Annotated in this window: 89 protein-coding genes and 2 tRNA genes; 39 read left to right on the forward strand and 52 right to left on the reverse strand. The window is 41.5% G+C overall.

Going from position 1 to position 89,903, the window contains the following annotated elements; all coding sequences use genetic code 11:
- Window positions 1-576: 576 nt before the first annotated feature.
- The 8 genes from IRQ78_RS17930 (at window position 577) to IRQ78_RS17965 (ending at window position 6,650) form a co-directional block, all read left to right on the forward strand.
- Window positions 577-1,509 (forward strand): CHAD domain-containing protein, encoded by a 933-nt coding sequence (locus tag IRQ78_RS17930; protein WP_194442834.1) that lies wholly within the window; start codon window positions 577-579, stop codon window positions 1,507-1,509.
- Between the two features lie 30 nt (window positions 1,510-1,539).
- Entirely contained in the window at window positions 1,540-2,439 is a 900-nt protein-coding gene (locus tag IRQ78_RS17935; protein ID WP_062566277.1) for a DUF350 domain-containing protein, read from the forward strand.
- Window positions 2,440-2,512: 73 nt separating this feature from the next.
- The gene (locus tag IRQ78_RS17940; protein WP_228482684.1) at window positions 2,513-4,165 is read left to right on the forward strand and encodes a polyamine aminopropyltransferase; all 1,653 of its coding nucleotides are present in this window, start codon (window positions 2,513-2,515) and stop codon (window positions 4,163-4,165) included.
- A 79-nt stretch (window positions 4,166-4,244) separates the two neighbouring features.
- On the forward strand, window positions 4,245-4,658 hold the full coding sequence (locus IRQ78_RS17945; protein WP_054563728.1) for a YjfI family protein: 414 nt from the start codon (window positions 4,245-4,247) through the stop codon (window positions 4,656-4,658).
- A 24-nt stretch (window positions 4,659-4,682) separates the two neighbouring features.
- Window positions 4,683-5,375, forward strand: coding sequence for a PspA/IM30 family protein (locus IRQ78_RS17950; protein ID WP_054563727.1), 693 nt, complete (start codon window positions 4,683-4,685; stop codon window positions 5,373-5,375).
- Between the two features lie 71 nt (window positions 5,376-5,446).
- On the forward strand, window positions 5,447-6,085 hold the full coding sequence (locus tag IRQ78_RS17955) for a hypothetical protein (RefSeq protein ID WP_194442836.1): 639 nt from the start codon (window positions 5,447-5,449) through the stop codon (window positions 6,083-6,085).
- Window positions 6,082-6,399 carry a hypothetical protein gene (locus tag IRQ78_RS17960; RefSeq protein WP_054554605.1) on the forward strand — a complete coding sequence of 106 codons (318 nt, stop codon included), beginning with the start codon at window positions 6,082-6,084 and terminating at the stop codon, window positions 6,397-6,399. The genes IRQ78_RS17955 and IRQ78_RS17960 overlap by 4 nt, the downstream gene beginning before the upstream one ends.
- A gap of 65 nt (window positions 6,400-6,464) precedes the next feature.
- A complete protein-coding gene (locus tag IRQ78_RS17965; RefSeq protein ID WP_054554683.1) occupies window positions 6,465-6,650 on the forward strand; it encodes a hypothetical protein in 186 nt (61 codons plus the stop codon).
- On the opposite strand, the gene IRQ78_RS17970 is transcribed toward IRQ78_RS17965, so the two are convergent.
- The 5 genes from IRQ78_RS17970 to IRQ78_RS17990 all read right to left on the reverse strand — a co-directional run bounded on the left by IRQ78_RS17970 (window position 6,643) and on the right by IRQ78_RS17990 (window position 9,743).
- Complete coding sequence (locus IRQ78_RS17970) at window positions 6,643-7,044, reverse strand: hypothetical protein (protein ID WP_058585357.1); 402 nt, start codon at window positions 7,042-7,044, stop codon at window positions 6,643-6,645. The two genes, IRQ78_RS17965 and IRQ78_RS17970, sit on opposite strands and share 8 nt — an antisense overlap.
- Window positions 7,045-7,057: 13 nt before the next feature.
- Window positions 7,058-7,543, reverse strand: coding sequence for a hypothetical protein (locus tag IRQ78_RS17975; RefSeq protein WP_054554607.1), 486 nt, complete (start codon window positions 7,541-7,543; stop codon window positions 7,058-7,060).
- Window positions 7,544-7,691: 148 nt separating this feature from the next.
- Complete coding sequence (locus IRQ78_RS17980; RefSeq protein WP_138598928.1) at window positions 7,692-9,068, reverse strand: class II fumarate hydratase; 1,377 nt, start codon at window positions 9,066-9,068, stop codon at window positions 7,692-7,694.
- A gap of 8 nt (window positions 9,069-9,076) precedes the next feature.
- Window positions 9,077-9,403, reverse strand: a complete 327-nt coding sequence (locus tag IRQ78_RS17985; RefSeq protein WP_058585360.1) for a hypothetical protein — start codon at window positions 9,401-9,403, stop codon at window positions 9,077-9,079.
- Between the two features lie 145 nt (window positions 9,404-9,548).
- Complete coding sequence (locus IRQ78_RS17990) at window positions 9,549-9,743, reverse strand: hypothetical protein (RefSeq protein WP_054554610.1); 195 nt, start codon at window positions 9,741-9,743, stop codon at window positions 9,549-9,551.
- Window positions 9,744-9,926: 183 nt separating this feature from the next.
- Here IRQ78_RS17990 and IRQ78_RS17995 point away from each other — a divergent pair, with 183 nt between their 5' ends.
- Window positions 9,927-10,517 carry a DUF938 domain-containing protein gene (locus tag IRQ78_RS17995; protein ID WP_194442837.1) on the forward strand — a complete coding sequence of 197 codons (591 nt, stop codon included), beginning with the start codon at window positions 9,927-9,929 and terminating at the stop codon, window positions 10,515-10,517.
- On the opposite strand, the gene IRQ78_RS18000 is transcribed toward IRQ78_RS17995, so the two are convergent.
- From IRQ78_RS18000 to IRQ78_RS18010, 3 genes are all read right to left on the reverse strand, one after another.
- Window positions 10,494-11,633 carry a GNAT family N-acetyltransferase gene (locus IRQ78_RS18000; RefSeq protein ID WP_194442838.1) on the reverse strand — a complete coding sequence of 380 codons (1,140 nt, stop codon included), beginning with the start codon at window positions 11,631-11,633 and terminating at the stop codon, window positions 10,494-10,496. The two genes, IRQ78_RS17995 and IRQ78_RS18000, sit on opposite strands and share 24 nt — an antisense overlap.
- Window positions 11,630-12,997, reverse strand: coding sequence for an alpha/beta hydrolase (locus IRQ78_RS18005; protein WP_194442839.1), 1,368 nt, complete (start codon window positions 12,995-12,997; stop codon window positions 11,630-11,632). Before IRQ78_RS18005 ends, IRQ78_RS18000 begins: the two co-directional genes overlap by 4 nt.
- 68 nt (window positions 12,998-13,065) lie before the next feature.
- Window positions 13,066-13,527: an Lrp/AsnC family transcriptional regulator gene (locus IRQ78_RS18010; RefSeq protein ID WP_054554614.1), complete on the reverse strand. Its 462-nt coding sequence runs from the start codon at window positions 13,525-13,527 to the stop codon at window positions 13,066-13,068.
- Between the two features lie 113 nt (window positions 13,528-13,640).
- Between IRQ78_RS18010 and IRQ78_RS18015 the strand changes: the two genes are divergently transcribed.
- Both IRQ78_RS18015 and IRQ78_RS18020 read left to right on the forward strand, forming a co-directional pair.
- On the forward strand, window positions 13,641-14,810 hold the full coding sequence (locus IRQ78_RS18015) for a PrnB family protein (RefSeq protein ID WP_194442840.1): 1,170 nt from the start codon (window positions 13,641-13,643) through the stop codon (window positions 14,808-14,810).
- Window positions 14,810-15,925, forward strand: a complete 1,116-nt coding sequence (locus IRQ78_RS18020; protein ID WP_194442841.1) for an aminotransferase class V-fold PLP-dependent enzyme — start codon at window positions 14,810-14,812, stop codon at window positions 15,923-15,925. Before IRQ78_RS18015 ends, IRQ78_RS18020 begins: the two co-directional genes overlap by 1 nt.
- Window positions 15,926-15,937: 12 nt before the next feature.
- Here IRQ78_RS18020 and IRQ78_RS18025 read toward each other — a convergent pair whose 3' ends face one another.
- The 5 genes from IRQ78_RS18025 to IRQ78_RS18045 form a co-directional block, all read right to left on the reverse strand.
- A complete protein-coding gene (locus tag IRQ78_RS18025) occupies window positions 15,938-16,705 on the reverse strand; it encodes an MBL fold metallo-hydrolase (protein WP_054554617.1) in 768 nt (255 codons plus the stop codon).
- A gap of 69 nt (window positions 16,706-16,774) precedes the next feature.
- The gene (locus IRQ78_RS18030; RefSeq protein ID WP_194442842.1) at window positions 16,775-17,275 is read right to left on the reverse strand and encodes a DUF4124 domain-containing protein; all 501 of its coding nucleotides are present in this window, start codon (window positions 17,273-17,275) and stop codon (window positions 16,775-16,777) included.
- Between the two features lie 108 nt (window positions 17,276-17,383).
- Window positions 17,384-17,476: transfer RNA gene (locus IRQ78_RS18035), tRNA-Ser, on the reverse strand.
- A 53-nt stretch (window positions 17,477-17,529) separates the two neighbouring features.
- Window positions 17,530-17,620, reverse strand: a tRNA-Ser gene (locus tag IRQ78_RS18040).
- A 227-nt stretch (window positions 17,621-17,847) separates the two neighbouring features.
- Entirely contained in the window at window positions 17,848-17,988 is a 141-nt protein-coding gene (locus IRQ78_RS18045; protein WP_194442843.1) for a hypothetical protein, read from the reverse strand.
- 324 nt (window positions 17,989-18,312) lie between these two features.
- Here IRQ78_RS18045 and IRQ78_RS18050 point away from each other — a divergent pair, with 324 nt between their 5' ends.
- The gene (locus IRQ78_RS18050; RefSeq protein ID WP_194442844.1) at window positions 18,313-19,161 is read left to right on the forward strand and encodes a diacylglycerol/lipid kinase family protein; all 849 of its coding nucleotides are present in this window, start codon (window positions 18,313-18,315) and stop codon (window positions 19,159-19,161) included.
- 54 nt (window positions 19,162-19,215) lie between these two features.
- Here IRQ78_RS18050 and IRQ78_RS18055 read toward each other — a convergent pair whose 3' ends face one another.
- Window positions 19,216-20,145: a DMT family transporter gene (locus IRQ78_RS18055; RefSeq protein WP_194442845.1), complete on the reverse strand. Its 930-nt coding sequence runs from the start codon at window positions 20,143-20,145 to the stop codon at window positions 19,216-19,218.
- Between the two features lie 101 nt (window positions 20,146-20,246).
- Between IRQ78_RS18055 and IRQ78_RS18060 the strand changes: the two genes are divergently transcribed.
- On the forward strand, window positions 20,247-21,689 hold the full coding sequence (locus IRQ78_RS18060; RefSeq protein ID WP_194442846.1) for an aminotransferase-like domain-containing protein: 1,443 nt from the start codon (window positions 20,247-20,249) through the stop codon (window positions 21,687-21,689).
- Between the two features lie 66 nt (window positions 21,690-21,755).
- Here the strand turns inward: IRQ78_RS18060 and IRQ78_RS18065 are convergent, their stop codons facing one another.
- Entirely contained in the window at window positions 21,756-22,556 is an 801-nt protein-coding gene (locus IRQ78_RS18065) for a YggN family protein (protein WP_194442847.1), read from the reverse strand.
- A 391-nt stretch (window positions 22,557-22,947) separates the two neighbouring features.
- Between IRQ78_RS18065 and IRQ78_RS18070 the strand changes: the two genes are divergently transcribed.
- Window positions 22,948-23,136: a PA3496 family putative envelope integrity protein gene (locus tag IRQ78_RS18070; RefSeq protein WP_082389337.1), complete on the forward strand. Its 189-nt coding sequence runs from the start codon at window positions 22,948-22,950 to the stop codon at window positions 23,134-23,136.
- Window positions 23,137-23,188: 52 nt separating this feature from the next.
- Here the strand turns inward: IRQ78_RS18070 and IRQ78_RS18075 are convergent, their stop codons facing one another.
- The 3 genes from IRQ78_RS18075 to IRQ78_RS18085 form a co-directional block, all read right to left on the reverse strand.
- Complete coding sequence (locus IRQ78_RS18075) at window positions 23,189-23,671, reverse strand: glutathione peroxidase (RefSeq protein ID WP_138618802.1); 483 nt, start codon at window positions 23,669-23,671, stop codon at window positions 23,189-23,191.
- 107 nt (window positions 23,672-23,778) lie between these two features.
- Window positions 23,779-24,078 carry an AzlD domain-containing protein gene (locus IRQ78_RS18080; RefSeq protein WP_058585371.1) on the reverse strand — a complete coding sequence of 100 codons (300 nt, stop codon included), beginning with the start codon at window positions 24,076-24,078 and terminating at the stop codon, window positions 23,779-23,781.
- Complete coding sequence (locus IRQ78_RS18085) at window positions 24,075-24,782, reverse strand: AzlC family ABC transporter permease (protein WP_138618800.1); 708 nt, start codon at window positions 24,780-24,782, stop codon at window positions 24,075-24,077. Before IRQ78_RS18085 ends, IRQ78_RS18080 begins: the two co-directional genes overlap by 4 nt.
- 137 nt (window positions 24,783-24,919) lie before the next feature.
- Here IRQ78_RS18085 and IRQ78_RS18090 point away from each other — a divergent pair, with 137 nt between their 5' ends.
- On the forward strand, window positions 24,920-25,570 hold the full coding sequence (locus IRQ78_RS18090; protein ID WP_194442848.1) for a cytochrome b/b6 domain-containing protein: 651 nt from the start codon (window positions 24,920-24,922) through the stop codon (window positions 25,568-25,570).
- A gap of 221 nt (window positions 25,571-25,791) precedes the next feature.
- Here IRQ78_RS18090 and IRQ78_RS18095 read toward each other — a convergent pair whose 3' ends face one another.
- Both IRQ78_RS18095 and IRQ78_RS18100 read right to left on the reverse strand, forming a co-directional pair.
- Window positions 25,792-26,244 (reverse strand): c-type cytochrome, encoded by a 453-nt coding sequence (locus tag IRQ78_RS18095; RefSeq protein WP_058585373.1) that lies wholly within the window; start codon window positions 26,242-26,244, stop codon window positions 25,792-25,794.
- A 103-nt stretch (window positions 26,245-26,347) separates the two neighbouring features.
- Window positions 26,348-26,818, reverse strand: coding sequence for a DUF2721 domain-containing protein (locus tag IRQ78_RS18100; RefSeq protein WP_054554628.1), 471 nt, complete (start codon window positions 26,816-26,818; stop codon window positions 26,348-26,350).
- A 235-nt stretch (window positions 26,819-27,053) separates the two neighbouring features.
- Here IRQ78_RS18100 and IRQ78_RS18105 point away from each other — a divergent pair, with 235 nt between their 5' ends.
- Together IRQ78_RS18105 and IRQ78_RS18110 are read left to right on the forward strand one after the other, a co-directional pair.
- Window positions 27,054-30,458 carry a S8 family serine peptidase gene (locus tag IRQ78_RS18105; RefSeq protein ID WP_194442849.1) on the forward strand — a complete coding sequence of 1,135 codons (3,405 nt, stop codon included), beginning with the start codon at window positions 27,054-27,056 and terminating at the stop codon, window positions 30,456-30,458.
- A 130-nt stretch (window positions 30,459-30,588) separates the two neighbouring features.
- Window positions 30,589-32,772 carry a S9 family peptidase gene (locus IRQ78_RS18110; RefSeq protein WP_194442850.1) on the forward strand — a complete coding sequence of 728 codons (2,184 nt, stop codon included), beginning with the start codon at window positions 30,589-30,591 and terminating at the stop codon, window positions 32,770-32,772.
- Window positions 32,773-32,793: 21 nt separating this feature from the next.
- On the opposite strand, the gene IRQ78_RS18115 is transcribed toward IRQ78_RS18110, so the two are convergent.
- From IRQ78_RS18115 to IRQ78_RS18130, 4 genes are read right to left on the reverse strand one after another with little or no spacing between them, the layout of a single operon-like run.
- Window positions 32,794-34,269: a sensor histidine kinase gene (locus IRQ78_RS18115; RefSeq protein ID WP_194442851.1), complete on the reverse strand. Its 1,476-nt coding sequence runs from the start codon at window positions 34,267-34,269 to the stop codon at window positions 32,794-32,796.
- Window positions 34,269-34,994: a response regulator transcription factor gene (locus IRQ78_RS18120; protein WP_194442852.1), complete on the reverse strand. Its 726-nt coding sequence runs from the start codon at window positions 34,992-34,994 to the stop codon at window positions 34,269-34,271. Before IRQ78_RS18120 ends, IRQ78_RS18115 begins: the two co-directional genes overlap by 1 nt.
- 58 nt (window positions 34,995-35,052) lie before the next feature.
- Window positions 35,053-35,757 carry a spondin domain-containing protein gene (locus IRQ78_RS18125; RefSeq protein ID WP_194442853.1) on the reverse strand — a complete coding sequence of 235 codons (705 nt, stop codon included), beginning with the start codon at window positions 35,755-35,757 and terminating at the stop codon, window positions 35,053-35,055.
- 9 nt (window positions 35,758-35,766) lie between these two features.
- Entirely contained in the window at window positions 35,767-36,468 is a 702-nt protein-coding gene (locus tag IRQ78_RS18130) for a spondin domain-containing protein (RefSeq protein WP_194442854.1), read from the reverse strand.
- A 205-nt stretch (window positions 36,469-36,673) separates the two neighbouring features.
- Between IRQ78_RS18130 and IRQ78_RS18135 the strand changes: the two genes are divergently transcribed.
- Both IRQ78_RS18135 and IRQ78_RS18140 read left to right on the forward strand, forming a co-directional pair.
- Window positions 36,674-37,045 (forward strand): DUF4870 domain-containing protein, encoded by a 372-nt coding sequence (locus IRQ78_RS18135; RefSeq protein ID WP_054554635.1) that lies wholly within the window; start codon window positions 36,674-36,676, stop codon window positions 37,043-37,045.
- A gap of 57 nt (window positions 37,046-37,102) precedes the next feature.
- The gene (locus IRQ78_RS18140) at window positions 37,103-37,540 is read left to right on the forward strand and encodes a YqaA family protein (protein ID WP_166341417.1); all 438 of its coding nucleotides are present in this window, start codon (window positions 37,103-37,105) and stop codon (window positions 37,538-37,540) included.
- Here the strand turns inward: IRQ78_RS18140 and folX are convergent.
- The 6 genes from folX to IRQ78_RS18170 form a co-directional block, all read right to left on the reverse strand.
- Window positions 37,537-37,896: a dihydroneopterin triphosphate 2'-epimerase gene (folX, locus tag IRQ78_RS18145; RefSeq protein ID WP_054554637.1), complete on the reverse strand. Its 360-nt coding sequence runs from the start codon at window positions 37,894-37,896 to the stop codon at window positions 37,537-37,539. The genes IRQ78_RS18140 and folX overlap by 4 nt on opposite strands.
- A 2-nt stretch (window positions 37,897-37,898) precedes the next feature.
- A complete protein-coding gene (gene folE / locus IRQ78_RS18150; protein ID WP_058585381.1) occupies window positions 37,899-38,453 on the reverse strand; it encodes a GTP cyclohydrolase I FolE in 555 nt (184 codons plus the stop codon).
- 18 nt (window positions 38,454-38,471) lie between these two features.
- Complete coding sequence (folM, locus tag IRQ78_RS18155; protein WP_194442855.1) at window positions 38,472-39,191, reverse strand: dihydromonapterin reductase; 720 nt, start codon at window positions 39,189-39,191, stop codon at window positions 38,472-38,474.
- Between the two features lie 248 nt (window positions 39,192-39,439).
- Window positions 39,440-40,276, reverse strand: coding sequence for an ammonia-dependent NAD(+) synthetase (gene nadE, locus IRQ78_RS18160; RefSeq protein WP_194442856.1), 837 nt, complete (start codon window positions 40,274-40,276; stop codon window positions 39,440-39,442).
- A gap of 67 nt (window positions 40,277-40,343) precedes the next feature.
- Window positions 40,344-40,970, reverse strand: coding sequence for a YceH family protein (locus tag IRQ78_RS18165; RefSeq protein WP_194442857.1), 627 nt, complete (start codon window positions 40,968-40,970; stop codon window positions 40,344-40,346).
- Between the two features lie 14 nt (window positions 40,971-40,984).
- Window positions 40,985-44,350 (reverse strand): ATP-binding protein, encoded by a 3,366-nt coding sequence (locus IRQ78_RS18170; RefSeq protein WP_194442858.1) that lies wholly within the window; start codon window positions 44,348-44,350, stop codon window positions 40,985-40,987.
- Between the two features lie 178 nt (window positions 44,351-44,528).
- On the opposite strand from IRQ78_RS18170, the gene IRQ78_RS18175 reads away from it, so the two are divergent.
- Window positions 44,529-46,811 carry a penicillin acylase family protein gene (locus IRQ78_RS18175; RefSeq protein ID WP_194442859.1) on the forward strand — a complete coding sequence of 761 codons (2,283 nt, stop codon included), beginning with the start codon at window positions 44,529-44,531 and terminating at the stop codon, window positions 46,809-46,811.
- Here the strand turns inward: IRQ78_RS18175 and IRQ78_RS18180 are convergent.
- Window positions 46,808-47,899, reverse strand: coding sequence for a GGDEF domain-containing protein (locus tag IRQ78_RS18180; protein WP_194442860.1), 1,092 nt, complete (start codon window positions 47,897-47,899; stop codon window positions 46,808-46,810). The two genes, IRQ78_RS18175 and IRQ78_RS18180, sit on opposite strands and share 4 nt — an antisense overlap.
- A 243-nt stretch (window positions 47,900-48,142) precedes the next feature.
- Here IRQ78_RS18180 and IRQ78_RS18185 point away from each other — a divergent pair, with 243 nt between their 5' ends.
- Together IRQ78_RS18185 and IRQ78_RS18190 are read left to right on the forward strand one after the other, a co-directional pair.
- Window positions 48,143-49,675 carry a carbon-nitrogen hydrolase family protein gene (locus IRQ78_RS18185; protein WP_194442861.1) on the forward strand — a complete coding sequence of 511 codons (1,533 nt, stop codon included), beginning with the start codon at window positions 48,143-48,145 and terminating at the stop codon, window positions 49,673-49,675.
- Complete coding sequence (locus tag IRQ78_RS18190; protein ID WP_054554646.1) at window positions 49,675-49,992, forward strand: DMT family transporter; 318 nt, start codon at window positions 49,675-49,677, stop codon at window positions 49,990-49,992. Before IRQ78_RS18185 ends, IRQ78_RS18190 begins: the two co-directional genes overlap by 1 nt.
- A 40-nt stretch (window positions 49,993-50,032) precedes the next feature.
- On the opposite strand, the gene IRQ78_RS18195 is transcribed toward IRQ78_RS18190, so the two are convergent.
- Window positions 50,033-50,911: a DMT family transporter gene (locus IRQ78_RS18195; RefSeq protein ID WP_138598955.1), complete on the reverse strand. Its 879-nt coding sequence runs from the start codon at window positions 50,909-50,911 to the stop codon at window positions 50,033-50,035.
- A 495-nt stretch (window positions 50,912-51,406) separates the two neighbouring features.
- Between IRQ78_RS18195 and IRQ78_RS18200 the strand changes: the two genes are divergently transcribed.
- Window positions 51,407-51,790 (forward strand): MAPEG family protein, encoded by a 384-nt coding sequence (locus IRQ78_RS18200; protein WP_194442862.1) that lies wholly within the window; start codon window positions 51,407-51,409, stop codon window positions 51,788-51,790.
- 78 nt (window positions 51,791-51,868) lie between these two features.
- Here IRQ78_RS18200 and IRQ78_RS18205 read toward each other — a convergent pair whose 3' ends face one another.
- The 3 genes from IRQ78_RS18205 to IRQ78_RS18215 form a co-directional block, all read right to left on the reverse strand.
- Window positions 51,869-53,074, reverse strand: a complete 1,206-nt coding sequence (locus tag IRQ78_RS18205; protein WP_194442863.1) for a M56 family metallopeptidase — start codon at window positions 53,072-53,074, stop codon at window positions 51,869-51,871.
- A 9-nt stretch (window positions 53,075-53,083) separates the two neighbouring features.
- A complete protein-coding gene (locus IRQ78_RS18210; protein ID WP_054554650.1) occupies window positions 53,084-53,458 on the reverse strand; it encodes a BlaI/MecI/CopY family transcriptional regulator in 375 nt (124 codons plus the stop codon).
- Window positions 53,459-53,526: 68 nt separating this feature from the next.
- Complete coding sequence (locus tag IRQ78_RS18215; protein WP_187490998.1) at window positions 53,527-54,213, reverse strand: pseudouridine synthase; 687 nt, start codon at window positions 54,211-54,213, stop codon at window positions 53,527-53,529.
- Between the two features lie 80 nt (window positions 54,214-54,293).
- On the opposite strand from IRQ78_RS18215, the gene IRQ78_RS18220 reads away from it, so the two are divergent.
- On the forward strand, window positions 54,294-54,599 hold the full coding sequence (locus tag IRQ78_RS18220; RefSeq protein WP_054554651.1) for a DUF6482 family protein: 306 nt from the start codon (window positions 54,294-54,296) through the stop codon (window positions 54,597-54,599).
- 27 nt (window positions 54,600-54,626) lie between these two features.
- Complete coding sequence (locus IRQ78_RS18225) at window positions 54,627-55,034, forward strand: GNAT family N-acetyltransferase (protein WP_194442864.1); 408 nt, start codon at window positions 54,627-54,629, stop codon at window positions 55,032-55,034.
- A 14-nt stretch (window positions 55,035-55,048) separates the two neighbouring features.
- Here IRQ78_RS18225 and IRQ78_RS18230 read toward each other — a convergent pair whose 3' ends face one another.
- The 8 genes from IRQ78_RS18230 to lptM all read right to left on the reverse strand — a co-directional run bounded on the left by IRQ78_RS18230 (window position 55,049) and on the right by lptM (window position 61,207).
- The gene (locus tag IRQ78_RS18230; protein ID WP_194442865.1) at window positions 55,049-55,408 is read right to left on the reverse strand and encodes a HopJ type III effector protein; all 360 of its coding nucleotides are present in this window, start codon (window positions 55,406-55,408) and stop codon (window positions 55,049-55,051) included.
- A gap of 9 nt (window positions 55,409-55,417) precedes the next feature.
- Window positions 55,418-56,530, reverse strand: coding sequence for a retropepsin-like aspartic protease (locus IRQ78_RS18235; RefSeq protein ID WP_194442866.1), 1,113 nt, complete (start codon window positions 56,528-56,530; stop codon window positions 55,418-55,420).
- A 67-nt stretch (window positions 56,531-56,597) separates the two neighbouring features.
- Window positions 56,598-57,308 (reverse strand): HAD-IA family hydrolase, encoded by a 711-nt coding sequence (locus tag IRQ78_RS18240; RefSeq protein ID WP_194442867.1) that lies wholly within the window; start codon window positions 57,306-57,308, stop codon window positions 56,598-56,600.
- A gap of 12 nt (window positions 57,309-57,320) precedes the next feature.
- Window positions 57,321-58,274 carry a tyrosine recombinase XerC gene (locus IRQ78_RS18245; RefSeq protein ID WP_194442868.1) on the reverse strand — a complete coding sequence of 318 codons (954 nt, stop codon included), beginning with the start codon at window positions 58,272-58,274 and terminating at the stop codon, window positions 57,321-57,323.
- Window positions 58,271-58,882 carry a DUF484 family protein gene (locus IRQ78_RS18250; protein WP_054554657.1) on the reverse strand — a complete coding sequence of 204 codons (612 nt, stop codon included), beginning with the start codon at window positions 58,880-58,882 and terminating at the stop codon, window positions 58,271-58,273. Before IRQ78_RS18250 ends, IRQ78_RS18245 begins: the two co-directional genes overlap by 4 nt.
- Window positions 58,879-59,709 (reverse strand): diaminopimelate epimerase, encoded by an 831-nt coding sequence (dapF, locus tag IRQ78_RS18255; RefSeq protein ID WP_054554658.1) that lies wholly within the window; start codon window positions 59,707-59,709, stop codon window positions 58,879-58,881. Before dapF ends, IRQ78_RS18250 begins: the two co-directional genes overlap by 4 nt.
- 64 nt (window positions 59,710-59,773) lie before the next feature.
- Entirely contained in the window at window positions 59,774-61,027 is a 1,254-nt protein-coding gene (gene lysA, locus IRQ78_RS18260; RefSeq protein WP_194442869.1) for a diaminopimelate decarboxylase, read from the reverse strand.
- Complete coding sequence (lptM, locus tag IRQ78_RS18265) at window positions 61,028-61,207, reverse strand: LPS translocon maturation chaperone LptM (protein ID WP_054554660.1); 180 nt, start codon at window positions 61,205-61,207, stop codon at window positions 61,028-61,030. It lies immediately after the preceding gene.
- Between the two features lie 148 nt (window positions 61,208-61,355).
- On the opposite strand from lptM, the gene cyaY reads away from it, so the two are divergent.
- The 8 genes from cyaY (at window position 61,356) to add (ending at window position 70,977) form a co-directional block, all read left to right on the forward strand.
- On the forward strand, window positions 61,356-61,679 hold the full coding sequence (gene cyaY, locus IRQ78_RS18270) for an iron donor protein CyaY (protein ID WP_054554661.1): 324 nt from the start codon (window positions 61,356-61,358) through the stop codon (window positions 61,677-61,679).
- Window positions 61,676-62,332, forward strand: coding sequence for an alpha/beta hydrolase (locus IRQ78_RS18275; RefSeq protein ID WP_194442870.1), 657 nt, complete (start codon window positions 61,676-61,678; stop codon window positions 62,330-62,332). The genes cyaY and IRQ78_RS18275 overlap by 4 nt, the downstream gene beginning before the upstream one ends.
- A gap of 22 nt (window positions 62,333-62,354) precedes the next feature.
- Window positions 62,355-63,242, forward strand: coding sequence for a DUF2914 domain-containing protein (locus tag IRQ78_RS18280; RefSeq protein ID WP_194442871.1), 888 nt, complete (start codon window positions 62,355-62,357; stop codon window positions 63,240-63,242).
- Window positions 63,243-63,278: 36 nt separating this feature from the next.
- Window positions 63,279-64,217: a hydroxymethylbilane synthase gene (hemC, locus tag IRQ78_RS18285; RefSeq protein WP_054554664.1), complete on the forward strand. Its 939-nt coding sequence runs from the start codon at window positions 63,279-63,281 to the stop codon at window positions 64,215-64,217.
- 1 nt (window position 64,218) lies between these two features.
- Window positions 64,219-66,039, forward strand: a complete 1,821-nt coding sequence (locus IRQ78_RS18290) for a uroporphyrinogen-III synthase (protein WP_194442872.1) — start codon at window positions 64,219-64,221, stop codon at window positions 66,037-66,039.
- Window positions 66,036-67,145, forward strand: coding sequence for a heme biosynthesis HemY N-terminal domain-containing protein (locus tag IRQ78_RS18295; protein ID WP_194442873.1), 1,110 nt, complete (start codon window positions 66,036-66,038; stop codon window positions 67,143-67,145). Before IRQ78_RS18290 ends, IRQ78_RS18295 begins: the two co-directional genes overlap by 4 nt.
- A 30-nt stretch (window positions 67,146-67,175) precedes the next feature.
- Window positions 67,176-69,872 (forward strand): CHASE domain-containing protein, encoded by a 2,697-nt coding sequence (locus IRQ78_RS18300; protein ID WP_194442874.1) that lies wholly within the window; start codon window positions 67,176-67,178, stop codon window positions 69,870-69,872.
- Window positions 69,873-69,975: 103 nt separating this feature from the next.
- Window positions 69,976-70,977 carry an adenosine deaminase gene (add, locus tag IRQ78_RS18305; protein ID WP_054554668.1) on the forward strand — a complete coding sequence of 334 codons (1,002 nt, stop codon included), beginning with the start codon at window positions 69,976-69,978 and terminating at the stop codon, window positions 70,975-70,977.
- 9 nt (window positions 70,978-70,986) lie between these two features.
- On the opposite strand, the gene IRQ78_RS18310 is transcribed toward add, so the two are convergent.
- The 4 genes from IRQ78_RS18310 to IRQ78_RS18325 form a co-directional block, all read right to left on the reverse strand.
- The gene (locus tag IRQ78_RS18310) at window positions 70,987-71,403 is read right to left on the reverse strand and encodes a CBS domain-containing protein (RefSeq protein ID WP_054554669.1); all 417 of its coding nucleotides are present in this window, start codon (window positions 71,401-71,403) and stop codon (window positions 70,987-70,989) included.
- A 145-nt stretch (window positions 71,404-71,548) separates the two neighbouring features.
- Window positions 71,549-72,262, reverse strand: coding sequence for an NAD(P)H-flavin reductase (gene fre / locus IRQ78_RS18315; protein WP_138598968.1), 714 nt, complete (start codon window positions 72,260-72,262; stop codon window positions 71,549-71,551).
- 87 nt (window positions 72,263-72,349) lie between these two features.
- On the reverse strand, window positions 72,350-73,816 hold the full coding sequence (gene ubiD / locus IRQ78_RS18320; RefSeq protein WP_194442875.1) for a 4-hydroxy-3-polyprenylbenzoate decarboxylase: 1,467 nt from the start codon (window positions 73,814-73,816) through the stop codon (window positions 72,350-72,352).
- Window positions 73,817-73,901: 85 nt separating this feature from the next.
- A complete protein-coding gene (locus IRQ78_RS18325) occupies window positions 73,902-74,189 on the reverse strand; it encodes an MliC family protein (protein ID WP_054554672.1) in 288 nt (95 codons plus the stop codon).
- Between the two features lie 113 nt (window positions 74,190-74,302).
- Between IRQ78_RS18325 and IRQ78_RS18330 the strand changes: the two genes are divergently transcribed.
- Complete coding sequence (locus tag IRQ78_RS18330) at window positions 74,303-75,208, forward strand: DUF808 domain-containing protein (protein WP_194442876.1); 906 nt, start codon at window positions 74,303-74,305, stop codon at window positions 75,206-75,208.
- A 77-nt stretch (window positions 75,209-75,285) separates the two neighbouring features.
- On the forward strand, window positions 75,286-77,238 hold the full coding sequence (locus IRQ78_RS18335) for an alpha/beta hydrolase family protein (RefSeq protein WP_194442877.1): 1,953 nt from the start codon (window positions 75,286-75,288) through the stop codon (window positions 77,236-77,238).
- Window positions 77,239-77,549: 311 nt separating this feature from the next.
- Here IRQ78_RS18335 and IRQ78_RS18340 read toward each other — a convergent pair whose 3' ends face one another.
- Complete coding sequence (locus tag IRQ78_RS18340; protein WP_054554674.1) at window positions 77,550-78,506, reverse strand: tetratricopeptide repeat protein; 957 nt, start codon at window positions 78,504-78,506, stop codon at window positions 77,550-77,552.
- A gap of 187 nt (window positions 78,507-78,693) precedes the next feature.
- Between IRQ78_RS18340 and dbpA the strand changes: the two genes are divergently transcribed.
- Window positions 78,694-80,082 (forward strand): ATP-dependent RNA helicase DbpA, encoded by a 1,389-nt coding sequence (gene dbpA, locus IRQ78_RS18345; protein WP_054554675.1) that lies wholly within the window; start codon window positions 78,694-78,696, stop codon window positions 80,080-80,082.
- 9 nt (window positions 80,083-80,091) lie between these two features.
- On the opposite strand, the gene IRQ78_RS18350 is transcribed toward dbpA, so the two are convergent.
- Complete coding sequence (locus IRQ78_RS18350; protein ID WP_054554676.1) at window positions 80,092-80,673, reverse strand: DNA-J related domain-containing protein; 582 nt, start codon at window positions 80,671-80,673, stop codon at window positions 80,092-80,094.
- 219 nt (window positions 80,674-80,892) lie between these two features.
- On the opposite strand from IRQ78_RS18350, the gene IRQ78_RS18355 reads away from it, so the two are divergent.
- On the forward strand, window positions 80,893-83,652 hold the full coding sequence (locus IRQ78_RS18355; protein WP_228482683.1) for a tetratricopeptide repeat protein: 2,760 nt from the start codon (window positions 80,893-80,895) through the stop codon (window positions 83,650-83,652).
- On the opposite strand, the gene IRQ78_RS20695 is transcribed toward IRQ78_RS18355, so the two are convergent.
- From IRQ78_RS20695 to trxA, 3 genes are all read right to left on the reverse strand, one after another.
- Complete coding sequence (locus IRQ78_RS20695) at window positions 83,625-84,875, reverse strand: methyl-accepting chemotaxis protein (RefSeq protein WP_138598975.1); 1,251 nt, start codon at window positions 84,873-84,875, stop codon at window positions 83,625-83,627. The two genes, IRQ78_RS18355 and IRQ78_RS20695, sit on opposite strands and share 28 nt — an antisense overlap.
- Window positions 84,876-85,037: 162 nt before the next feature.
- Window positions 85,038-86,297 carry a transcription termination factor Rho gene (gene rho / locus IRQ78_RS18365; RefSeq protein ID WP_054554678.1) on the reverse strand — a complete coding sequence of 420 codons (1,260 nt, stop codon included), beginning with the start codon at window positions 86,295-86,297 and terminating at the stop codon, window positions 85,038-85,040.
- A gap of 181 nt (window positions 86,298-86,478) precedes the next feature.
- Entirely contained in the window at window positions 86,479-86,805 is a 327-nt protein-coding gene (trxA, locus tag IRQ78_RS18370) for a thioredoxin TrxA (protein WP_054554679.1), read from the reverse strand.
- A 90-nt stretch (window positions 86,806-86,895) separates the two neighbouring features.
- Here trxA and rhlB point away from each other — a divergent pair, with 90 nt between their 5' ends.
- A complete protein-coding gene (gene rhlB, locus IRQ78_RS18375) occupies window positions 86,896-88,170 on the forward strand; it encodes an ATP-dependent RNA helicase RhlB (RefSeq protein WP_054554680.1) in 1,275 nt (424 codons plus the stop codon).
- 48 nt (window positions 88,171-88,218) lie between these two features.
- Window positions 88,219-89,712 carry a guanosine-5'-triphosphate,3'-diphosphate diphosphatase gene (gppA, locus tag IRQ78_RS18380; protein ID WP_194442878.1) on the forward strand — a complete coding sequence of 498 codons (1,494 nt, stop codon included), beginning with the start codon at window positions 88,219-88,221 and terminating at the stop codon, window positions 89,710-89,712.
- The last annotated feature ends 191 nt before the right edge of the window (window positions 89,713-89,903 follow it).

Below are 89,903 nucleotides of genomic sequence, written 5' to 3' on the forward strand. Positions count from 1 at the left end.
TCCAATAGAGTGTTTTCGGGCTATGACGAAATTGTCGATGAAGTTTCAAAGGCATGGAATCACTTTATTTCAATCCCGGATCGAGTGAAGAAAATGTGCAATCGGGAATGGATTAAATTGATTTAATCTTTATGCGGAATGGTATTAGCGATCTCTAAAATGGCTTACTTCACCTTGCGCTAATTCGTCTTTTATTAATGAACTTTACCTCTTCATTGTGCATGACGAATTACCACGCTGTTGGGTTTCGCTGCGCTCTACCCAACCTACGCCAGACCTTCAAGCTTTATCTTGCTAATAGACAACTCTGAAGTGCCTTGGCAGGGCTTTATTGCTTAGGGAGACTCTTACCCAAAAAACCACACCGCGCGGCTGTTCGCTGACATCTGAAAGCTGATAGCTCTTTTTATGTTGGGTTTCGCTTCGCTCTACCCAACCTACGCCAGGCCTTTAAACTTTCCCCTTGCAACTAGCAATTCACGACCCAATTTACCCTTTGTTGCAATTTTAATCTTGGTTTAGTACCTGAGCTATGTAAAACTATTTGCGTTTTTAAACCACAATCAGGTGACATGAATGTCTCAAATAAAAGCTTGGAAACTTATTAGCCTGTTTTGTTTGGTAAGCTTGCTTATGGGCTGTGAGTCGAAAGAAGAGCAGCTGAAACAAACAATACAACAATCCATAGAAAAAGCTGAAGTTGAATTAAATCAACTTGGTACAGCGCTTGATAATGGCTCTTTGCGTAATGCGACGATACTTAAACAATACGGCAAGGTGCTTGCTGAGCAGCAACCGCAACTTTCTGAGATCGCCCGTGTAATTAGTCTTGATGCCACTCGTGAAGGGGCTATTTATTCAGGTCTTACACAACGCTTAGCAGATGTGAAGTCTACTTATCTAATACCCCCTTATGAAGATACGCTTCATCAACTTGACCTCATTCGTGATGCTGCCAAACCGTCTTTATTTCAAGATGCGCTTACCGATCCTATCAATATGCTTGCCGATATGTCGCAAGGCTCACTAGCGCGGGTTGGTGCAATTAGTGAAGCTGCTGAAGGTGAAAGTGTTGGTAACCAGTTAGTTGGTAACCCTAACTATGGGCAATGGCAAACAAATAGCAGCGGTACCAGTTTTTGGGTTTGGTACGGTATGTATCGCATGTTGGGCGATGTATTCGACCGAGTTGAATATGGTCGCTGGAGCCGTCATAGAAAGTATAGCTATTACAATGACTATGGCCGTTATCGTTATTCGAGCCCAAAACAGATTAAAGCACAACAAACGGTAGAGACGCGGACTCGACAGTCTTATCAACGCCAAGGTAAACAATTCACTAGTCCGTATGCCACTAAGCGCAGTGGTGCATCTGGATTAAGCCGTAGCAGCTATACGCCGCCACGCACACGCAGTAGCTATGCTTCTAGCAGTAGTTACAGTAAAAGCTCTGGGTCATTACGCAACAGCTCGAGCAGAACATCACGTGGCATTAGCCGCGGTAAGTAGTGAAAAGAATAACCACCGGAGTTACAACACATGTATGAATTTAATGGAATAACAACTTGGTCGTTGCAAGCTTTAGCAATCGACTTTGCAATCATTATCGCTTTATTTGTCAGCCTAAAATTTATCAAAGGCTGGGTATCTAACTTACACGCTAATGATGAAATAACTGAGCGTGATAATTTTGCTTTTGGTATTAGCTTTGCGGCAGGGCTTGTGGCACTGGCTATTGTTCTAAGTGGCGTGAGCAGCGGCTCATTTGCACCAACCTTGCAACAAGAAGCATTACAAATGCTTGGTTATGGTGTGATGGCGATTGTACTTATTAAGCTAGGTCATTTCTTCCAAGACAAGGTAGCGCTTCGTAAAGTGAGTCTGCACGACGAAATCGTAAAAGGTAATGCGACTGCTGCATTGATTGATTTTGGTCATGTAGTAAGTGTGGCTATTGTTATTCGCTCAGCTTTATTTTGGGTGGCAACCGAAGGCTGGCATGGTATTCCAATTGTGATCGCAGCTTTTGCGATTGGCAGCATTGCGATGCTACTAATCAGTCAATATCGCGTGCAGTTATTCAAGCGTACTAATCGCAGTGGTGATTGCTTACAACAAGCGGTTATTGACGGTAACTTAGCCGTGGGTATTCGTTACGCTGGCTTTTTAGTGGGCAGTGCATTGGCATTAACTGCTGCATCAGGTATTGCTCCTTATGCGGCTGACAACATTGTAGCTAGTTTAGGTTACTGGGCATTAAGTGCAGCTGTGAGTTTAGTGGCTTTCATTTTACTACACTTAGTGACTATCAAAATCATCCTATCTGGTTGTGATATTTCAGACGAAGTGAACCGCCAGAAGAACGTAGGTGTAGCTGCTATCTCTGCAGCAATCTCATTTGCGATTGGGTCGACTATGGCAACCTTGTTAGGTGCCTAATTAAGTGTCTACTACAACAAACGCCCCAAGTAGAGCTCATCTACTTGGGCATGATTTCCTATTAATAACTGTTATGGCCGTACTCGCTGGGTGCGGCCTTATTTATGAATACCTGCTATCTCATTATGCTGGTCGTGTCTTAGGCTCGGTCGAGAGTGCCATTTATGCCATGATCGGCACCATGATTGTCGCTATGGGTATCGGTGCATTTTTAGCACGTTGGTTTAAAGATGCATTTACTGCTTTCGCGTGGCTAGAGAGTATTATTGCTTTGGTCGGCATGGGCTGTATTTTAGCGATAGCGAGTGTTATCGCTGTCAGTTATTCATTGCCGCATATCTTCTCCGAAATTTTTAACTTGCCTGCAGATACCGTACTTAATGGCTATGTATTTGAAAAGCTACAAGAGTGGTCACGTTTTTTACCCTATGTGTTTGGTCTGTTACTCGGGCTATTGATCGGTATGGAGATCCCGTTGATTGCGCGTATTCGTCAGCAAGTTTATGGGCGCTTTTTAGAAAATAATGCGGGAACTATTTACGGAGCGGATTATATCGGTGCCGGTGTCGGTGCTGCGATTTGGGTGAGCATTATGCTTGCGATGCCAATTATGCAAGCAGCGGCTTGGACGGCGTTGTTTAATATTATTGCCGGTCTCGTGTTTTTATGGCGCTATCATCAACATGTTCGCTTCGCTAAGTTACTGTTAGTTTGCCATGTGCTGTTGTTGGTGTTTTTTGCGTTTGTGCTCGTGCTTGGCACCAGCTGGATGAAAAACCTAAGTAATGTTTTATACAAAGATAAAGTTATCTACTCGCAAGCAACTAAGTATCAGCATTTGGTGTTAACTGAGCGTTTGAGTCGCAATCAGCCCAATGCAATTACCGATCTTTACCTCAATGGCCGTTTACAATTCTCAAGTGTGGATGAGCAAATTTATCATTCTATGCTTGTCTATCCTGCTATGTTGGCCTCAAATCGCCATGACCGCGTGTTGATCATCGGGGGCGGTGATGGACTTGCATTGCGTGATGTTTTGAAGTGGCCAGTAGAGCATGTCACCTTGGTTGACTTAGATGGTCAGTTGTTAAACTTATTTGGTAATGATGTTGGCGACTATGATGCGCCAGAGAAAATCAGAACACGTTTAACAGCGCTAAATAAACACTCTATGAGCGACCCTCGTGCTGATATTCGCATTGCAGATGCCTTTTTAGAGGTCGAAGCAATGCTTGCTAAAGGCGAGCGCTTTGACACTATTTTAATTGACCTACCAGACCCTAATCACCCAGATCTTAATAAGATGTACAGTGACTATTTTTACAATCATGTGCGTCAGTTATTGGCGCCTGACGGGGCTGTGGCCGTGCAATCAACATCGCCTTATCATGCGAAGAAAGCATTTTTGAGTATTGCTAAAACAATGAAAGCTTCGGGTTTTGGTTATGTTGAGCAATACCAACAAAATATTCCTTCGTTTGGTCAATGGGGTTGGACAATCGCGACTACCGCTGGCAAATCAGCAAGTCAGCGAATTCGTGAAACTAACGAATTACCGGTGCCATCGCGTTGGGTAAGCAAAGAATATTTATTGGCTTCTTTTGTGTTTCCGAATCATTTTTTTGAACAAGTAAACACGATTGAAGTCAATAGATTAGGTTCTGGAACCTTATATGATTATTACCGCCAAGCGTGGCAAGTTGAAACCGAATTGTACAAAAATTGATATTTTATAGTTGACATAATATGTCGGCTATGCAAATCTTAACTCAGACATAATATGTCAAAACGTAAAAAGGTGAGACATGGAATTAAATGAACTATCAATCAAACTGGCTTCTTTTGAAACAGAGGGTGTGAGCTTTGAGTCTTTCTTGATTGCCAACGAAGGTGAGCAAGATGTGTTACAAGTTATCGTCGATGGGAATGATGAGTTACCTATCTTTGTTACTCAAACAGAAGAGCAATTACTGTGTATTAGCTACCTGTTTGCTGAAAACGAAGTACAAGCAGATATGCGTAATGAGTTAAACGAAACGTTACTACGTTTAAATGTACCAATCCCATTAAGCGCATTTGCAAAAATTGATGATAAATACGCTATTTTTGGCGCGTTATCGGTTAATTCATCGTTTGATGATATTACCCATGAGTTGGTAACACTGGCAGACAATGCGATTGATGCACTTGAAGCCGTGACCATTTATTTAAACGATTAATTAGCAATTTCTGGAGTTAAGATTATGAGTATTTTAAAGAAACTATTTACAGCTGTACGTGGTGGCGCTCGTGAAGCAGGACAAGCAATTGTTGATGCAAACGGTATCCGTATCTTTGAACAAGAAATTGCTGATGCACAAAATGCCCTACAACGCGCTAAAAAAAGCCTGACCGAAGTAATGGCAAAAGAGATGCAAACGAAGCGTAAAATTAGCGCACTAGATGCATCAATTGCAGAACATGAAGCGTATGCAGGTCAAGCACTTGAAAAAGGCAATGAAGCACTAGCATTAGAAATCGCAGAAAAAATCGGTGATTTTGAAGCTGAGAAAGCAGAGCACGAAGAAGTGTTAGCTGGTTTTAGTAACCACATTGTGCAACTAAAGCAGCAAGTTAAAGATGCTGAAAAGTCGATTAAAGAAAATCAACGTCAATTAACAATGGTTAAAACGACTGAGAGTGTGCAGCAAGCAACAATGGCTGTAAACAGCACGCTAAATACGAACAGCTCATCAATGACATCAGCACGTGAGTCTCTAGAGCGTATTAAGCAGCGTCAGCAAGACCGTCAAGACCAGTTAGGTGCGGCTAAGCAACTAGAAGCTGATACTAATGGCGATGATTTAAAAGCGAAAATGGCTGAAGCGGGTATTGGTGATACCAACCCGAAAAGCGCGGATATTTTGGCGCGTATTAAAGCAAAACAAAATAGCTAATCAGTTAACGGAAAGACAAAAGGTAACCCACGCACTGGGTTACCTTTTTTGCTTCAACAAGGAGTCAGCCAATGTTTAACTTTTTCAAATCTAAAAAAGCCCCAGAGCGTCAGCTTACTGATCCAAGCCAATTACTCGTTGGTGATATGCTGACGGTGATTGATTCGTTCGCTTACCCAAGCTGGTTAAAAGGACAGACACTGCGTGTTATTGATGTGCAAACGTATCAGTACCAACGTAGTGCAGAGTATGAGTTGGTACTCGAGAGTGAATCTGGCCAAGTGGTTTTTTTGCAAATTGAATCAGATGACGGTGAGCAATGGGCAAATTTTGCGATCAAAATTCAACGCGACGATGTTGATGAGATTTTTACCCTTGATGAGTTCGCTCGTATTTTTGATGAAGACGAATTAACGGCGATTAATGTAAAAAATAGTCCGGAGCGTTTTAGTCACTTTTTAGCATCGAGCTACAAACAATCAGAAGCACCTTATGTGTGTTATTTCCATAATAAGGACTACCGTAATAAGCCTTTACCTCGTTATGAAGATGAAGGCGGTGAACCGTGTGAAATGATCTGTTTAAGCTCAGATGATGAATCGCATAGTTTAAATATTGAGATTTGGGAAGGCGGTGAAACAGAGGTATCACTGACGTTAACCAGACCAATTAGCGATATTGTTGACTTATTTCCTGGGGATGCCAAGTGAGTGATGCAAAAGCCAAATGGCAGCGTCAGGAGCAAGCCGTTAGAGCCACGCAAATGGCGTTTGATTTAAGCTCTGAAGTGCAAAAATCAATTAAGAAGCAAGCCATTGACCAAGAGCTTACGCCATCAGATATGATCCGTAAGATTTTGGAGCTCGACGTTAAGTCGAAAAAAACCAGACAGCGTTTATCGTTTAACTTAAATGATGAAGAGATTGCTTTATTGGCTGAGCGCTTTGGTGTTGCAGCCGATGATAAGCGTGCTGTGAAGCAGCGCGTGGCTGAATTACTCATTGAACACAGTAAAAAAAGCTAAGGTTTTGCCTTTACTTCTTTAAGCCCTTACACTGAGACTAGATGTTTTAAAGAAGTGGCATGACTGTGGATATTATTTTACTTGCGTATTTAGTTATTTTTGCATTATTTGGCACTGCAGCAAGTTACTTTGTTCGCTACATTTATGCTTACTGGGTGCATAATACAATGCAGGTTAAATACATATATAAGGCCGGGATTTGTATCATCAGCGTGGTGATAGTATCCGGCCTTATTGCATTATTTACTTAATCTCGATTGCTTGGCACTGCTGTGAAATACACAGCGATTGTACAGGCAGAACTGGTGAGCAATCGTTAACAGTTAATGCTTGATCAGATGACTTCTCAGCCGCTGTAATTCGCTCTGCAAGTTGCTCTGCTTGCTCTTGTGTGTTGTTTAACGTTGAATAAACCACATAGCGACTTGGGCCACCACATGCTCGCTCACCAACTTCTAACACTTTACATTGAAAACTCGCAGTACAGCTATTATTGCTAACGATATCGTTCAGCTGATCGTTTAAATCACCTAGATCAACGCGCGCAGAGCTACCCGACGTTGTTGTTTCGCAACCGCTTAAAGCAATGCTTGCTAACACAGTTGTGGTGATGAAAAGTTTCTTGAAAGTCGATGAACGAACCATTATTGCTTATTCCTTAGTATACACTTGCCGCTGAGCCTTCGATTCTAACACAAGTATTCTCAGAACACTGCGCACCCGGTGCGGTTAGATGCTGACAAATACTCATCATGTCGTTTGCTGCGTTAAATTGCTTTTCAAGGGCGGTGATATCTTTTGCAAGTTTTTCAACCTCAGCAGTGTCAGCTGTTTTGGTTGAATAAACAATGAAGCTACTTGGGCCGCCACAAGCACGACTACCTACAGGTAATACTTTACATTGGCTGCTGTTGTCACAGCTTGGATCATCGATTAATTGTTTAAGTTGCTCATGGGCAGAGCTAATAGTGGCTTTATCTGGGGCTGCTTTGGTCACTTCCTCAGCGTTTTTTATTTCAACGGCTTTTGGTGCCTCGACAAGTTTATTGCTGGTTGCCGTTGATTCGGCTTGCTCATTAGTTGCAGCGTCCGAGCACGCAGTTAATAACACAGGAAATAAAATTGCCAATAGTGGATAGCGCATAACATACCTAAAAATCGTTGAATAAGTACTCACTATCATACACATTGCTCAAAGCGGAGCAATAAAAACGTTTGCTTTCAGTAAGTAGCTCTGTATTCACAGAGCTACAAAAAGATAAAAGTTTATACCACTTTACAATAAGCGGGTATTACAAACCACCTTGGGTTAGTTTGGCGGGGTTCAGTAACTCGCTCAGTTCTTCGCGCGAAATATCCGTATGCTCTGCAGCAACATCAATAATAGGGCGACCTTCTTGATAAGCTAATTTGGCAATTTTTGCTGCTTTGCTATAGCCGATCACCGGATTAAGCGCGGTAACTAGAATTGGGTTTTTAGCGAGCGCTTTATCAACATTGCTTTGGTTTACTTTAAAGCTGGCAATCGCTTTATCTGCTAGTGCTTCACTACTATTTGCCAACAGTTCGATACTTTGCAAAATGTTTAAGGCAATCACAGGCAGCATTACATTGAGCTCAAAGTTACCGGCTTGACCAGCCACTGTAATGGTAGCGTCATTGCCTATTACTTGTGCGCTGACCATAGCGGCAGCTTCAGGGATCACAGGGTTTACTTTACCCGGCATAATTGATGAACCTGGCTGTAGAGCTTCAAGTTCAATTTCACCAAGACCTGCAAGTGGGCCTGAGTTCATCCAGCGCAAGTCATTGGCTATTTTCATTTGTGCTACAGCAAGTACCTTTAGCTGACCTGACAGCGCAACAATGACATCTTGTGAACCGATGTTATAAAAGAAGTTTTTACTTGGGCTAAAGCGAATACCTACATTCTCACTCAAGTGTTGGCAAAACTCACCAGCAAACGCTGGATCGGCATTAATACCAGTACCAACCGCTGTGCCACCTTGTGCAAGTTCACAAACTCGCTCGAGTGCTTGGCGAATACCAGTCATTGCATGATCCACTTGTAACTGCCATGCAGCCAGTGTTTGTGCAAAACTCACAGGCATTGCATCCATTAAATGAGTGCGACCGGTTTTAACAATATGGCCCACTTCGGCTTGTTTGTTTTGTAGGCTTTGACTGAGTTTATCGAGTTTAGGAAACAGCTCATAAATGATGTTAATAGCGCTACTTACAGCAATCGCAGTTGGGATCACATCATTTGAGCTTTGTCCCATGTTCACATCATCGTTGGGGTGAATGGTTTCGCCTGCAAATTGGCTCGCCAGCGTTGCAATGACTTCATTGGCATTCATATTTGAGCTAGTGCCAGAGCCTGTCTGAAATACATCAACAGGAAACTCTGAAAAATGTTTACCGTCAATGACCTCTTGGCATGCTTGCTCAATGGCTTTGGCTTTACCTTGGCTCAAATGGCCTAAAGCAGCATTACTTTGAGCGGCAGCTTGCTTAATGTAGGCGAGGGCGGTGATAAATTGCTTAGGCATGGCTAAGCCACTAATTTGAAAATTGTTGATAGCGCGTTGCGTTTGAGCTTGATACAACGCATTGGCAGGGACTTGTAGCTCACCCATGCTATCTGATTCGGTTCTAAATTGGCTCATAAACACTCCTAAATCGGGTTAAATTCTTGGCTGAGAAGGCACGCTTCTCGCTCCAAACTGAAATACTTTTCAATACAGTTATGAGTTTTGTAGTAACGCTTTAGCGCAAGTTGCGGTTTATAAAGCTGAGCCAAACATTGTTTACGAATTGCATTATGCACTAATGAATCACACATCTTTTCAAGTAGTTCATGAAAGGTGCGTCTTAGATACAGCTCTTGCAAAATAAAGTTGTGATGCTTTTCGTAATAGCGTGCAATGTTTAAACCCGCTTCAACATAGTTAGCAACAAGCGCAGGGGCATGTAACCCAGGTCTTTGGCAAACACATTTCATTTGCCGCTGATAATGGAGCATAGCATTGTGAGAGTGCATAGAAAAACCGATTAACTGTAATGATAATTGTTATCATTACAGTTAATCGGTTTTAGTGCAAGTCTTATATAATGAAGCTAAGACTGAATGGATTAACTGTGTGTGATTAATTGTAGCCGAGAATAAAAATCTGGTCTGTTTCATGTTTTTTCGGCGCCTGTACATTTTCTTTGTTACATTGAGAAAGAAGATCGATCACGGTTGCTCTGTCGTCACAACTTGTTAAGGCGGCTTTTTCGCTTTCAGCTCGTTCGCTGGCTGCAAGTGCTGCATCTACAGCGGTGTAGGGTGAGATATACATAATATTGCTCCTATTGATTAATTCACTTAAGAAATAGCATAAGCTGTACCAATATTGATCAATAAATTTAACTAGTTGAAAATAATGGTTTTATATTTTTAATTAATAAATTCACCGCGACTTTATTATTTATTTTTGCTTTACTGTTGTGCACTAATTACCAAACATGGTGCACTAATTTGTATGGATAAACCCTTCTCTCAAGCCTGTGAAAACAACAAATTACCTATTTTAAACGTATTAGATGCGTTCTTTTCTGATGTGACGGATGTATTAGAAGTCGGCTCAGGTACTGGGCAGCATAGTGTGCATTTTGCAACGCATTTAGCACATTTGCAGTGGCATTGTAGTGATCGCGAGGTTAATCACCCGGGGATTTTACAATGGCATCAAGAAGCTGATTTAACTAACTTGCATGCGCCACTCACACTCGACCTTAATGATCCTTGGCCGGTTGAAACAGTGAATGCCATTTTCACTGCGAATACAATGCACATTATTAGCTGGTCACTGGTGGAGCGCTTTTTCCAAGGTGTAGCAAAGCACTTAGCGCCAAAAGGTAAACTGTGTATTTATGGACCATTTAAGTACCAAGGTAAGTTTACCAGTGCCAGTAATGCTGAATTCGATGCGTTTTTAAAACAGCAAGATGCACATAGTGCAATCCGTGATTTTGAAGCGATTTGCCAACTTGCAGAGCAAGCTGGCTTAACCTTTGTTGAAGATGTGCAAATGCCAGCGAATAACCAATTATTGCTGTTTAAAAGGCAGTAAGCTTTCGCATTGGGCTTTATAGAGCGCCATATGTTGGCGTTCTCTAGTAATAAAATCACTAATGGCAGCTGCAAACTCAGTGTGTTGAATATGATGCAATGAATAGGTATTTACGGGCTTAAAACCGCGACTTATTTTATGCTCACCTTGCGCGCCAGAATGGAACTGCTTAAGTTTGTTGGTAATGCAGTATTCAATGCCTTGGTAATAGCAAAGCTCAAAGTGCAAACTATCAAGCTCATAGTTCGTTCCCCAGTATCGACCATATAAACAATTCTGATCTTTAAAACTGAGTGTGGCGGCAATCACTTCTCCTTGATACTTAGCGAACATTAACACTAGTTTGTCGGCCATGCTTTGCTGTAATAGCTCAAAAAAGGCGGTATTCAAATAACCATTGTGGCCTGAACGCTTCAAATAGGTTTGGCGGTAAAAATGACTAAATTGCTGCATGTGCTGTTTGCTGATGTCAGCACCCTCGAGCCATTCTACGGTTATCTGTTGTTCAGTTATTTTTGCGCGTTCTTTTTTGAGCGATTTACGCTTTCTTGCGGTGAGTGAAGCTAAAAAGTCCTCAAAGTCATTATAGCCTTCATTAAACCACTGAAACTGCACGCCATGACGTTGCATTACGGTGTCGCTAGTTAATGCAGTCGCTTGTTGCTGGTGGCAAAAATTTATATGCCAACCTGACCAGTCTAATTGCGCTGCCGTTGCTGTGAGTATGTGCTGAATATACGCATAGACTTCAGCGGGCTTATTGTGATTTATACTAATTCGTTGCCCTGCAATAGGTGTGAAGGGAACGCCACACAGCCATTTGGGGTAATACTCTAAGCCATGTTGTTGATAGGCTTCAGCCCAAGCCCAGTCAAATACATATTCACCATAAGAGTGGTATTTTAGATACCCGGGTAGTAAGGCTATAACCTGTTCTTGCTGGTAAATTGCTAGGTGCATAGGTTGCCAGCCCGACTCTTCACTCACACAGCCTGCTTGTTCTAAAGCCGCCAAAAAAGCGTGATCGGTAAAGGGCGTATCATAAAAAAATGACTGCCATAGAGCGGCATCAATCTCGCTTATTTGATTAAACCAGCGGTGGCTAAACTCACTCATTGTGCAGCCGATTCAATATCTTTGATAAAATCGTTGATATGCATAGCAAGCTTATCGAAATAAGGGTTAAACGTGAGTCGTGCAAAGGGTTTGTGCGCTTGTAAATTTTCGGCTGTGCGTTCACCCATCACAACGTCTTTTTGGTATTTGCAGGCTGTATAAAGCGTGTCGTCATCTAAGTAGCTTCCGCAATTGCGATACAATGCTGTGCGACCGTAGTAAGGGTTGCTGGGTTTATTAACAATACCAATATGTGACATTCCTTTGATTTTTTTACAGTCATCGGTGTCGCAGTCATCACGAATTATTTGGTAATCAGCTGGAAAGCTAGCTGGGATGTTATTGTCATCACCATAGTATACAAGCCGATCAAGCTGGTTATTCTTGCGCGTTTTTGGGTCGTGCAGCTTAGTTAAAATCTTAAAGGTCGCTTGGTTATCTATTGTGGTGTCAACATCACTAAAGGTGCTAAATATCGCTACATTAGGGAGGTGGCGATGACGTAGCTCATCAAGGCTAATACGGCTCATTGCTTCGTGACTAGCTGAGGCTGCACTAAATGGAAACGACTCATACTTGGCAAAATCAAGGTCCGCGTCTTTATCAATCCAATTCACAAATGGAATCGCATCGACCCATTTCGCTAGCCAACCGTTTTTATTGTGTGGCTCGCTTGCGGGTGAAAACAACATAGCAGCCGTAATTTTATTATCGACTGGGCCTTGAGTTAAGTAATCAATAACCAGTGCAGCACCGGTTGAGTAGCCCCCTAATATCACCTGATCAAAGTCTTTTAATGCGCGCTCAATGGCATACACGCTAGCCTTTTGCCAATCATCGGCATCGATGTCTCTAAGTGCTGCAGGAGCGGTACCATGCCCAGGGAGTAAAATTGTGCGTACCGTATAACCTTGTTGATAATACACTTGTGCAAGGTCGTGATAGGTAAAGGGTGAGTCGGTTAAACCGTGGATCAAGAGCACCGCTTTACGGCTATCGGCCTGTTTAAGTTCAAATGGGCTTATTAAATCAGCAACAGTTGCGTTAGCTGGTCGAGCGTCTTGTGCAACAAGTTGCTGATAGGTGTCTGTGTAAACAGGGCATGGCAAATTAGCACGCGGATTTTCGCTACTAATTTGCAGGTACGCAGCGGTTAAATAGTCACTAAATGCTTGCTCGATATTATAGCTAAAGGTGCTATGGCTGCGTGGTAATGGCTCTCTAAACAGCCCTTCGCGCTTACTTTTCATCATCAGTTCTTGGTCTTCAAGCTGAGTAAGGCAGGTTTGTTGCTGTGCCATTAATGAGCTGCTAAATAGACCACTGATGGCCCAAGAGATAGCAACTAAGTTGATGAATTTCATATTTTAAGCATCCTTTTAAAGCCTGTTTTTAGCTTATCGAGTTATGTTTTATTTGCAAGCAAGGTGCGTCAAGCAAGCGGTAAATGACGCTTAGTGAACGCTTGTTTTAAGACCACTGTCGATTCGATGTTAGCAATACAATCAATACTACCTAATTTATGTTTCACAAAGCTTTCATAGCTTTCTAAATCTGCGGCAACGATCTTCAGCAGGTAATCATAACTGCCTGAAATAACAGAACACTCAAGCACATGTTCTAGCTTCTCAACCTGCTGTTCAAATTGCTCAGCAGCGGCAACAGAGTTTTGGTTTAAGCGCACAAAGGCATAAACAGACACATTTAAATCAACGGCTTTAGGATTGATGGCAGCATGGTAACCACTGATCACATTTGCTGATTCGAGCTTTTTAATGCGGCGAAGGCAAGGGGTATCTGACAGGCTAACAGACTGGGCCAGCTCCGAGACAGAAGTTCTCGCATTATCTTGTAAAGCATTAAGTAATTGTTGGTCTTTTTTATCTAATTTCATTTTTATTTGAGTGATTTTCACTAATCTAGATGGATTCTAGTCTATATTTTGGCGATTAGCACTCATTGAACTCTGTTAACATTATCGCAATATAATTATTTTGGAGTGAGCCTGTGACTGAGAACACCAAGGCATTTGATAGCTGGCTTCGCACCCGTTTTGTTGAGATCAACAGCGAATTAGAAAAACTATATTGGCAACAAGACGATAAAGCGAATGTAGAGGGTGTCGGTGAGCACCTTAAACGTCAATTAGAGCAAGAAGGTAATGAGCATATTCGTGCTTTACTGGCTGAGGGCAATACCGATGAAGGCTTTGATAACGCCTTCGATTTATTAGGTAATGTTGGTTTGTATATGGCGGCATGCCGTCGACATGAAATCACTGAGCCTTCTCGTGAAACAAGTTCACCGCTTGTTGAAGCCTCTGCGTTGGCAATGCACATTGGTGCATCTATTGGTGTAACCCCGCGTTTTGCAACGGCGCATTTAACCACCCACAATAAAGCGGTTGATGGTTTGTATAAGCGCTTTACTGACCTTGAAGATGAGAAAATCTTTGTCGATTACAACACTAAGGGCATTTTAGCGTATAAGCGAGCGGCAGATGCTTTATTAAAAATTCAGCCATTAGGGATATCGCACCCTATCACGGCTGATTTACTCACAGTAGCAAAACAAGCGCTGCTTGATGTGATTGAGTCGAACAATACGCTATACAACAAGCTCGACACAGACCGCTTTTTCTATTGTGTACGTCCGTATTACAAGCCGTATCGAGTAGGTAAAGAGGTATATCGAGGTGCGAATGCCGGTGATTTTGCGGGCATTAATGTCATCGATTTATTACTTGGTCTTTGCTTTGCTAATGAACCTAGTTACTCGCAAATGCTGGTGGATAAATTCTTGTATATGATGCCTGAAGATCAGCAGATCCTGCGTGAAAGCATGCGTATGACAAGTATTATGGATGACTTCTTAGCTGCAGAAACTGAGCGTGATAGCGAATGGTTACAAACTAACTTAAAGCTGTTCATTCAAGTGTGTAAACTGCATGGTGATACTGCCATTGGCCACCATAATCAATTGGTCAGTAAATACATTGCGCAGCCTTCACAGCAAATGCAGCAACAACATATGGATAAAGTCACAGCCAGTGGGCCGCCTTTGCATGTGTTACTAAACTCACTAGAGCAGCTGCGTGATCGCCGTGCGGCAGCAAAGCGGGATGATATTCGCACCCGTTTCGATGACTTAACTAAGTTAAAACAGTGGATTAATTAATGAACAAAAACGATTTTGTAATTCCACAAGGCAGCTATTTGCTTAACCATTCTGTGGGGCGACCATTAAAATCTGCTGAGCAGCATTTTCATCAGCAGTTTTTTGCCGCTTGGCAAAATGAAAATAAAGAGCCATGGCAACAGTGGCTGCAAGGTGTTGAGGCGTTTACGAGTAGTCTCGCTAAATTATTTAACTCGCACAGTGAGCTATTTTGCCCACAAGTTAACTTATCGAGTGGTTTAACCAAGCTGTTGATGTCGCACCCGCGACTGCAACAAGAAAATTGCAAAGTGTTGATGGCAGAAAGTGACTTTCCAAGCATGGGTTTTGCGATGCAAAAAGCCCTACCTGAAAGTGCTGAAATCGTGTTTATTGGTAAGCATGAAGACTTAACCGATGCGCAGGTTTGGCAGTCATATTTAGCGAAAAATGATATTGATTTAGTCTTTATTAGCCATGTTTATTCAAACACGGGTCAGCAAGCGCCTATTCACGAAATTATAAATATCGCGAAACAACACAACGCATTGAGCTTACTTGATGTTGCACAGTCTGCGGGCATTTTAGAGGTCGACTTAACTAAGCTTGATGCCGATTTTATGTTGGGCTCGAGTGTCAAATGGCTATGTGGTGGACCGGGTGCTGCTTATTTATGGGTTAACCGCAAGCAGCTATCACTTTGTCAGCCACAAGATGTTGGCTGGTTTTCTCATCAAAATCCGTTTGAGTTTGATATTAAGCACTTTGCTTATCATCAAACCGCGTTGCGCTTTTGGGGCGGTACCCCTTCAGTTGCACCTTATATTTTGGCTTCGCATAGTATTAATTACTTTGCTGATCTTGGTATTGAGAAAGTACGCGCTCATAACTTAGCAATGCTCGCGCAGTTTCATGATCAATTAGCTGATTATATGCGTTCACCAATACAGGATGACAAATGTTCTGGAACAGCCATTATGCATTTTGGTGAGCAACAAGCGGCTGTAAAAGCTGCGCTTATTGCAGCGAATATTGCAGTTGATGAACGTCACTTAGGCTTAAGAGTCTCTGCTCATATTTATAATGATCAGCAGGATATAGATACTTTTATCACAACTGTGAAAAGGGCCTTATAACAAAACGCTTAATTAAGTGTTATTGCGAGTTGGTATTACGTTAAGAGCTTGTCGAGCCTTTGCTTTGACAGAACGCCAGTGCGTCATTGGTTTTTCGGGGACCAGCGCTAAAATTTGCTCAAAGTCGATGTCATCAATACTAACTTCGTTACTGTGGGCAAACATAATTCGTTTTGGTTGCAGCGCTTTTAGCATCAACAAAGAGTTTAAATACAGCTTTGGGTAAAAAACAGGAAAGGGTGGCACAAGCTGCCCTTTTACTTTTACTAATAAATCAGCAATGTAAATTCGCTCGCTAGGAATATGATACAGACTAATATCTCGGTCGGTATGACCTGGGCTATGCAGTGCTTGCCAATCGTCAAAGCCGGGTAGGGTTGCATCAGTGGCAAGGTAATAGTCAGCATCTAAATGGCGGCTGTACCAAAGATTATGGCGTTTTTTATTTAACCTACCGGCGACCCACCAAGCCAAAGCAATATCGGTTAAATGCATTAAGAAACCATCAATGCCTCTATACCATTGCCCAGGGGCGTTCGACGTCGCTATTTTTCCACCGCTTAACTTTCTTAATGCATGCGCTCCACCGGCATGATCTGGGTGCATATGGGTGACTACTATTAGTTTTAAGTCTGTGATGGGGCGCTTGAGTTGTTCGGTAATATAGTCAAATACAGTATCAACATCAGCACGGCAACAACCATCAAGTAGCATCAATTTATCTGGGTATTCAACCAAATAGATATTTTGGATATAACCTTCGAGCGTATGAATTTGCAAAACGATTGATCCCTAAACTTAATCAGCAAATGTTGTTATATCATGTCTGACCAGTTTTGGTAAGCTAGACTAATTGGATTGCGTGCCTCGCTCTTTGAGCTGTTTTTTGGTTTCTTCTAGCTGTGCTACCTGTTTTTCGAGGGGGGCGATTTGGCTTTTATAATAAGCATTAATACGTTCGCTTTGTTTGCTAATAGCATCATCAATAGACGCTGCGCCTAACCTGTTTGCGGCATCTTGTGTCATATTATTGAGTTTACCAATGCGCTCACTCTGTTGTTTTTGTAGTTCTTTAATCTCTAACTGAAGGCGGTCTATTTCGCGATCGGCTTTTTGAATTTTTAAATAATCTTCAACACTTAAGTCTGCAGGTTTTTGTGGATTTGGCGGCTGCTCTCTGGCTGGGGGTTGGTTACTTGCGGGTGGTGGTGCAATTTTTACTATTGCTGCATCTTTACCACAAGGCTGCTCTGTAAAGGTGGCAACCCCGTCAATCATGCACTTATAAATAGTGGCTTGACTGTTGGTGCTGGCAAATAGAGCAAGCGTAAAAAATGCAAAACGAAACATAGCATCACTTTGTGTAGCAAATAGATACTTAGCATGCATGAAATATAATGAGGAGTGCAAGTTTTCGGACATAAAAAAACCGCTTAAAAGCGGTTTTTAATAATAAAATGGTGGAGAAGGAGGGATTCGAACCCTCGATAGAGCTACAAACCCTATACTCCCTTAGCAGGGGAGCGCCTTCGGCCACTCGGCCACCTCTCCAGCGCATAATTCTGATTGTAATTTGCTGAAATAAATCAACAAATAAAAATAAGTGGTGGAGAGATAGGGATTTGAACCCTAGAGGGGCTACAAACCCCTGCCGGTTTTCAAGACCGGTGCATTCGACCACTCTGCCATCTCTCCACATCGTGATGCGAGAATAATACTTAGCTGAATCGGCTGTGTAAATAGGAAAAAGTTTGTTTGCTTGTTTTTTGAGCGTAAAGAGGGAGTTTTTTGTAAAAAGGTTTAATTAATTGCTGTTTTTAACTTAAAAGAAAGGGGTTGGAGCAGTAAACGGAGGAGCTAAAGAAGGATCTTCGTTAGTGGTTGGGTGTTTACTGCACCGATAAAGTAACCATGGTTGGGGATTACTTGTGTTGTACTGCGCCGCCAAGAGCTAACTTTTTGCCGTAGCGATTTAGTTTTGCCAACATTTTTGCTTTGCGGTTTGTTGGTTTTACGGCAACATGATTTGCAGCGTTTTGGTTTAATGTATTAATTGGGTTCATTACTTTGCTCCGGGTTGTGTTTGGTTGAAAACGTGAGTATTTTGCAATCAAACTGAACAAAAATAAAACGATAAAAATTGAGTCTGTCGGATAACTTTTTCTAATCCGAAAGTCTTTTATTAACATGGGGTTAAGTTTTTAAATACACATTGCGCTGCATGCTTATGCAATTGTGTTTGCGTTGAAGTATAAGTAAATAAAGGTTTTTAGCTTTTGGTGTTTTTATTTATGCGTTTTTAGAGTGAGAAAGTGACTAATTATTCAGATTAATATAATTTGAACGAGCGTGGTGTTTTTGCCATGCAAGAAAAGAAGTAACCGTTGATGTTGATAATAATAAAGCCAAGTGACAAAAAAAATCATAAAAACAGTGTTGATTGGCTACTAAAAGAATGTAAAAAAAGACAGATTGAGCCTGAATTGTATTTAACCACAGGCAAGTTTGAGAATGATTGCGCTGATATTGCGCATTTGGCTAAAAACCAGAGTCAAGTTGTGGTGATTGGTGGTGATGGGACGCTGCATTTAGCCGTTAATGCATTAATGTCGAGTCGCTGTTCTATCGCGTTAATTCCAGCAGGCACAGGAAATGATTTTGCGCGTGGCTTTGCGTGTAAAAAACAGGCTTGGTATGAGGCTGTTTTTAATAGCCGTACAGAATTAATCGATGTTGGACAAATCAATCAGCGCTATTTTATTAATGTGGCGGGAATAGGGTTTGACGCTGAAGTCGTGACGCAACTAAATAAAGCCGGAAGTTTTAGCTCGTTTGGCTACACTTGGCAGGGCATCAAACAGCTATTTTCATTTCGGGCACGCTCACTTAAGGGGGAGTTTAATGGTAAAGCACTCAACTACAGTAATTTAGCGACGATTTTTGCTAATCATCATTATTTTGGTGGTGGCTTAAAGATTGCCCCTCGGGCAAAGTTAAATGATGGTCAGCTTGATTGCTACTGCATGCCAGCTGGCGGTTTATTGAAAAACCTGATCAGCTTTTTGTATTTACTGATCGTAAAGCATCATAGTTTGCACGCGCTGGAATATACCTGTTTAACGACTGCCGATATCACCACGAAAGGACTGGCTATAGAAGCCGATGGTGAGCTCGTTGGCTTTACTCCGGCTAAAGTTAAGATTCACAAACAAGCACTTCGTTTTCATGTGCCATAAAAAAGCGCCGGCAAAATTTGCCAGCGCTTGGTGTTAGAGGCGACATAGTCACTTCTAACTGGGGACGGAGCTTTTTTGCTGCAGATTACGTGCAGCAAAAAATGCTTTAATTTGTCGAGTTGGAGTCAGCACGATAGCATTACCGAATAACACTAGGCTAAAACCCATAAAGGTATTTGCTTGCCATTCAAATCCTTCAAATAAGGTACTTAAGACCACTGCAACCAGTGGGAATAATACGATTACATAGCTTGCTCGCTCAGGGCCGATATTTTTAAGTAGCGCGAAGTAACAAGCAAATGCGATTACGGTACCAAATACTGCTAAATAGAAGAGAGATACCCAATAGCTGGTTGGGGCATTCAATGTCAGCTCAACGTCGCTTACTAAAACATAAGCTGCTAGCCCTAAAGCGCTGTACAACATACCCCAGGCATTGCCTTGAAGTACGCCAATATTACACTGAGAGTTTCGAACACTGACCATATTCCCCAATGAAGCCACAAAGGTCCCAGACAGCGCAAGTAGTAACCCGACCAACGCACCATTACTCAAGTCGAATTGCTGAATTTGTGGCCAAAACAAGCTGGCAATACCCATTACACCGAGTAAAGCACCAAAGTAAATTCGTTTCGCAATTGGTTTTGCGAAGAACAAGCGGGTGTTAATAATGTTCATTAATAGCAACATCGAAAAGGCAATTGAGGCCATTGCTGAGGTGAGATAGTTCTGCGCCCAATACAGCACTAAATAATTTAAACCAAAGTTAAATAAAGCCAATAATGCAAAAAATCCGTGATCGCGCAGTGAATATTGCATAGGGAGTTTTTTTACCAGCACAAAGGCCCACATTAAAATGGCTGCAATGGCAAAGCGATAAAATAAAGAGACCTCAACAGCAACATCACCCAGTTGAAACTCAATAGCTAGCCAAGTCGATCCCCAGATCAGTACTGTAGCAAGGTAGAGAGCGGCGCTTTTCATAGTTAGTACCCAAAAATTGAAAGTATGTTCATTTTAATCCTCTTCTGTATACTTAACATATACAGAAAACTAGAAATGCAACCTATACAGTTTGGTGGGCTATGTCACAAGTTATCAGTCGTAGTAACAGTGAGTTCTTATATCAACAAGTTATTCAGCTAGTTAGAGATCTTTGCGTGCAAGGTTCGTTATTACCGGGTGAAAAATTACCTTCGCTCAGAAAAATGGCAGACAAGCTCAACATCAGTATTCCTACTGTAAAGCAAGCGTATCAATTACTTGAAGGGCAAGGGCTGATCGAAGCCAGAGAAAAGTCAGGGTACTTTTTAAAGTCATCACAGTTAAATCAGTCTCGACCAAAGCGAGTTAGGCTCAGTCGAGAGCCTACCACAGTCAATAAGCAAGGCTTGATTGAGCAAGTCTACAGCGCTATCCACAAAGCTAATGTGGTGCCATTTGGTATCGCCAACCCTGTGGCTGCTGCACCGACAGATAAAGCGCTGGCACGAACAATGCGCCGAGTCATGACATTAGCTGGCGCATCGGCAATTAATTACGGGCCGATGGATGGCTTTGCACCACTTAAAAAACAGCTCATTCATCGCTATCTGGACTTTGGTATTGGGGTTGATAGCGATGAATTAGTGATCACCAATGGTGCTCAAGAGGCGTTGGCGATTGCCCTTAAATGTGTGGCTAAACCCGGTGATGTTATTGCTATCGAGTCGCCTTGTTATTTTGGCATTATCGAATTAATTGAAAGCTTAGGCTTAAAGGCTCTGGAAATACCGCTGTGCCCCGATGAAGGAATATGGCTAGATGATTTGGCTCAAGCACTCGATGAGCATGATATAAAAGCCTGTGTGTTTTCAACCTCATTAAATAACCCAGTTGGCAGTTTTATGCCTGATGCCAAGCGTGAGCAATTAGTGGCACTTTTAGAGCAGCGTGACGTGGTGCTTATTGAGGATGATGTTTATGGCGACTTACATTTTACAGCTAAGCGCGCCACGCCTGCACAAGCTTATTCAAAAAAGGGCTTAGTGATCACCTGCGCGTCGTTTTCAAAAACAGCCGCACCTAGTTACCGCATTGGTTGGATCATTGCCGGTAAGTTTGCAGAACAAGCAAGGCGACACAAACGCGCGCTTAGTTGCTCCGCGCCACTTATAAACCAGTGGACCTTGTATGAGTTTATAGCTAGCGGTGAGTACGACCGTAACATTCGTTTGCTTAGACAGCGCTTAAGTACCAACAAAGAGCGTATGATTTGGTGCCTGCAGCAATATATGCCAAGTTGTGCGCGTATAAGTAACCCGCAAGGGGGCTGTGTTATCTGGGTTGACCTTGGTAGCCAATATGATGCGGTAAAGTTATTCCATTTGGCACTTGAGGCGGGGATCAGTATTACTCCAGGGTTGATATTCTCAGCGGGTAAAAAATACCGTAGCTGTTTTCGTTTAAGTTATGGCTTGCCTTGGTCTGAAAACTTAGAGCAGGCGATTAAAACGTTATCGCAGCTGACTGTGCTGGCCAAAAAATAAAAAAGCGCAGAGCAAGCTCTGCGCGAAAGGACCAAGTGTTTTGGTTCAGGGATGTTAATTAGTCAATTACTCTGCATTCTGTTTGAAAGTAAATAGTTGATACTCTTTTAGCTCTGGTACTAGAACCACTAGCTCTTGCTCTTTATGAGCGATGTCAGCAAAGCTGCCGCATAATGCATCTGCACGTTCTTCAAGTTGAGCTGCCTGTGTTTCTACGCGTGCTTCTATTTGTGCGCCCATGTTTTCCATACGTTGCTCAAACTCATCCATGTCGCCACCTGAACCTAAAAGCTCAGAACCTAGCGCAATTAAAATGCTGCCCATTGATTGCATCATGGCTGACTCGACAGCCGATTCGATTTGCTCATCGAATTGGTCTTCAAAGTTTTGGCCAAATTTTTCGAAATTTTGCTGACCCATGGTAAACGCACCTTGCTGATAGAAGGCGTTTTGCACTTCTACACTGATATCGTCCATTAATTCTGAAATGTCGTTTAGGCCATCAATATTGAAAGCATTTGATACTTCTTCAATTGCTACGCCTGCTATTTTTACGCCATCAAGTGCGATATTGGCGACTTCAGGAAGTTGGCTGCGTAAGCTGTCTGAGTAATCTGCAATTGCTTGCTGTTGTGAAGCATCAAGCGACACGCTTTGACCATCGATATATAAAGTGTGTTGATCGATGATTTTCATAGTGCGATTATCGGCTGTGTATACTTCTAACTCGCTTGGTGTAATGCGTACATCATTTATAAATTCAACATCACACTGCTCACTGCTGAATGAAATATTTGTATCATTATCGTTATGAGCCATTGCGCTGGTAGCGATAAATAAAGAACTTACTAACAATAACTTTTTCATTTTTTTCTTTCCTGTTTGAAATGACACAAATACATAATCAAATTGAATGCCATAATTTATAAGTTCAATTAATTCAATGGTTTGATGTGTTTTGAGGCTTTTTTAAAAATTGCGGGGAATAACTTTTTAACCATTTTTTAGTCAAATTAACTAAAAAATACACATGCATAAATGACTCTTATCGAAACGATAAAAAACTCTCACTTTTCAGAAATCAAATTTAGCGCTATTTATTCACAATATTGACATATGACCTATTTAGCATGGGTGTATGGCTTTATTTTGGTGGTTTTTTAGATACTAAATTACTACCGAGCTTTTTAATCTTTGCCAATTCATCGAGCAAATTTTAATCTCAAGAATTGGTCTCAAACACTTTATGGAGTGGGTTGTGGGTAAGACATTTAGTTATGACGCGCTAGATGACGATTTTGTTGAAGACGAGTACGAAATGGTCGGGCGTAATCAACACGACAAGAAAAAGCAACGCGTAAAGAAGAAGTTGGAAGACTATCTTGAACAAAAACGCTTGCGCAGAAACTTAGGCGATGACGACTTTGACGAGTACTTGAACGACTAAGCATAAATTTAGATAAAGAGGCAATTTGCCTCTTTATTGCTTTTAGACTTCGTTATTTGCCCAGTGCAGCTGCGATGTCTGACTCTAGCTGTTCAGGTTTTGTCAGTGGCGCATAGCGCTTAATGGCCTTGCCATCTTTACCAATTAAAAATTTGGTGAAGTTCCATTTTATTTTGCGGGTGATAAAGCCCGGTAACTCTGATTTTAGGTATCTAAAAACAGGGTGAGCATGTTCGCCATTCACATCGACTTTGCTCATCATTAAAAAGCTAACGCCATAGTTAATAAGGCAGCTTTCTTTAATTTCTTTTGCATCACCTGGTTCTTGTTTGCCAAACTGGTTACATGGAAAACCAATTATTACTAAGCCTTGCTCATGATACTTTTCATGCAGTGCTTGTAAGCCTTCATATTGTGGAGTGAAGCCACATTTACTTGCAGTGTTTACAACAAGTACGACCTTGTTTTCAAAATCAGAAAAGTCAACGGTTTGGCCTTGTAGGCTGGTGGCAGAAAGTTGGTGAAATTCGCTCATAATGATAACTTTTTATTATTGTTGCATTGATTCTAACTTGCTTGGCATTTTTCTAAAAGGGTAAATTTTAATCAGCGGTTTTTCTTACTTGGCGTTAAGCATCGCAGCTAACTTAAAATTATAAACAATCCCATCCCTGCCAGTGTTGTGTAGTATATGTTATGTGTTTTATAGGCCACGATAACAGACACAACAGCAGCGCTTAGATAGGGATTTTGCCAATCTAGATTTATCCCTTCGTCATTAATAAATACAATGGGCACCCAAATTGCGGTGAGTACTGCTGGGGCGCTAAAACTTAAGAATTGCTGCATTTTTGGGCCGACTTTAAACGGTAATGCACGGTGCAAAAATAAGTAACGTGTGAAGAAGGTAATACACGCCATTAATAAAATGGTGGTCATCATTGTGTATGCTCCTCTTTTGCTTGCCAGCGACTAATTAGATAACCCACTGTCATAGCGATAAGGGCCGCAGTGACAAGCCAAAGTTGAAAGCCCTGATTTTTTAATAGCGTTGCAACAACGCCAGCGGTGATCACTGTAGCCAGTGTTGCAAGGTTCTTTACTCCCGGAATAACTAAAGCAATAAACGTGGCTGCGATGGCGAAATCAAGCCCTAGGTGTGTTAAATCGGGAAGGAGGCTTCCTGCGACAATACCTAGTAAGGTCCAGATATTCCAGGCAATATAAAAACTAAACCCGGCACTGAGTGCGTAAATAAGGCGCACTTTTGTGCGATAGGCTTTGCGATGATGCGAAAAAGCAAATAATTCATCCGTCAGTACAAAACTCACAGGCAGGCGCCAACGAAAGGGTTGATCAATGACTTTGTGGCGAATAGCTAAACCATATAAAAAGTGCCGTGAGCTAATAATGAGAGTGGTAAATAATATAGTTAAAAGCGGGGTATTGCCGGCCATTAATTCAATCGCAACGAGTTGTGCTGAGCCTGCAAATACCAATAACGACATAGCTTGTGTTGCTAAAGCACTGAAGCCATTTTGAACTGCTAACGAGCCACATAAAATTCCCCAAGGTAACACCGCAAGGCATAAGGGGAGCATGTCGAAAAATCCTTTTAGCAAGGCTCTTATTGTTGATTTATGCATCTTATCGCTCATGTTTGTTGTTATGGCTCAGATCAAAACAGCTAAAATAGAGGTGTGTCAAAATAACTGAAGTTTGCAATAATGTATAGCCGAGCCTGTTGCTGAAATCATTAGCGTCTTTTAAAGGGAAAGTTACAATGTCTAAAGTTAAAGTATGGGATGGCTTTATAAGAAGCTTCCATTGGTTATTAGTTGCGGCCATCGCAACCCTCTATTTTAGTGCTGAAGTAGGTATGTTGGAGCTGCATTTTGCTGCAGGCTACTTCACTCTAGCGCTTATTATTACACGTCTTGTTTGGGGTCTAATTGGTAGTAAAACGGCAAAGCTGTCTGCGCTTATTCATTCACCTGTTGCTGCAATTAAGTCATTTACAAGCAATGAACATAAGGCGGGTCACGGCGCGGCGGGTAGTTATATGGTGATAGCCTTTTTTGCGCTACTCATCGTACAGTTAACCTCTGGCTTAATGACCAGTGACGATATTTTAACGGATGGCCCGCTGGTGGCGCATGTATCCTCAGATACCGTAGAGTTTGCCGGTTGGCTCCATCATTTAAACTTTGACATCTTGTTGTATGCCATTGTGTTGCATGTATTAGCGATTGTGATTTACCGCATTAAGGGAAAAAACTTAGTGAAACCTATGCTAACGGGTAATAGTGAGCAAGTTGCGGTTACTGAGCCTGTTACTAAATCACCGTTGATAGCTTTTGTTATTTTTGCAGTGTGCTTAGTGGTGCTATTTACGACTTGGGGTGCAGAGCCGCTCAGCTATTTGCTTGGCTAGGTAATCTAATACCAATCCGCAATAATACTTAATCATTTTGAGGGATAAAACCTGTCGCTACCTGCGTTAAAAATTTCTGATTTAGAACAAACTAAATAACGAAATTTTTGCCTTGCTATCAACGAGGTTCTATTGCCTCAAAATAGACCACTTAATTAAGCGAATTGGTATAAGACATTAAAAAAGGCGCTAATAAGCGCCTTTTTAGTTTAAGTTTTTAACTAGTCTTTGAAAGACTTATGGCAATCTTTACAGCCTTTAGCCCATGCGCCAAATGCTTTGCCAATTACTTTTTTATCGCCGCTTTGTGCTGCAACTGCTAGCTCATCTGCATATTGTTGGAAAGCAACTGCTTTTTTCATAAAGGTTTCGTTGTCGCTCCATACAGCTGCAAGTGCAGATGTATCACCCTTATCAGAACCCGCTACGAAAGCTTCCCAAGGCATTTTAGATAGTGCTGCTGCATTGTCGGCACGCTTTTGAAAACGTTCTGCATCAAAAGGTACTTTTCCTTTTAGCATATCGCCCATGTCACCAATTTGTACGCGGATCATTGAAAATGCTGCCTGACGATACTCGATTGCATCGCTTGGCTCTTCAAATACAGAATTTGCTGATGCGCCCAGTGCCATTGTAGATAGCATTGCACCCACTACTAGTTGTTTTAATTTCATTCCTTTTGCCCCTTAAGATGTCATAAAAGTAAACTAACTGAGTTTTATCTTAGCTCAATATAATATTCAAGTGTATTGCGGTTAATCTTAACTTAAGTTTAATTTAATCATTTATATCAATATCAGCGAAGATCATGCCGCGGCGCATGCTTCTTGTTGCTAAGAAAACCTCGCATAGTAAAGATAAAAATCCACATATCAGCAGCGCCATAGCGGCCACAAAGCAGCTAGCAATTGTCACGCTCAAGTTGATAGATTGAATATGCGATAAAAATAGACACATAACCACAGCACATACTAATAAAGCACTGAGTACACTTAGACTAAATGCAATATGGATGCAGCGAGAGCGTTTCAACAGTGCCCTTAGCTCCGTTGTTAATGACTTATTGAAGTCTTCATCCGTACTGACTTTAAGCTTGCGTTCTAACTGTCGCGCTCGATCGGTAATACGCGCCAAGCGGTTGGAAAGCACGCCTAACGTTGCTGCAATACCGGTAATTAAAAAGACGGGTGCAACAGCCGTTTGAATCACCTTTGCCATGGTAAGAATGTTGATAACTTCTGAATTCATTTGATAGTACTCTATTTATAAGGCTTTCATTTACAAACGTTTACAACCTTTGGTTTTGGGTTTAAGTCTTTGTAAAGAATGGGTTTGTTCTTTCTTTTTCGCTGTTAGCGCAAGGTTGTTGTAATTTATATGTAACTGAGATGTTGTTCTTGTCTGTGTTCCCGTTTTATATTCCCACTGAAACTTTGTTTCAATCACTATTTAGACGATAACATAACATATCCCAGGGGAACCCATGTCTAAGAATATAATAAAAAGAACTGCAGTTGCTTTGGCTGTGACGAGTGCAATGTGCGCTGGTGCACAAGCCAATGACTTTTCTAAATATAATCTTGCCGGCAAAAAATTAATCCAATCGAGCGCGGTAACTAAAAAAGAACAAAAAGTTCGCAGTGAAGCAACAAGCTGGCTTGTAAAACTTAATGCTCCAGCATCTATAAATGCAAAAACAATGGGAGCGGATGTAGCGTCAATTCAAGCGCAAGCTAAAGTAGCACAAGCAAGTGTAGAGCAAGCAATCAACAGCATGGACTTACCTCTTCAGGTCGTTGCTAAAACTTCAACCCTAGTAAGCTCAGTTGTCGTTAATGGCAATAAACGTGATGTTGCTAAGTTACTTTCAAATTCGCAAGTAGAAGATATTTACCCAGTATACGATTATGAATTGCATGTTGCTGACAGCGCTGACTATATTGAAGCGACTCCGCTTGTATCTAATGGTTTAGCAACAGGTGAAGGTGTTCGCGTTGCTGTGCTTGATACAGGTATTGACTACACTCATACTGCTTTTGGTGGTGCGGGTACAGATGAAGCCTATGCAGCAGCTATTGCTGATCCTGCTTCTGTAGATTGGCCTCAAGGCAAGGTATTAGGCGGCTACGATTTTATTAATAATGATGCAGATCCGATTGATGTGACAACTAACCACGGTACTCACGTTTCTCACTCTGTTAATGGTATTGCACCAAATGTAGATTTATTTGTTTACTCAGTATGTGGTGGTGGCTGTCCAGGCCTTGCACAGCTACTCGCGCTTGAAAGCGCTATGGACCCTGATGGAAATGGTGACATTAGTGACCGTGTTGATGTTATCAACATGTCTCTAGGTGGTAATTATGGCGATATTGCCAACGATGCTGTAGGCCTGTTTATTAATCAAGCGGTTAAGCTTGGTACAAACGTTGTTATCTCTGCAGGTAATGATGGCGCATATCCATTCATCGTTGGTGGCCCAAGTACTACAGAAAATGCTCTTTCAGTGGGTGCGATGACTCATCCTACCGGTGAAGAATCAGTTGGTAGTGGTACAATTAATGGTGAAGAAGCAATTGTGCAACCAGCAAGCTTCGGTCCACAAACAGCTTTTACTTTCTCAAGTGATGATATTGAACTGGTATATCCAGATGCAAACCAAACAGCATGTGAAGCCTTTGCAGATGGTGTAGACTTTACTGGCAAGGGCGTTATCATCGACCGCGGTGGTTGTGCATTTACAGTAAAAGTCTTAGCGGCTCAAGATAAAGGCGCTGAGTTTGTAATTATCGCAAATAGCAATGATGATGGTACACCAGCTCCTATGGGGGGGTCTGATCCTGCTGTAACTATCCCTTCTGTAGGCGTGACATTTGCAGCTGGTACTGCACTTAAAGCTGGTGGCGCATTTAACCTTACAGTAGAGCGCCTTGTAACTTCAGGCGCTATTGCTGACTTCACATCGCGTGGCCCTTCAATGGGTGGTCTGTTAAAACCTGAAATTACAGCGCCAGGTGTAAACATTATGACTGCTCACCCAGGCCTTGGTGATGGCTTAACGGGTGCAACAGGTACTTCATTCTCAGGTCCAATAACTGCAGGTGCTGTGAGCTTATTAAAAGAAGCGCTTCCAGAGCGTAACGCGATTGAAATTAAAGCTACGCTAATGAACACTGCAAACCTGAATGTGACTATGGAGCCATTAGCAATCAATCCTGATGCTGAGCTGGCGCCAATTAGTTACATCGGTGCGGGTCTTGTTGATGTCAATAAAGCGGCTAACTTACCAGTTGCTGCCTGGGCTGCAGATACTAAACAAGCAGCACTTTCGTTTGGTTTAGTAAACGCATCAGAAACCGTTGAGCTTACTAAAACAGTTCAAGTTAAGAACTTCTCTAATGAAGATAAAGTGTACACACTTTCTCTTGAACAACGTTATGCAGACGATGTTGAGCGTGGTTCATTCTCACTTGACTATCCAGAGTCAATTACAGTGCCAGCGGGTCAAACTATGTCATTTGACGTGACTGCAACAATTGAGCCTACTACTTTGCCTGAGTGGACATTAACGGATGATAATATTGGTTCACAAGATGCGACAGCTGATTTAACTACCCTAGAACTTGATGGTGCGTTAATCTTCTCTGATGGTAGCGATGAAGCATTCCACCTTGTTTATCACGTATTACCAAAAGCAAATGCAGCAATGAGCTTCACGCCAGTTGTTACAGATAAAGGTGTTGCACATGAAGTGACAAACACAGGTGCTGTAGTACTTGAGCCAGTATTTGCTCCGGCGGTAATGACTGATGATGTTGATGAAGAGCAACGCTTTGATTTAGTTGGTGCGTCAATTGAAACATTTGCAGTATCTGCAGAAATTTGTGAAAGCGGCTATGTAACTCTAACTACACTTGTACTGAACGAAGGAATTACTCACTCTTATGTTGGCGGCTTTATGGCTGACTTCGATATGAACCAAGATGGTGAATACGATATAACCGTACAAAATGGAATTCTGGAATGGTTTTATGAACCAGGTGAGGTAGAGCCAGGAACTGCGATTGCCTTTACTCATGGCTATGGTAGTGGTTCTGGGAAGGTTAGTAATATTTTCCAAATAATTGGTAATAATCACTTAACACTGCAAAGCTGTATTGAAGATTTTGGTTTAACTGCTGATGATATAGGCCGAGCAACTGTAGATGTCCGTTTCCGCACAGAAGAAGCTGTATGGACTCCGATAGCAACAGAAGAAGGTGATGTTGCTATGGGTTCTTATACATTCACAGATGCATCAAACGATCAATATGCATGGATTGAAAATGAAGCAGGAGAAACAGTTAGCTCAATTGAACCTGGAGCTTCAGCAACTTTGTACAATGCAGGTGCAGACTTCATGATCTTATCGGACTCAGGTTCTAAATTGTATACGGCAACACCTGAGTCTGACTTAAATACTCCACCAGTAGTTGCAGATGCTGAATTCTCTGTTGATGAAAATACAGAGAACGGCACAGTAATTGGTACTTTAGAAGCCACTTACGGTGCTGATTTAGCCAGCCCTGTTACAGAGTTCATTGTAATTAGCTCAAGTTCAACGGCTATTTCAGTAACAGCTACAGGTGATGTTGTAGTTATGAATCAAGATGTACTTGATTATGACGCTGGTTTAACGTCAATTGAGCTCGAAGTGGTTGCAACGGATAGATCAGGCAATGTTTCAGAGTCTGCTATGGTAACTGTTACAGTTAATAACCTGGCGGATGAAGCATCTGAGCAGCCTGTCGTTGAAGAACCGAAGAAAAAATCTTCTTCAGGTTCACTAGCATGGTTAACATTACTTGCTGCACCGTTCGCATTCATGCGTCGTCGTAAGCAAAAGTAATTATTTGAAAAATAAGTGATAAAAGGGAGCTTCGGCTCCCTTTTTACATTGCTTCACAAAGGCTACTTATAAATTCACGGTTAATTACTTATATTAGGGACTTAATAATAAAAATTAATTTAGGATCCCTATGAAAGTTGGCCACTCACTTTGTCTCGCGGCACTCTCTTTAGCTATTTTAACTGCCTGTAATAAAGCTCCTGATGACTCAAATGAAAAAGATACAATAAAACAATCGGCTGCAACTGAGTCGATTCAAATAGCAGCTCCCGTTGCTAAAAAAATACCTCATGAAATGACCATTCATGGTGACACACGTATCGATAACTACTACTGGATGCGTGATGATGAGCGCAAAGATGCCGCTGTTATTGCTCATTTAAATGCTGAAAATGCGTATGTTGAAAGCAAATTGGCACATACTCAAACGCTACAAAACACCCTTTTCGAAGAGCTTAAAGGACGTATTGAAAAGGATGACGATACCGTACCGACAAAAAAAGGGGATTATTATTATTTCTCACAAACGCGTGGTGATGATGAATATCCGGTTTATGTGCGTAGCCAAGATAGTCAAGGAGAGGGTAAGCAAGTTATTTTAAATGTAAATGAGCTTGCTAAAAATCATGATTACTTTGCTGTCACCGGTTTAGCTGTGAGTCCAAATGGCAATTTACTTGCTTACGGTGAAGATACAGTTAGTCGTCGCATTTACACAATTAAAGTTAAAGATTTAACCACAGGTAAAATGCTCACAGAGAGCCTTGAAGGCACGGAAGGTGATGTCGTGTGGGCTAATGACAACAAAACCTTTTACTATATCAAAAAAGACTTACAGACGCTGTTAGGCTACCAAGTATATCGCCATACGCTAGGTACCCCGCAAGCCGACGATGAGCTGGTTTACGAAGAGACAAACACTAGTTATTACACCGGTATCTACAAGAGTAAAGACCAACAAGATATTTATATTAGTCATGGCAGCACCAGTGCTTCGGGTGTCTCGGTTATTGATGCAAATGATGTTAAAGCAATGCCGAAACGTTTTATTGAACGTGAAGCTGGGCTTGAATATGATATTCAAAAATTAGGTGATTGGTATTACATCGTTACCAATTTAAATGCGGTTAACTTCCAACTGATGAAAGTGCACCGCGATAAGGCTCATGATAAAACCAATTGGCAAACGGTTATTGCTGGTCGCGATAAGGTTAAGTTTGAGGGTATTGAGTTATTTAACAATCACTTGGTTTATGAAGAACGTGAAATGGGGCAAACCCGTATCACTATTCGTGACCTTCGCAACCAACAAGAGCAAATAGTTGCGTTTAATGATCCAACGTATATGGTTTTTAGCTATGGTAATAGTGAGTTAGATAACCCTAATTTACGTGTTTACTATTCAAGTATGACAACCCCAGGTAGTAGCTACGATATCAACCTCGAAAGTGGCGAAAAAACACTGCTTAAACAGCGTACAGTATTGGGTGATTTCAACCCGAGCAATTACACATCTGAACGCATATATGTAACTGCGCGAGATGGTGTTGATGTTCCAGTGAGCCTTGTTTATCGAAAAGATAAGTTTAAAAAAGATGGCTCTAATCCGCTTATGCAATATGGCTATGGTTCGTATGGTGCGACCATGGATCCAAGCTTTTCTAGTTCACGATTAAGCTTACTCGATCGTGGTTTTGTATTTGCAATTGCACATATCCGTGGCTCGCAGATGTTGGGTCGTCCTTGGTACGAAGACGGCAAGTTACTTCATAAACAAAACACCTTTAATGACTTTGTTGATGTGACTAAATCATTGGCTGCTCAAAAATATGCAGATAAAGATAATGTTTTTGCCATGGGTGGCAGTGCGGGTGGCTTACTAATGGGGGCTGTTGTAAATCAAGCGCCTGAACTTTATAAAGGAGTGATTGCGGCAGTGCCTTTTGTTGATGTGGTCACGACTATGCTAGATGACAGCTTACCACTAACAACAAATGAGTATGACGAGTGGGGTAACCCGAACGATAAAGTCTATTACGATTATATGCTGTCGTATTCGCCGTACGACCAAGTTAAGAAACAGGCTTACCCAAATATGTTAGTCACCACCGGCTTGCATGACTCTCAAGTTCAGTATTTTGAGCCAACAAAATGGGTTGCTAAGCTGCGTGAATATAAAACCGATGATAACCTATTGCTTTTTAAAACTGACATGGAAGCAGGTCATGGCGGTGCTTCTGGGCGCTTTAAGAGCTTACAAGACACCGCTTTATATTATGCATTTATGCTAGATTTAGCGGGTATCGAAAAATAATAACAACGCAGGCATCCGTGATTAAACGGGTGCCTGCATTGCTAAATTAAAACGAAACTCACTGCCTTTTCCCAAGGTACTGCTGACGTTTATTTCACTATCCATTAGGGTGAGCAATTGCTTGCAAATAGCCAGTCCTAAGCCTGTTGAGCCTCGTTTTATGCTATTACGGGCCTGATAATGAGGTTCAAAAATAGCATTGAGTTCATCCTCATGAATACCAACCCCAGTATCAGATACTGCCACGTATAACTGATCACTTTGTTGGCTAACCTTGACGGCAATTTCACCGCCACTTGGGGTGTGTCGAATAGCATTCTCAATTAAGTTTGTTAGTACCCGCTCTAATTTTGCAATGTCTGTCGTTACGGTAAAGTCGCAAATTTCTGGGATAACCCTGAGTGAAATTCCTGCGGATTGTGCAGTGAGTGCAAGCTTTGCCACGCAATCATAAATCAACTCGCCTAAATTAAAGGTCTCTGATTGAATTTTTACTTGGCCGCACTCTAAATTAGCAAGCTCAAAAATTTGTTCGATCAGATGTTTTAATTGCTGGCAGTTATCCATTGCAAGGTTGAGGTAATGACGTTGCTCAGGCTCGTTTAAGTGGCTATCCGGTTTATTGATCACCTCAAGAAAGCCGTGCAGTGAAGATAGCGGCGTACGTAAATCATGTGATAAATGCGTAAGTAACTCACGGCGTTGTTTATCGGCTTGCTGTAATGACTGAAACTGCTCATCAATACGTGCGAGCATGGCATTGACGCCTTTGCTTAAATTGCCAATTTCATCATCAGCAGTGTAGCTAGAGTCCAATGACATTTTGGTTAGGCTGTAGTTAGCCGCTTCTATTTTATTAAGCTCTTTATTGAGTTTTTTGAGCGGTAAGGTGAAAAAACGAAATAACAGCAACATCGCAATAAAGAGAGCGAGTAAGGCAGCTATAAACCACATGGCAGCAAGCCAAAGGTTATCATTGGCTTTAATGTTTTTAAGGGTTGTATCGTAAGCTTGCCCGCCAATAATTACGTATAGATAGCCTTGCAGCTGTTGCTGATTATAAACTGGCGCGGTCGAAAATATTTTTACGCCATCGTTGCTACGCGGATCATCACCATAAATCGGCGTGGCAGTGGGGTTGTCAATCAGCTGCTGTATCGGGGTTAAGTTTATTTGTTTCCTTACGACTTGCCCCGGTTTGGCTGAATAAGTCAGTAAATGACCTTCTGGGTCTACAAAATAAAACTCAAAAGCCGGACCAAGTATCATCAGCGTGTGAAATAAGTTTTCTAGTGCATCATAGTCATACACACCTTGCTGGATCAGTGGGTTATCATGCACTAAATGTTCGGCTAATTGAAGGTGCAAGTTTTGCTGAGCATGGTGTACAGAGCTTTGCTCTAGCTGCTTACTCCAATTTAAAACCAGTGCACACAACAGGCTAAAAATAAGCACCAATGACCAAGCCAATTTTTGATAAAGCGTCATTGATTTCATTAGTTTACACTCAATTGGCTAGGGTTTAATTTATAGCCTACGCCCCAGACTGTTTCGATAAAGGTTGCTGGATGATACTGCTCAAACTTACTGCGTAAACGGTTTATATGGGAATTAACCGTATGCTCGTAGCCGCTGTGTTGGTAACCCCACACTTGGTCTAGTAACTGTTGGCGGCTAAAAACATGGTTTGGGTGTTTAGCAAAATAGACTAGTAAATCAAATTCGGTGGCGGTTAAGTTAATTGCTTGGTCAGCTAAAAATGCTTGGTGGCTGGCAAATTCAATATGGAGTTCACCAAGTTGAATGACTGCTTGAGCGCTATCTTCATGATGTGAATGGGCTGCCATAAGTTGTGACCTATGCCGTAATTGTGTTTTTATTCGTGCTTGTAACTCTCTGGCGAAGAACGGCTTGCAAATGTAATCATCAGCGCCCATTTCCAGGCCAATCACTCTGTCCATATCGCTACTGAGTGCAGTTAGTAAAATAACGGCAATGCTTGGGTAGTGCTCTTTAATTTTGCGGCATAAGCTCAAGCCATCCATTTGTGGTAGATTGATATCGAGTAGCACCAAGCCGTAACTTGAGCTGGCAAGCTTCTTTATTGCAGCTTCAGCGCTCGAGGCTTCATCAATATGTAGGTTTAGGCAGTGTAATTGTGTGCTGATAAGTTGGCGTATTGCTCTATCATCTTCGACGATTAATAATTTTTCTTGGCGCATTGCTCACTCCAAATCACAGAGGCACATCCTTATGACCTCGGTGTAAGGAGTGCGATTATTATTGCGTCCGCGTTATGGTGAACCGAGCAACCGGGTTATCAAACTTATGCTGACTGGTGAGCACTGAGTTTGTCAGGCCATCATTTTGGCTGACCACACCTGGGTGCATTGCAACACGGTCAATATCGTCGCGCATTTCGTTGTAACCTTCGCCAGAATCAGCAGGGCCGGGGATTGTCCCAGCTGCTTCAGAGTTAGCTTCGGTGCCTGCATCATAGGCAAAACTAGTGCGAGACAGTGACTCATTTACCGCTAACGAAGACACGTCTATAGCATTCAGACCGGTAAACGCGTCATTTGTATTCACCAACATGGTCGCTAAGCTGATTTTTAATTCATCAAGCTGCTCAGTACTAAGCATTAAAGTGACTTGCTCACCAGGAAGAAGTGGGCTTTCAGCTGAGCTTGAATTCATATTAAAATCAGCCGCTAATAATTCACTGTTATCTCCTCCTTCAGCCATTAATTCGAGGGCAGCTGAGGCTGGTTCGCCTATTTGCCAAAGCATACCCTCAGTGTGAGCAATGGCTGCAATCGGTGATAAAGGTTGGGCATTGGTTAAGTTTGTAACATGTACGGTAAATTCATAGCTCATAGCGGGCGTTACAGGATCTGTTACTTCCACCTCGTTATTATCTGAATCCCCACAGGCCGCAAGGCCGGCACTTAATGCGAGGATAATTAAGCTTTTTGAAAAGCGCATGATAACCTCCTATTTAACCGTAACTGTTAGCAACGCAACTGGGTTTAGCCATCTGTGCACGGTGTTATCAAGGTCACTCATACCTGCCTCTAAATCGTCGTCACCTAAATTACCCGGATGAATATGCACCATCATATTTGTTTCGCTGCTGGTGACGCCGCTGCCATTCATTCCTGCATTGCCACCCGGTGCGGCTGGAATACCTGGCGTGCCCGGCATGCCTGAACCCTCAACAACAAGCTCATCATTAGCTTCGGTGCCTGCATCATAGGCATTGAGATAAACAGTGTAGGTGCCAGCTTCTGTTGGGATCATCCAACTATCTAAACCCACAAAGCCATCATTGGTAGGCAGCAGCATGGCTGTGAGCGATAAGTAATTATTGCCATCGCTGGTAGATAAGCTCGCCATCGTTGAACTTGCTGGCGCCAATAGGCCTTCAGCTGGGTTAGCAACCATGTCACTGTTTGCAGCTGTGGCTTCACTCATTAATGGCTCGAGATTACCACCCTCAGCCATTGTCTGTAGTGCTGTAGAAGCAGGCATAGCAACGCTAAAGAGTTTACTGTCACTGTTGTGAGCCGTAATGAGAATAGGGGTGAAGTGTAAACCTTGCGTGAGGTTAGTCAGTTTTATATCAAGCTCAGCTGCTTGGCTTGTAAGGCTAGTTACTGCGCATGCAGCGAACAAAGTTAAAGGTAAAGCTTTCATGTGAGATTCCTGTTTTTGATGATTCAAAATCAGTATCGAATAGCAATATCCAAAAACCTTCACGAAGTTATCACATTTTTATCACAGCATTGATTACAGCCTTTTTTGCTGGTTGAGAGTTTTAAATTTAATCAATTTAGCTAGGGTAAAATGCTATTAAGGTTTATAGTAAAGAGACAAATAGACCCATAACAAGGAATTTAAAATGGATGATAATCAAAAAGTTGAAATAATTGTGGCAGATAAAGACCAGCGCACTTGGGCAATGTTTTGTCACTTAAGTGCCTTAGCTGGTTTACTTTTTCCGTTTGGCTCAGTGATTGGGCCTTTGATTGTTTGGCTTGTAAAAAAAGAAGAAATGCCGCTCGTTGCTGAGCATGGTCGCAAGTCATTAAACTTTCAATTAACCATGATGATTGCTTACATTGTCTGCTTTATGCTGATGTTTGTTGTCGTTGGTGTCATTCTGCTGCCATTGGTTGCGCTATTCTCATTGATTATGGTGGTAGTATCGGCGATTAAAGCCAACGATGGTAAAGAAGTTAAATATCCAATGGCGATAGAATTTATAAAGTAAACTAATTGCCATATACTAAAAGCTCAGCCATTTGCTGAGCTTTTTTATGTGATGTTTATGGCCTACTTATCGTTATTTTTCAGCGCATTTATTGCAGCTACCCTATTACCTAGCTCTTCAGAATTAGTGATGACCGCTATGATAGCCAGTGGTGACTATTTAATTTGGCTATTATGGTTAAGTGCAACCGTGGGCAATGTGCTTGGGAGCTGTGTTAATTATTGGCTGGGCACGCAAGTCATGCGATTTAAAGACCGTAAATGGTTTCCCGTTTCACAAAAGTCGATAGACAAAGCCGAACAGCAATTTAATAAGTACGGTATTTACAGTTTGCTGTTTGCTTGGCTGCCTATTGTCGGCGACCCGTTAACGGTAGTTGGCGGAATTTTTAGGGTTCAGTTTTCAATCTTTTTGTTACTCGTGACCCTAGGCAAAGGCGCACGTTATTTAGCTGTGCTTGCCTTTGCAGTAGGGCTTGATAAATTCTTATTCTAGCTTTTTTGCCAATCAAGAGTCAGTGATACTGAATCTGCAAAGCGCAGCGCGTGCGGTTTATCAACGCGCACTTTGGCATAGTGAACACTTTGATGCTGGTGGCAAATTGCTAAAATCTCAGCAACCAATTTTTCTAACAGCAAAAAGTGGCCTTCCTCTACAAGGCTGATCACTTCTTTGGTGATGGTCTTGTAGTTTAGCGCTTTATCAACCGCATCAGTTTCACAGGCTTGATCTGCAGGGTAGTGGATTTCTAAGTTAATCACTACATCTTGTTTTTTCTCACGTTCCTCAGGATTAAAACCAATAAAGGTTCGTAGCCTGAGGTTAGTGACATTAATAATTGCGTTGGCCATCATTACCCTCTAACTAGTTGTAAAAACTCGTTACGGGTTTTTGGATCGGCTCTGAAGTTACCTAACATAACTGATGTACGCATGCTTGAATTTTGTTTTTCAACGCCGCGCATCATCATACACATGTGTTTTGCTTCAACGATTACGCCAACACCTTTCGCACCAGTTACTTCTTCAACCGCTTTAGCAATTTGATGAGTTAATTGTTCTTGAATTTGAAAACGACGCGCATACATATCAACAATTCGCGCAAACTTTGATAAACCAAGCACTTTGCCATCAGGAATATAAGCAATATGGCAGCGGCCAACGAACGGCAGTAAGTGATGTTCACACATAGAGTAAAGCTCAATGTCTTGGATCAATACCATGTCATCGGCATCTGAAGTGAATACCGCATTGTTGGTGATCTCGTCTAATGTTTGACGATAACCTTTAGTCAGGTACTCCATTGCTTTTGCAGCGCGCTTTGGTGTGTCGAGTAATCCTTCACGAGCAGGATCTTCACCTACTGCGGTAATTATTTGTTGGTAACTGTTTTTTAAATCATCGTGCATAGCTTTCTCAGTAATTCGTTATTTTAAATGTCTGCCACCATCAACAGGCATAGAACGACCTGTAATGTAGTGACTGCTTAGTAATAGTTCTACGCTGTTAATAATCTCGGCGCAGCCGGGCTCAATGCCCATTAGCGATTTCTTTAATGTTTTAGCTTTGTATTCGTCGCTATCGTGTTCGTTAAAAATAATTAACGAAGGGGCGATAGCATTCACTTTAATGTCTGGTGCAAATTTAGCTGCAAACGACTTGGTTAAATTATCAAGCGCCGCTTTGCTTGCTGCATAAGCAAGGTGTTTAGGGCTGCCTTTTTCAACTACGTAATCGGTTAAGTGAATAATATCTGCGGCTGTACCACTGTTTTGCTGATAATGCAGTAACAAATCAGAAGCTGCTAAATTAATTAAGTAGGGCGCTTTGGCGTGGATACGCATCATGTTATCGAATAGGTCTGCGTAATCGTGGTTATTTGCTTCGCAATCCCAGCTAGACGCATTATGGATAATTGCCTTGAGCTGGTTGGTATGGGTTTTTAATTCTTCGATAAAATGCCCGATAGCTTGGTCACTATTAAAATCTGCATGGATACAAATAGCGCCTTTGCCTGCAAGCACATCAATTGCTTCATGGCGGGTACGGTAAGTGACTATGATTTCTTGCCCTTGCGCTAAAAAGTGCTCGGCCAGAGCGAGTCCAATACGTTGGCCTGCGCCAGTAATTAAAATGGGCGATGACATAAACTAATATAAAACCTTAGATTTTTGATTTGAAATGTAATGTATTTAACTGTATCAACTATAAACCAAATTACAGAACTATTTCATCTTTACTGCAATCATGTTGCTAACTTTTACGTCAAGCATAGCGCTCTAGATCATTTAGCGCGGCCGATAATGAGTGATTGAAGGTTTTGAATACTGCTAAGGGACTGTACGAGGAAGGAAAAAGGGCAATTATTATTGCCCTTTTAGTGTTTTAACCGTTTTTAAAGCTCGTCGTAAACGGTTGGGATTGCTTGGCGTTTATGTTGAGTACGTAAGTAAATTGCTGTTAGCTTTTCTTCGACTTCATTGCTGACGTCTTTACCTTCTAAGAAATCATCAATTTGATCGTAAGTGAGGCCTAGCGCTTCTTCGTCAGTCAGACCTGGGCGATCACACTCTAAATCGGCCGTTGGGGCTTTATTTACCAGTACTGCTGGTGCTCCCAAATGCTCAGCAAGTGCACGAACTTGACGCTTTGATAAACCAAATAACGGCGCTAAATCACATGCACCGTCACCAAACTTGGTGTAAAAACCCGTGATGTTTTCAGCACTGTGATCGGTACCAACCACTAAGCCTTGGCAGAAACCAGCAATTTCATACTGCGCAACCATGCGCTGGCGTGCCTTCACATTGCCTTTGATAAAGTCAATTTTAGCTTGCTCTGGTAATTCAGCACCACCACCAACAACCGCGGCCATTGCTTGTTCATGCATGCCATCGACAGCCGCTTTAATGTTAACCGTCATACGCTTGCTTGGCTTAATGAAATCAACAGCCATTTGTGCTTCATCTTCATCTGCTTGAATGCCATAAGGTAAGCGCACAGCAATAAATTGATACTTGCTGGTGTTGTATTCTTGGTTTAATTCATCAACCGCTAATTGGCATAAGCGGCCACAGGTTGATGAATCAACACCGCCACTGATCCCTAATACAAGTGAGCGAGAGTGCGCAGCAATAAGTCGGCTTTTAAGAAAGTTAACGCGACGGGTGATTTGTGCTTTTACATCAATAGTTGGTTGGACTTTCATTTCCGCCAGAATGTCGGCACGCATGGTAGAGCTCCTATTTTTCGTTGTGGTTGTCAGCGTTTTTTACATTATGTTATGGGCGCGGTTTTTATTAAAGACCTAAATGCGCTTTTATTTCGTTGACTTGCTGCTTAAGATCTTCGATTTCGCTCAGTAATTGTTGCACTTCACTGTTGTTATCCTGCATCGGCTCACTAACAGCCATATCCTCAGTGATGCTGCCTGGGTCAACAAATAAGTGCATATAGCGGCTCTCTCGTTTTCCTGGCTCTCGTGCTAAGCGTGCAACATGTTCTTGCTCAATGAGTGCATTTAATGCGGCTTCAACTTCATTGACATTGCTAAACTCAGCGAGGCGGTTGCTGCGCGTTCTTAGTTCTCCCGGTGTTTGTGGGCCGCGTAGCAGCAGTAAACAAATAATGGCGCGTTGCTGCTCAGTAAATTGCAAACTGCCAAATTCGGTATTACAAAAGCGGTGAGCATATTTATTAACCCGCCCTGACAACCCTTCATCAAGAGTTACTAAGCGTGATGCAATAAGCTCATCGAGTGTATCTTGTACTTGCGCCTCAGTGAGAGACAGTACCGGTTCTCGGTTAGATTTTTGATTACATGCATTAGTGAGGGAGTTTAAAGATAACGGATAATGTTCGGGTGTTGTACTTTGCTTTTCGAGTAAACAGCCAATAACGCGTTGTTGTATCGATGATAATTGCATGATTTTATTTCTCTTTAATGTGCTGCACTTAGCCAAATTGCTAATTTTTTATTTAATGAGTCAAAGTTAAGGGGTTTTGTTAAATAATCATCCATGCCAGCATCTAAACAGCGTTCTTTGTCACCCTGCATTGCATTGGCAGTTAGTGCAACAATATTGACTTTCTGATGTGCTTCGCCAGCTTTTCCTAATCTTATTGCCTTTGTTGCTTGATAGCCGTCCATTTCTGGCATTTGGCAGTCCATTAGCACTAGTTCGTAAGGGGCATTCTCATTATTTGCTAGTTTTGTTATTGCCTCAAGACCATTTTCAGCAATGTCAAAACTAATACCTGCTTGTTTGAGTAAGGCGCCAGCAACCACTTGGTTAACTTTATTGTCTTCGACTAATAAGACGCGAGATGATGTACTCGAAGCTGGCATGGAAATTTTAGCGATGCTTTGTTCTTTATTTACTTGGTGTTGTTCAATGTACTTTTCATTAGCCAAAGAGTTAAATAAGTCTGAAGGGGTTAAAGGTTTAAATATAATACTTTGCGCTTCTAAAGTTTGTTTAGATTGCTCTTCAGTTAGGCTCATAGGTGCCATTAAAATACATTTACATGCATTGTTATTATAATATTTTTGGAACGCTCGTTGCTCTGATTGTTCTGCTTGCATATAAAGTTGGTAATCTATAAAAACTGCATCGCAAGGTGGCTCTTGAGAGTGGGCCGCACGATTAATTAAGCTTGGCATATTGCCAATAACTTCAACTTTTGCTCCCCATAATTGCAATTGTTTTTTAGTAATGCTGCTACTGAGCTTGCAGTTGTCAGCGATTAAAATACGTTTTTTATCAATTAAGTGACTTGGCTCATGCAGCTGCTTTTGGTAGTCAAATTTTACTTTAATTGAGAAATTGAACGTGCTGCCTTCTCCATAAGAACTGACAACATTTACATCGCCGCCCATTAGAGTACAAAGCTGTTTAACAATGGCAAGACCAAGGCCTGTGCCGCCATATTGCCGGGTAGTTGAAGCATCAGCTTGAGTAAAAGAATCAAAAAGAGTTGCTTGTTTTTCTGGTTTTATGCCTAAGCCATTATCAACAACAGAGCAATTCAGATATAACTCGTTATCAGCAGTTTCAAGTTTGGCTATCACGACTATCTCACCGTCTTTTGTGAATTTAACTGCATTACCTATTAGGTTATTGATGATTTGCCTAATACGATTTGGGTCGCTTATGATAAATTCACGTTTGATATGAGTTGCATCTAGTAACAGTTTGGTATTGTTTTGCTCTGCTTTTATAGCAAATGATTCAATGGTATCGCCTAGAAGTTTAGATATATTAAAACTCACGTTTTCGATATCGAGCTTACCAGCTTCAATTTTTGAAAAGTCTAAAATATCATTGATAATATGCAGCAATGACTCTGCTGATGACTGTGCCAATTCAAGATGATGGCTTTGTTGTTTATCTAATTTTGTTTGTTTAATGATATTAAGCATGCCAATAACCCCATTCATCGGGGTGCGGATTTCATGGCTCATACTTGCTAAAAATTCACCTTTTATTTTTACTGCTTGTTCTGCTGCATTTTTCGCTTGAACTAGCTGATGTTCAGTTTCTATACGCTGTTGGCTTGCATGTAAGCTACCAATAAGTGCCGCAACTGCAATTAAAAAGCTTTCCTCGTTTTTACTCCAATGTCGTCTTGATGCGCTGTTCTCTGCGCACACCACCCCCATACTTTTACTTCCAGTCGGAATGATTGCAGTAAGCATGGAGCGAATATCAGCGCGATCAAAATAATTGCTAGCTAACTCCTTGGTAAACGGGTGGTGATATGCATCACTCGCATTTATAACGGCGTTATTGTTAATGGCATCAAAATAGTTAGGGTGTTCTATTTGCTGTAACGACACTGCCCGACTAAAACGCGATTGATTTTGATCATGACTAGCAAACGAGTTAAGCGTTTGTCGGTCTTCGCTAAATAACCAAATGCTTGCTCGATCAACCTCTAGTGCTTGGCATATCGCTTTTACAATTACATGCTTAGATAAGTTTAAATTACCCGTTAAGACGGCTTCGTGAACAGTTAATGAGGCAAGTATTTCGTTGTGCAAGGCAATTTTATTGTTTTCAAGCTCAACACGTTTGCGAGCATCTATGTTTTGTAATGATCCAAATAGTTTGATACAGCGGCCATTCTTATATTCAGATTCGCCATGCGCTAAAACCCAGATAGCTTCGCCTGATACAGTGATTATTTGCACTTGAGTTTCAAAGCTTTCACCTTCTTTTATCGCTTTTTCGATTAAGTGGCGAATTTTGTCACGGCTGTAACCGGGTTTAAAATAGTCGAGATTGGTTGGCCATTGTGGTTGTTTATTGAGTGGCAACTTAAAGATTTGTTTAGTCATATCTGACCAATAAACAGCTTTGGTCTCTAGATTAAATGACCACGCACCTACTTTTGCTAGGCTACTCATTGTTTCGAGCATTCGCTCGCTTTTGTATTGGCGCTCGAGCATTTTTAAAAAGAACACACAAGCACCCGCAAATAATATACATACGATAATTATGGCGATACGTAACGGCCAAATGGCTGATTTTGGTGGATGCCAACCTGCTTTCGGAACAGCATACATACGCCAATTCCCGCCAGGGAAATTAATGCCAAAATTAAGTGGTGTGTCATTTAAAATAGCGCTATTTCCGTAGAAAAATTCCCCCTCAGCACCTAACCCGTTTCGACCCTGTAACGCTATGTCGTAGTGCTTATTTAAAGCTAGAAGCCCCGAATTGTTATAAACTTTATCAATATCGAGTACGACAGAAAGTAATCCCCAAAAGTGCTGTTCTGGTGGTGTAAAAATAGGCATGCGAGCTATTAAGGCTTGACCGCCTTGTACTAGTTCTAAGGGGCCTGCCATGACAATTTTGTTTTCATCGCGCGCCTTAATTGCATCGTCTCGCTGCGCGGCGTTTTCTAGAAAATTGAGACCAATTGATTTCTCATTTCCTTTTAGTGGGTAAGTCATCTGAATGATCATGTTTGGTGCAGCGCCGATATTTCTTAATTCTGAAGAGGTTTCGAATAATGGCGTGGCAATTTGAGAAAAGCGGCTTTGATTTAAATTTGGCTCAGCAGCAACTGCGACGGCAAGGCCGCGAACAAGTTGAATATTAGAGATTAGAGTCGCCTCTAACTTTGCACGGTAAGCGCTAACTCGCGCAATCTCCTGAGCACGGAATGCATCTTTTTCTCGGCTATAGTTTAATTGATCGATGATTAAGCCAATTACAATAACTAGCGCAAGTGAAAACCAAAAGGCTAACTTTAGTTTTTGCAGTTTTTTATTATCGGTTTCAGTTGCTAATGGCATGAGAAAGATTGATTTCTAAACTATTTCCCTACTATAGACAATTTCTGAGGCAATTAACAATCATCAGCTAATCAAGAAAACTAAATTTAAATATTTGGATAGCAACACTATTTTTTCACAAAACTCAGGTTAATATAGCAGGTTAATACAGTGTTACTTTAGCGCAAGGGTAAATGGCATGTTCAAGATAATCAAATGGTTATTAATAGGTTTGTTCGTTGTGGTGTTACTCGCAACAGGGCTTGTTTATGGTGTATTAAATCTAAGTTTACCGGCTCTTGATGGCCGGGGTAAAAGCGACGCTATTTCGCAATCAGTGAAGATTGAACGAGACACTTTAGGGCTGGCTGTTATTCATGCCGAAAACCGTTTAGATGCAGCCTATGCTCTTGGTTTTGCGCATGGTCAGGACCGATTCTTTCAAATGGATTTACTGCGCCGTAATGCCGCAGGTGAGCTTAGTGAATTATTTGGTAAAGCTGCTGTTGGGCTTGATAAAAAAATGCGTTTTCATCAGTTACGCAAACGTAGTCAGATTGCTGTTGCGCAGTTACCAGCAAAAGATAAAGCGCTATTAAAAGCTTACGCGAATGGGGTTAATGAGGGTCATGCGCAAGTAGGTTTCGATAGTTTTGAATATTTACTGACTGGCGCTGAAGCAAAACCTTGGCAAAGTGAAGACAGCTTACTAATCATTTTTAGTATGTATTTAGATTTGCAAACGGCTACCTTTGAACGCGACAGAACACTGATCGAAATCGAAGATCTCTACGGTAAGGCGATGGTCGACTTTATTACTCAGCCTAGCCTTTATCAAGCGGCGCTCGATAACAGCCTATTAGCACCTTATAACGGCGGTATTCCAAATCTCAAAGACGCTCAATGGGCTATGACTGAGATTGCAGAGCGCAAGGAGCTTGGTAGTAATAACTGGGCAGTTACTGGGCAGTTAACTGAAACTGGTGCTGCAATGTTGTCAGACGATATGCACTTATCATTTGCAGTACCAATCATTTGGTACCGTGCCCAGCTCAATTATCCACTCAATGGTGAAATGCAGCAAATCACCGGTGTGTCTTTACCTGGCGCTCCAGCAATTGTAGTTGGTACCAATAATAAAATAGCGTGGGGGTTCACCAATGGTTATTTAGATACAGCCGATTGGATAGCCCTTGAGAGTAAAGAGAAAACGTGGCAGATAGATGAACCCATCTTACTCAATGACGGCAGCATTGAAAATTATGCTTTAACCATGAGTGAATATGGCCCAGTAAAAGAAATTAATGGCAAACCATATGCACTAAGTTGGGTTGCTCACCATGAGTATGCGGTTGATATGGAATTACTTAAGCTTGAGCAAGCAAGTACGGTTGATGATGCACTAGCGCTTGCGGCTGAGGTGGGTATTCCTGTCCAAAATTTAATGGTTGTTGATGATCAAGGTAACGCCGCTTGGAAGAATATGGGAGCCGTTCCAGCCCGTAAAGAGCCCCATCAATTAGCGGTGGCTGAGCAAGCGTATCCTGCAGCGTGGCATGAAAACGAAACGCTGCGTCCATTTGTTAAAAACCCAGACAGTGGCCGATTATGGACGGGCAACTCACGCGTTGTTTCCGCAGAGGATGACCAGCGCTTTGGTAATGGTGCTTATGCCATGGGGGCTCGCTCGGCACAAATTCGCGATCGTTTATTTGAAAAGCAACAGTTCAACGAACAAGATTTTTATGACTTACAACATGATAATGAAGCTCGATTCTTAACAGCTTGGCATAAACTGCTGGTCAAACAGCTCAGCAACGCAGGCGATAAATATGCGCTGTATTTAAAAGAGCTAAATAATTGGCAGGCGTGTGCTTGTAGCGATTCAATTGGTTATACCTTAGTAAAGCGTTACCGCAGTGAAGTAATTAATGGTTTATTTAGTCCATTAGAGAATAAGCTAAAAGCCCTCGACAGCAGCTTAAAACCAGTAAAACGAGACTTAGAGCCTGCTGTTTGGCAACTTATCGAAGCGCAGCTTGAAGCATGGTTAAACCCAGAGTATGCAAACTGGAATCAGCAAATGCTAGCTGCATTTGATCGCGTTATCACTAAACTAACCGAGCAGTACGGTAACAACCCGCACAGCTGGGAGTGGGGTAAGGTCAACGAGTTAGTGATTGAGCACCCATTTGCCAAGCAAATACCGGTACTTAAAAGCTTATTGAATATGCCTACGGCGCCTGGGTTTGGTGATACCTTTATGCCTTCAGTACAAGGGCGTAGTTTTGGTGCTTCGCAGCGCTTTATTGTTCAACCAGGGCATTTAGATAAAGCGATTATGGCTATTCCGGGTGGGCAATCTGGGCATCCATTGTCAGAATTTTATCGTGCCGGGTTTAACGATTATGTCAGTAATGGTTTAACGCCATTATTGCCGCAAGAGATTGCACATAGCATTACTATTGAGGCAATTAATTAATCTTCATTTTCAAAAAATGTACTTTGAGCATGCACTATCGTGGTCTTATTACGGCCAGAGTGCTTGCTCTCATACAGCGCTGAATCTGCATACTGCAGCATTTTTTCTATGGGAGTAAGGGGTTGCCATTCAATTAAACCAAAGCTCATAGTTACTTTTAAATCCGGACAGTCAGGGTGAGCTTCCAATGCTGCTATTTTTGTACGCAAAGCTTCAATTTTTGCAAAGGCTTGGCGTTCATTAGATTGAGTAAGTATTAGTAAAAACTCTTCTCCGCCCCAACGAACTGCAATATCATCCTCGCTCATGAATTCACTGATGAGTCGTGAAATATTCACTAAAATAGTATCACCTTTATCATGCCCGTAATTATCATTGATTCTTTTAAACTGATCGATGTCTGCCATGGCCATGCAAAGAGGGCTGTTATTATTTATGCAACTTTTGCGTGCATTCATAATTAGCTTTTTAGCAAAGCGGCGATTGAAAAGTTTTGTAAGAGGATCCCGGGCTGCCATTTCCGTTAACTCTAGTCGTTGTGAAAGAGTAATCTCTCTAATGAAGCCCATGCCATAAATCATAGGTAAGCCAGCAATAATTATATTAATTATTTTAATATGGGGAAGCAGCTCAGAGTAAGCAAAAGGGTAGTTTGTATTTGAAAAAAACACATACAACAATGCAAAAGCAATGATCATTAACACGCTATACAAAGAAGCTCGCTTTAGAGTTAGTTGATAGTCGATCATTAACAGGCAAGACACAGTCCATAGATAAAATTGAAATCCTGCATCTAAGCCAAGCATTGCACAAACAATGGTTGAGTGAATAACAACTTCAAGACAAAACACACGAAGAGCTAAGGAGGTTAAACCTTGTTTGATTAGAAAAATTCCTCCAGCCCATGCACACACACTTAGAACATTTACTATTGCCAAAGTAACTGCACCAATGTGAGCGAAAACGGGAATTAGCACAACGTGGACTGCGAGTGCAAAGTAAGCAATCTTCAAAATAATAAGAAACTTAACATGCTCTATTTCTTGTAACTCTGATTGCTTAGGTTGTTTTAAGAGATGTTTTAGCAACCGGACCTCTTAGACAGCTAGGTGTAAAAACTAGTATAGATTAAAATTTAGGCTGTGAAGAATTAAAGAGATTTCTGTTTCTTTAATTCATTTAATTTAATCGGGTTAAACACCAGTTCACTTCGTTTTTGCTAAGCTTTAAGCTTGGCAGGACTGTGAATTAATGCCACTCTAATCAAACCATCATTGATATCGGCTTGCCGTTTGCCTTGATATTATTTTCGTGCCTAAAAAGGAGTAGTTATGCCGGCGGAAAAAACGCATTTAGAGATTTGTAATCTAACTAAAGAACAGTACCCACAAATAAAGACCCTCATGGATCAAGCTTACCCAGGGCTTGGAGGTGCTTGGCCAAGCCATACTATTTTTAGGCTAATAGACCAGTTTCCGGAAGGGCAAATAGGCATTGTTGACGATGGTGTTTTAGTAGGCATCGCCTTGAGTGTACAGGTTGATTACGCGCGCTTTTCTAACCCACATACCTACGAAGATATTGTTGATGGTCACGACCGTGTATTTAGTGATCCTGAAGGTGATGCACTTTATGGTTTAGATGTGGTGATTTCATCAACTCACCGAGGGATGCGACTGGGTCGTCGCTTATACGATGCGCGTAAAGAGCTGTGCCGTCAGTATAACTTGCGCGCTATTTTAGCGGGTGGACGTATTCCGCGCTATTACAATCACAGTGCAGAGATGTCTCCGATGGAGTACATCGAAAAAGTTGACCACAAAGAGCTGTATGATCCGATTTTAAGCTTTCAGCTATCTAATGATTTCCAAGTTAAACGTTTACTTAAAAAATACCTTCCTGAAGATCAGGAGTCAGTTGGTTATGCCACTTTACTAGAGTGGAATAACATTATGTTTGAGCCGACTGATACGGTACTTGAGTCGACCAAATCAATTGTCCGTGTCGGTGCCGTACAATGGCAAATGCGTTGTGTTGAGTCTGTGGAAGAGCTGCTCAAGCAGGTGGAGTATTTTGTTGATACAGTATCAGATTATAAAAGTGACTTTATTCTGTTTCCGGAATTTTTCAATGCCCCGTTAATGGGTCTCACTGAGCAAAGCAATCAAACGGAAGCCATTCGTTATCTGGCCGAATACACAGAAACCTTCCGTGATGCGATGTCGCGCATGGCGGTTGAATACAATGCCAATATTATCACCGGTTCCATGCCACTCGCTGAAGACGACAAGATTTATAATGTCAGCTATTTGTGCCACCGTAGCGGTAAAATTGATGAGCAGCGTAAAATTCATATTACCCCTCACGAGCAAAATGACTGGGTGATCCAAGGCGGTGATAAAATTGCGGTATTTGAAACGGATGCGGGTCGTGTCGGTATTCAAATTTGTTACGATGTAGAGTTTCCTGAGCTGTCGCGTATTCTCGCTAAGCAAGGATTAGATATTTTGTTCGTGCCATTTTGGACAGATACAAAAAATAGTTACTTACGTGTTCGTCATTGTGCGCAAGCACGTGCAATCGAAAATGAATGTTATGTTGTGATTGCAGGCTCGGTTGGTAACTTACCTGAAGTAGAAAGCTTAGATGTACAGTATTCGCAATCAGCAGTGCTTACCCCTTCAGATTTCTCGTTCCCGCATGATGCAACCTTGAATGAAGCAACGCCAAATACTGAAATGCTGTTATTCAGTGATTTAGATATGGATAAACTTAAAATTCTTCACAGTGAAGGAACGGTAAGAAACTTAAAAGACCGCCGTGAAGATTTATATGATGTAATTTTGAAAAAGCGAGAACAATAATGGCGTGGTTGTATTTAATTGTCGCAGGTCTGTTAGAAATTGGCTGGCCTGTTGGCCTTAAGATGTCTCAACAGGCAGACAGTCGCTGGTTAGGCATTGCAATAGCCGTCGCCTTTATGGTCGCTAGTGGCTTTATGTTGTGGTTGGCGCAAAAGGATATACCGATGGGGACATCCTATGCAGTATGGACAGGTATTGGTGCTGCTGGCACTTTCTTGGTTGGTATTTTATTTTATGGGGATGCCGCCACTTTTGGCCGCATTGCCGGAGTACTGTTGATAATTAGTGGTGTAATAACCCTAAAGATTAGTCATTAAAAAAGCGGCATAGCCGCTTTTTTAATGACTAGGAATAAGCCTAATTGGGTAGCATTACAAGAATGGCAGCCAGTGCAATTAACACAAGCCCCGCCGTGTCTTGGCGTTTTAACGGCTGTTTTAACCAAAGAATCGATACCATAATGGTAAAAAATACTTCTATCTGCCCCAGTGTTTTTACATAAGCAACATGCTGCAAGCTCATGGCGCTAAACCAACCAATAGAACCTAAACAGCTACAAATACTAACAGCGGTCGTGGTGCCTTTGTGTTGCCACATTTTCTTAAAAGTATCGCGCTCTTTGAATGCAATATACACGCATAGCATCAGTGTTTGTAAACTGATTATCAGCACTAACACCCAAGCTGCAGAATGCGGAAAAGTCAGCCCTGAACTTAAACTTGCTTCACGGATCCATGATGAAGAGAGAGCAAAAGAAGTGCCGCAAGCAAGCCCAAGCAGTGCGGTGCCCAAATTAAAGTGTTTAACATTCGCGATGCCACTTAATAGCAGTACCGCAATTGCACCAATAAATACGCCAACCCAGCCCAGTAACGACAGTGCTGAGCCAAAGAACATGACACCTAAAATGGCCGCCATTAGCGCTTCACTTTTAGCAAGCCCTGCACCGACTGCAAAGTTATTCATTTTAAACAGCTTTACCATTAAACCTGTGGCAACAATTTGGACGATACTGGCGCCAACAATGTAGCCAATAAAAGCCAGATTAAAGTCAGGAAGTGCGGCGTCTTGATATTGATAAAGTGCAAATAAATACAGGGCAGCAATTGGGCTGGCAACGATAAAGCGAGCAAGCGTTACCCCGGCAACACTCACTGTTGCACTGAGTTTGCTTTGCAAAGCGTTGCGCCACGACTGCATAAATGCCGCAAAAATAGTTAAGAAAATCCAAGTCATATTGAAAATAAATTAATGAGGAGTATTTATACCCAAGCCACCTCAAGATGTGAGTTTCAGTTGGAATTAAAAGCGATTTAGGCAAGGCATTGATTGCAAATAATAGTGGTTCTATTGTTAAAATCAATAACGCAGTATAAATCGCTTTTAAACCAACCCTTTGGGCGCTTCACAGGCACTTACTCTCATCGTTGTTACTTCTTAAAAGGGACTGCCATTCTTGCAAAGTACCGCCTTGATATTAAGCTCCTGTGAAACGCTGAATTCTGCATCTTGAGGAGGCTTGGGTATATAGTAACAAAACCAAAGTATGAGAGCATCAGCTTATCGACCAACTTGAGAAAAACTCAGCTGTGACAATATGCCGCAGGGCTTTTATGCTGACTTTAGACTATAGTGACAATGATGCTATTGCTGGCCGCTGCTGTTTTAAGTAGCGGCTTTTTTTTGTTTACGCTAGGGTAGGGTATTATAGTTAAAAGATAAGGAAATATCATGACCACACTGATTATCTGCGCACTCATCGCAGTACTCATACCCTATTTAGCCAAAGCGCCTGTGGCTTTTGCTCAAAATAAGTTGGCAGGCTACGACAATAAGCACCCTCGCGAGCAACAAGCTAAACTAACCGGCTTTGGTGCTCGTGCGTTGGCAGCACATCAAAATAGCTTTGAATCGCTGATTATTTTTGCGGTCGCGTTGGCAGTCGTTATAGGTAGCAATAATGTCTATCAGGTAACTGAGACCCTTGCGATTGTGCATGTTATTGCCCGTGTGTTGTATTGTATTTTCTACTACATAAACCAGGATATTTTACGTTCATTAGTTTGGCTTGTTGGCTATGTTTGTGCTGTGGCGATGATTGCTCTTTGTATTTAGCGATAGAGCTAGTAGTCAAAAACCACAAAGCAAGCGGCTTAAATAAGGCGCTTGCTTTAGGGTCTTAAGTGGTTACTTTTACTTAGAGCTAACTTTAATTTTCTCTATTAAATCCTTTGCTTGATAGTTTTCGTCTAAGGCAAAATCGAGTTGCACTAAGGCGTTTTTAAAGCCAGATTCAGACGGCGCATACTGCCATTTTTTTAAGGCTCTTTTCGCTTCTCGATTGAAAACACCTTCAGGCTCTGCACTCACCACACTAACATTGCTGGTGGCGCCGCTTGGTAAAATATCGTATTTCAAAACGACTGAACCGCTTATACCTTGCTCTGCCGCTTGAATTGGGTATATCGGCTCTACGCGCATTACCGCTTGATAGTCTTTTGTCTTTTCAACTGACATCGGCTGTTTTGCAATGGCAAAACTGCTAAGCATGCCCATTGTAAAAATAACTAACGCTGTTTTTGCAATAAATGAGCTGTTGTCGATCTGCTTGATCTGATTTAGACGTTGTAACATGGTGTTTTTATCTCCGTATTGTGAATAAGCCATTAAGCCTGTTCTGCTAAAGCTTGCACAGTGCACTAATGCCTTACTGTATAAAATTCGTTGTTCAGTTGATTTATTTTTGAGTACTTGCTCATCACATGAAAGCTCTTGAATACGGCGCAGACTTGCATAACCAAGCCAAGCGACAGGGTTAAACCACAACAAAATAGTGGCACTTAAAGCGATGGCATTAATTAGGTTATCTTTGCGTTTAATGTGCACTAATTCATGCTCTAAAATAAGCGCTAAAGCATGGTTATCGTAGTGGCTTTGATAGTTTGTAGGCAGCACTAACTTGGTATTTAAAACCCCAACAACCATAGGTGAGCTCACTTGGTTGCTTTGGTATAAGTGCATACTTTGATTGCTGTGATGATCAAGCGTAATTGGCGCTAACTGCAGTTTCGCTAGAAAACGGTAATGAAAATATACGGCAGTGATCAGCAGTGCGGCACTAATAAAGCCATAAATAGCAAACCAAGTGAGCGTAAACTGTGGCATTATTGCTGTGTTTGGCGTGATAGTCAGCTTACTGATAAAGTCGTTTTGAATTGGCTTTAAGTGCTCTGGTAGGTTCGCTAACAATAAACTAATTGGTAAAAGCGCCCACAGTGTATAAACCAAGCGTGCCGATAGCTGGCTTAGTAACTTTCGCTCTAGCAGCAATAAAAACATAATTGCAGATGAGATCAAAAGTTGTTGATCTAACAGCCAATTAAAAAATGCATCTAACATAACAACGCCTTATTTTTGCTGTTTTTCCCAATCATCAATGACCTTTTTCAGCTCATCAATATCATGTTGCGAGAGTTGCTCTGATTTAGCAAAGCCACTCACCAGTGGCGCAATACGGCCATTAAAGAAGCGTTCAATAAAGCTTTGGCTTTCTTTTAATGTGTATTCTTCACGGGCGATGCAAGGAGTGTAGTTATATTGGCGGCCTTGTTTCTCGAAGCTAAGAGCGCCTTTTTTAACTAAACGGCTTAGTAGCGTTTTAATGGTTTTTTCGTGCCATTCTTTATCGTCACTTAAACGCGCAATTACTTCACTAGCTGTGGCTGGGTAGCCAAGCCATACTGCATCTAATACTTCGAATTCAGCTTTAGAAAGTTCAATCATTTTTATGCCTACAGATGTAATCTTTAATTAAAGATTACACGTGTAATCAATTAATGCAAACTTTTTTGTTAGAGAATGTCACTTTTTTTGATACTGACTATTTGTCCTTCGGGCAAATTCAGCGTGGTGAGTGACAGTTTTGCGATATCTGTGCGGTAAAGGTCGATGACTTTGTAGCCACAAAAACGAGCCATTTTACGTATTTGCCGATTTAAACCTTGTTTTAAGACGATGCAAAACTGTGTTTCGCTGACTTGAGTCACCGTGCAAGGGAGGGTTATTTGTTTATCGACAGGCACACCGCCCGCCATTTTTTTACAAAAATCGCTATCAAGGGACTTATCAACGGTGACTAAATAGCGTTTGGGTTGGTGGTAATCAGGGTGGATCAGTTGATTACAAAACTCACCGTCATTGGTCAAAATCAACAAACCTCGGGAGTCTTTGTCGAGCCGGCCAATTGGGTAAACGCGAGTGGTTTTAGGCAGGCTATGAATAAGGCTTGTTGGGTCATCAGCATTTAATTTGCAATCTATACCAACAGGCTTGTGATAAGCAAAGTAGGTGAGTGGTGCCTTAGCTAAAATTTTTTCGCCAAGTACAATCACATCATCGTGCTCATCAACATGATCTATATGATTTGCGGCACGGCCATTTACTGTTACCTCACCTTGATCTATCAAGCGCGATGCTTGCTTTCGAGAGCAAACACCCGCATGGGCAATAAATTTAGCAAGTCGTACCTTTTCTGGCATGAGTTATTTTTGTACAATTAATTTGATCACAGTATATCAAAATCACGTATGAATAGTTCCACCACCAAAGAGGAATGCACATGCCTATCAAATTATCAGAGCTTGCAGCTCACCAACCACTGCAAAAGGTTATCCTTCATTCATTAGAAATGGCGCTGTATCAGGTGTCTGTGCTGATCAATAACGTTGAGTATTATGTTACTGATGAGCAAGGTGAGTTTATTCGTGATATTAGCCCGTTGCACATTCAAAAGCGCCTCGATCACCTAAGTTATGGTGATATGGTTTTACGCCACACTAGTGCTTATGATGAGATGTGTGGTCAGCCCGAAAAGCTGGCCAGCAACATGCTTGAAGTACCCTATGGTAAGAACCACTTATACTGATTAACGATATAAGCGTATACTGAGTATATGTATCAATTAAAAAGTGATGACTCAGCTGATTTAAACAACCAGCTTAGAGAACATATTGTGGCTTTCAACGCCGCGTATTTTAATGCCGAGCGTATTCCCGTTGGTTTTAAGTTCGTTAATAAACAAAACAGTGTGGTTGCTGGTATTCATGGTCAGGTATTTGGCAATTGGCTGCTTATTAGTTGGCTTTGGTGTGATGATAAGACGCGTGGTAAAGGACTTGCGACACGATTACTCAATGAATTAGAGAGTAAAGCTAAAGCACTTGGTGCAAACACCGCACAACTTGATACGCTCGATTTCCAAGCTAAACCCTTTTACGAAAACAACGGCTACCTAGTTAAATATGAAATGCGTAACTACCCACTCGACGGCTGCCGTTATTTTATGGAAAAAAGCCTTTAACTATTGGCTTTTACTCACTTCGCTTTTAGCACGTCTTGCTCGGTAAAAGTAATCCCTAAGAAAGGGGTCGCTTCAGGGGCAAGCATAAAGGTGCGAATGTTCATATGGTCTTGCCCTTCAGGATTGTGTAATACGTCATTATGATAAAACGCGCCAAAGCAATCTAGGGTGTTTTGTTTACTCAGTTGATTTAGCTTAGCAAAGGCAAAAATTTTACACGAGCCATTATTTTCATTTGCCGCGCTTAGCAGGCCATGATTGTTAAAACCACTTGGGGTAAAGTCATAATTGTTGTCTATGACCGCCATGGTATCGGTAAACTCAATTTGCTGCGGTGTGCTTGCTAATTTCGAAAGAAATTCGTTAAGAGTCATTGCTTGTCCTTAAAAATTGTTCTTTATCAACTCTAACTCATTCACTTGCTGATTGATATTAAACTTAAAATTCTCTAAAAAGTTCATACCAAGCAAGCCATAGCCAACATGATTTTCTATTACCAGCACTTCAAAATTACGAATACGTTGTTGACCGACTTGAAACGACTCGAGCTGATAACGCTGTGCTTCAACAATTCCATTAGCTGTGTTTACTTGTAAGGTGCCAAGGTAATTGGCTGGGGTGTTAAGCGAGTTTAATAATGTTTGGTTAATTACAGTAAAGCTAGCGCCGGTGTCGATCATCAGCTCGGTTTCGATATCATCGTTGATGATACTGTTCACCAAATAGTGCGAACCTCGAGCAGTTAATTTTATAATTTCAACACCTGCGAGGGCTTGTTGAATCAACTGATGTAATTGCTCAGCCTGTTGTTTATAGTCATGATCTTCGGGTAGTTGATCTAGGGTTATTTGGCTCGCGACATAATCTTCTAAATGGTAGCTAGCTAATGCATTGTTATATAAGTAATGCGCGTTGCCAGGCGCGTAATCAAGCCATTGTTGACTAATATTAAGTAGGGCTTGCCATTGTTGCGTTGCAATAAGTTCATCAATATAGGTTGTACTTAGCTCGTCTATTTGTTTGTTAAGTTGTTGCTTATCATTGCTGTCTAACTGGTTGCTAAGCGCCAGTAAATTGATAATACCTTGTTGGGTATCACCTTGTGCTATTAAACGCTTTGCCTCAAGTTCAAGCATGGTAACATCGTAAGGGTGACTATTTAAAAAGGCCGTTAAAAATTGCTCACTTAAGGTGAATTTTTGATGGGAAAGCCATGTCTCAAGTTGTTGTTGCCAAATTTGTTTAAGTTGCCTTGCATAGCGAGGTTCATTCATAAGTAATTTAGTGTACTCAGCAACCGCTTTGTCGAATAATTGGTTGCTAAATAGCGCAACAGCTTGTTGAAAGTGGGCTGGTAACGTTGTGCCTTTTTGTACTTTAGGCGCTGGTGCGACAGTTTCTATTTCTAACGGCTTTGCCGGGTTAAAAAGCTGCCAAATAAAGTAACCGTTTAAGCTAAGAGAGCATAGCAATATTAATTTAAGAAAAGCATTCATCCGTTTTGCCCAATCATTTAATCTGTGTTATTTACTTACTCAGCATAAAACACATTTTTTAAAGTCGTTACTTTTTAACTAAATGATTGAGCGCCATGATATTACTGATCTCAATATCTGCTAATCCTTGATAACGATATTGCGTTGCTTGGTTATTAAGCCAAACGCTTTGGCAGCCAGCATTATTGGCACCTTGTACATCAGTATCTAGGCTATCGCCAATGTGCAAAATTTCTTTATGATTAACCTCTAACTGCTTTGCTGCGCTATCAAACAAGGCGCTGTGCGGCTTCGCTTTTCCGTGTGGGCCTGCTTGTAAAACTAACTCAAACACACCATTAAGGTTAAACTTTTCTACTTCGACATTACCATTGGTGATGGCGATGAGGCGGTAGTGTTTACTGAGGTTATTAAGTAATTCAAGTACTTCATCAGTAACGGTTATTTGACTGCGGGCATCAGCGAATGCCTGATAAGCATTTTCGGCATGCAACTGAGCTTGCTCTGCTGAAAAACCCAGATCGGTCATGGCATAGTGTAATGCTGCTTGTCGCCAGCGCGTAACGTCATCAATTAAAGTCGCATCATGTTTTAAAGCTTTATCGCGGCATGTTAACCAGTAGCTCATGCTATCGGCTGGCCATTGGTCTAATGCCTCGAGGTAATCAGCTTGTGCTTGCAAGGCTGATTTTATGATCGGATGGTTGTTGTAAAGTGTGTCGTCTAAATCAAAACTTAAAACAGAAACTGGCGATAGGGCACGGTTAAATCGGATCATAATGACAAGGGTTTACTCTGATGTTGAGCGCTTTTTAGCGCGTGGATGGGTGTTATCGTACACTTTAGCTAAATGCTGAAAATCTAAATGCGTATAAACTTGAGTTGCAGACAAGCTACTGTGTCCTAACAGTTCTTGTACGGCACGCAGATCCCCTGATGATTCTAAAATATGTGATGCAAATGAGTGGCGCAATTTATGCGGATGCACTTGTGAGCTGATCCCTTGCTTAATGCCCCATTCTTGCATCCGTAAGCGAACTTGGCGTACGGAAATTCGCTTTTTTTGGCTGCTAACAAACACGGCTATTTCATCAGGATGTGCAAATTGAGGGCGAATTTTCAGCCATGCTTTTAATGCACTGAGCGCTTTGCTGCCTACAGGTAATAAGCGTTCTTTGTTACCTTTACCACGGACTAAAATTTCGCCTTCAGTCGGGTTTATATCTTGTATGTTAGCGCCAACTAACTCGCTAATGCGCAGACCCGAAGAGTACATTAATTCCATCATAGCTTTGTCACGAATAGCTAAAGGCTCATCATCTGGCAGTTCTAGTAGCTTAGCCATTTGATCTACGTCTAAATTTTTGGGTAAAGGCTTGGAAAATTTTGGCCCTTTAATGGCCTCTGCCGGATTGTGATAATATGCCTGACTGGCTATATTTTTGGCTTTTAAGAATTTATATAAACTGCGAATACAACTCAGTTTTAAACTGATTGTGCGACCACTCAATTGTTTGCTGCGCATTTGCATGCTGTAACGGCGAATATGCTCACCTTGAACAGCAAACCAGTCTTCACATAGTTTACTAAAGTACAAAGCTGCGAAGCCTAGCTGGCTCGTATATTGGTTTACTGTATGCGCTGAGTATTGTTTTTCGTAGCGTAAGTAGTCTGCAAATAGTTGGATGGGTGTTCGCCAAGCATCACTTAATTCATTAATGTCTGGCGTCGTCACATCGCTCATGCAAGTTCCAATAAGCGCAGTTGCAATGATCGCACAAACTCAAGGACAAAAAAGCTGTCTTTTGCCGGTTCGAAGTGATTTACGTCATCACTACCAAACGCCAAAATAGCCACAGGGTGTTTTGTGTTACCAATTAGATATAAAGCAGTCGATTGAGTCGTGTCTGAAAACAGTAAGTCTCTTTCTTGTTGGCTTACTCGACCCAAGTAAATGCCGTCGTTTTGCAGGCGATGAGCAATTAATTCATCAAACTTTTTATCGTACTTAACTAAGTGGCATTCGTTAATGGATGGATTAGTGCAGATAATATTGCGCAAATTGCTAGCCAGTGTCGTAAAGTCGTAGTTAGTCCATAACTGACGATGACAGTCGCTAAATAAGCGGTAAATTAACTCGTTTTCTTTTGCTTGTTCAACGAGCTGCTCAATCTTATTTTTTAATAACGTATTGTGTTCACGTAATTGGCGCTGTTGAATATGTACCAAAGACGTTGCTCCCGCCGTTTGTTGTTGTAGTTCAACTTCAGCGAGAACATCCGGGTTTTTGATAAAAAAATCAGGGTGTGCTTTTAAATAGTCAGCAATTTGTTGTTCTGTTAGTTTGCTCATAGTGCCACTTGTCCATCAAAAACATGCTCAGCAGGGCCTGTCATTCGTACAGGGTGGCCTTCGCCTTGCCAACGTACTTGTAAACTGCCGCCGGGTAAGTCAACTTGTACGGTATTAGCAAGTTTACTTTGAATTTGTCCAACCACGACCGCAGCACAAGCACCTGTACCACAGGCTAAGGTTTCACTAACGCCACGTTCCCACACTCTTAGTTTAATGTGATCTTGCGAAATTACCTGCATAAAACCAACATTTGCACGTTGTGGAAAACGCTCATGATTTTCAAGGAGTGGGCCTAAGGTGGTGACTTCTGCGGTATGAATGTCATCAACTTCTAACACGCAATGTGGGTTACCCATCGACACTGCGCCACTAAATACTGTGTGTTCTTCAGTGCGAAGAATATAGGTCAGCTCACGCTTGCTGGCTTTTAATGGAATTTTGTTCGGTTCAAAATTAGGGTGGCCCATATTTACCGTTACTTGACCATCTTTCTCTATATAAAGCGTGAGGTTACCAGATTTTGTTGAAACCGAAATTTTATGCTTATTGGTCAGGCCCTTCATACGTACAAAGCGGGCGAAACAGCGCGCGCCGTTGCCGCATTGTTCAACTTCGTTACCATCGGCATTGAAAATACGATAATGAAAATCGAGATCAGGAGAGTAAGGGGCTTCAACCATAAGCAGTTGATCGAAGCCAATGCCGAAATGGCGATCTGCCAGCTTCTTTATTTGATCACGTGATAAAAAAACATTTTGAGTAATGTTATCAATAACGACAAAGTCATTACCTAGGCCGTGCATTTTTGAAAAATTAACTAACATAACGCTCTAATTCGGGTTTGCTCTGAGCTAATCATGCCACAGAGCAGGGCGGTTATAAAAACGTTTATGGTAAAATTTTCTCACCTTGCCAAAGGCTTTCTAAGGTTTCGCGTTGGCGAATTAAATGGCTTTGCTGACCATCCACCATAATCTCTGCAACACGCGGGCGTGAGTTGTAGTTTGAGCTCATAGTGAAACCATACGCGCCAGCGCTGCGCTGCGCTAAAAGGTCACCGGCTTGAAGTGCAAGCTCACGGTTTTTGCCTAAAAAGTCGCCGGTTTCACAGACTGGGCCGACAATGTCGTAGTTGTAAGTAGGCGTATCATCTGCGCGAGGTTCAACTGGCACAATACTTTGCCAAGCTTGATACAGCGATGGACGCAACATATCGTTCATGCCTGCATCAACAATAGCAAAAAACTTATCTTGGTTTTGTTTAATAAACTCAACTTTAGTAACTAAAATACCTGCGTTGGCTGCAATCGCACGACCAGGTTCAAAAATAAGTTCTAAATCTTGGTAGTCTGCTAATCGAGCGGTAATTTTATCAACATACTCGCTCGGGTGAGGAGGTGTTTCGCCATTATAAGGCACGCCAAGACCACCACCGATATCTAGGTGTGTTAGCTTGATGCCAACCGCTTTTAACTCTTCGATAAGAGTCAGTACTTTTTCAAGGGCTGCTAAGAAAGGTTTTATTTCCGTTAGCTGCGAACCGATGTGGCAATCTACACCGGTAATTTTTAAACCGGGTAATGATGCTGCATGTTGATACACAGTCACCGCAGTTTGAATATCAATACCAAATTTATTCTCTTTTAAACCAGTTGAGATATAGGGGTGCGTTTTTGCATCTATATCTGGGTTTACGCGAATCGAAATCGGTGCCACCAAGTTAAGATCTGTTGCCACTTTTGAAATTCGTTCAAGCTCAGCCACTGACTCAACGTTAAAACACTTGATCCCCAATTCAAGTGCATAAGTAATTTCGTCAGCGGTTTTTGCAACGCCAGAAAACACAACCTTACTTGCGTCTCCGCCTGCTTGGATGACACGCGCAAGCTCACCTTTTGAAACGATGTCAAAACCTGAGCCAAGTCGCGCTAAAATATTCAGCACGGCAATATTTGAGTTGGCTTTTACGGCATAGCATACCAAGCTTTTATGTGACTTAGCAGCTTCAGCAAATGCTAGATAATGACGTTCAAAGGTTTTGCGAGAATAGATATAACAAGGCGTACCATATTGTTCGGCAAGCTCTTTGACAGCGATGTCTTCAGCGAACAGCTGATTATTATTGTAGTTAAAAAAGTCCATCTATTGGTCCTGTTTTTGCTCTGGTTGTTCGGATGGATCAGCTTGCGGCTGAGACTTTGCAGGCGGCTTAGTATCATCTGGCAGATAAAGAGCACCACTTTGTCCGCAACCTGCTAGGGTTAGTAGAAGGGCGCTTAGAGGTAAAATGGTTTTTAATTTTTGGCTATGAGTCTCTTTCATTAGATTAATACGGTTGCTGGCTTTATAATCGCAGAGTAACAGAATATTTAAAAAATGCAGCTATTCGCGGATGAATTTATTCCTGTTACACTTGATGTACACAATCTGCCCCCAGATCTAGGCTTAAAGCCAGTTAAAGGACACTAAAATGACTGATCATGAATACCACACACTAGCCGATGCATTAATGCTAACTATTGAAGAGCAAATCGATGAATGTGATGCCGATTTAGACTATGAATCAGCGTCAGGTATTTTAGAAATCATCTTTCCTGATCGCAGTAAAATAGTGATCAACAAGCAAGCACCATTACACCAAGTTTGGGTCGCGACTAAATTTAATGGTCACCATTTTGAACTACGCGACGATAAGTGGATTGATAACCGCTCAGGTGCAGAGTTTTGGCAATTTATGTGTGATGCGGCAACTCGCCAAGCAGGTCAAACAATTGAATGGCGTTCTGAACTATGAGTTTAGAGTTTGTTGAATATCCAGCGCAAGCTGAACACAAAGCAACGGTTATCTGGTTACATGGTTTAGGCGATTCAGGTGATGGTTTTGCGCCCGTTGCACCGCAACTTGCTTTACCAAAAGAGCTTGGTGTGCGTTTTGTGTTTCCACATGCGCCAGTGCAACCGGTCACCTTAAATGGTGGTATGGCAATGCGCTCTTGGTACGATATTAAATCGATGGATTTAGATAAGCGTGCCGATGAGCAAGGAGTGCGTGAATCTGCTGCAAAAGTGGCTGCAATTATTGACCAAGAAATTGCAAAAGGTATCGCTCCTAACAAAATTATTCTTGCCGGTTTTTCGCAAGGGGGTGTGGTATCGCTGCACTTAGCGCCACGTCTAGATTATAAATTAGCGGGTGTAATGGCACTTTCAACCTATATGTGTGTGCCTGCAAAATTTGCCGATGAAGCCAAGCAGCAGGGGTTAAACATTTTTATGGCACATGGTCGATTTGACGATGTGGTACCGCATAGCGCAGGCAGACAAGCATTTGATGTGCTTAGCGCAAATAACATGGAAGTAAGCTGGCAAGACTATCCGATGGCGCACCAAGTTTGTGGTGAAGAACTAATGGCTATTCGAGAGTGGTTAATTGCTCGCTTGAGTTAATTTTTTGGTTTTAGAGGCCAACATGACAAAGAAACTTGTAATTACAGCAAATATGAATACCGTTGAACCGGTTAATTCAGCACCGACAGCAGTGACTTATCAATGGCATTGGCGACGCATCTTTATGGTCAGCAGTGTTATCTTAGTTGCGCTGGCTATATTAGTGTATAGCTTTATTGGTGCTGTAAATGCTGAGCAATCACCGCAAGATGAATCACAAGCAGAGTTTACAAATGCTGAATTACAAACCTCTTTAAATGACGCTGAGCAAGAAGAGCCAAAAGAAGTTGTTGCTCCGTCAATGAATGAGCAAACACCGTTGGTTGATAACACAGCAACGGCTAAAGCAGAGGTTGTGAGCTCAAACATTGTAGAGCCTGACGTTACATCAGTAGAGGCTGAGATCGACAGTGAAGAGGTTATTGATGAGCAACAACCTGAAACATTAGCCGTTATTCCTGATGAAGAAGCATCACAAACTGAACAGCAAGTTGAAATTGCAGCAGCACCTGATGCTCAGCAGCAGTTTTCACGGTCAGCACATATTGCCAGTGTCGCAATTGGCGCAAAAATAGACACAGATAAAGTAAGCCGCGCAGTATTAACTACCGATGTTGTTGATCGAGAACCAGTAAACGTTTTAAAAAACGATATAAAATTAGCGCAAATTAGCAGTAGCCTGAGCTTTTTTAGCGAGCTTAGAAATATGCAGGGACAAACTGTTCGTCACCAATGGTATTACCAAGACCAACAGCTTGCTTCGATTGAATTGGCCGTAAGCAGTCCACGTTTTCGTACTTATTCAACGAAAAACATCATGCCAGAGCAACTGGGTGATTGGCGTGTTGAAGTTATTGACGCAGATGGCAACTTACTGGCCCAAAAAGAATTTAGAATTTTAGCTGAGTAATATTTAGTATCAGCCTGATAATTAATTGGATTTTTCATGACACAGACAACAAAACTAGTTCGTATCGCGACCCGTAAAAGTGCACTTGCTTTATGGCAGGCTGAATTTGTAAAAGCTCAACTAGAGCACTTCCATGACGACGTAACGGTAGAGTTGGTTCCTATGTCGACACAAGGCGATATTATCCTTGATACACCACTGGCCAAGATTGGTGGTAAAGGCTTATTCGTAAAAGAGCTTGAGCAAGCCATGCTTGATGGTCGCGCAGATATTGCGGTGCATTCAATGAAAGATGTGCCTGTTGAGTTTCCTGAAGGTTTAGCATTACACACAATTTGTGAACGTGAAGACCCACGCGATGCGTTTGTATCAAATAACTACAAGAGTTTAGATGAGTTACCTCAAGGCGCTATTGTTGGTACATCAAGCTTACGCCGCCAATGCCAAATTCGCGAAGCGCGCCCTGATTTAGACATTCGTGACTTACGCGGTAATGTTAATACGCGTTTAGCAAAACTAGATGATGGACAATATGATGCAATCATCCTAGCTGCAGCGGGTCTAATTCGTTTAGAAATGCCAGAGCGTATTACAGCTTTTATCGAGCCAGAGGTATCATTACCTGCAAATGGTCAAGGTGCTGTGGGTATTGAGTGCCGTATTGATGATGAAGTAACAAAAGCACTGTTAGCGCCACTTGAACATAATGAAACACGCATTCGTGTAAATGCCGAGCGTGCTATGAATCGCCGTTTAGAAGGTGGTTGCCAAGTACCTATTGGTGCATTTGCATTGGTCGATGGTGAGCAAGTGCATTTACGTGGTTTAGTGGGCGCTATTGATGGTAGCCAAATGCTACGTGATGAAGTGACAGGCCCAGTGGCTGACGCAGAGCAGTTAGGTATTACACTTGCTGAAAAGCTACTTGAGCAAGGTGCTGATAAAATTTTAGCTGAAGTATATAGAGACGCTTAATATGCATATTTTGATAACTCGTCCAGAAGGAAAAGGCACTGAGCTTGCTCTTGAGCTTCAGCAGGCGGGTTATCAAACAACCCTGTGCCCAGTCCTTACCTTAGATTACCTCACAGTAAATAGTAGTGAGCTCGCGCCGCTAGAAAATGCCGATAAAATCATTTTTATCTCGCAAGATGCCGTGCATGCCTTGTTAAAACTCACACCAACCATCAACAAAGCAGCGCAACTTTATGCGGTCGGTCAGCAAACGGCTGATGCGGTTTATGAAGCCTTTGGGCGACGAGCCGCAGTGCCCAAACAGCATGATTCAGAAGGTCTGCTTGAATTAAAAACACTACAAGATGTTGAACTAAGTAACATTGTTTTAGTGAAAGGTGAAGGTGGACGCACGACCATAGCAAAAACGTTAAAACAACGTGGTGCTTTATTAAATCAATTGGTTGTTTACAAGCGAAGCGCAATTGAGAGCGAACCGGGCAAGTGGATGGACCACTGGCAAACAATTGGTGTAGAAGGTATAGTCATTACCAGTAATGCAGCGGTGGATGCCATTTTTAATGGTTTAAATGAGCCTCAGCTTGCATGGTTGAAAGAGCGACAATTTTTCGTTGCCAGTGAGCGTATCGCAGACTATTTAAAGCAACAAAATGTCGTAAGAACACAGATATATATTGCTGCAGGGGCGAGCGACAACGCTATGTTCACCTGCATTAATCAGCAAGGTAGCAAAATGAGTGAAGCAGAATCAAAACAACCCGCAAAGCCAGTGACTGCACAGCCAGAGAAAAAAGCGCAAACGGCAAATACTGGGGCAAAAGCGCCTGTACAAGCTAAAAGAGGCATCAGCAAAACAGGTAGCTTAGCGTTACTTATTTCACTTTTAGTGGCTTGTGCAGTTGGCTATGAGTTTTATCTAAAATTAAATAGCGATCAGCAATCGGCTGTGGCATTGACTGAGCTGACAGATGAAAACCTTCGCTTACAGCAGCAAATTGATGCATTAAAAAGTGCCCAACAAACAATGCAGCACTCGCTTTATAGCAGTGAACAAAAGGTCACTGATGCACTAAATGAAAGTGCTGAGCAAACACAGCAGCAATTACAAGCGGCTTTAAAGCGCGCCGAGCAGCAAACTTTCACGCTTAATCCGCAAGAAGTCACAAGCTTGCAGCGTATGGCCGAATTTAAATTGTGGGCAGAGCACGATTACCAAGGGGCTGCTGCTGTGTTATCTCGCTTAGATAGCTTACTTGCAGAACACCCGGGTACAGGCGCTATTCGCCAAGCAATTCACCAAGATTTACAAACCTTGAATGCCATAGAGTCTGTGGCTGTTGAAGCAATTTATTTAAAACTACATGGCATTAATCAAAAAGTGGATGAACTGGTATTTAATGCTATTTCACTCCCTGAAGAGGTCGTCAAAGAAGACCCAAATCAATTAAGTGAAAATGTCAGTGAGTGGCGTCAAAACCTTGCGAAGTCGTGGCAGCAGTTTAAAGACTTCTTTGTTAAAGTGCGCACACGTGAAGATACGGTTATCGCACCATTTTTAAGTGAGCAAGAGCGTCACCTAGTAAAACAGCGCTTAAGTTTATACTTAGCTCAAGCGCAAGATGCGGTATTAAGTAAACAAAGTAGTGTGTATTTTAGTGCTGTTGATGCTGCTCATAGCTTGGTAAAAGATTACTTTAAACAAGATGATGCGCAAACAAAAGCGGCCTTAAAAAGTCTTGCTGAGCTTTCGAAAGAGCAGCTCGATTTTAGTCCAAAAGTGTCACTACAAAGTACTGAGCAGGTGAAGGAGTGGGCACAATGATCCGCTTTTTATTAATCATTATTGCAATAGCAGTCTGCTTAGGGATTGCCCCTTTTTTTATAGATCAAAAGGGTTATGTACTAATTGCCTTTAATAAAACAACCATTGAAGGGACTATTTGGGGCATCACAGCACTTTTAATATTAGCATTCGCTGCACTGTTTTTACTTTATAAGCTTTGCCGTTACGTAATATCTTTATATAGCCATACACGCCATGGCTTTTTTGCGCGCAGTGAAGAGCGTAAACAAGCGGCTATTGAGCAAGGTGTATGGAGCTTAATTAATAACGATTATGCACAGCTTGAGCTTGCACTTGATAACAATAGTGTTGCAGATAAGTGGAGCGATATACGTTATGCGCTTCTTGCTAAAGCGGCATTAGCTAATAATGAGAGCGAAAAAGCGGTTAGTTATCTTGATAAAATAAGCCAGGATAAGCAGTTAAAAGTGGCTAATTTATGGATTGCTAGCGGTGAAACCAGCACCATTTTTGCTGACCTTAAAGCGTTAGCTGAGCGCAAAAAAGCCACGAGTTTAGAGCTTAAAATGTATGCCCATGTATTGGTAAAAGAGCAAAAGTGGGCGTCATTGAATGACTTTATGCCGCGTTTATTGCGCAAAAAAACACTTTCAGAGCAAGAGTGGCAACAACTTTTTGATAGTTACTTTGCAGCTCAATCAAACAGAGATTTAACTGAGCGTTATGAGCAATTAGCCAAAAACCTGAAACCACATGCTGAGGTAAGCTATTTAACGGCGATGGCGAAGGCAGGTGAGTTAAACAAAATTGAGCTAAGCTTAATTAAAATGATAAAAAAACCGCTGCAACATAAAGACTTAGCACGTATTTTACGTTCTAGTAGCGCTGGCGATGCACTCAAGTTGCAATCAAGTTTGCAGGATGTATTAAAAAAAGATACCGAAAATACAGATTTACTATTAGCCCTTGCATGTTTAGCAAATGCGCATGGTGAATATGACTTAGCTGCGCGGGTGTTTGATAAAGCGCTTAATGCTGATAACCGCCATGCCTATTTGCAGCAAGCGGTTCTTAGTTATAGTAAGAGTGCCCAACCAGAAAAAGCATTGGTACTCTATCAATAATTTTACTTCAGCCGGCAAAGGAGCAATGGCTTGAAAAACTTATTTACACTGACAATAAGTATTGCACTTGCTTACTTTCTTACAGGGTATTTAAGTAATTCTTTGCTGGCGATTGATGGTTATGCGGTTGCAGCGTGGCCGCCTGCAGGTATTGCGCTTGCCAGTATCTTACTACTTCGAAATCGTGCTCTGCTAGGAGTTTTGCTAGGGGCGTTCTTTGTAAACCTTATTCACCTTGATAAAGTCACTGATATTTTTCACTGGCAAATGATGTTGCAAGCTATTGGTGTGACAAGTGCATCAACATTTCAGGCTTGGCTTGCCTATTACATTATAATTCATGTAGTTAAACGCCCGATTGAGTTATCGTCATTAAAGCAAAGTATGATTGGCTTAATGATAGGTGGCCCTTTGTGTAGCTTGATTGCAGCATCAATTGGCACCGGCTTATTGGTCATTAATAATGTTATTCCGAGTTATGCGGCGCTTAATAATTTTATCGCATGGTGGATTGGCGACAGCATTGGGGTGCTGATTTTCACACCATTAATTTTAGCGGCATTTAGTTACCACCACACTCGTCAACGGCTGCAAATCATTGTGCCGTCGTTATTAATTTATGTGGTTATTTGTGTCAGCTTTTATGGTGCAGCCAGTGTAAAAAAAGACAAAGACTTACAGCGCCAGCAAGCAAAAGTCAGTGCAATTCATACTAATCTTGAACACCAAGTTGATGAAATTAAATCGCATTTATCTTTATTAGCAACTTTTTTTGCTAGTAGTGACATGGTTGATTTTGATGAATTTAAGCGTTTTACAACAAGGCAGCTACAATATAGCAAAGAAATCCTTGCCCTTGAGTGGGCACCTAAAGTTATTCACTCACAACTAAATAACTATCAAAGTCTACTGCGTGATGAACTGGGTGCTGATTACTACGTGAAAGAAAAAAATGCTGCAGGACAGTGGCAGCCGGTAAGTAAGCGAGCAGTCTATTTTCCGGTGCAATATATTCATCCATTAGTAGGGAACGAACCAGCGCAAGGCTTTGATTTGGCTTCAAACGAGTTACGTAAACAAGCGTTAACTGACTCTCGGTTAATTAAAAATGTCACCGTCAGTGAGCCTATTACTTTGATGCAAGGTGATGGTAACGAAAAGGGCGTTTTATTCTTTAACCCTGTTTATTCAGACATTAATCATCAGGTCGGCTTTCGGGGTTATGTTGTTGCTGTGGTTAATTTAGAGTTGCTGGCACAAACACTAAATTTTAATCAAAATACTGAGATTGAAACCAGTTTTTTTGATGTTACCGATGGTACTAACCCTGTCGAGATTTACAGCCCACACCGTGTTGGTACAACCGCTATTGCGAGCTTTAATTTTATTATTGGCGAGCGCGTTTGGCAGGTGAAATTATGGGAGTCAGTAGCGCAGTCGTCATGGCTGCCTTATTGGCTAGCGCAAATAGTCGGTATGCTGTTTGTTTGGTTATTGATCACATTTTTGATTTCAGTAACCGGTACTAATATTCAAATTCGTCAGCAAGTAGCGAAACAAACTCAAAGCCTTCGCGAAGAAAAACTAAAAGCCGATAAAGCCAGCCAAATTAAAAGTGAGTTCTTGGCGAATATGAGCCATGAAATACGCACACCTATTAATGGTATAAAAGGTTTGCATTATTTAGCAATGCAAGAGCCTGACTGGCAACAAGCCCGTGGTTATATTGATCAAGCCGATGGTGCATTGAATGTACTATTACGGGTAATCAATGATGTTTTAGATTTTTCTAAAATAGAAGCGGGGCGATTGGAGCTACATCAAGAACCCATCGATGTGAATGCGTTGGTTAATGAACTGACTAACTTATTGCAGTTTGAACTTAATTCCCGTGCTTTAAAGTTTAAGGTTGAGTTTGATGCATTTGCGCACTTATTGATCCACACCGACCCAATTCGTTTAAAACAAGTATTATTAAACCTGTTAAACAATGCGGTGAAGTTCACTCAAGAAGGCACGATTACATTACGTATTTGGCAGCAGGGTGAATTTACTTACTTTAGTGTTATTGATACTGGCATCGGCATCAGTAAAGAGGCGCAGCAGCGCCTGTTTAAACCATTCTCACAAGCCGATAGCTCAACCTCTCGTCGCTTTGGTGGCACAGGTTTAGGCTTGAGTATTTGCCAAAAACTCATTGTTATGATGGGAGGCGAGATAAGCCTCAGTAGCTCTGAGGGGCAAGGTTCAACGTTTACAATTTCGCTGCCATTTGAGTCCCCTCTTGAAGAGGTGATTCATAGCGACGATGAGTTAGCTGATATCGATGTGACAGCTGTTTCATTTGCTGGCGATACAATTCTATTGGTTGAAGATAACCCATTGAATCAACATGTGGCGAGTTCGATTTTAAAAACTAAAGGTTGCCAACCTGATATCGCTAAAGATGGCCACGAGGCTATTAAGATGATCAGTGAAAAAAGCTATGACCTTGTACTCATGGATATTCAAATGCCGAATATGGATGGCTTACAAGCGACTAAGGTTATTCGCAACGAGTTACTGATCACCGATTTACCGATTATTGGCTTATCGGCAAATGCCCACGATGATGATCTTAAGAAAGGTTTAGCCAGTGGTATGAATGGTTATTTAACTAAACCAATTGATGCTGATAAACTTTTTAAAACCTTGTGGCATTTTTTGCATAATGCTAGCGGCCATTAAAGCAGACATTTGACCTCAAAAAAGTAAATAAAATCATCTAAACTTGAAATATCGCCGTGGGTACGTATGATCCGCGCAAATTTACTGAACCTGAGTGCTAATTATGATCAATAACAAACTCCCTTTGCTTGATATTCACCGTCATCTAGATGGTAATGTTCGCCCACAAACGATCTTAGACCTTGGTCGTCAGTTTAATCTTGAATTACCTGCTGACAACATTGAAGCGCTTATTCCGCACGTACAGGTTATCGACCCTGAACCAAATTTAGTGGCATTTTTACAAAAGCTTGATTGGGGTGTAAAAGTACTGGGTGATTACGATGCTTGTCGTCGTATTGCTATCGAAAACGTTGAAGATGCGATTGCCCAAAACCTCGATTACGTTGAGCTTCGTTTTAGTCCATATTATATGGCGCAAAGCCAAGGCTTACACCCGCAAGGAGTTGTCGAAGCGGTGGTTGATGGTGTAAAAAGTGCGTGCCAAAACGCGCCAATTAAAGCTAACTTAATCGGCATCATGTCGCGTACATATGGCACCAAAATCTGTCAGCAAGAGCTTGATGCGCTACTTGCTTTTAAAAATGATTTAGTGGCGGTTGATTTAGCTGGCGATGAAATTGGTTTCCCGGGTGAGCTATTTGTTGATCACTTTAAACAAGTTCATGATGCATACTTAGCTGCCACGATTCATGCCGGTGAAGCACGCGGTAGCGAAAGCATTTGGCAAGCAATTAACGAGCTTGGTGCAACGCGTATTGGTCATGGTGTAAAAGCAATTGAAGATGCTGCACTAATGGATTACTTACGTGATAAGCGCATTGGTATTGAGTCTTGCTTAACCAGTAACATTCAAACCAGTACTGTTGCTGAGCTTGCAAAACACCCGCTAAAAACCTTCTTAGACCATGGTATTTTGGCATCGATTAATACTGATGATCCGGCCGTTGAAGGTATTGAAATAGCGTATGAGTATCAAGTAGCAGCACCTGCGGCAGGGTTAAGCCAAGCCGATATGGAAAAAGCGCAAGCTAATGCGCTTGAAATTGCTTATTTAAGCGATGCAGATAAAGCGGCTTTAAAACAGTTAGCTGCTAATCGTTAAGCAGCTAACTTATACTTGGTGCTCTTGGCATGAAACGTAGTTTTCATATAATGCCTTGAGCACGTCACCTCGGCTGATCATGCCAACAACCTTACCACCCTCGATAACTGGGTAATTCTTTGGCTTACCCGTTTTCATGGCATCAGCCAACTCAATGATATTTTGATCGCTACTCACGGTAACAACATCGGTGCGCATGAGTTGTTTTACCTTTACCACGCCATCGCAGAAATAACTGTTTTGCATGAGCGGTTGCAGCAGCTCTTGTTCTGAAATAAAGCCAACTAAACTTTTGTTGTCATCGAATACAGGTGCGCCTAGTAATTTAAACTTTTGCAGCTCGCTAATCGCGGTGGTCATTTCAGTTTCAGGCGTAATGTGTGGCAACTTACGTTGCATAAAGTCTTGTACTTTTGTATTTAGCATTTGGGTCTCTCCCCATCGTTATTCTAAACAGAGTATGGTCAAGGAAATGCAGTTTGTGAAATCGTTTAGACGGATTAAGGCGATAGGTAAAACAAATAAAAAAGGCATCCAATTGGATGCCTTAAAAATAATCTGTATGAGTTAGTTATTTAATGAATGCAAATGCATCAGCGTACATGTTCTCACGTACCGCACCATGGTTAATAAAATCATCGCGAACCACGCCAATCATGTCGAAGCGGCCTGCCATGTAAATATCGTATGGTTCTAAAGACACTATATCTTCCATAACGGCCTTGTGGACGTAACCGGTTTTGCCAGTCCAGCTTTGCGGCGCATTTTCAACCACTGGAATGTATTGGAAATGTGGGTTGCTGTTTGCCCATGCTTGCATTTCATCATGAGCATAAAGCGCAGCTTGCTCACGAACACCCCAGTAAAATAATACAGGGCGCTCACAGCCAATTTCAGCAAGGTGATCAGCCATTGATTTGGCATAAGAAAAACCAGTACCGCCAGCAAGTAGAATAATTGGGCGCTCACCCTCAACTCGCAGCTGTGATACACCTAAACCCACTTCAACATTAACTTGCTGTTGCTCTGTATGTGCTTGACGTAAATGATCAAGCGCTTGCATTGCATACGAATCAGCACCTGCGGCACCAATATGTAGTTCAATTTGGTCAGTTTGTGAAGGGCGGCTTGCAATAGAAAAGGCACGCTTATCTTTTTCGCCTAATACAAGTTGCATATATTGGCCTGCCTCGAATGACACAGGTTGCTGTGGTTTCAAAATGACCTTATGTACATGGTCTGTAAGCGGGCTGATCGCAACAACGTCAGCGAGTAATGTTTGCATAGTTTACCTTTATAAGCACAGAAGCAAATTCGGTTATGAATCGCACTCATAACCGTTAAATTTTGAGCAGTTTAACATAGTCACAGCCTAGAGAATATCTAAGCTGTCCCATAATTCATCAACACGTTCTTTGATTTTTGGATCCATAACAATGGGCTCACCCCATTCACGATCTGTTTCGCCTGGCCATTTATTGGTTGCATCCATGCCCATTTTTGAGCCAAGGCCCGAAACTGGCGATGCAAAATCTAAATAATCAATTGGCGTGTTTTCGATCATCGTCGTATCGCGAGCAGGGTCCATACGCGTTGTTATGGCCCAGATCACGTCGTTCCAATCACGTGCGTTTACATCATCATCGCAAACAATCACGAACTTGGTATACATGAATTGACGTAAGAAAGACCACACCCCCATCATCACGCGCTTGGCATGACCTGGGTATTGTTTTTTCATCGTGACCACAGCCATACGATAAGAACAGCCTTCAGGTGGTAGATAAAAATCTACAATTTCAGGGAATTGCTTTTGCAGAATTGGTACGAACACTTCGTTCAATGCAACCCCGAGTACTGCTGGCTCATCTGGAGGACGGCCAGTGTAAGTGCTGTGATAAATTGGGTTTTCACGATGTGTAATGTGAGTGACCGTCATCACCGGAAACTCGTCTACTTCGTTGTAGTAACCTGTGTGGTCGCCATAAGGGCCTTCTGGTGCTGTTTCACCTGGCATAATATAACCTTCAAGCACGAACTCTGCGGTAGCAGGCACTTGTAGGTCATTTGAAACCGATTTAACAACTTCAGTTTTACCACCGCGTAGTAAACCAGCAAATGCATATTCGCTTAGGGTGTCTGGTACTGGTGTTACAGCGCCTAAGATTGTCGCAGGGTCGGCACCTAATGCGACAGATACAGGGTAAGGTTCGCCTGGGTGCTCTTTACACCATTCACGAAAATCTAATGCGCCACCGCGGTGCGATAGCCAACGCATAATAATTTTGTTTTTACCCAATAGCTGCTGACGGTAAATGCCTAAGTTTTGGCGCTTTTTATAAGGCCCTTTGGTAACCGTTAGACCCCATGTGATCAAGGGAGCAGCATCACCCGGCCAGCAATGTTGGATAGGCAGCTTAGTTAAGTCAACATCATCGCCTTCAAGTATAACTTGCTGACAAGGCGCTTTTTTTACTTCTTTAGCTGGCATATTCAGTACTTGTTTGAATACTGGGATTTGCCCTAGTGCCTCTTTAATGCCTTTTGGTGGCTCAGGCTCTTTTAGAAAAGCTAATAACTTACCAACTTCGCGCAGTTCACTGACATCATCTTGGCCCATACCCATCGCTACACGTTTGGGCGTACCAAAAAGGTTAGCAAGAACGGGAATGGTGTGACCTTTAGGGTTTTCGAATAACAGAGCAGGGCCTTCTGCACGTAACGTACGGTCGGCAATTTCGGTCATTTCAAGGTAAGGATCAATTTCTTGTTTGATCCGTTTTAACTCACCTTTTTGTTCTAATAACTCGATAAATTCGCGAAGATCTTTGTATTTCATTATAGCCGCTTAAACGCTGAATAAACTGTCGCTATTATACTCAAAACCACTGATTAAGCTAATTTAGCCACGAAAGCTTTTGCTATTACTGGGTTAAGCTACATTGGTACTTTTTACCTCTTAAAATCAGCATGGCTTCATCGCCTTTAGACCAAAACAGCACATTATCGGCACTGTATTTAACCCCAGAGCCGCTTACTTGGCGATTGAGTAAATATTCACTCTCCTTAAATGTCAGTCTGGCTTCCTCATCATTGTACTCAACGATACTGGCGCTGAGGGTCTCATCGCACAGATAGTTGCTCGGTGCACTTTGCTCAGCACATGCGCACAAGGTAACTAAAGCGAGCCCCGAGAGAAGTGGTTTAATCATAGAAACACCTCTATTTTTGAATGAGCTATAAGCCTAACAAAGAAAAATTAACCGTTGGTGAAAATGGCAGGATAAGTTATGTTGATAGTGTATTTAATGGGCAAGGAAAAACCATGGCAGGCACAAATTTACTAACCTTACTTGATGATATTACAACACTTTTAGACGACATTGCGACGATGAGTAAAGTCGCAACAAAAAAAACAGCAGGGGTGTTAGGTGATGACCTCGCGCTTAATGCTCAGCAAGTTACAGGGGTAACTGCCGATAGAGAGTTGCCAGTGGTTTGGGCTGTAGCAAAAGGCTCGTTTATCAACAAAGCCATCTTAGTGCCCGCAGCGTTATTGATTAGTGTTTGGTTGCCTTGGTTAATCACTCCGCTGTTAATGGTTGGCGGGCTGTTTTTGTGTTTTGAAGGTGCAGAGAAAATTATCGAAAAGCTGTTTGGTCACGCTCAACAAGAAGATGAAAGTGTGGTTGAACAACAAGACTTACAAGAATACGAAAAGCAAAAAATCAAAGGAGCAATCCGTACTGATTTTATCCTCTCTGCAGAAATTATAGTGATAACGCTAGGTACGGTTGCTGGCGCAACGCTGGTTAATCAAGCTTTAGTGCTCAGTGTAATCGCAATTATTATGACCATTGGCGTGTATGGGTTAGTTGCTGGGATTGTTAAACTTGATGATGCTGGTTTGTATTTACTGCAAAAAGCGCAGCAAAGTGGCGGTAAGTTTAAAGAGCTTGTAGGTAAGTTTTTACTTGCTGCAGCGCCTAAGTTAATGCGCTTTTTAGCCTTTGCAGGAACGGTTGCTATGTTCTTAGTTGGTGGTGGCATATTGGTACATGGGATCCCTGTTTTGCATCACGCCAAGCAAGGTAGCACCGAGTTTGTAACGGATTTAGTTGGCAAAACTGGGGAGCTGGCTACGCCGATTATATTTGATGGTTTATTGGGCGTTGTTGCTGGGGGGATCGTCGTTTTAATGACAATTATCTATAAGAGATTTTTTCGGTAACAATTGTTATTTATAAGTATACTGGTTGGGAGTTATTTGTTACCTTTTATTTTGTTCTAAATTTAAAAGGGAATTTTATGTCTAGATTAATCATAATTATATCTTGTTTGCTTACTAGCTTTATTAGTAATGCAAAACCAAAACCTTTACCAATTGAAACCTTCAGTAAAGCTAGCGAGTTTGGAAGTGTGAAGATTTCACCTACTGGTAAATACCTAGCCGTAATGACGCAGCCTAACGGCAAGAATTCTTTAATGATTTTGGATACTGATACATTTAAGGTATTGCATGCGATAAACTTTCCAAAAAATGCTCAAGTCGGCAACTATTACTGGGTGAATGAAGAGCGTATTGTATTGGCTAAAGAGTATCTCAAGGGTTGGAAAGATCATCCTGAATACCATGGTGAGTTGTTTGGTGTAAACGCAGACGGCAGTCAAGGGGAGTATTTGGTTGGTTATCAAGGTGAAAGGCAAACTGGGACGAGAATTAAAAAGGCAACTCCTGTATTAGGGACCTCTTATGTGCTTGACCCATTGGTAGAAAATAAGCGTAAAATGTTGGTTTTAACCATACCATGGACAGCTGCCAAAGAGCCTCACACGATTGTATATGAAGTAGATGTCTATCGAGGGACAAGAAAAAAGATCACACGTTCACCTTCAAGAATGGCTAGTTTTCTGACTGATCATGAAGGCAACGTAAGAGTATCCGCCTCGACTGATGACTATATTAATCCAAAAATATATATCCGCCCTAAATCTGGTGGTGAGTGGGAAGAGCTCAATTTAAAGGATATTTCGTATAGTGATGTTGGGTTGCATGCTTTTGATAGCACGGATGAATCTGCTTATGTGACGGCTTCAGTTAACGGAGAAGCTAAAGGGCTTTATAAGTTAAATCTTAAAACTAAACAATTTGATCTAATCCATAAAGAAAAAAGTGTTTCACCAAAGCAGGTGTGGGTGGATGAAGTTTCAAAAGAACTTTTTGCTGTCGAGCATGAGTTAGGCTACCCAACCTATTCTTTTATAGATAATAACACTAAGAAAAGCCAGCAATTAAAAGCTCTTTTAAGAGTGCTTGAGGGCCAGCAAGTTCAATTAGTCAGCAGTACCGTAAATGGTGATAAGAGCGTCATTTTTGCCTCAAGTGACACTAATCCTGGCAGTTATTACTTATTTGATGCTAAAACTAATAATCTCGGTTTTCTATTCTCATCCAGAAGTTGGATTAAACCTAGTCAAATGGCGATTACAAAGCCTATCAATTTTACAGCACGTGATGGACTAGCTATCTACGGTTACTTAACTATTCCAAATAATGCTGAAGAAAAAAACTTACCATTAGTAGTAATGCCGCATGGGGGTCCTCATGGTCCAAGAGATTGGTGGGGATATGACTCAACAGCTCAGCTTCTTGCGAGTAGAGGAATTGCTGTACTAAAGGTTAACTTTCGTGGCTCAGGTGGCTTTGGACGAAATTTTGAACGTGCCGGCCATCGCAAGTGGGGACAGGAAATACAATACGATATTATAGATGGTGTAAAATATCTTATTTCAAGCGGTATTGCTGATAAAGGTAACATTTGCATTATGGGGGCCAGCTTTGGTGGATATTCCGCGTTACAAAGTGCGATCTTGGAACCTGATATGTTCCAGTGTGCGATTGGAGTTGTAGGTGTATATGATTTACCACTCATGTTTGATGAGGGAGATGTATCTGAGCGTGATAGCGGGCAACGTTTTCTAAAAGTGGTATTAGGCGAGGATGAAGAGCAACTAAAGCGTTTTTCACCAAGCTACAATATAGAAAAGTTAAAAGCTCCAGTATTAATTTTTCATGGTGGGGAAGATCGAAGGGCGCCTATCGAGCAAGCTGAGTCTTTAATTTCGGCTTTTAAAAAAGAGAATCATCCCTATATTTATGAGCTATTAGATGATGAAGGCCACGGTTTTTATAAAGAAGAGCACCGCACTCTTTACTATAAAAAAGTATTGGCTTTCTTAGATGAACATTTAAAGCTTTAAAAGAAAAGTGCCGGCGAGCAAGCTCGCCGGCAAGGATTTAGCACGGGAACGTAAGCGTGCTAGTGTGCAAGGTCTTCCTTTAAGTTGTACAAACTCAAAAGATGATTCGTTCATTAAGCAATGAAGCCTAGTTGCAATTTAAAACAGAGCAGGAGAGTGACTCTGTTATTGCTAATAAGCATTTATAAAACCAACAAAGTAATATAAATACTGCGCCATACAAAAATGTTATAACATAACAAAATTAAAGTAAATAGCGAGAGTCATATTATTAGGCTGGTTTCTTCTGCGTGATATTTATGGGTAACAGATTATTGAGTATTCAACTTACTACAATCGTAACTCAAGCATAGCTCTGCGAGCTCAACCTTTGCTTTAGGATTCCCTTGTAAGGTGGCTTTGTTGAGCCAGTAAGCTGCTTTTTCGTTATTCACATTTGTCCCTTGGCCATCGCGATACATCTGACCCAAGTTTAATTGCCCCCATGAATAACCATCTTCCGCAGACAGGGTAAAACTTTTCAACGCTTCCTCGTATAAGCCATCTTTGAAGTAAGTGATCCCCTCCTGATTATGCTTATCGAGCTTAACGCCCGTATATAAAGGCTTAGGTCTAGGCGGGTGCATAACAAAACCACCAAATAAACTATAAAGCTCAGGTCGCATAATCTTATATATGCTGCCTTCATCATAAAGCTGCTGTATTTGTGATTTACTGAAAGTCAGGGTTTTACTAGAAAAGTAATCATCTTGAACTAGCATGCTGGTTCGCATCGCAATCTCGATGTCTTTATTGTACTTGTAAGTGTAGTTAGCAACTCTAAAAGTCATGTTCTTGTCATCCAACTCAACGAGCTGAGCTACTTTTAGGTTGTTAATACGTTTTGGTTTGCCAGTAAATTTATCCGAATATACAAAATAGGTATCAAACAACTTTGGCTCGTTTAGGTAAGTTTGCTCGTTCTCAGTTTGTTCATTCGCCCCGATTAATGCTTTTACTAATAGGTAAACGATGATGAATAGGCCAATAAAGTACTTTATAAACGACGCTAACTCTAAGGCGGGCAATGAATACCAAGGTGCAGGAGTAACATAGCCACAGTCATCACATTGTCTTTGATAATTAATAGAAAGTGGCATGATGGGCAAAATAGTAAAGCGCAAAACTTTACTGTGATTGCTTAAAGAATAATGTTCACTATGGCAATGTGGACACGTTTTTTGTTTTTTATAAAAAACATCAGCGGGTGCGGTATTAAATAGAAGCATCGTTTCTTCCTGAATATTGCTATCAATAAACTAGAACAAATGCAGAGAGTTAGAAAGCACCAAACTGTAAGCAAATATGAATTAAATATGCTGAACAATGTTTTCGTTTAGAGAAACAGCACATTCTCTGCTATGATCCACAGCATCTTCGAGGATGTCCCTCAATTATCAAGTTTGGAATATTACTGTGACCGCTACTGCTTTTTCATCTTTGGCTTTGCCGCAAGAGTTAACCGATAACTTATCAACTTTAGGTTATACGCAAATGACGCCTGTGCAAGCGCAAAGCTTGCCAGTGATCTTGCAAGGCAAAGATATTATTGCCCAAGCTAAAACCGGGTCGGGTAAAACGGCTGCATTTAGTCTAGGTGTGCTGGCTAAGTTAAATGTGAAACGCTTTCGTATTCAGTCTCTCATTTTATGTCCAACCCGAGAATTAGCAGAGCAGGTAGCGGAAGAAGTTCGTAAGCTAGCCCGTGGTATTCATAACATTAAAGTTTTAACCTTATGTGGCGGTGTGTCTATTGGTCCACAAATTGGCTCATTAGAGCATGGTGCGCATATCATTGTTGGCACGCCAGGTCGTGTTGATGACCATATTCGCAAAGGCACATTGCGCTTAAATGATGTTGAAACCTTGGTGTTAGATGAAGCTGATCAAATGCTAGATATGGGTTTCCAAGATACCCTTGATGCTATTGTTGAGAGTATTCCAAATCAACGCCAAACATTATTGTTTAGTGCGACTTATCCAAAATCAATTGCTGCGATAGCTGAGCGAGTGCTTAGCAATCCAGAAATGATTAAGGTTGAAGAAGAGCAAACAAAAAGCACCATAAAGCAATACTTTTATAAACTAGATAATAATAAACAGCGCTTTAATACATTGAAGCTGTTGTTATTAAAGTTCCAGCCAGAAAGCTGTGTGGTTTTTTGTAACACCAAGGTTGAAACTCAACAGATTTGTGATGACCTTTATGCTGAAGGGTTTAGTGCGGTTGCCTTACACGGTGATTTAGATCAACGTGAACGTGAGCGCACTTTAATTCGCTTTGCTAATAAAAGTGCCTGTATTCTGGTTGCAACGGATGTTGCTGCGCGTGGCTTAGATATCAACGATATGGACATGGTAGTGAACTACCACCTCGCGCATGACCCTCAAACCCATGTACACCGTGTTGGTCGTACTGGTCGAGCAGGTAAAAAGGGTATTGCATGTTCTATTTATGGTGAAGCAGAGCAATTTAAAGTGGCACAAATTGGCGACCACTATGAGCGCGACTTTGACCCTGAACCAATTCCGCCATTTAGCTTGCTCGAAAAGCCTGCTTATAAGCCAACCATGGCGACAATTATGATTGATGCTGGCAAGAAGCAAAAAATTCGTGCCGGTGATATTTTAGGTGCATTAACTGGTAAAGAGGGAATTGCCGGTCATCAGGTAGGTAAAATTAACGTACTTGATAATGTGGCCTTTATTGCTGTTGAGCGAGCAGCTGCAAAACCTGCATTACGCAAATTGACCGAAGGTAATATTAAAAAGCGCAAGATCCGTGCGCGACGTTTGAGTCGGTAATCTGGTTAATTATGAGCAGCTAGCTTTAAGTTGCTCATATTCGAGTTGTATTCTCTTAAACTCAATTGCACAGCCTTGGCGGTCTGGGTGGTGTTTTAGCGCCAGTTGTCGCCAACGCTTTTGTAACTGTTTTTCCGAAAAATCAGTAGGTAGCTGCCACGCCTGTTGTAATTGTATTAGCTGCTGCTGAGGTAATGAGTGAATCCCCTTCTTTGTGCTAAATGAAGAAAAGCGCTGCCAAAAATCAGTTAACAACGCATCAATTTCATCGCTTGTTGTATCAAAGTTTTGCCAATCTAAATAATAACCCCGTAGCGGGTCATGACTTTCTAATGCGTTACTTGTTTGCTTACTAATAAGTTCAATATGTAAAGAGGCAATCTCTAGCTGTTGCTCTGGCGCAAGTTGTGCTTGCAGTTGATACAAGCCATTCATAACTAAAAAGTTGCGTTTAAACAGATCTTTTTGTGGGTCTGCGTCTAATGATTCTATTTTTCCAGATTCACTAAGTGCGCTGGCAAGCGTATGAACCTTCCAAACAGGCTGTTCCAAAAGGAGGTAAAAAATCTCATCAATCAGTGGGTTAACCATTGTTCGCAAGCCTGACTTTGGTGTAATCTAAATGTGTGTACGCTATCACAGCTAAACAATTGAAACTACAAAGTTGCTCTGAGATAAATATTTAGCATTATAAAATTAGCATAAAAAGCCAAGTATAAGATTAGGGATATTAAATATATGCTCGCACCTACACGTTTAAGCATACTTTGTTCAGCGTTTTTTTGCTGTTTTTTCGTTATGCCCTTCAATTTGGCTGCAAATTCATTATTTGAGCAATTCACACAACAAGAACAGTGGGAAGATAAGCATCAACTAGGGTTACAGTTAATTTCACAAGGTTCACTGAGTAATGAGCAAACTCTTGATGTTTATATGCAATTAGCCGATTTAGCATTAGAGAAAGACTTATTTTCTAAAGCAATTGAAAATTACCAAAAAGTTGAGTTATCTACATCATTTGATACCAATCCGGAGCGTTTCTTTCGTGCAATAAAAATGCAAGGAGTGACCTACTATTATCAAGGTTTGATGCAACAGGCGCTAATAGCGTACTTAAAAGCGATACCTTTTGCTGAAAAAATGCCTGACCCACTAGCTAAAGCCAATTTAATGAGCAATATTGGTCTCGCTTATTTTGATATGTTTAATTTGAATCAAGCTTTAAATTACTACAAACAGGCCAAAGATATTTATGAGCAACATGGTAGTGAGCAAGATAAAGCTGATATTTTGCATAACATTGCCGGAATATATATTCGACTTTCAAGTTACGAAGTTGCTCTTGAAATGTACAGAGAAACATTAAATATATTCCAAAGTTTAGGTGATATGGATGGTGTCGCTCAATCCTATGGAAATATGGGGGTAGCTTATTCTGAGCTTGGGCAGTATCAACTCTCTTTGCATTATTATCAGCGTGCTTTGCGCTATTATCAAGAAACAAATAACGCCTATTTCTTGTCTTCTCGCCATGGCAACATTGCTAATGTTTATTTGCGCACGGGTGATTTAGAGCTTGCCTTAAGCCATGCCGAAAAAGCAATTGAGTTTGCAAAAAAAATTGACAACAAAGCCTTAGAGTTGGCCGGCGTGTTGTCACAAGCAAAAATTGAATTGTTACAGAATAAATTAACAAAAGCTGAATCCACTTTAACTACTTCAGTACAGATGGCAAAGGAGTACAAAGACGATTTACGTGTTCAAGATGGTATGGGAATGATGGCTTTAATTAAAGCAGGTCAAGGTGATTTTGCTACAGCCGTTGCGAATTTTGATAAGTTTGTTCGTTCATTTAACTCGGTTCAAAATGCCAAATTATTAAAGTCGATGGGAGAGTTACAAAGCCAGATACAAGCAACTCAGCTCAATCAAGAAATAATCGAACTAAAGCAACGTCAACAAGTACAAGATCTCGAAATGTCCAAACAACGACAGTTGGGCATTATGCTATTCATCTTATTCGTTATGCTGGTGGTAACAGGTATTACTGTATACCGTCGTAGTATTGAAAAAGGCGCTAAAGAGCAGCTTTCTTTAATGGTGGCAAAACGAACAAAAGAACTTGAAGAAACAGCAGAAAAATTGCGCAGAGCTAACGAAATAAAGAGTCAATTTTTAGCAAATATTAGTCACGAAATTCGTACGCCGCTAACTGCAATTTTAGGGCAAACAGATAATTTAATTAATGGTTATTATAAACCAGAGCACTTAAATGATGAACTTGCTGTTATCCAAAAACAAAGTGATCATTTAAAAGAGCTAATAAATGACGTGCTAGATATCAGTAAAATTGAAGCTAACAAGCTAGAGCTTAGCCTAAAAGAGGGGGATTTAGTTCGGTTGCTTACAGATGTCCATTCTATGCTTAGTGGTCAGGCTAAAGATAAAGGGTTGAACTTTGCATTTCATAATGAACTTGGTGAGCAATATTATAGCTTGCTCGACTTTACCCGCATTAAACAAATCCTTATTAACCTGTGTGCAAATGCAATTAAGTTTACAAACCAAGGCGAAGTTGAGTTAAAGGTTTCGCGTGTTGAGCAAGGTGTGTGGTTTTATGTTACCGACACTGGTATTGGCATGAATGCCGAGCAACTGAAGCAAATATTTGACTGCTTTAGCCAAGGTGACAATAGTATTAGTCGCCGTTTCGGTGGTACTGGACTTGGATTAAGTTTATCGCAACAGCTTGCAATGATGATGGGTGGTTATATAAGTGTTGAAAGTGAGCTGAACCAAGGTAGCGTGTTCTCATTTTACTTACCTTGTAAAGAGTATATACCAAGCTCTGACATCATTGAGCCTGCAAAACTCGAACAACATGCTGCCAATGGCTTATCTGGCAAAGTGCTGCTAGCTGAAGATCATCCAGATAACCGCCGTTTAATTTCTCGCTATTTAGAATCTATGGGACTTGAAGTGATTGCTGTAGAAAATGGTGAGCAAGCCGTTGAGCAGTGTTTAAAGGAGTTTCCCGATGTTGTGTTGCTTGATATTCAGATGCCAGTGCTTGATGGTTTAAGTGCGCTTAAACTATTACATGAATGTGGGTTTACACAGCCCGTATATGCGTTAACGGCTAATGCTATTAGTCACGAAATCGACGGTTATCTTCAAGCGGGATTTACAGGTTATCTTGCTAAGCCAATTGATAAAAAGGTGTTTTACACGCAACTTGCTAAGCATTGTAAGAAGGACGCCGTTACAATTAAGTCTCAGCATGATATGAGCGACTTAGTCGCAAGTTTTATTGCAAGTTTCGAGCACGAAAGCGCCTTAATACAACAACACTTTGCTGCTGATAAATACTTCGATTTGCAGCAGGATGCGCACCGCATTGGTGGTGCTGCAAAAATGTTTGCGTTAGATGAGGTGGCAGTGAGTGCAATGGCGCTTGAGTCTGCACTAAAACAGCAAAAATTATCAGACTTAACTAGCCTAGTTGCTCAGTTGCTTGAGCAGCTACATTGTGCTGCTGTAAGTCAAAATAACTCAATCTCTCCATCTTGATGATTTTTAGAAGAGTCGCTAGTTTGGATACGATCGCGATTTATACGCTGATTAGTATCGATATCTGGGTGAGCAATATGAAACAAAGACAGTTTGTCATCTATAGCGTGAGCTAAGCTAACTAAATCCTTACTGGACACAGCTTGAATTTGCGAACTTGAAAGTGCGTCTGAGTTTAATTCTACCATTGCATCAATACTAGCCTGGGCTTCGTCAGACATAGTACTTTGTATTGCGACTTGCTCATGAACGCCCTCTGAGTAGTTGCTGATAGCTAACATAGCCTGCTCTATTTTATTTGTTTCTTTTGTCGTTGCATCAGATAACTGTACTGTATTTTCAGCTTCCTTGAGAGCTGTTTGCATCAGTTGATTTGCAAGTTTGGTGCTGTGTTGAATTTTAGCTACCATTTCACGCACTTCTTGGGTCGATTTACTCGTTCGTGCAGCTAAGTTTCTTACTTCATCTGCGACAACTGCAAAGCCTCGACCTTGCTCACCAGCGCGGGCTGCTTCAATTGCCGCGTTTAATGCCAAGAGGTTGGTTTGATCTGCGATGCCATTTATTACATCAATAATTGAGCCTATGGCATCACTGTCTTGTTTAAGTAATAAAATTTGTTCGCTTGTGAGATTTATATTATCAGCAAGTTTAATAAGGCTTGCTTGGCTTTTATCTGAATCAGAACGAGTTTGTTGAACTGATTCTGTCGCAGCCAAAACCGATTGAAAGATTTCTTTCAAGCTATGATCAAGCTTTCTTGACACTTCAATCGTTCGATTTATTGTATTGGCTAAATCAATTCCATGTGCATTTTGTATTGTGGCTTTCTGAGTCATTGAGGCATAGGTGTCTCGCAGAGCATCTGCCATAGGAAGAAGCCGCGCAGATGAAGCTGAAACTTCACTAAGTAAATGCTCGACCATGGTTAGACTTGCATTTAATGCGTGACAGACCTCAGGTAATTGGCTGTCACTTTCATTAAACCGAAAAGTGAAGTCGATGCCATCTTTCGTTGTTATACAAGATACAAAATATTTAAGGTAGTCCTTTTGTTTGTCATTATCTTTATGTAGATAAATGATTAATAGCGACCAAGGAATGACTGAAACTAAGCCAAAAATGACTATTTCTTTCATAGATGAGTTGAAAATGATAAAGCTGGTAATACTGCCAATTAAGCTAACTACAAATAGAATAATTGCAATTTTTAAATGCGACATAGAGGATCCTTACCTTTATATCTAATCATTTATAGAACAATTATTCTTCAAATACCAATAAACTTATTCTGTAAAAGTATAACTTTTAAAGTGTTATGTCCTTAGTTTTACGCAAAAAAAATGCCTGTATTAAACAGGCATTTTTTAAAAACTTAGTAATCGTTACTGTCGTTTCATTGAGTCAAAGAATTCATCATTGGTTTTGCTCATCGAAAGCTTATCAATTAAGAATTCCATTGCGTCAATTTCTGACATCTCATGAACGATCTTACGTAAGATCCACATCTTCTGTAGTTCATCAGGTTTAGTAAGTAACTCTTCGCGACGCGTACCTGAGCGGTTAAAGTCAATCGCTGGGAATACACGCTTTTCGGCAATCTTACGATTTAAGTGTAATTCCATGTTACCTGTACCTTTGAACTCTTCGTAGATAACTTCGTCCATCTTCGAACCAGTATCGATAAGAGCCGTTGCGATAATTGTTAAGCTACCGCCTTCTTCTACGTTACGAGCTGCACCAAAGAAACGCTTTGGTTTGTGTAATGCGTTTGCATCAACACCACCGGTTAATACCTTACCTGATGATGGGATCACCGTATTGTAGGCACGAGCAAGACGTGTGATTGAATCAAGTAAGATAACCACGTCTTTTTTATGCTCAACAAGGCGTTTTGCTTTTTCAATTACCATCTCGGCAACTTGAACGTGACGACTCGCTGGTTCATCGAACGTTGAGGCAACTACTTCACCTTTTACAAGGCGCTGCATCTCTGTAACTTCCTCTGGACGTTCGTCGATAAGAAGAACCATCAGTTCACAATCAGGCTGGTTGTAGCTGATCGATTGCGCAATGTTTTGCAGTAGCATGGTTTTACCCGCTTTCGGCGGAGCAACGATAAGCGCACGTTGACCTTTACCAATTGGAGAGGCTAAATCAAGTACACGTGCTGTGATGTCTTCAGTGCTACCGTTACCACGCTCCATACGTAAACGTTCGTTTGCGTGTAGTGGGGTAAGGTTTTCAAATAGGATTTTTGTGCGAGAGTTTTCAGGTTTGTCGAAGTTTACTTCATTTACTTTTAATAGTGCGAAGTAACGTTCGCCGTCTTTAGGTGGACGAATAAGGCCTGAAATTGAGTCACCAGTACGCATGCTGAATCGACGGATTTGACTCGGTGATACATAAATATCATCTGGGCCGGCTAAGTAAGATGCTTCTGATGATCTTAAGAAACCAAAACCATCTTGTAAGATCTCTAGTACACCGCCGCCATAGATGTTTTCACCGCTTTTAGCGTGCGCTTTAAGGATGGCGAAAATGATGTCTTGTTTTCTTAAACGGGCTACGTTTTCGAGCCCCATGGACTCAGCTAAGTTTACAAGCTCTTTTATAGACTTGTCTTTTAATTCGCGTAAATGCATATTGGTGGGTTCTTTATTACAATTGTCATACTCAAAATCATCGTTTGATACATGAGTGAGGTTTGTTGGTATAACTAAGGATTAGTTGGCTTTATAAACTAGCAGGTCACTAGCAAGGCGTCCAGTCTTTAAACAAAATAAAGCTAAAAAAAGGGCAAAAAGCCCTTTTTTTATATTTTCATTAGATGTTGTTTTCTAAAAACTCTACTAATTGAGTCTTAGAAAGAGCACCAACTTTAGTTGCTGCAACTTGGCCATCTTTGAAAAGAAGTAATGTAGGGATACCACGGATACCGAACTTTGGTGGTGTGCCTGCATTCTGGTCGATGTTAAGTTTACCAACGGTAACTCGGCCATCAAACTCGCCAGCTACTTCGTCAAGAATAGGGGCGATCATTTTACAAGGTCCGCACCATTCAGCCCAAAAATCAACAAGTACAGGTTTGTCTGATTGTAGTACGTCAGCTTCAAAGCTATCGTCAGTTAATTGAATAATTTTCTCGCTCATTGCGATCTCCGATTAGTTAGGCGAAATATTTAATGCGTATTTAAACACTCTTGTTTCTTATTGCAAGTTTAAACGTTATGCTTAAACGCTATGACTAAGACACATTTGACCGATAAAAAGTTTTCAGACTTTGCTATCGCACCGGAAGTGGTTGCCGGTTTAACCGAAAATGGGTTTGAATATTGCACACCCATTCAAGCAAAATGCCTACCTTTTATTTGTGAAGGCCGCGATATTGCGGGCCAAGCGCAAACAGGTACGGGCAAAACGTTGGCGTTTTTAACCGCCACGTGCCATCGGTTATTACAATCTAGCAAAGCATCTAGTAAACATCCAAGAGCCCTGATCATGGCCCCAACAAGGGAGCTGGCGATTCAGATACACAAAGATGCAAAAATTTTAGCGCCACACTGTAATCTTAACTTAGGATTAGTATATGGTGGCGAAGATTACGAAAAACAACGTGCACAACTAGAAAAAGGCGTTGATATTTTAATTGGGACTACTGGACGCCTTATCGATTTATACAAGCAGGGCTGTTATACCCTCAATGAAATCGAGGTTGTAGTGCTTGATGAAGCAGATCGTATGTTCGATTTAGGCTTTATAAAAGATATTCGTTATATGTTTAGACGTATGCCAGAAACGTCTGAGCGATTAAACCTATTATTCTCTGCAACCTTGTCATATCGTGTGCAGGAATTAGCGTTTGAACATATGACTAACCCTGAGCATGTACAAGTTGAACCTGATGTAAAAACAGGTAAGCGTATTCAAGAAGAGCTATTCCATCCATCGCAAGATGACAAAATTAAGTTACTGTTAACTTTAATTGAAGAAGAATGGCCAGATAAAGCGATTGTGTTTGCAAATACGAAACACAGTTGTGAGAATGTTTATGCATGGATGAAAGCCGATGGTCACCGAGTTGGATTATTAACCGGTGATGTAAACCAGAAAAAGCGTCAATCAATTTTGGCTCAATTTACCAAAGGCGATTTAGACTTTTTAGTAGCAACAGACGTTGCAGCTCGTGGTTTGCACATCCCAGAAGTAAGTCATGTATTTAATTTTGATTTGCCAGATGATTGTGAAGACTATGTACACCGTATTGGTCGTACCGGACGTGCAGGTGCATCAGGACACGCTATTAGCTTTGCCTGTGAACAGTACGCCTATAATCTCCACGAAATTGAGCAATACATAGAGCACAGCATTCCATTATCACATTATGATAAAAGTGCATTGCTTGATGATTTAACTAAGCCTACTATTCAGAAAAAGCGGAACTATTCTACAGGCCCACGTAATCGTAATAACAACGGACGTCGACCAAATAATAGTTACCAGAAATCGCGGTCGTGATAAACGGCCGTTATTGAAGACTTAGTAGTAACTAGAGGTTTTTGAACGGTGGGGCAACTTCAACCGCAAAAAAATGTGTATGCAGTAATCGACTTAGGATCAAATAGCTTTCATATGCTGATCGCTAAATCGATTGCTGGCGGTCTGCAAACGATCGGTCGAGTAAAACGTAAAGTAAGGCTTGCTGCAGGGCTTGATGAAAACAACGTCCTTAGCACTGAAGCCATGCAACGAGGTTGGGAATGCCTAGCCTTGTTTGCTGAACGTCTACAAGACATACCAAAGAAAAACATCACAATTGTTGCGACCGCAACTTTACGTCTTGCTACTAATGCTGATGTATTCAAGCATAAAGCTGAACAGATCCTTGGTCATAAAATCAATGTTATCAGCGGTGAGCTAGAAGCTAAGACAATCTATAAAGGTGTGGCACATACCTCTGCTTGTAGCGGTAAACAACTGGTTATCGATATTGGCGGAGCCAGTACCGAAGTTGTTATTGGTCAGGGTTTTGATGCACTGCATTATAAAAGCCTGCACATGGGCTGTGTTACCTTCCTAGAACGCTACTTCAAAGATCAAAAGCTCAGTAACGAAAATTTTGCAGCTGCAATTAACGCGGCAAGTGAAGTAGTTGCAGAAATTGTCGATGAATACCAAGCAACTGGATGGCAAATTGCGAGCGGCGCGTCAGGCACAGTGCAAGCGATCCAAGAAATCATGGTTGCACAAAACCAAGATGAGCTTTTAACGCTTGATAAACTTCTCGCTATTAAAGAGCAATCAGTGCAATTTGAAACGATTGCTGATCTTGAGCTTGCTGGCTTGAGTGAAGAGCGCCGCCTAGTGTTTGTTTCTGGCCTCGCTATATTAATCGCCTTGTTTGAATCGTTAGATATAAAGCAAATGGGTCTTGCTCGCGGTGCATTACGTGAAGGTGTTTTATATAGCATGGTGCCAGAGCTTCATAACCACGACATCCGCAAACGTACAGTTGATGGTTTAATGAATCGCTATCATGTAGATCAAAAACAGGCTTGTCGTGTTGCGCAACTTGCGGAGCAGTTGGCTAAAAGCGTGATGGGGCAATGGCAATCGATCGATGAAAATGCAATTGCATTGCTAAGGACAGTAGCAAAATTGCACGAGATAGGCTTACTCATAGAGTATAAGCTTTATCATAAGCACACGGCTTACATTATAGAAAACACAGATATGCCAGGATTCTCGCAATCTGAGCATAAACTGATTACTGCTGTTGCTAGTGAGCATCGCGCTGATCTTGTTAAAAACAGTTTTGCTCACTTGGGCTGTCATCAAGTACTCGCAGAATGCTTAACAAGAGTTGTGCGGATCGCTGTGATCTTATCAATGCGTCGCCAAGATGATGTACTACCAGCGATTGATCTCAGTGTTAATGAAAACACCCTTACACTGACATTTGATGGTGATTGGTTAAAATATCACCCATTAATGGCCAGTGAGCTGCAACTAGAGTCCAAGCTACAAGCAAAAGTAGGTTGGAAGCTCATAGTAAAATAACGTTAAAAGGCCCTTCGGGGCCTTTTTTAGTGCTATTTTTACCCGTTTCGTTCGTATTTTGCGCGAACAGTCATTTTTTTCATAAAAACTTCAAAAAACAGTTGATCTCAATTCGGATCTCCCTATAATGCGCATCCACCGACACGGCGGACTGCTTACAAAAAAGCAAAACGACGAGTTGGTTGAGTCAA

The sequence above is a fragment of the Pseudoalteromonas simplex genome (genome assembly GCF_015278155.1).
Classification (GTDB): Bacteria; Pseudomonadota; Gammaproteobacteria; order Enterobacterales; family Alteromonadaceae; genus Pseudoalteromonas; species Pseudoalteromonas simplex.

Excerpts from the sequence above, each read along its gene's own strand:
- IRQ78_RS17995 (WP_194442837.1), top strand. The coding sequence starts at position 9,927 with ATGGATAAACCCTTCTCTCAAGCCTGTGAAAACAACAAATTACCTATT.
- IRQ78_RS18310 (WP_054554669.1), bottom strand. The coding sequence starts at position 71,403 with ATGCTAAATACAAAAGTACAAGACTTTATGCAACGTAAGTTGCCACAC.
- IRQ78_RS18095 (WP_058585373.1), bottom strand. The coding sequence starts at position 26,244 with ATGAAATTAAAACAACTAGTAGTGGGTGCAATGCTATCTACAATGGCA.
- IRQ78_RS18090 (WP_194442848.1), top strand. The coding sequence starts at position 24,920 with ATGTCTAAAGTTAAAGTATGGGATGGCTTTATAAGAAGCTTCCATTGG.
- IRQ78_RS18140 (WP_166341417.1), top strand. The coding sequence starts at position 37,103 with ATGGCCTACTTATCGTTATTTTTCAGCGCATTTATTGCAGCTACCCTA.
- IRQ78_RS18210 (WP_054554650.1), bottom strand. The coding sequence starts at position 53,458 with ATGATTGAACTTTCTAAAGCTGAATTCGAAGTATTAGATGCAGTATGG.
- IRQ78_RS18235 (WP_194442866.1), bottom strand. The coding sequence starts at position 56,530 with ATGAATGCTTTTCTTAAATTAATATTGCTATGCTCTCTTAGCTTAAAC.
- IRQ78_RS18350 (WP_054554676.1), bottom strand. The coding sequence starts at position 80,673 with ATGGTTAACCCACTGATTGATGAGATTTTTTACCTCCTTTTGGAACAG.
- IRQ78_RS18335 (WP_194442877.1), top strand. The coding sequence starts at position 75,286 with ATGTCTAGATTAATCATAATTATATCTTGTTTGCTTACTAGCTTTATT.
- dapF (WP_054554658.1), bottom strand. The coding sequence starts at position 59,709 with ATGTTAGTTAATTTTTCAAAAATGCACGGCCTAGGTAATGACTTTGTC.
- IRQ78_RS18120 (WP_194442852.1), bottom strand. The coding sequence starts at position 34,994 with ATGCGCCAAGAAAAATTATTAATCGTCGAAGATGATAGAGCAATACGC.
- fre (WP_138598968.1), bottom strand. The coding sequence starts at position 72,262 with ATGCAAACATTACTCGCTGACGTTGTTGCGATCAGCCCGCTTACAGAC.
- ubiD (WP_194442875.1), bottom strand. The coding sequence starts at position 73,816 with ATGAAATACAAAGATCTTCGCGAATTTATCGAGTTATTAGAACAAAAA.
- IRQ78_RS18170 (WP_194442858.1), bottom strand. The coding sequence starts at position 44,350 with ATGCCATTAGCAACTGAAACCGATAATAAAAAACTGCAAAAACTAAAG.
- IRQ78_RS18325 (WP_054554672.1), bottom strand. The coding sequence starts at position 74,189 with ATGATTAAACCACTTCTCTCGGGGCTCGCTTTAGTTACCTTGTGCGCA.
- IRQ78_RS18085 (WP_138618800.1), bottom strand. The coding sequence starts at position 24,782 with ATGCATAAATCAACAATAAGAGCCTTGCTAAAAGGATTTTTCGACATG.
- rho (WP_054554678.1), bottom strand. The coding sequence starts at position 86,297 with ATGCATTTACGCGAATTAAAAGACAAGTCTATAAAAGAGCTTGTAAAC.
- IRQ78_RS17950 (WP_054563727.1), top strand. The coding sequence starts at position 4,683 with ATGAGTATTTTAAAGAAACTATTTACAGCTGTACGTGGTGGCGCTCGT.
- lptM (WP_054554660.1), bottom strand. The coding sequence starts at position 61,207 with ATGAAAGAGACTCATAGCCAAAAATTAAAAACCATTTTACCTCTAAGC.
- IRQ78_RS18080 (WP_058585371.1), bottom strand. The coding sequence starts at position 24,078 with ATGATGACCACCATTTTATTAATGGCGTGTATTACCTTCTTCACACGT.
- IRQ78_RS18010 (WP_054554614.1), bottom strand. The coding sequence starts at position 13,527 with ATGAAATTAGATAAAAAAGACCAACAATTACTTAATGCTTTACAAGAT.
- IRQ78_RS17935 (WP_062566277.1), top strand. The coding sequence starts at position 1,540 with ATGTATGAATTTAATGGAATAACAACTTGGTCGTTGCAAGCTTTAGCA.
- IRQ78_RS18100 (WP_054554628.1), bottom strand. The coding sequence starts at position 26,818 with ATGAATTCAGAAGTTATCAACATTCTTACCATGGCAAAGGTGATTCAA.
- IRQ78_RS17930 (WP_194442834.1), top strand. The coding sequence starts at position 577 with ATGTCTCAAATAAAAGCTTGGAAACTTATTAGCCTGTTTTGTTTGGTA.
- IRQ78_RS18215 (WP_187490998.1), bottom strand. The coding sequence starts at position 54,213 with ATGCCAGAAAAGGTACGACTTGCTAAATTTATTGCCCATGCGGGTGTT.
- IRQ78_RS18135 (WP_054554635.1), top strand. The coding sequence starts at position 36,674 with ATGGATGATAATCAAAAAGTTGAAATAATTGTGGCAGATAAAGACCAG.
- IRQ78_RS17980 (WP_138598928.1), bottom strand. The coding sequence starts at position 9,068 with ATGAGCCAATTTAGAACCGAATCAGATAGCATGGGTGAGCTACAAGTC.
- IRQ78_RS18115 (WP_194442851.1), bottom strand. The coding sequence starts at position 34,269 with ATGAAATCAATGACGCTTTATCAAAAATTGGCTTGGTCATTGGTGCTT.
- IRQ78_RS17990 (WP_054554610.1), bottom strand. The coding sequence starts at position 9,743 with ATGTATATCTCACCCTACACCGCTGTAGATGCAGCACTTGCAGCCAGC.
- IRQ78_RS18340 (WP_054554674.1), bottom strand. The coding sequence starts at position 78,506 with ATGCTTCTATTTAATACCGCACCCGCTGATGTTTTTTATAAAAAACAA.
- IRQ78_RS18055 (WP_194442845.1), bottom strand. The coding sequence starts at position 20,145 with ATGAAAAGCGCCGCTCTCTACCTTGCTACAGTACTGATCTGGGGATCG.
- IRQ78_RS17945 (WP_054563728.1), top strand. The coding sequence starts at position 4,245 with ATGGAATTAAATGAACTATCAATCAAACTGGCTTCTTTTGAAACAGAG.
- IRQ78_RS18005 (WP_194442839.1), bottom strand. The coding sequence starts at position 12,997 with ATGAAATTCATCAACTTAGTTGCTATCTCTTGGGCCATCAGTGGTCTA.
- IRQ78_RS18185 (WP_194442861.1), top strand. The coding sequence starts at position 48,143 with ATGCCGGCGGAAAAAACGCATTTAGAGATTTGTAATCTAACTAAAGAA.
- trxA (WP_054554679.1), bottom strand. The coding sequence starts at position 86,805 with ATGAGCGAGAAAATTATTCAATTAACTGACGATAGCTTTGAAGCTGAC.
- IRQ78_RS18050 (WP_194442844.1), top strand. The coding sequence starts at position 18,313 with ATGTTGATAATAATAAAGCCAAGTGACAAAAAAAATCATAAAAACAGT.
- folM (WP_194442855.1), bottom strand. The coding sequence starts at position 39,191 with ATGTCATCGCCCATTTTAATTACTGGCGCAGGCCAACGTATTGGACTC.
- add (WP_054554668.1), top strand. The coding sequence starts at position 69,976 with ATGATCAATAACAAACTCCCTTTGCTTGATATTCACCGTCATCTAGAT.
- folE (WP_058585381.1), bottom strand. The coding sequence starts at position 38,453 with ATGCACGATGATTTAAAAAACAGTTACCAACAAATAATTACCGCAGTA.
- IRQ78_RS18190 (WP_054554646.1), top strand. The coding sequence starts at position 49,675 with ATGGCGTGGTTGTATTTAATTGTCGCAGGTCTGTTAGAAATTGGCTGG.
- IRQ78_RS18110 (WP_194442850.1), top strand. The coding sequence starts at position 30,589 with ATGAAAGTTGGCCACTCACTTTGTCTCGCGGCACTCTCTTTAGCTATT.
- IRQ78_RS18200 (WP_194442862.1), top strand. The coding sequence starts at position 51,407 with ATGACCACACTGATTATCTGCGCACTCATCGCAGTACTCATACCCTAT.
- IRQ78_RS18230 (WP_194442865.1), bottom strand. The coding sequence starts at position 55,408 with ATGACTCTTAACGAATTTCTTTCGAAATTAGCAAGCACACCGCAGCAA.
- IRQ78_RS18330 (WP_194442876.1), top strand. The coding sequence starts at position 74,303 with ATGGCAGGCACAAATTTACTAACCTTACTTGATGATATTACAACACTT.
- rhlB (WP_054554680.1), top strand. The coding sequence starts at position 86,896 with ATGACTAAGACACATTTGACCGATAAAAAGTTTTCAGACTTTGCTATC.
- IRQ78_RS18075 (WP_138618802.1), bottom strand. The coding sequence starts at position 23,671 with ATGAGCGAATTTCACCAACTTTCTGCCACCAGCCTACAAGGCCAAACC.
- IRQ78_RS17975 (WP_054554607.1), bottom strand. The coding sequence starts at position 7,543 with ATGCGCTATCCACTATTGGCAATTTTATTTCCTGTGTTATTAACTGCG.
- IRQ78_RS18045 (WP_194442843.1), bottom strand. The coding sequence starts at position 17,988 with ATGAACCCAATTAATACATTAAACCAAAACGCTGCAAATCATGTTGCC.
- hemC (WP_054554664.1), top strand. The coding sequence starts at position 63,279 with ATGACACAGACAACAAAACTAGTTCGTATCGCGACCCGTAAAAGTGCA.
- IRQ78_RS18020 (WP_194442841.1), top strand. The coding sequence starts at position 14,810 with ATGAACAAAAACGATTTTGTAATTCCACAAGGCAGCTATTTGCTTAAC.
- IRQ78_RS18065 (WP_194442847.1), bottom strand. The coding sequence starts at position 22,556 with ATGAAAAAGTTATTGTTAGTAAGTTCTTTATTTATCGCTACCAGCGCA.
- IRQ78_RS18130 (WP_194442854.1), bottom strand. The coding sequence starts at position 36,468 with ATGAAAGCTTTACCTTTAACTTTGTTCGCTGCATGCGCAGTAACTAGC.
- IRQ78_RS17985 (WP_058585360.1), bottom strand. The coding sequence starts at position 9,403 with ATGAAATGTGTTTGCCAAAGACCTGGGTTACATGCCCCTGCGCTTGTT.
- IRQ78_RS18125 (WP_194442853.1), bottom strand. The coding sequence starts at position 35,757 with ATGCGCTTTTCAAAAAGCTTAATTATCCTCGCATTAAGTGCCGGCCTT.
- IRQ78_RS18175 (WP_194442859.1), top strand. The coding sequence starts at position 44,529 with ATGTTCAAGATAATCAAATGGTTATTAATAGGTTTGTTCGTTGTGGTG.
- IRQ78_RS18060 (WP_194442846.1), top strand. The coding sequence starts at position 20,247 with ATGTCACAAGTTATCAGTCGTAGTAACAGTGAGTTCTTATATCAACAA.
- IRQ78_RS18205 (WP_194442863.1), bottom strand. The coding sequence starts at position 53,074 with ATGTTAGATGCATTTTTTAATTGGCTGTTAGATCAACAACTTTTGATC.
- cyaY (WP_054554661.1), top strand. The coding sequence starts at position 61,356 with ATGACTGATCATGAATACCACACACTAGCCGATGCATTAATGCTAACT.
- IRQ78_RS18000 (WP_194442838.1), bottom strand. The coding sequence starts at position 11,633 with ATGAGTGAGTTTAGCCACCGCTGGTTTAATCAAATAAGCGAGATTGAT.
- IRQ78_RS18240 (WP_194442867.1), bottom strand. The coding sequence starts at position 57,308 with ATGATCCGATTTAACCGTGCCCTATCGCCAGTTTCTGTTTTAAGTTTT.
- IRQ78_RS18225 (WP_194442864.1), top strand. The coding sequence starts at position 54,627 with ATGTATCAATTAAAAAGTGATGACTCAGCTGATTTAAACAACCAGCTT.
- IRQ78_RS18295 (WP_194442873.1), top strand. The coding sequence starts at position 66,036 with ATGATCCGCTTTTTATTAATCATTATTGCAATAGCAGTCTGCTTAGGG.
- IRQ78_RS17955 (WP_194442836.1), top strand. The coding sequence starts at position 5,447 with ATGTTTAACTTTTTCAAATCTAAAAAAGCCCCAGAGCGTCAGCTTACT.
- IRQ78_RS18220 (WP_054554651.1), top strand. The coding sequence starts at position 54,294 with ATGCCTATCAAATTATCAGAGCTTGCAGCTCACCAACCACTGCAAAAG.
- IRQ78_RS17970 (WP_058585357.1), bottom strand. The coding sequence starts at position 7,044 with ATGGTTCGTTCATCGACTTTCAAGAAACTTTTCATCACCACAACTGTG.
- IRQ78_RS18290 (WP_194442872.1), top strand. The coding sequence starts at position 64,219 with ATGCATATTTTGATAACTCGTCCAGAAGGAAAAGGCACTGAGCTTGCT.
- IRQ78_RS18245 (WP_194442868.1), bottom strand. The coding sequence starts at position 58,274 with ATGAGCGATGTGACGACGCCAGACATTAATGAATTAAGTGATGCTTGG.
- IRQ78_RS18280 (WP_194442871.1), top strand. The coding sequence starts at position 62,355 with ATGACAAAGAAACTTGTAATTACAGCAAATATGAATACCGTTGAACCG.
- nadE (WP_194442856.1), bottom strand. The coding sequence starts at position 40,276 with ATGCGTGCCGACATTCTGGCGGAAATGAAAGTCCAACCAACTATTGAT.
- folX (WP_054554637.1), bottom strand. The coding sequence starts at position 37,896 with ATGGCCAACGCAATTATTAATGTCACTAACCTCAGGCTACGAACCTTT.
- IRQ78_RS18030 (WP_194442842.1), bottom strand. The coding sequence starts at position 17,275 with ATGTTTCGTTTTGCATTTTTTACGCTTGCTCTATTTGCCAGCACCAAC.
- IRQ78_RS18165 (WP_194442857.1), bottom strand. The coding sequence starts at position 40,970 with ATGCAATTATCATCGATACAACAACGCGTTATTGGCTGTTTACTCGAA.
- IRQ78_RS18275 (WP_194442870.1), top strand. The coding sequence starts at position 61,676 with ATGAGTTTAGAGTTTGTTGAATATCCAGCGCAAGCTGAACACAAAGCA.
- IRQ78_RS18250 (WP_054554657.1), bottom strand. The coding sequence starts at position 58,882 with ATGAGCAAACTAACAGAACAACAAATTGCTGACTATTTAAAAGCACAC.
- IRQ78_RS17940 (WP_228482684.1), top strand. The coding sequence starts at position 2,513 with ATGGCCGTACTCGCTGGGTGCGGCCTTATTTATGAATACCTGCTATCT.
- IRQ78_RS18105 (WP_194442849.1), top strand. The coding sequence starts at position 27,054 with ATGTCTAAGAATATAATAAAAAGAACTGCAGTTGCTTTGGCTGTGACG.
- lysA (WP_194442869.1), bottom strand. The coding sequence starts at position 61,027 with ATGGACTTTTTTAACTACAATAATAATCAGCTGTTCGCTGAAGACATC.
- IRQ78_RS20695 (WP_138598975.1), bottom strand. The coding sequence starts at position 84,875 with ATGTCGCATTTAAAAATTGCAATTATTCTATTTGTAGTTAGCTTAATT.
- IRQ78_RS18195 (WP_138598955.1), bottom strand. The coding sequence starts at position 50,911 with ATGACTTGGATTTTCTTAACTATTTTTGCGGCATTTATGCAGTCGTGG.